This window comes from Streptomyces sp. NPDC002463 (genome assembly GCF_042889835.1).
Taxonomy (GTDB): domain Bacteria; phylum Actinomycetota; class Actinomycetes; order Streptomycetales; family Streptomycetaceae; genus Streptomyces; species Streptomyces nymphaeiformis.
This window is the reverse complement of record NZ_JBIARL010000020.1, coordinates 57,372-146,281: the sequence shown is the minus strand read 5'-3', so window position 1 is coordinate 146,281 and position 88,910 is coordinate 57,372. Positions and strand designations below refer to the sequence as shown.

General features: G+C 70.9%; 70 protein-coding genes and 5 pseudogenes (1 of these 75 only partly in view). 34 read left to right on the top strand and 41 right to left on the bottom strand.

Features of this window, described 5'->3' with window-relative positions; genetic code table 11:
• Window positions 1-227 precede the first annotated feature (227 nt).
• From ACFYX3_RS32965 to ACFYX3_RS32955, 3 genes are read left to right on the top strand one after another with little or no spacing between them, the layout of a single operon-like run.
• Window positions 228-1,268 carry a zinc-dependent alcohol dehydrogenase family protein gene (locus ACFYX3_RS32965; protein ID WP_389021384.1) on the top strand — a complete coding sequence of 347 codons (1,041 nt, stop codon included), beginning with the start codon at window positions 228-230 and terminating at the stop codon, window positions 1,266-1,268.
• 48 nt (window positions 1,269-1,316) lie between these two features.
• Complete coding sequence (locus tag ACFYX3_RS32960) at window positions 1,317-1,697, top strand: hypothetical protein (RefSeq protein WP_389021355.1); 381 nt, start codon at window positions 1,317-1,319, stop codon at window positions 1,695-1,697.
• Window positions 1,694-4,084, top strand: coding sequence for a glycoside hydrolase family 65 protein (locus tag ACFYX3_RS32955; RefSeq protein WP_389021352.1), 2,391 nt, complete (start codon window positions 1,694-1,696; stop codon window positions 4,082-4,084). The genes ACFYX3_RS32960 and ACFYX3_RS32955 overlap by 4 nt, the downstream gene beginning before the upstream one ends.
• 27 nt (window positions 4,085-4,111) lie before the next feature.
• Here the strand turns inward: ACFYX3_RS32955 and ACFYX3_RS32950 are convergent, their stop codons facing one another.
• Window positions 4,112-5,101, bottom strand: coding sequence for an Acg family FMN-binding oxidoreductase (locus ACFYX3_RS32950; protein ID WP_389021349.1), 990 nt, complete (start codon window positions 5,099-5,101; stop codon window positions 4,112-4,114).
• A 22-nt stretch (window positions 5,102-5,123) separates the two neighbouring features.
• Window positions 5,124-5,747: a CBS domain-containing protein gene (locus tag ACFYX3_RS32945; RefSeq protein ID WP_389021346.1), complete on the bottom strand. Its 624-nt coding sequence runs from the start codon at window positions 5,745-5,747 to the stop codon at window positions 5,124-5,126.
• Between the two features lie 249 nt (window positions 5,748-5,996).
• On the opposite strand from ACFYX3_RS32945, the gene ACFYX3_RS32940 reads away from it, so the two are divergent.
• Genes ACFYX3_RS32940 through ACFYX3_RS32925 form a run of 4 tightly spaced genes read left to right on the top strand, consistent with a single transcriptional unit; the run spans window position 5,997 to window position 12,161 of the window.
• Window positions 5,997-6,890, top strand: a complete 894-nt coding sequence (locus ACFYX3_RS32940; protein WP_389021343.1) for a universal stress protein — start codon at window positions 5,997-5,999, stop codon at window positions 6,888-6,890.
• Window positions 6,887-7,747: a universal stress protein gene (locus ACFYX3_RS32935; RefSeq protein WP_389021340.1), complete on the top strand. Its 861-nt coding sequence runs from the start codon at window positions 6,887-6,889 to the stop codon at window positions 7,745-7,747. The genes ACFYX3_RS32940 and ACFYX3_RS32935 overlap by 4 nt, the downstream gene beginning before the upstream one ends.
• 55 nt (window positions 7,748-7,802) lie before the next feature.
• Window positions 7,803-10,376 (top strand): cation-translocating P-type ATPase, encoded by a 2,574-nt coding sequence (locus tag ACFYX3_RS32930; RefSeq protein ID WP_389021335.1) that lies wholly within the window; start codon window positions 7,803-7,805, stop codon window positions 10,374-10,376.
• A 51-nt stretch (window positions 10,377-10,427) separates the two neighbouring features.
• A complete protein-coding gene (locus ACFYX3_RS32925) occupies window positions 10,428-12,161 on the top strand; it encodes a GAF domain-containing protein (protein ID WP_389021330.1) in 1,734 nt (577 codons plus the stop codon).
• 1 nt (window position 12,162) lies between these two features.
• On the opposite strand, the gene ACFYX3_RS32920 is transcribed toward ACFYX3_RS32925, so the two are convergent.
• The 5 genes from ACFYX3_RS32920 to ACFYX3_RS32900 form a co-directional block, all read right to left on the bottom strand.
• Window positions 12,163-12,849 (bottom strand): response regulator, encoded by a 687-nt coding sequence (locus ACFYX3_RS32920; RefSeq protein ID WP_389021326.1) that lies wholly within the window; start codon window positions 12,847-12,849, stop codon window positions 12,163-12,165.
• 64 nt (window positions 12,850-12,913) lie between these two features.
• A complete protein-coding gene (locus tag ACFYX3_RS32915) occupies window positions 12,914-13,540 on the bottom strand; it encodes a CBS domain-containing protein (protein ID WP_389021322.1) in 627 nt (208 codons plus the stop codon).
• Window positions 13,541-13,565: 25 nt separating this feature from the next.
• Window positions 13,566-14,024 carry a Crp/Fnr family transcriptional regulator gene (locus ACFYX3_RS32910; protein ID WP_389021318.1) on the bottom strand — a complete coding sequence of 153 codons (459 nt, stop codon included), beginning with the start codon at window positions 14,022-14,024 and terminating at the stop codon, window positions 13,566-13,568.
• 404 nt (window positions 14,025-14,428) lie between these two features.
• The gene (locus ACFYX3_RS32905) at window positions 14,429-14,965 is read right to left on the bottom strand and encodes a flavodoxin family protein (RefSeq protein ID WP_389021315.1); all 537 of its coding nucleotides are present in this window, start codon (window positions 14,963-14,965) and stop codon (window positions 14,429-14,431) included.
• A gap of 23 nt (window positions 14,966-14,988) precedes the next feature.
• Entirely contained in the window at window positions 14,989-15,543 is a 555-nt protein-coding gene (locus tag ACFYX3_RS32900; protein WP_389021312.1) for a hypothetical protein, read from the bottom strand.
• 377 nt (window positions 15,544-15,920) lie between these two features.
• Between ACFYX3_RS32900 and ACFYX3_RS32895 the strand changes: the two genes are divergently transcribed.
• The gene (locus tag ACFYX3_RS32895) at window positions 15,921-16,373 is read left to right on the top strand and encodes a GNAT family N-acetyltransferase (protein ID WP_389021309.1); all 453 of its coding nucleotides are present in this window, start codon (window positions 15,921-15,923) and stop codon (window positions 16,371-16,373) included.
• A gap of 28 nt (window positions 16,374-16,401) precedes the next feature.
• Here the strand turns inward: ACFYX3_RS32895 and ACFYX3_RS32890 are convergent, their stop codons facing one another.
• Window positions 16,402-17,994: an ISL3 family transposase gene (locus ACFYX3_RS32890; RefSeq protein ID WP_389021306.1), complete on the bottom strand. Its 1,593-nt coding sequence runs from the start codon at window positions 17,992-17,994 to the stop codon at window positions 16,402-16,404.
• Between the two features lie 1,593 nt (window positions 17,995-19,587).
• On the opposite strand from ACFYX3_RS32890, the pseudogene ACFYX3_RS32885 reads away from it, so the two are divergent.
• From ACFYX3_RS32885 to ACFYX3_RS32870, 4 genes and pseudogenes are all read left to right on the top strand, one after another.
• Window positions 19,588-19,914 (top strand): annotated as a pseudogene (locus ACFYX3_RS32885) (phosphoribosyltransferase); the annotation flags it as partial.
• Between the two features lie 207 nt (window positions 19,915-20,121).
• Window positions 20,122-20,655, top strand: coding sequence for a DUF2267 domain-containing protein (locus ACFYX3_RS32880; protein ID WP_389021303.1), 534 nt, complete (start codon window positions 20,122-20,124; stop codon window positions 20,653-20,655).
• 153 nt (window positions 20,656-20,808) lie between these two features.
• Entirely contained in the window at window positions 20,809-21,315 is a 507-nt protein-coding gene (locus tag ACFYX3_RS32875; RefSeq protein ID WP_389021300.1) for a CBS domain-containing protein, read from the top strand.
• Between the two features lie 33 nt (window positions 21,316-21,348).
• Window positions 21,349-21,786, top strand: coding sequence for an archease (locus tag ACFYX3_RS32870; protein WP_389021296.1), 438 nt, complete (start codon window positions 21,349-21,351; stop codon window positions 21,784-21,786).
• A gap of 8 nt (window positions 21,787-21,794) precedes the next feature.
• Here ACFYX3_RS32870 and ACFYX3_RS32865 read toward each other — a convergent pair.
• Window positions 21,795-23,365: pseudogene (locus ACFYX3_RS32865) on the bottom strand (DNA polymerase/3'-5' exonuclease PolX).
• Window positions 23,366-23,530: 165 nt separating this feature from the next.
• On the opposite strand from ACFYX3_RS32865, the gene ACFYX3_RS32860 reads away from it, so the two are divergent.
• Window positions 23,531-24,955: an RtcB family protein gene (locus ACFYX3_RS32860; RefSeq protein ID WP_389021293.1), complete on the top strand. Its 1,425-nt coding sequence runs from the start codon at window positions 23,531-23,533 to the stop codon at window positions 24,953-24,955.
• 18 nt (window positions 24,956-24,973) lie between these two features.
• Here the strand turns inward: ACFYX3_RS32860 and ACFYX3_RS32855 are convergent, their stop codons facing one another.
• The 5 genes from ACFYX3_RS32855 to ACFYX3_RS32835 all read right to left on the bottom strand — a co-directional run bounded on the left by ACFYX3_RS32855 (window position 24,974) and on the right by ACFYX3_RS32835 (window position 29,424).
• The gene (locus ACFYX3_RS32855; RefSeq protein ID WP_389021290.1) at window positions 24,974-25,432 is read right to left on the bottom strand and encodes a cyclic nucleotide-binding/CBS domain-containing protein; all 459 of its coding nucleotides are present in this window, start codon (window positions 25,430-25,432) and stop codon (window positions 24,974-24,976) included.
• Window positions 25,433-25,443: 11 nt separating this feature from the next.
• Window positions 25,444-25,638 carry a hypothetical protein gene (locus ACFYX3_RS32850; RefSeq protein ID WP_389021287.1) on the bottom strand — a complete coding sequence of 65 codons (195 nt, stop codon included), beginning with the start codon at window positions 25,636-25,638 and terminating at the stop codon, window positions 25,444-25,446.
• A gap of 107 nt (window positions 25,639-25,745) precedes the next feature.
• Window positions 25,746-27,218 (bottom strand): AAA family ATPase, encoded by a 1,473-nt coding sequence (locus ACFYX3_RS32845; RefSeq protein WP_389021381.1) that lies wholly within the window; start codon window positions 27,216-27,218, stop codon window positions 25,746-25,748.
• Window positions 27,219-27,321: 103 nt separating this feature from the next.
• Window positions 27,322-28,188, bottom strand: coding sequence for a universal stress protein (locus ACFYX3_RS32840; RefSeq protein ID WP_389021284.1), 867 nt, complete (start codon window positions 28,186-28,188; stop codon window positions 27,322-27,324).
• A 486-nt stretch (window positions 28,189-28,674) separates the two neighbouring features.
• A complete protein-coding gene (locus ACFYX3_RS32835) occupies window positions 28,675-29,424 on the bottom strand; it encodes a transposase family protein (protein WP_389021281.1) in 750 nt (249 codons plus the stop codon).
• Window positions 29,425-29,642: 218 nt separating this feature from the next.
• On the opposite strand from ACFYX3_RS32835, the gene ACFYX3_RS32830 reads away from it, so the two are divergent.
• The 7 genes from ACFYX3_RS32830 (at window position 29,643) to ACFYX3_RS32800 (ending at window position 35,677) form a co-directional block, all read left to right on the top strand.
• Window positions 29,643-29,849: a helix-turn-helix domain-containing protein gene (locus ACFYX3_RS32830; RefSeq protein WP_389021278.1), complete on the top strand. Its 207-nt coding sequence runs from the start codon at window positions 29,643-29,645 to the stop codon at window positions 29,847-29,849.
• A 113-nt stretch (window positions 29,850-29,962) separates the two neighbouring features.
• A complete protein-coding gene (locus ACFYX3_RS32825; protein ID WP_389021275.1) occupies window positions 29,963-30,358 on the top strand; it encodes a winged helix-turn-helix domain-containing protein in 396 nt (131 codons plus the stop codon).
• A 324-nt stretch (window positions 30,359-30,682) separates the two neighbouring features.
• Window positions 30,683-32,119, top strand: a complete 1,437-nt coding sequence (locus tag ACFYX3_RS32820) for an APC family permease (RefSeq protein WP_389021272.1) — start codon at window positions 30,683-30,685, stop codon at window positions 32,117-32,119.
• 281 nt (window positions 32,120-32,400) lie between these two features.
• A complete protein-coding gene (locus tag ACFYX3_RS32815; protein WP_389021269.1) occupies window positions 32,401-32,586 on the top strand; it encodes a hypothetical protein in 186 nt (61 codons plus the stop codon).
• 121 nt (window positions 32,587-32,707) lie between these two features.
• Complete coding sequence (locus tag ACFYX3_RS32810) at window positions 32,708-34,135, top strand: amidase (protein ID WP_389021266.1); 1,428 nt, start codon at window positions 32,708-32,710, stop codon at window positions 34,133-34,135.
• Window positions 34,136-34,393: 258 nt separating this feature from the next.
• Window positions 34,394-34,882: an acyl-CoA dehydrogenase family protein gene (locus tag ACFYX3_RS32805; protein WP_389021263.1), complete on the top strand. Its 489-nt coding sequence runs from the start codon at window positions 34,394-34,396 to the stop codon at window positions 34,880-34,882.
• Window positions 34,883-35,194: 312 nt separating this feature from the next.
• A complete protein-coding gene (locus ACFYX3_RS32800) occupies window positions 35,195-35,677 on the top strand; it encodes a MaoC/PaaZ C-terminal domain-containing protein (RefSeq protein ID WP_389021260.1) in 483 nt (160 codons plus the stop codon).
• Between the two features lie 487 nt (window positions 35,678-36,164).
• On the opposite strand, the gene ACFYX3_RS32795 is transcribed toward ACFYX3_RS32800, so the two are convergent.
• Together ACFYX3_RS32795 and ACFYX3_RS32790 are read right to left on the bottom strand one after the other, a co-directional pair.
• Window positions 36,165-36,617, bottom strand: a complete 453-nt coding sequence (locus tag ACFYX3_RS32795; RefSeq protein WP_389021257.1) for an SRPBCC family protein — start codon at window positions 36,615-36,617, stop codon at window positions 36,165-36,167.
• A gap of 581 nt (window positions 36,618-37,198) precedes the next feature.
• A complete protein-coding gene (locus tag ACFYX3_RS32790) occupies window positions 37,199-39,160 on the bottom strand; it encodes a galactose oxidase-like domain-containing protein (RefSeq protein WP_389021254.1) in 1,962 nt (653 codons plus the stop codon).
• A gap of 343 nt (window positions 39,161-39,503) precedes the next feature.
• On the opposite strand from ACFYX3_RS32790, the gene ACFYX3_RS32785 reads away from it, so the two are divergent.
• Window positions 39,504-41,771 (top strand): Dyp-type peroxidase, encoded by a 2,268-nt coding sequence (locus ACFYX3_RS32785; protein WP_389021251.1) that lies wholly within the window; start codon window positions 39,504-39,506, stop codon window positions 41,769-41,771.
• Window positions 41,772-42,697: 926 nt separating this feature from the next.
• On the opposite strand, the gene ACFYX3_RS32780 is transcribed toward ACFYX3_RS32785, so the two are convergent.
• Window positions 42,698-43,651, bottom strand: a complete 954-nt coding sequence (locus ACFYX3_RS32780; protein ID WP_389021248.1) for a helix-turn-helix domain-containing protein — start codon at window positions 43,649-43,651, stop codon at window positions 42,698-42,700.
• A gap of 91 nt (window positions 43,652-43,742) precedes the next feature.
• On the opposite strand from ACFYX3_RS32780, the gene ACFYX3_RS32775 reads away from it, so the two are divergent.
• A complete protein-coding gene (locus ACFYX3_RS32775; protein WP_389021245.1) occupies window positions 43,743-47,966 on the top strand; it encodes a S8 family serine peptidase in 4,224 nt (1,407 codons plus the stop codon).
• A gap of 746 nt (window positions 47,967-48,712) precedes the next feature.
• Here the strand turns inward: ACFYX3_RS32775 and ACFYX3_RS32770 are convergent.
• Window positions 48,713-49,318: a class F sortase gene (locus ACFYX3_RS32770; protein ID WP_389021377.1), complete on the bottom strand. Its 606-nt coding sequence runs from the start codon at window positions 49,316-49,318 to the stop codon at window positions 48,713-48,715.
• Between the two features lie 208 nt (window positions 49,319-49,526).
• Window positions 49,527-50,126, bottom strand: a complete 600-nt coding sequence (locus ACFYX3_RS32765; RefSeq protein WP_389021242.1) for a hypothetical protein — start codon at window positions 50,124-50,126, stop codon at window positions 49,527-49,529.
• Window positions 50,127-51,446: 1,320 nt separating this feature from the next.
• On the opposite strand from ACFYX3_RS32765, the gene ACFYX3_RS32760 reads away from it, so the two are divergent.
• Window positions 51,447-51,905 carry a discoidin domain-containing protein gene (locus ACFYX3_RS32760; protein WP_389021239.1) on the top strand — a complete coding sequence of 153 codons (459 nt, stop codon included), beginning with the start codon at window positions 51,447-51,449 and terminating at the stop codon, window positions 51,903-51,905.
• 443 nt (window positions 51,906-52,348) lie between these two features.
• Here the strand turns inward: ACFYX3_RS32760 and ACFYX3_RS32755 are convergent, their stop codons facing one another.
• The 5 genes from ACFYX3_RS32755 to ACFYX3_RS32735 form a co-directional block, all read right to left on the bottom strand.
• Entirely contained in the window at window positions 52,349-54,808 is a 2,460-nt protein-coding gene (locus ACFYX3_RS32755; RefSeq protein WP_389021236.1) for an RICIN domain-containing protein, read from the bottom strand.
• Window positions 54,809-54,894: 86 nt separating this feature from the next.
• Window positions 54,895-55,224, bottom strand: a complete 330-nt coding sequence (locus ACFYX3_RS32750; RefSeq protein ID WP_389021233.1) for a hypothetical protein — start codon at window positions 55,222-55,224, stop codon at window positions 54,895-54,897.
• A 201-nt stretch (window positions 55,225-55,425) separates the two neighbouring features.
• Window positions 55,426-56,271, bottom strand: a complete 846-nt coding sequence (locus tag ACFYX3_RS32745) for a carbohydrate ABC transporter permease (RefSeq protein ID WP_389021230.1) — start codon at window positions 56,269-56,271, stop codon at window positions 55,426-55,428.
• Window positions 56,272-56,286: 15 nt separating this feature from the next.
• On the bottom strand, window positions 56,287-57,252 hold the full coding sequence (locus tag ACFYX3_RS32740; protein ID WP_389021227.1) for a carbohydrate ABC transporter permease: 966 nt from the start codon (window positions 57,250-57,252) through the stop codon (window positions 56,287-56,289).
• A 4-nt stretch (window positions 57,253-57,256) separates the two neighbouring features.
• The gene (locus tag ACFYX3_RS32735; protein WP_389021223.1) at window positions 57,257-58,555 is read right to left on the bottom strand and encodes an ABC transporter substrate-binding protein; all 1,299 of its coding nucleotides are present in this window, start codon (window positions 58,553-58,555) and stop codon (window positions 57,257-57,259) included.
• 201 nt (window positions 58,556-58,756) lie between these two features.
• Between ACFYX3_RS32735 and ACFYX3_RS32730 the strand changes: the two genes are divergently transcribed.
• Together ACFYX3_RS32730 and ACFYX3_RS32725 are read left to right on the top strand one after the other, a co-directional pair.
• A complete protein-coding gene (locus ACFYX3_RS32730; protein ID WP_389021220.1) occupies window positions 58,757-59,800 on the top strand; it encodes a LacI family DNA-binding transcriptional regulator in 1,044 nt (347 codons plus the stop codon).
• A gap of 50 nt (window positions 59,801-59,850) precedes the next feature.
• A complete protein-coding gene (locus tag ACFYX3_RS32725; protein ID WP_389021216.1) occupies window positions 59,851-62,247 on the top strand; it encodes a glycoside hydrolase N-terminal domain-containing protein in 2,397 nt (798 codons plus the stop codon).
• 219 nt (window positions 62,248-62,466) lie between these two features.
• Here ACFYX3_RS32725 and ACFYX3_RS32720 read toward each other — a convergent pair.
• Window positions 62,467-63,177, bottom strand: a pseudogene (locus ACFYX3_RS32720) (sugar-binding domain-containing protein); the annotation flags it as partial.
• A gap of 321 nt (window positions 63,178-63,498) precedes the next feature.
• Entirely contained in the window at window positions 63,499-65,937 is a 2,439-nt protein-coding gene (locus ACFYX3_RS32715) for an RICIN domain-containing protein (RefSeq protein WP_389021213.1), read from the bottom strand.
• 635 nt (window positions 65,938-66,572) lie between these two features.
• On the opposite strand from ACFYX3_RS32715, the pseudogene ACFYX3_RS32710 reads away from it, so the two are divergent.
• Window positions 66,573-67,687 (top strand): annotated as a pseudogene (locus ACFYX3_RS32710) (NPCBM/NEW2 domain-containing protein); the annotation flags it as partial.
• Between the two features lie 96 nt (window positions 67,688-67,783).
• On the opposite strand, the gene ACFYX3_RS32705 reads toward ACFYX3_RS32710, so the two are convergent.
• From ACFYX3_RS32705 to ACFYX3_RS32685, 5 genes are all read right to left on the bottom strand, one after another.
• Window positions 67,784-68,584: a TIGR01458 family HAD-type hydrolase gene (locus tag ACFYX3_RS32705; protein ID WP_389021210.1), complete on the bottom strand. Its 801-nt coding sequence runs from the start codon at window positions 68,582-68,584 to the stop codon at window positions 67,784-67,786.
• A 63-nt stretch (window positions 68,585-68,647) separates the two neighbouring features.
• Window positions 68,648-69,013 (bottom strand): hypothetical protein, encoded by a 366-nt coding sequence (locus tag ACFYX3_RS32700; protein WP_389021207.1) that lies wholly within the window; start codon window positions 69,011-69,013, stop codon window positions 68,648-68,650.
• Window positions 69,010-70,974: an alkyl/aryl-sulfatase gene (locus ACFYX3_RS32695; protein ID WP_389021204.1), complete on the bottom strand. Its 1,965-nt coding sequence runs from the start codon at window positions 70,972-70,974 to the stop codon at window positions 69,010-69,012. The genes ACFYX3_RS32700 and ACFYX3_RS32695 overlap by 4 nt, the downstream gene beginning before the upstream one ends.
• A 68-nt stretch (window positions 70,975-71,042) precedes the next feature.
• On the bottom strand, window positions 71,043-71,687 hold the full coding sequence (locus ACFYX3_RS32690) for a TetR/AcrR family transcriptional regulator (protein ID WP_389021201.1): 645 nt from the start codon (window positions 71,685-71,687) through the stop codon (window positions 71,043-71,045).
• A 223-nt stretch (window positions 71,688-71,910) separates the two neighbouring features.
• On the bottom strand, window positions 71,911-72,471 hold the full coding sequence (locus ACFYX3_RS32685; protein ID WP_389021196.1) for a nucleoside-triphosphatase: 561 nt from the start codon (window positions 72,469-72,471) through the stop codon (window positions 71,911-71,913).
• Between the two features lie 110 nt (window positions 72,472-72,581).
• On the opposite strand from ACFYX3_RS32685, the gene ACFYX3_RS32680 reads away from it, so the two are divergent.
• Window positions 72,582-73,034: a YbhB/YbcL family Raf kinase inhibitor-like protein gene (locus tag ACFYX3_RS32680; RefSeq protein ID WP_389021191.1), complete on the top strand. Its 453-nt coding sequence runs from the start codon at window positions 72,582-72,584 to the stop codon at window positions 73,032-73,034.
• A 160-nt stretch (window positions 73,035-73,194) separates the two neighbouring features.
• On the opposite strand, the gene ACFYX3_RS32675 is transcribed toward ACFYX3_RS32680, so the two are convergent.
• The 7 genes from ACFYX3_RS32675 to ACFYX3_RS32645 all read right to left on the bottom strand — a co-directional run bounded on the left by ACFYX3_RS32675 (window position 73,195) and on the right by ACFYX3_RS32645 (window position 79,438).
• Window positions 73,195-74,292 carry a hypothetical protein gene (locus ACFYX3_RS32675; RefSeq protein WP_382661082.1) on the bottom strand — a complete coding sequence of 366 codons (1,098 nt, stop codon included), beginning with the start codon at window positions 74,290-74,292 and terminating at the stop codon, window positions 73,195-73,197.
• Between the two features lie 619 nt (window positions 74,293-74,911).
• Entirely contained in the window at window positions 74,912-75,421 is a 510-nt protein-coding gene (locus tag ACFYX3_RS32670; RefSeq protein ID WP_389021374.1) for a SixA phosphatase family protein, read from the bottom strand.
• A gap of 428 nt (window positions 75,422-75,849) precedes the next feature.
• Window positions 75,850-76,341 (bottom strand): DinB family protein, encoded by a 492-nt coding sequence (locus ACFYX3_RS32665; protein ID WP_389021186.1) that lies wholly within the window; start codon window positions 76,339-76,341, stop codon window positions 75,850-75,852.
• Between the two features lie 517 nt (window positions 76,342-76,858).
• Window positions 76,859-77,575 (bottom strand): sigma-70 family RNA polymerase sigma factor, encoded by a 717-nt coding sequence (locus tag ACFYX3_RS32660; protein WP_389021183.1) that lies wholly within the window; start codon window positions 77,573-77,575, stop codon window positions 76,859-76,861.
• 157 nt (window positions 77,576-77,732) lie between these two features.
• Entirely contained in the window at window positions 77,733-78,428 is a 696-nt protein-coding gene (locus ACFYX3_RS32655; protein WP_389021180.1) for a hypothetical protein, read from the bottom strand.
• A 240-nt stretch (window positions 78,429-78,668) separates the two neighbouring features.
• The gene (locus tag ACFYX3_RS32650) at window positions 78,669-79,088 is read right to left on the bottom strand and encodes a hypothetical protein (RefSeq protein WP_389021177.1); all 420 of its coding nucleotides are present in this window, start codon (window positions 79,086-79,088) and stop codon (window positions 78,669-78,671) included.
• Between the two features lie 53 nt (window positions 79,089-79,141).
• The gene (locus ACFYX3_RS32645; RefSeq protein ID WP_389021174.1) at window positions 79,142-79,438 is read right to left on the bottom strand and encodes a hypothetical protein; all 297 of its coding nucleotides are present in this window, start codon (window positions 79,436-79,438) and stop codon (window positions 79,142-79,144) included.
• A 188-nt stretch (window positions 79,439-79,626) separates the two neighbouring features.
• Between ACFYX3_RS32645 and ACFYX3_RS32640 the strand changes: the two genes are divergently transcribed.
• The 5 genes from ACFYX3_RS32640 (at window position 79,627) to ACFYX3_RS32620 (ending at window position 83,421) form a co-directional block, all read left to right on the top strand.
• Window positions 79,627-79,950, top strand: coding sequence for a rhodanese-like domain-containing protein (locus ACFYX3_RS32640; protein WP_389021170.1), 324 nt, complete (start codon window positions 79,627-79,629; stop codon window positions 79,948-79,950).
• An 84-nt stretch (window positions 79,951-80,034) separates the two neighbouring features.
• Entirely contained in the window at window positions 80,035-81,423 is a 1,389-nt protein-coding gene (locus ACFYX3_RS32635; protein WP_389021167.1) for a rhodanese-like domain-containing protein, read from the top strand.
• Window positions 81,424-81,633: 210 nt separating this feature from the next.
• Entirely contained in the window at window positions 81,634-82,215 is a 582-nt protein-coding gene (locus tag ACFYX3_RS32630) for a rhodanese-like domain-containing protein (protein ID WP_389021164.1), read from the top strand.
• On the top strand, window positions 82,212-83,105 hold the full coding sequence (locus ACFYX3_RS32625; RefSeq protein ID WP_389021161.1) for a sulfite exporter TauE/SafE family protein: 894 nt from the start codon (window positions 82,212-82,214) through the stop codon (window positions 83,103-83,105). The genes ACFYX3_RS32630 and ACFYX3_RS32625 overlap by 4 nt, the downstream gene beginning before the upstream one ends.
• A gap of 73 nt (window positions 83,106-83,178) precedes the next feature.
• A complete protein-coding gene (locus ACFYX3_RS32620; RefSeq protein WP_389021371.1) occupies window positions 83,179-83,421 on the top strand; it encodes a metal-sensitive transcriptional regulator in 243 nt (80 codons plus the stop codon).
• A gap of 471 nt (window positions 83,422-83,892) precedes the next feature.
• On the opposite strand, the pseudogene ACFYX3_RS32615 reads toward ACFYX3_RS32620, so the two are convergent.
• Window positions 83,893-84,141, bottom strand: a pseudogene (locus tag ACFYX3_RS32615) (GNAT family N-acetyltransferase); the annotation flags it as partial.
• A gap of 133 nt (window positions 84,142-84,274) precedes the next feature.
• Between ACFYX3_RS32615 and ACFYX3_RS32610 the strand changes: the two are divergent.
• The gene (locus tag ACFYX3_RS32610; protein WP_389021157.1) at window positions 84,275-85,573 is read left to right on the top strand and encodes an amidohydrolase family protein; all 1,299 of its coding nucleotides are present in this window, start codon (window positions 84,275-84,277) and stop codon (window positions 85,571-85,573) included.
• A gap of 119 nt (window positions 85,574-85,692) precedes the next feature.
• Here the strand turns inward: ACFYX3_RS32610 and ACFYX3_RS32605 are convergent, their stop codons facing one another.
• Together ACFYX3_RS32605 and ACFYX3_RS32600 are read right to left on the bottom strand one after the other, a co-directional pair.
• Window positions 85,693-87,072, bottom strand: a complete 1,380-nt coding sequence (locus ACFYX3_RS32605) for a vWA domain-containing protein (RefSeq protein WP_389021153.1) — start codon at window positions 87,070-87,072, stop codon at window positions 85,693-85,695.
• An 890-nt stretch (window positions 87,073-87,962) separates the two neighbouring features.
• Window positions 87,963-88,592 (bottom strand): type III effector protein, encoded by a 630-nt coding sequence (locus ACFYX3_RS32600; RefSeq protein WP_389021150.1) that lies wholly within the window; start codon window positions 88,590-88,592, stop codon window positions 87,963-87,965.
• Window positions 88,593-88,714: 122 nt separating this feature from the next.
• On the opposite strand from ACFYX3_RS32600, the gene ACFYX3_RS32595 reads away from it, so the two are divergent.
• Window positions 88,715-88,910, top strand: partial view of an Hsp20/alpha crystallin family protein gene (locus ACFYX3_RS32595; RefSeq protein WP_389021147.1) — the 5' portion only. Its footprint extends 233 nt past the window's final position; 196 of the gene's 429 nt are visible here — the first part of the coding sequence; the start codon lies at window positions 88,715-88,717; its stop codon lies beyond the right edge, outside the window.

Sequence of the window (88,910 nt, the reverse complement as noted above, 5' to 3'; positions counted from 1 at the left end):
GGCCGCGGGGCGGCGGGACCGGCAGACAAGGGGTTCGGGGCTGCCTCGGACATGACCGCCCTCCTTCGGAGTGTGGGCCGGACTCCACCGTCGCATCCGGACCGGTCCTGTCCGGAGGGTCCGAGCGGGCCCCTTCGGGGGCCGACCGGCTCATGTGTCGCCGGAGGGCTCAGCGGAGCCTGGTGGACGAGGACCGAGCGACGCGCGACAGGAAGTGGGTGGGCGCCATGAAGGCACTCGTCTTCCAGGGACCTGGCCGGATCGCCTGGCAGGAGGTACCCGACCCGGTCATCGAGGACCCTGCCGACGTGATCGTCCGGGTCGACGCCGCCACCATCTGCGGCACGGACCTGCACATCCTGAAGGGGGACGTGCCGGAGGTGACCGCCGGCCGGGTCCTCGGACACGAGGCGGTCGGCACGGTGGTCGAGACCGGAGGCGACGTCCGCACGGTACGTCCCGGCGACCGCGTCCTGATCTCCTGCATCACGGCCTGCGGCAGGTGCCGCTTCTGCCGCGAGAGCCGCTACGGACAGTGCCGCGGCGGAGGCGGCTGGATCCTCGGCCACACGATCGACGGCACCCAGGCCGAATACGTCCGCGTGCCCTTCGCCGACCTGTCGGTCCATCCGCTGCCCGACTCGATAGACAGCTCCGATGCCGTCCTGCTCGCCGACATCTTCCCCACCTCCTATGAGGTGGGGGTGCTGAACGGTGCCGTGCGGCCCGCCGACACGGTCGTCGTCGTGGGCGCGGGCCCTATAGGTCTCGCCGCGATCGCCACCGCCGGGTTCTACAGTCCAGGCCGTGTCATCGCCGTCGACCTGGCCGAGTCGCGGCTGGCCGCCGCCCGCGCCCTCGGTGCCGACGCCACGGTGAACGCGAGGGAGGAACCGGAACAGCTGGTCGCGGATCTGACCGACGGCCTCGGTGCCGACGTCGTCATGGAGGCCGTCGGCGTTCCGGAGGCGTTCGAGATGTGCACGCGGATGGTCCGGCCCGGGGGCCGGGTCGCCAACATCGGCGTCCACGGCAAGCCGGCGGTGCTCCACCTCGAAGACCTGTGGATCAAGGACGTCACGATCACCACCGGTCTGGTGGACACCTCGTCCACACCCATGCTGCTGCGCATGATGGCCAGCGGACGGCTGCCGTCCTCGTCCCTCGTCACCCACCGTTTCGAGCTGGGGCAGATGGAGGAGGCGTACGACGTCTTCGGGCGAGCGGCGGATACGGGCGCCCTCAAAGTCGTGCTCGGCGGGGCGTAGGACGTGCCGATGACCGGCCCCCACCACCGTCCGGCGCGGAGCGCTCCCGTGGATGGCCGAGGCCCCGGATCCCGCCCGCTCCGCGCACTCGTTCTGGACACGGACGGCGTGCTCCTCGACGCGGCCGGTCTCCTCGCGGTGATCGTGGATGGCGAGGACGCCGCCCGGCTCGGCCTCGCCGGCAAGCCGGATCCCGTGCTCTGCCTGTGGGCGGCCGCGCTCCTGGGCATCCGCCCACAGGAGACCGTGGTTGCCGAGGACGCTCTCGCCGGAGTCGAGGCTGCGTGCTGCGGCGGCTTCGGTCTCGCCGTCGGTGTCGACCGCACTCCGCTGCGGAGCGCGGCCGGTCCCCTGCGAGAACAGGGCGCCGACCTGGTGGTTCCCGATTTCACCACGCTGGCGCGGAGGGTGTGGGGGGAGCGCGGATGACCACCGGCTGGGTATGGAGGTACGACCGGTACGACCCGGAACGCGAGCCGCTGGTCGAAGCCCTCTGCACTCTCGGCAACGGCCGGTTCGCCACTCGGGGCTCCGCCCCCGAGTGCACTGCCGGGACCACTCATTACCCGGGGACCTATCTGGCCGGCGGCTACGACCGGCTCACTTCGGTCGTCGCGGGCGAGCGGGTCGAGAACGAGGACCTCGTCAACCTTCCGAACTGGACGCTTCTGCGCTATCGCTGCCTGCCGGACGACGGGCCGGCCGGAGACTGGCTGACGCCCGACGCCGCAGAGCTGCGCCACTACGACGTCCGTCTCGACCTGCGCGAGGGTGTGCTCACCCGGAGCCTGTTCTTCGAGGACGCACGCGGGCAGGGTCTGCGCGTCAGCCACATCCGTGTCGTTCACATGGGGGACGCCGGGCTCGCGGCTCAGTGCACCCTGTTCCGCGCCTATGGCTGGAGCGGCGCCGTCGAGGTGCAGTCCGTCCTGGACGGCACCGTCACCAACGCCGGAGTCGAGCGCTACCGACACCTTGACGGGCGCCATCTCAGGGACCAACGGACCGGATTCGAGCCTGACGGTGTCGCCTGGATCTCGTGCCGTACCGTCGACCCGGGCATCAGGATCGCCATGGTCGTGCGCACGGTCACCCACCCTGCGCGGCCCGTGCGGGAGGCGGCCACCAGGACCGGCACCGTGCAGACTTACCACCTGCCGATCGTTCCCCGCCGCTCGGTGATCGTCGTGAAGACTCTGGCGCTGCACACCTCGATGGACTGGCCTGCCGCCGACCCGCTCTCGGCGGCCACCGACGCGATCGCTCGTGCTCCTTCCTTTCCCCGGCTGCTCTCGGCCCACAAAGCGGCCTGGCAGCGCGTCTGGGAGCAGGGTGAGTTGCACGTGCCGGGGGAGGCGGGCCGCATCCTGCGGCTGCACATGTTCCACCTGCTGCAGACGCTGTCCCCGCACACGGCGGACCTCGACGTGGGTGTGCCCGCGCGCGGCCTTCACGGCGAGGCGTACCGGGGGCACGTCTTCTGGGACGAGCTCTTCGTCCTGCCCTACCTCGACCTCCACTTCCCCGAGGTGGCCCGGGCGCTGCTCATGTACCGGCACCGTCGGCTGCCCGCCGCCCGTGCGGCCGCCCGCCTCACCGGTCGCCAGGGGGCCATGTATCCGTGGCAGAGCGCGAGTTCGGGCCGGGAGGAGACCCAGGCCCTGCACCTCAACCCGCGCTCAGGACGCTGGCTGGCCGATCATTCACGGCTCCAGCGCCACGTGGGCTCGGCCGTCGCGTTCAATGTCTGGCAGTACGCGCAGGCCACCGGCGACCGCGGATTCCTCCACGCCGCCGGGGCGGAGATCCTCCTTGAGGTCGCCCGCTACTGGGCCGGGGCCGCTGACTTCGACCCGGCCCTGCGGCGCTACCGGATCCGCAGGGTCGTGGGACCGGACGAGTACCACGACGCCTATCCCGGTGCGACGGTCCCGGGCATCGACGACAACGCCTACACCAACGCGACCGCCGCCTGGGTGCTCGCCCGTGGCCTCGACCTGCTCGGCGAACTGCACGAGGCCCGTCGCTCGGAACTGGCGGAGCAACTGTCGCTGGACGACGGCGAACTCACTCGCTGGGAGGACGTCTCCCGCCGCCTGTACGTTCCGTTCCACCAGGGCGTGGTGAGCCAGTTCGAGGGATACGGAGACCTGGAGGAGCTCGACTGGGAGGCGTACCGGGCCCGGTACGGCGACATCCGCAGACTCGACCGGATCCTGGAGGCCGAGGGCGACACGGTCAACCGCTACCAGGCGTCGAAGCAGGCCGACACCCTCATGCTCGGCTACCTCTTCAGGCCCGAGGAGCTGTACGGCCTGTTCGGCCGGCTCGGCTACGCGCTGGACGACGAGATGTGGCGTACGACCGTCTCGTACTACCTGCAGCGCACCAGCCACGGCTCGACGCTCAGCAGCCTCGTCCATGGCTGGGTCCTGGCCCGGCAGAAGGGAGCCGGAGCCTGGCGGTACTGCGAGGAGGCCCTGCTCGCCGACGTGGCCGACGTCCAGGGAGGCACGACCGGCGAGGGCGTTCATCTCGGCGCGATGGCCGGCACGATCGACCTCGTCGAACGCGGGATCACCGGCCTGGAAACGGGACCGGAGGGGCTGCGGGTGGCTCCGGTGCCGCTTGCGGAGATCCCACGGTTCACTTTCACCCTGTGCGTCGGCCGTCATCGAGGCGTGCGTCTGCGGATACTGCCCGGGCGGCTGGCCGTCCGGGTTCCTGCCTCGCCCGAGGGCCCGCTCGCCGTCGTGCTGCCCGGCGACCGGAGGGTCACTGTCGCACCCGGACAGGAGCGTTGGTTCCGTATGTGAGAAGTGGCTGCGTCCGTGAGAAGCGGTTCAGTCGAAGCTGAGCACCTCGGAGACGGGCCGACGCGGCGTGGTCCGGCCTTCGGGGCCGTAGCCCAGGCGGAACACCATGTGGACGAAACTGATCGTCGAGCTGGGATCGCGTGCGTCGAAGCGGAGTTCGGGCCACTCCAGGGGCTGGGACATGAGGGAGGTGGCGAGACCGTCGAGGGTGGCCTGCAGAAGGACGCGTTGCATGGCCTGGCCGGCCTTCAGCCACTCCTCCGGAGTGTCCTCGGCCGTGCCGAGCAGCGCGATCTGCGGGCTCTTCTCGAAGCGTGCCGAGACCCGGCCGGGAACCTGTCGGGGGGCGCCGAAGTCCCGTACGGGGGAGGTCACGTCGTACTGCCGTGGGCCGAAGGCATACGCGGGGATGCCCTCGGTGTCGGAGCCTTCCCCGGTCGCGCCTGTGCGTGTCCACGCGGCGATCTCCGCGCGTACGGCCTCGTCCGCTGCTTCGAACAGTTCGGAGGCGTGGACGAGATCCATGACGGTGTCGGTGTGCCACGCTCCGGGTACGACGAGTCGGCAGCCTTCGAGGAGGGCTGCGGCGCGGAGCCCGTCGATCACCTCGGAGGGGATCCGCTCCTCGGTGAAGGGGAAGCGGCTGGTGTGCCGCCGTGCGAGGGCGCCGTGGAGCATGCCCAGTTCGCTGTCGGCGTCGTCGGGGCCGTCGATCCGTACGTCGGCGAGATGCCAGGGACCGTCGGGGGAGGGCAGCAGCCGAACTGCCGGATGCAGGGCTCGGTGCGCGGCGGCGACCCGCAGATTGAACAGGGCGGCGCCACAGCCGAGGTGGAGGGCGCGGTGGTCGGGGTCCTCGTGGGGCATGGCGCGAGCGTCGTCGCCGTGCAGCTCGATGATGCCGGAGCCCGTCTTGGCGACGAACTTCCAGGGCTGTGCGTTGTGCATCGAAGGGGCCGTGACGGCGTCTTCGATCAGCGACGTCACGAGCGGTCGGGTCAGAGCGGTGGTAGACACGGTTCGTCCTGTCTGCGGTGAGTCACCAAGAGATGTCGTGCGGAGTCCGGGTGGGCGAGGTGAGGCGCGTGTCGTCCTCGTGGGAGGACAACCGGTCCACGACGGCAACGACGCCGTCCACGCGCTCGGCCAGTCCGACGATCATCAGGGCCTGACTCCGCCGCCGGACGCGGCCGGCGAGCGTCACCACGCCGTCGAGGACGTGCACGTCCACCGCGTCCCCGGGCAGGTCCATGGCATCCGAGAGGACGTCCTCACGGATGCGGCGCCGTATCTCCGCGTCCGGGCGGAGGTAGACACAGAGAAGATCGCGGCGGGTCACGATGCCCACCAGTCGCTCCTCCTCGTCGACCACGGGAAGGCGCTCTACCCCTCGGCGCACCATCAGTCGTGCAGCGTCCGCCACCGTCTCCTCGGCGTGCACCGTGACGGCCGGCGTGGTCATCAGGTCCCGCGCGGTGAACTCGTGGCGGGCCAGGAGGTCGCTCTCGGACACGACTCCGACGACATGGTCGTCTTCGTCCATGACGGGAACTCCGCTGATGTCGTGCTCGGCAAGCATCTTCGTTACCTCCCGGAACGACGTCACGGGGGTTGCGGAGACCACGTCGTCGGTCATCAGATCGCCGACCTTCATGTGCTTCATCGCCACGCCTCCTGTTCGGGGGTTCGGACGGTGCGCTGTCCCGCGTCACCCACCCTCCAACGCACGCTCCGGGGCGGCGAGGGCCGAATGGTCCACCGTCAGGACCGAACGGTCTCGTCACCGCAGGCCGCGGGCTCCTCCTCGCCCGGGTGGGACGTTTGGCCCCGTCATTGACCCCAGCGGCCCTCCGGCTGCCCGCGACCGGATGCGAAGGTGGAAGCAGTCCCTCGGACCGTGTGAGGAGGAGCCATGGACGCATCCACCGCCCGTCCCGGCCTCGGCAGGGTCGTCGTCGGCGCCGACGGATCACCATCCGCGCGCACGGCGGTGATGTGGGCGGCGGCGGAGGCGGTCCTGAGGGGCGGCACTCTCTACCTCGTCCATGCGGTGGACACGGACCCACCAAGCCCGTTTCTGTCCCAGGCGGAGATCCTCAGGAGTCGGCAAGCGGGGCAGGAACTGCTCGACCGGACGGCCGAGGCGGTCACGGCGCGCCACCCCGAGCTGACGGTCGTCAAGGAACTCACCGACGGCTCAGCCCCCGACGGTCTGCGCCGAGCCGCCGCCCTGACCGGCACGATCGTCGTCGGACACCGAGGCCTCGGAGGGTTCTCCGCGCTGTTGCTCGGATCGGTGGGGCTTGAGGTCGCGGCCGGCGCCACCACGCCCGTGGTGGTGGTGCGCGGTGCAGCGGAGCCCGGCGTGGTTCTCGCCGCGGTCCGGGACGAGCACGACATGGGCTGCGCCCGTGCGGCGGCCCACGAGGCCCTGCTGCGAAAGGTGCCTCTGCGGCTCATGCACGTGTGGGGCGTGGGGCTGTCCGCCGGCTCAAGGGCCGCCCCGAGTAACGGCGGCGAGGAGATCACCCGCGATCACGTACGTGCGATGGCTTTTGTCTCGGACCTGATCCGCGAGGAGCTTCCCGAACTCACCGTGCACGCCGACGGCCAGAAGAGCCGCAGCGTGCCCGGAGCCCTCGTCGACGCATCGCACCACGCCGACCTTCTGGTCATCGGCGGTCGACGCTCGCCCGGATACCTCGGACCCACCCTCGGCCGGACCACGCTGAGCCTGTTGCAGCACGCCCACTGCCCCGTGGAGCTCATCCCTCGGCAAGGGCCTGGACACGGGAGCACGTCATGACACGCACCACGGACCGACGGGCCGTCGTGATCGGTATCGACCCGGTCAAGAACTGGCACCTTGCCCTTGCCTGGGCCGCGGACGAGGCGCACCTGCGGGGAACGGCACTGCGCCTGGTGGTCGCCGTCCCACCGCAGCACGACACCCAACATGTGGACGACACCCCTCGCCAGCTGGCACAGCGGCAGGCCGGCACGGAAGTACTGCGCACCGCACTGGCCTGGGCGCAGGCCCGGCAGCCGGGCGTCACGGTCACCTCCGCCCTCCTCGACGGGGTCCCGGCAGGAGTCCTGTCCGACCTATCACACGAGGCCGGCCTGATCGTGCTGGGCTCCCGGCATCTCAGCCGTACCGAGGAGTTCCTGAGCGCCGGTTCCCTGGTCCTACCGGTCACCGCGAAGGCGCACTGCCCGGTGGTGGTCGTAGGCGACGCGGAGCACATCACGCAGGAGACGCCCTACCTCGCGGTCGGCGTCGACGGCAGTGAGTCCTCACGGGCCGCCCTGGCCTGGGCCTTCGAGGAAGCGGACCTCCGGCGCTGCGCACTGCGCGCCATCGCCGTCTGGCAGCCCCCCGTCTTCTCCCTGCACAGCGGCGACACGCTGTTCCACACCGAGCGCCGACTGCTCTCCGAGACCACGGCCGGATGGTCGCAGAAATACCCCGACGTCCGGCTCACCCACGAGGTACTCATCGGTTCCCCCGTGGAGATGCTCGCGGACGCCGCCGAGCACGCCCTTGGTGTCGTCGTCGGCCGTCGGGGCCGGGGTGGATACACCGGGATGCGCGTCGGCTCCGTCGTCCACGGGCTGCTGCACCGTGCCCACTGTCCGGTGATCACAGTCCCCGTCGTGTGAGCCCGCCGTGACGACGTCAGCAGCGGCTCGGACACCCCTGCCCGCCGGAGTGGCAATGGGCCTCACCGAGGCGGAGGCCGCCCGGCGACTGGCCGACACGGGCCCCAACGAGGTGGCCGAGAGGAAGCCCGTACGGCTCCACAGGCGGGTCCTGGCCCAGCTGACCGATCCGCTGATCATGGTGCTCCTCGGGGCCGTCGTGCTCACCCTCGCGATCGGCGACCATCCCGATGCGATCGTCATCGGCATGGTCGTCCTCGTGAACACGACCGTCGGCGTGGCGCAGGAGATCAGGGCCGACAACGCCGTCTCCGCCCTCTCGGCCCTCACCGCGCCGCACGCGCGCGTGCGGCGCGACGGCGCCGTCCGCGACCTTGCGGCTGCGGTGATCGTCCCCGGTGACGTCCTCCTGGTCGGTGAGGGCGACATCGTCGCCGCAGATGCCGAGCTTGCCGAGGCCTCCGCCGTCCTGGTGGACGAGTCCATGCTCACCGGGGAGTCCGTGCCCGTCGACAAGGATGCCGGTGCGACCCTGAGCGCGGGCACGGTCGTCGTCCGGGGCCGGGGCGTGGCCACGGTCACGGCGACCGGGGCGTCCAGCGCGCTCGGCCGCATCGCGGCCCTTCTCGACGAACGTCGCGAGCCGACCCCGCTGCAGCGCCGACTCGCCGCCCTCGGGCGCATTCTCGCGGCCGTGACGCTCGCCCTGTGCGTGCTGGTCTTCGCCCTTGGCCTCGTACGGGGGCTCCCGCTCGGCACGATGGCCGTCACCGCCATCAGCCTGGCTGTGGCGGCGGTCCCCGAATCCCTCCCCGCCGTCGTCACCCTCGCCCTCGCTCTCGGTGCCCGGCGCATGGCCGCCCGGCACGCCCTCGTACGGCGGCTGCCCGCGGTCGAGACGCTCGGCTCCGTATCCGTCCTCGCCACCGACAAGACCGGCACCCTGACCGAAGGCCGCATGGTCGTCCAGCACGTCTGGACACCACGCGTGAGCGCCGAGCTCACGGGCGTGGGGTACGAACCCGAGGGCGAGGCCCTCATCGCCGGGCGGCCGGCGGAAGCGGACGAGCTCGAACCCCTGACGGAACTCCTCACCGTGACTGCCCTGTGCAACGACGCCACGCTGCACCCGGCGGACGACGGGGCCTCCGGCAGCCGCTGGACGGCCTTGGGCGACCCCATGGAAGCCGCCCTGCTCGCGGCCGCGGCCAAGACCGGCTGCCCGAATCCAGAGGAATTGGCGGTGACCCGGCCCCGGGTCGGAGAGGCGCCGTTCGACAGCCTCCGCAGACGCATGACCACGCTCCACACGACCGGCGAAGACCGGGTGCTCGTCTGCCTCAAGGGCGCCCCCGAAGCCGTACTCGACCCGGCCGTCCTCCGCGATCACGCGGACGCACTCGGGGCGGCCCACCGGGAGGCCGCGCGCCTGGCTGCCCGGGGATTCCGTGTACTCGCCGTGGCATCGGGCCTGCGGGACGACATCCCGAGCCCGGTCACCGAGGCGGAGACGGGACTCGCGCTCCTCGGCCTCGTCGCGCTCAGCGACCCGCCCAAGCCGCACGCCGCCGCCACTCTCGCCTCCTGCCGCGCGGCCGGCATCACCCCCGTCCTCATCACCGGCGATCACCCGGCGACGGCACGGGCGGTGGCGGCCCACGTCGCCCTCTTGGGCGACGGCGAAGAGACGGACGGCCGTGTGGTCACGGGGGCGGACCTGGCCGCGGGGCGCGTAGCCGATCTGACATCGGTCCGGGTGTTCGCCCGTACGGACCCCCAGCAGAAGCTGGACATCGTGGAGGCGTGGCGTGCCAGCGGAGCGGTGACGGCGATGACCGGCGACGGGGTCAACGACGGGCCCGCCCTTCATCGGGCCGACATCGGCGTCGCCATGGGGGCGCGCGGAACGGAGGTGGCGCGGCAGGCCGCCGACCTCGTCCTCACCGACGACGAGCTGTCGACGGTCGTGGCGGCCGTCGAGGAAGGACGGCGGGTCTACGACAACATCCGGCGCTTCCTCGTCTACGGCATGGCCGGCGGCGCCGCCGAGATCCTCGTCATGCTGCTCGGTCCGCTGCTCGGTCTGCCTCTGCCCCTGCGAGCGGGCCAGATCCTGTGGATCAACCTCCTCACGCACGGCCTCACCGGCGTCGCCATGGGCGCAGAACCGGCCTCGCCGGGAGCGATGCGACGGCCGCCACGCCCACCGGACCAGCACATCCTCGGCGGAGGTGCCTGGCAGCGCCTGCTCGTCCTCGCCGCCGTCGTCACGGCAGCCACCCTCGGTGCGGGAATCGCCGCCCAGGCACTCGGTCTCGCCTGGCAGAGCGTCCTCTTCCTCGCCCTCCTCGCCGCTCAGCTCGGCGTGGTCCTGGGACTCCGCGTCCGACTGTTCACCCGCAAAAACCCGTTCCTCCCCCTGTCCGTGCTCGCTTCCGCGCTGCTGGGCCTGGCGGCGCTGTACGTGCCCTTCCTGAGCTCGGTTCTGGAGACCGAGCCGCTCGGCTGGGCGGGCGTCGGCCTGGCCGCCGCCGGTGTCCCCGCCGGGTTCTTCGTGGCGCGGCACCTCCGTACCGCCTTCCACGGGACGCGTCCGGCTGGAGCATCCGGGGCACCGGATCTACCGTGAGGGAGTGTCCGTCGGGCGAGGACCGTTCGCTTGACGTGACCGGAGGTGGTTATGGCGCGGGAGGGTCCGGGGCCGGAGGACAGCAGGCTTCCGCGGCTGCGACTCGACCAGCTGCTCGATGAGCTCCAGGCGCGCATCGACGAGGTGCGGGGTACCAGGGACCGCCTCAACGGACTCCTTGAAGCCGTCATGGCCGTGGGCCGGGAACTGGACCTGCCCCAGGTGCTCAGGGACATCGTGGAGGCGGCGGTCACCCTTGTGGACGCCGAGTACGGCGCTCTGGGTGTCATCGGCGACGACAGCAAGCTCTCCGAATTCGTCCCCATCGGCATCGGAGACGACCTCCGGAAGCAGATCGGAGCCCTGCCCTCGGGCCACGGCCTGCTCGGTGAGCTGATCCGCAACCCGAGACCGCTACGGCTGTCCGAGCTGTCCGAGCATCCCGCCTCGTACGGGTTTCCGCCGCACCATCCGCCGATGCACACCTTCCTGGGCGTCCCGATCCGCATCCGCGGCGAAGTCTTCGGCAACCTCTACCTCACCGAGAAACGCGGAACGGCCGACTTCGACGCCGAGGACGAGGCGGTGGTGACGACCCTGGCCGTCGCCGCCGGCATCGCGATCGACAACGCCCGCCTCTACGAGGAGGGCAGGCTCAAGCAACGGTGGCTTGCCGCGAACTCCGACCTCACCAGTGCCCTTCTGTCCGGCGCGGAGGAGACCGAGGTCCTCGACGGGATGCTGGAGCGGGCAGTGGACATCGCGGGCGCAGACATGGGCGTCTTCTACCTGGTGGGCGCCGGCGGTGAACTGCGGGGCTCGCTCGCCCGCGGTGAGGGGGCCGAAGCGCACAGGGGCGTCGTCCTGCCGACCAGCGAAGGAACCCTGGCCGAGGTCGCCCTCGCGCAGGAGGGCTTGGTCACGGTCGGCGACGTCGAGAACGAGCCGCGCATCAGGGTGCAGCCCGAACGATGGAAGGGATTCGGGCCGGTGGTGGCCGTCACGGTCGGCACCAAGGAGCGACTCAGCGGGGTGCTGATCCTCGCGCGGCGCCACGGGCGGCCCGCGTTCACAGGCTCGGAGATCACCGCTCTGCCCGGATTCGCGGGGCAGGCGGCCCTGGCGCTCGAACTGGCCGACCGGCGCCGCGACGCCGAGCAGGTGAGTCTGCTGGAGGATCGCGACCGGATCGCCCGTGACCTGCACGACCTCGCGATTCAGCGCCTGTTCGCCACGGGGATGACGCTGCAGAGCGCCCGGCGGTTCGTCGAGCACCCGGAGGCCGTGGACCGGTTGACCCGGGCGATCGACGACCTCGACGCCACGATCAAGATCATCCGGTCGACCATCTTCGGGCTCCGGGACCACGGCACGCCGGGCACGGCCCCGAAGCTGAGGAACCGGGTGGCCAGGGCGGTGGACGAGGCCGCGACCACGCTTGGATTCGCCCCAGCCCTGCGGATGGAGGGCCTTCTCGACACGGACGTGCCCTCTGAGGCGGCCGAGGAGGTAATCGTGGTCATCGGTGAAACCCTCACCAACGTGGCCCGGCACGCGCGGGCCCGCCGGGCCGAGGTGTCGGTGGTCGCCGCCGACGGCGTGCTGGCGGTGACGGTGAGCGACGACGGCGTGGGCATACCGCAGGGCGGCAGGCGCAGTGGACTGCGGAACCTGTCCGAACGGGCCGAGCGGCTGGGCGGCACCCTGTCGGTCCGCGCGCGGGTGGAGCCCGGCAGCGGCACGGTACTCGAGTGGCGGATCCCGCTGCAGACCGAGCGGGACTGAGCTACTTCTCCTCGGCGTCGTGCTCGTGGGACTGCGCGGCGATGACGGCGGCCTGTACGCGGCGTTCCGCACCGAGCTTGCCGAGGAGCCGTGAGATGTGGTTCTTGACGGTCTTCTCCGACGGATAGAGTCGCTTGGCGATCTGCCGATTGGTCAGCCCCTCGCCGATCAGTTCGAGTACGGACCGCTCCCGCTCGGACAGCACCGTGAGCCGCTCGTCCTCCGGCGGCTTTGCCGCTTCCGGGTCTCGAAGCGAGTGCATCAGCCGCGCTGTGGTGGCCGGGTCCAGCATCGACTGCCCCGTGGCCACGGTCCGCACGGCCGACACGAGGTCCGATCCCTTGATCTGCTTGAGTACGTACCCCGCCGCGCCCGCCATGATCGCGTCCAGCAGGGCGTCCTCGTCATCGAACGACGTCAGCATCAGACACGCCGGCTCGGGCATCCGGGACCGCAGCTCCCGGCACACGGAGATGCCGTCGCCGCCCGGCAGGCGTACATCGAGAACCGCAACGTCCGGCCGCGGGGCAGGCCCCCTGGCCAGCGCCTGCCCCGCCGTTGCGGCCTCGCCGACCACCTCCATGTCGGGCTCGTCGTCGATCAGGTCATGAAGGCCCCGGCAGACGACCTCGTGATCATCGACGAGGAACACCCGGGTGAGTGCGGCGGCTGTCGGCAGATCGGTCATGGCGACCCCTGTGGTCGGTCGGGTGGGTGCCCGCCCCCACAAGGACTGTCCGTCATGGAGCGTCTCAAAGAGCACCGAGATCCATGCGGACGTCGACGACGCCCTCCACAGCTCGTACTGCGCGTGCGACCAGCGGCACCATCGACCGGTCGGAGAGCGACCCACGGATCGTGGCCACACCGTCCGCGACCGTTACATCGAGCCCCACGGGGGCGGCCGACTCGCCGAGGACGGAGAGGCGGATGTCCTCCTCGATCTCGGCGTCCGTACGAAGGAACACCTTCAGCAGATCGCTGCGGCTGACCACACCCTCCAACATGCCGACTCCGTTGACCACGGGCAGGCGTTTTACCCTCCGCGTCGCCATGATCCGTGCCGCTTCCGCGAGCGTTGCGTCGGGATGGACGGTCACGGCCGGGCTGGACATGAGTTCCCCGGCCCGTACGGCTCCGGCCTTGGACGCCGCGGCGAACTCGTCCGGGCGGGGCTCGTCCGTGCGGAACTCCTCCTTCGGCAGCAGATCGGCCTCCGACACGACCCCGACCACCCGTCCCTCCCCCTCCAGAACGGGCAAGGCGCTCACCTTCCACTGGTCCATGAGCGCGACGATCTCCTTGTACGGCGCGTCACGCCCGATGGCGACGGCGGTGTGGGTCATGACGTCGCTGACGTTGTAGCGCGAGGCGGTCATCACGTTCTCCCAGAGGAGTAAAGATCTACAGGCCGCTCCCGTGCGGCGCGTAGAGATCCAGCAGCCGTACACGGGCGGAGAAGAGACGGTGGGCGAGCATCTGTCCGACGAAGTGGTCCAGGGCGAGGCCGAAGCCCGGATCGGCGTCCATCATCATGCGCACGGTGGACGCGTCGAACTCGTCTGCTCGTACCCGCGTCATGGCTTCGGCTCCGAAGTGCCAGCGGTACGGCTCGAACAGCCATGACCAGCCGAGCAGTTCGCCGGCGTTGACGCTGTCGACCACGGCGGGCCGCTTGCCGGGGACGCGGACGTCCAGGGTGACCGTGCCGGTACGGACGATCCAGAACCGATCGGCGTATCCGCCTTCCTCGAACAGCCGGGTCCCTTCAGGGAAGTCCACCGGGCTGGCGCACTGCAACAGCCGTTGACGCTGGTCGGCGGAGAGAGCTGCTGTGAGCCGTGGGTTAGGGGTAGTGCTCATCGGCGACCTCCGCATCAGTGTCCACTCCAGTCTGGCCGCGGTCCGTGTCGGAGAGGAGGGCCGGATGGCCCCCTCGGGGTCCTGTTCGGCCCGTGCGAGGCGTGTCAGACCCGACTCCGGCGTCCCGCCGTGTGCGGCACGCAACGGATTCATGAGCACAAGATCGATGCCGACTGTGCGACCTTCCGGCACGTGTCGGACAAGGCCGCCTGCGCCGGGTTGCATGGAGGGGGTGTCGCGCCCTGGCTGACGGAGCACGGCTTCGCCGACCGCACCTGAGTCCAGGGCGGGGCCGGCGAGTGCTTCGGCCAGGATGTGCACGGACTTGACCTCCGCCTCACCGCCCGGTGCTGGCCGTGGGTCTTGGTCGTCACGTTGGCCGGTGGCATTCCCTTGTGGGTCAGTCAAGCGACCTGGAGGGCCGCGCCCCACGCCCTCGCGCGATCCCGTTCGCCGGCGCGCAGCGGCCCATCGATCTCCTCGATGATGAATCCCTCCGGTTCCGCGACGAGTTCATAACCATGGCCGCGCAGCCGACGTGCGATGCCGCTGGCGGCGGCGCCCGCCAGGGGCATGTCCGCCCTGGTGTCGAAGGCCGCGGCGGCATGAGTGCCGGTGTGGGCCTTCGGGAGCGTGTCGTGGAACCAGCCGCGGACGCCAGGGCCCTCGGCGCCCTCCTCGGGGCTGAAGGGGCGCTCCTTCTTCTCGGCTTCTTGCTTCTCGGCCTTCAGCCCCATCTTCCGGCTCATCCCGGTGGTCATGCCCCGCATATGGGTCGGCCCGCCGACGACCAGCAGGTCGGTGGCACCGATGCGCTCCGGCAACGCGTCGACCACTGCCACGCACTCGACCTCGGCGTCCGGGTGCGTCTCCTTCACACCCTCTCCGATCGCGTCAGCGATCTCGCGCGTGTTGCCGAACAGGCTCTCGTACACGATCACAGCACGCATGATGACTCATCTCCTCAGGTGCTTCCTTCTTCGGTCTCCGCTGCCGCTTCGATCGCCCGCAGTGCTCCACGCAGCACGATGTCGACGCCTGGGAAACCAGCGTCCAGTAGCGGCCGAACCGCGTGGTGGAAACCGGGTCGGTTGCAAGCGGTACGCGTTTCGTAGGTCTGGAGGGATCGCCGTGCCCCGTAGGGGTGGACGACGAAGGCGGCGGCCATCTTCGCCCCGCCGGGCTCCTCGAAGCCCGGGTAGTCACCAGGTTCGACACGGCGCCATTCGATAGTGGGCTTCCGCACCTTGCCGCCCCCTCCGAAGACGATCTTGCGCCCCGTACGCTCTCCCAGGGCGACCCGGGGTTGGGCCTCCAGGTCCCCCTGATCACCAGCTGTGGCGGCTTCGAGCAGCGGCGAGTGTTTGGACAGCATGTCCAGATCACGGGCTGCGCCGTACACCACGTCCGGCGCGGCGGCGATCACGGCGCACTCCAGGCGGGAGAACCGGAACTCGGGCAGAGCCGTGTCGAGCAAGTGAGGCTCGCCTGCCGCGAGAACGCTCGGCTGGGTATTCATGTAGACCTCCCAGATCCGACACCACCAGTCTGGTCCACACGACAGGCATCTCGCTGGGGTCGAACGGTCCCCAGTCGCATCGCCGACGTCGGCGCCCGCTCCAGGGCGGCAACGGCATCCCCCTGCGCCGACCTGTGCGGAAGAATGCCAGGCCCATATCAAGGCGGTGACCGCGAACGTTCCGCTCGGCCGGTTCGGCACCGTGGCTTTGTCGGTCAGTGGCGGGTTCTGGCACAGATCTTGGGGAGTCGTCGCGGAGCGTCATCCAGTGTTCGAACGAAAGGCGGCCGGGTCCGACTGCGATCGATCTTGACGTGCCCGACGTGTGTGATGTCGAGTTGACGGTGAGAAGTGGCACCAGTGCATAGGGGATCGACATGTTCATAGCGGAAGAGGGCGTTTTCGATCCTGCTGAGGTGCTGAAGCTCTACGACTCGGTCGGCTGGGAGGGCTACACCAACGACGTCGACAAGCTCTGTCGCGGTCTCGTGAACTCTCACCTCGTCATCACGGCACGAGACGGATCGGGATCCCTCCTGGGACTGGCCCGGACCGTCTCCGACGACGAGCACATCTGTTACGTCCAGGACGTCGTGGTCAATCCGGCGAACCACAGGCAGGGGGTCGGCCGCGCGCTGGTTGAGCACTTGATGCGGCGCTACTCTCACTGCCGATTCTTCCTCCTGTCCACGGACCACGAGGCGTCACCAGAGGGCAGCCGCAACCACGCGTTCTACCGGAGCCTGGGCTTCCTGTCCTACGAGGAAAAGAAGATGGCAGGCTTCGGACTGCCAAGGAACCGCCCTGACCTGCGCGATACAGCTCCATAGGCAAAAGATCTTGAGGAGTTACGGAATGCTACTGGAGCAGGATCAACTTGCGGAGTAGATCGAACCCAGCTCGTCCATAGAGCTGTCGCTTGATCTTCTTGATGCGGTTGACGGCGCCCTCGATGCTGCCGGAGCTCCAGTCGAGAGTAAGGCCGGCGGTCACGGCGTCGAAGTCTCGGCACAGGTGCAGTGCAAAGCCGGTGAGGCCGGGCAGCCGGCTGGCGTCGACGGCGTCGATCCAGGTGGGAAGTGTGGAGCCGAGACGGTCGGTGAGCATCTCGCCGAAATCGCGGACGTGTCCGGCCGCCGTGTCCAGTTCGGGGCAGCGGGCCAGGACGTCCTTCAGCCCGGCCAGGTCCTCCTCGCTCAGGGTCACGGGATGCCGGGTGAGCCAGCCGGTCACCTGCCGCACCGTCGGCGGCCGCGGCGGTGCGGCGGACGGGACCCCGCGCAAGGTGGCGATGTGGGCACGGACCATGCCGTAAGTGACCGGGGCCTGCTCGGCGACCAGCTCGCCGTGCAGTTGGGTGACGCTGGTGCATCCCTCGGCGAATCGCCCTTCCAGGCAGGACTTGTAAGGGTCCAGCCTGCTGGGCCGGGGCCGGTTCTCGCGGATGGTCTCCTGCCAGCATGCGGCGTTCGCGTACCGGAGCACGGTGTTCAGGACCCAGCCCAGGTGCCGGGCGATCGCCCGGCGCGAGTGCCCCTGGGCAAGCATCTCGTGGACCAGGGCGTGTGCGGACTTCTTCCGCTCGGCCCGCCGACCAACGGGCTCCGCGTCGTCCTGCGGCCGACAGGAAGCTCCTCCGCTGATCTCCGGCAACACGCTGCTGGGCGACGGATTGCGCAGACAGTCGCGATGGGCGGCGACGCAGGTCTCCACGGCCCGGCCGAGGCCCTGCCACAGATGGAACCGGTCAGCGACCTGCAGAGCATCGGGTGCACCGCGCCGGGCGCCCTCGGCGTAGGCGCCCGCCCGGTCCCGGCAGATGATCTCCACACCGGGATGACGGACCAGCCAGGCGGCCAGCGGCCCGGCCTCACGCGTCGGCAGCACATCGACCACGCGATGGCCTTCGACACTGGTCAAGACGGTGGAGTAGGTCTGGCCGCGGCGGATCGCGAAGTCGTCCACCCCCAGCACCCGCGGAGTACTGAACCGCGGATCGGGCAACGCCATGACCCTCCGGAGCAAGGTCATCCGACCCGCGCCGAAGCCCAACTGGGCAGCCAGCCGAGCGCCGGCCCGCCCCGCCAGGGCAAGCCCCACCCGTTCCAGGGCGCGGTTGAGCCGCGTGGTGAACCGCGCGTGCGGGACAGTCAGCCGGGAGAAAGGCTCGGCGAACGTCCGGCGCGGGCAGTCCGCCGACCCGCAGGTGAAACGCCGGACCGTCAGCCGGATCACAAAGCCCTGTTCAGCGAGCGGAAGGTCCTTCAGTCTGCGCTGGTATCGGTCGTGGACTCGGTCCGAGAAGCGGCCGCAGTCAGGACATACAGCCCCGGCGGCGCGGCCTCTCGCCACCACCTCAACCGTGCCGAACGCGACCGCAACCGCCTCGACCTCCACCTCGTCGATCCCCTCGAACACCAGCGAGTCCCAGAACGGTGCATCGATCTGCATGACCAGCACCATCACCGTCCACGGCCGACCAGAGCAGCGAACGGAATGCACCTGAGGGAGCGTCACTTCCGGCCGTCAGGCGCGGCGGCGTACGCCGTCTCGCACGAGCCAGTCCCTCGCAATCGAACACCGAGGTAACACTCCGCGACGGCTCCCCAAGATCTGTGCCAGAACCCCGTTCTCACCTACGCAGCCAGCACCGTGAGGAAGTCACTTCGGATATCCGGTTCCTCATATCTGAGCAGGCCAGCTATGTCACCGATGCCGGCTACGCCGTCGAGGGAGGCGTCAGGCTCTGGCGCGCGCGGGCTGGCACTCACGCCCCTGCGCCCCGACGTCGGCGAGCTGGAATGGGCCTGGCCAGTCGCGGCTTCCCCGTCAGCCTGGGCTCGGGCCCGTCCGCCGCCTGGACCGCAGGGGGCCGAGTGGGGTGGTCGTCACGCGCCCTCCGCTCCAGCGCCGCCCTGGGTTCGGTGGCCCGCGATCTCGGCCATCTCGCGCGGCACCTCCTTGGGGTCTGTCCGATGGACAGGGCCTTCGGCTTTAAGCGGCGCCTTCTGTCACCAGTCCCATCGCCGCCGGGCGCGTGCCGGGCGGGGCGGCTCCTCGAGGCAGCTCAGCTGCGGGTAGGGCGGGAGGGCAGGTGATGGTGCGCAGCCACGGGTACCGGCCCCAGGCGGTCTGGAGGATGGGCCGGCGGCGGACGGATTCGGCGGCCGTGGCCGAGAGCAGGCCCGCGCTGAGGGCGCACAGGGCGTCCGGGACGTGGCTCCACTCGTCGGCGTGAAGGGTCAGCAGCCAGCAGAAGGCGGAGGTCAGCGGCAGGAAGACGTCCTTGAGGCGGTCCAGGGAGCGGGAGGAGCGGCGCGGCGCGGGCGTGTCAGTCCGAGCAGGGGGCGAGCGTGGGGGTGGCGGCGAGCAGGACGGGGTGCGCGGTCTGCGGCTTGTCGAATTCGGGGGAAGTGAGAGAGGAGGTGGCCGGATGCGCGACTTCGGACCTTCCTCGCTCGGTTCCGGCTCGTGGGCGCGCCTGGTGCGGCCGTTGCCGCCGTGCCCGCCGACCGGCCGTCGACCCCGCCGCAGAACTCGGCCCGGTGCTTTCCCGGCTCGCGGGCGTCCAGGAGGAGGCGTCGGAGATCCGCGCCAGGGCCGGGGACGCGGTCGCGGCCATCGTACGGGGGCGGCCCGACAGGCCGCCGACATCGTGGCCGACGCCCAGGAACAGGCAGGTCGGATGCGTGCGGATGCCGTGACTTCCGCGCCGGCCGCGCCCGCCGGTGAGGAGATCACCCTTCTCGCGGCCGGCCGGAGCGCGGCGGAGCAGGTGCGTACGCGGGCCGGCGAGCGAATCCCCGGTCTTGCCGACCGTGTGGCCGGGTACGCGCTCGGCCGCCCTGACGGCGTGGGGAACGACGCATGGGCGCCGGGTGGGTCGCCGGTGTGAACAGGGCCAGATCTCTGACGTCCCAGCGGCTGGGGGCGCCGCCACCAGGGAGCTGGCCGTGAGCCCGTCCCTCCCGTATGCCCTGCACAGCCTGTCCGGCTCGGCATCGCGTTGCTCACCGTGTTCGTCGGGGACGAGGAGGTCGGATCGTGTTCTTCGTTGATCGTCGTGATGCCGGCCGGCAGCTGGCCGACCGGCTGGGACATCTCAAGGGAGCCGAGGTGGTGGTGTCGGGTCTGCCCCGTGCTGGGGTCTCGGTTGCCGCAGAGGTGGCCGATGCGCTGGGCGCGCCACTGGATGTCTGCCTGGTGCGGAAACGGGGCGTGCCCCTCCAGCCGGAGTCGGGCACGGGAGCGATCGGCAAGGGCGGCGTACGCGTGATTGGCACAGGGGCGACGGCGCGCGCGGCCTGCCAGATCGCCCGTGCCCGCGGGGCCGCACGGATCGTTCTGGCGGTCCCTGTGGCATCGCACGACTGAACGGCACGGCTCGGCATCGCCCACTGGCTCCCGCCGATCCACCCAGGCGCCTGTACCGCCGTGCGGTGCTGCGGCTGCCGACCGGTTCCGACCGCCCTAGCATGGAGGCCATAGGGCAGGGAGTGGAAAGCCACCGAGTTCGCCCCGCGCCGCGCGCGCAGGCATGCCACTCGACAGGCGCCGCCCGTATCCCGTCACTTCTGAATGAGCGGACTGCTCTCGGTACCGGCCACGGTGTCGCTGAGGCGTGCCCATCATCCCATGCGGCGCAGGGGAGTCACGTACGGACCGGAAGGGGAGACCCATGCCCGCCACCACCCACCACCCCGACTTCGAGCACGCCACCCACACCGCGGACATCTGGCTGAAAGCAGTGTCGGAAGCCCTGGCACTGAGGGCCGCCACGCAGCCCACAGGATGCTGCGGGCCTGGCTGCACACGCTCCGCGACCGGCTCACCGTCGATGTGGCCGCCCACTTCGCCGCCCAGCTCCCCGACCTGTTGCGGGGCGCCTACTACGACGGCTGGGATCCCAGCACTGCACCGGTCAAGTACGACCGCGAAGGTTACGTCAACCGCTTCGTCCAGGAGGCCAAGGTCACCGCCGAGGAAGTGCCCCGCATCGCTCCTGCCGTCACCGGCGTCGTACGCGAGCATGTCTCGCCCGGACACCTGGAGGCGGCACTGGAGCAACTGCCGCACGACATCCAGGCACTCATCCTCCAGCCGACTGGCTGATCGGTGGTGCGGGTTCGTGTCTGCCGGCATGGCGTCAACTGTGTGGAAGTCCAAACCACTTGAGTCCCGCTTGTGAGGTCACTTGCCCGCTTCCAGGTGAGCCCTGCGGAGGCGGGCAGCCGCAGCCCGGCCCTCATGACAGAGGAGGCGATCGTGGAAGAGCAGCAGGAGGTCCTGGCGCGGACGGTCGGCGCGGTGATGCGTCCCGCCGTGGTCACGGTCGACGTCGGCGAAACCGTGCTCGTGGCGTGGGAGCTGTTGCAGCGGTCGGGTTCTCGTCACCTTCCGGTGGTGCGTCCGGACGGTCGCTGTGCCGGCTTGCTGGAGAGGGCTGATGTGGCGGTTGCGTGTGGGGCTCCCGCCGTTGCGCTGTCGGAGCTGCGGGTGGATGAGCTCCTTCGGGGCCACGGGCCGGTGCTCGTGCACGTGGAGCAGACCGTACGCCACGCCGTCGACCTCATGACGTACACCGGTGCCGACGCCCTTCCGGTGCTGGCCGAGGACGGGTGTCTTGCCGGGGTGCTGACGGCGGCAGGCATCGTCGCGGCCCTGGTCGGACAACAACTCCGGGAGGAGTCGGCGGACCGTCGGCCACAGGCCCCCACGGTATTGCCCGGGCTGCCGCCCCGGCGGAGCTACCGCGGAACGGCATTTCCCTGACCGCCGGACGCAACGCGCGAACGAGGCAGGGGTGTGAAGAGACCGGACGGTGCCGTCGGGCGCAGCGGGTATCGCGGTGTTCCGCATACGGCGGACCTGCGGGTGGAGGCGTGGGCCCCCACACGCGAGGAGTGCATGGCGCAGGCGGTGCGGGGGGTGTGCGCGTTGTTCCTGGACCTGACGGGGGCGGTCGGAGACCACCGGCGGGACGTGGTGGTGAGGGCGGAGCGGGACGAGGACGTGCTTGTCGCGCTTCTGGACGAGGTCGTGTACCGGCTCGACACGGAGGGCGAGGTCCCGGTCGACGTGGAACTCGCCCCCGTCGACGGCGGAGTGAAGGGCGTCTTCCAGACGGCCGACGCCGGATCGCTTCCGGTGACGGGTGCCGCACCGAAGGCCGTCACGCTGCACGGACTGGCGCTGAGCCGTGGGCCGGACGGCTGGACCTGTTCGGTGACGCTCGACGTGTGAGTGCGCGCTCAGCTCGCTCGTCCCGTTCGGTCCTTGCGCGGGAATCGCCGCAGCCGCCGCAGTGGCCAGGTGTTGATGACGCCGTCGGGGGTGAGCCATCCGCGTTGCGCCGTGCCGACGCCGTAACGGAGGTAGGCGAGCTGGGGGATGGAGTGGGCGTCGGTGTTGATGGCGAGCTTCGCCCCGTGTCCCTTGGCCCGGAGGATGTTCTCGTCGCCCAGGTCGAGGCGGTCCGGCTGGGCGTTGATCTCCAGGGCGATGCCGGTGCGGGCGCAGGCGCAGGCGGCGAACACCTCGTCGAGGTCGGCGTCGATGCCCGGCCGCTTGCCGATGAGGCGGGTGGTGGGGTGGCCGATGATGTTGACGTGGGGGTTCTCGCAGGTGCGGACGAGCCGCCGCGTTATCACCGTGCGGTCGAGGCCGAAGTGGGAGTACACCGAGACCGCGCAGAGGTCGAAGCCGGCGAGGAACGCGTCGGGCCAGTCCACCTCGCCGTCCGGACCGATGTCGAGCTCGGTGCCGTGCAGGAGCCGCATCCTGTGGTGCCGGCCGTCCAGCGACCGCACGGACTCGCGCTGGGCCAGGATCTTCTCGTCGGTCATGCGCTGCATGGACAGGTTTGGCGCGTGGTCGGTGACCGCGTAGTACACGTAGCCCCGCGCGGCGGAGGCCTTCACCATCTCCTCCAGCGAGGTGAGGCCGTCGGTGAGGTCGATGTGGGTGTACAGGTCGCCCCTGATGTCGTCCTCCGTCACCACCTAGGGCAGCTCTCCGCGCAGGCCGGCTTCGATCTCGCCGCGGTCCTCGCGCAGCGTGGGCGGGATCCACGGCAGGCCGAGCCGGGCGTACACCTCGTCCTCGGTGCGGGAGGCGATCTGCTTGCCGCTCTCCGTCTCGAACAGGCCGTACTCGGAGAGCTTCAGCCCTGCGTTGACGGCGATCGTACGGGTGTGGATGTTGTGCGCCTTCGAGCCGGTGAAGCACTGCAGGGCGGCGCCCCACGCGTCCGGCCGCACCACGCGCAGGTCGACCTGGACGCCCTCGACGGTGCGGACGGAGGTCTTCTTGGGGCCGTGGACAAGGATCTCTGCGGTGGACGGCAGTTCGGTGAGCGCGTTCATGAACGGTGCGGACCGGTCGGCGGCGACGAGGATGTCGAGGTCGCCGATGGTCTCCATCATGCGGCGCAGCGATCCCGCGTACGCGCAGTTCTCGCAGCCCGCGACACGGGAGAGGGCCATGACGATGTCCTCGGCCGCTTCCATCGCCTTCCTGGGGCCGAGGGCGGGGACGGCCATGAGCTGCCGCACCCCGGCCGGGATCCGGGCCCGTCTCTCCTCGGCCGCCGCGACCTTGCCGGTACGGAAGTACTCGATGACTTTGTCGGCGATGGACCTGCCGACGCCCAGGACGTCCCGCAGACCGGCGGCGTCGAGGTGGGACACGTCGGAGGGGTGGCCGCCGATCGCGCGGGCTGCCTTCTCGTAGGCGCGCGCCTTGAACGCCTCGCCTCCGGCGATGGCGATGAGGTCCGCGTACTCCTGAGGAGCGCCTCGACCTCCTCGTCAGGCCGGACCACGTCTTCCAGTCCAGGAACCGGCACCCACCGCGCGAAAGCGGCGGCCGGACGCTGTACTGGGAGTCATGGGGACCGGCGTCACGTGAACCGCTGTGTCGAAGAACGGGCTCGCCGCCGGGACGGCGTCCGGGGCCGCCCGCGTGGCGCGGAGAGAAGGTGGTGGGCATGGACATCACCCTGATCGAGGAGACCCCGTTCCGGTTTCGCATCGAGCGGCAGGACTCCATGCGCGTTCCCGGGGTCGTCTTCGCGACGCGGGAGCTTCTGCCGCAGGCGGCGGGGGACAAGGCGCTGGACCAGGTCGTGAACGTGGCGACGCTGCCGGGCATCGTCCGCGCGTCGTACGCCATGCCCGATGTGCACTGGGGGTACGGCTTCCCGATCGGTGGTGTGGCCGCCACGGACATCGACGCCGGCGGGGTGATCTCGCCCGGCGGCGTCGGTTTCGACATCTCCTGCGGCGTCCGCCTGCTCGCCGCCGACATCGGCCGCGGCCCGCTGGCCCCCCGGATACGGCGCCTGATGGACATCCTCGGCGACACCGTCCCCCGCGGCCTGGGCCCGGGCGGGCTGTGGAAGCTGTCCGGACGGCCGCAGTTGGAGGAACTCATGGTCGCCGGGGCCGCCTATGCGGTCGAGCACGGTCGGGGCGTGCCCCGCGACCTGGAGCGCTGCGAGGACCGCGGGACGCTGGCGGGGGCCGATCCGTCGCAGGTCGGCCAGCGGGCGGTGGACCGGGGGATCCGGCAGGTGGGCAGCCTGGGGTCGGCCAACCACTTCCTGGAGGTGCAGGCCGTGGACCGGGTGTACGACGAGCCCACCGCGACCGCCTTCGGACTGCGCGCCGACCAGGTGTGCGTCATGATCCACTGCGGTTCACGCGGCCTGGGGCACCAGGTGTGCAGCGACCACGTCCGTGTGATGGACCAGTCCCTGCGCTCCTTCGGCATCCGGCTGCCGGACCGGCAGCTGGCCTGCGCGCCCGCCGTCTCCACGCCGGGCCGCGCCTATCTCGGGGCGATGGCGGCTGCCGCCAACTACGGCCGCGCCAACCGGCAGCTGCTCACCGAGGCCGCCCGGCACGCGTTCTCCGTCGCTGCCGGGGCGGGGCTTGACCTGGTCTACGACGTCTCCCACAACATGGCGAAGATCGAGACCCATGACGTGGACGGGGTACGGCGCCGGCTGTGCGTCCACCGCAAGGGCGCCACCCGCGCCCTGCCGCCCGGCCACCCGGACCTGCCCGACGACCTCGCGAAGGCCGGGCAGCCCGTGCTGGTACCCGGCACGATGGGGACGGCGTCGTACGTGATGGCCGGCACCGCCGGCAACGACGCCTTCTGGTCCTCCGCCCACGGCGCCGGACGCGTCTGGAGCCGCCACCAGGCGTTGCGCCGGGTCCGCGGCGAGGAACTGCACGACGAGCTGGAGTCTCACGGCATCGCGGTCCGGCCGAAGTCCTGGCGTGCGCTCGCCGAGGAGGCGCCCGACGCCTACAAGGACGTCGACGCCGTGGCCGCCGCCACGGAGGGCGCGGGACTCGCCCGCCTGGTCGCCCGCCTGGTACCGCTCGGGGTCGTCAAGGGATGACGAATCAGGTGTGCATGGTCAGGCCCCGCGTGAACGGGCGTCCGCGGAGGGCGGCCCGGGTGGTTCCTCGAGGACGCTCCAGGCGACCGGTCCCAGGAGGTCGGCCAACCGCTGGAAGACATCGATGAGCATGTCGTCCACGGTGAGGACGCCCACGACCCGGCGATCCTCCAGGACGGGCAGGCGACGGAACCCGGACGTGCGGAAGGTCCGGTAGGCCACGTGGATGTCGTCGGTGGCGTCCACCGTGATCACGGGCGAGGTCATCACCGAATCGACCACCTCGCTCGCGTCGAGGCTCCTGGCGAGAGCGGCCAGCGCGAGGTCGCGGTCGGTGACGATGCCGCGGAGGGCCCCGCCCTCGGTGACGATCACGGAACCGACCCCGTACTCGGCCATCTCTCGGGCGACTTGTCGCAGCGGTGTCCCTGTGGGCACGGACACCGCCGGATGGCTCATCGCTTCGGAGACCTTCATCAGCCTGGTTCCTACAGTCCCTGGGAGAGCAGCAGTTCGTGCGCCATCCGGGCGCCGCGTGCCGCCTGCTTCTCCCGCTCGACGTCCTCCGAGGGGATCTCCTCCAGCCCTTCGGCCAGCGCTTTGACGGCCTGTGCCAGGACCTGCACCTGGGTCTCCAGGGTGCGCAGCCTCTCGTGCTCGTTCGGGGCGATGTTCTCGGTCATCACGGTTCGCCTTCCTGTCGGGGGAGAAGGGAGCGGACGCTCCCGGATGCTGGGGGTGAGTCGTGCTGTGGGCCTGCTCGGGGTCGGTCGCATCGGTGTGTCCGCTGCTAGCCCGGCTCCATGTAGGGGCGGCGGAAGACCAGGGGGCCGGTGTCGTGCGGGCGTATGGCTGTCAGCGCCTGGGAGACCGCGGCCTCCAGGGAGCCGCTGGTGTCGATCGCGACGGCTTCCACCCACGGCGGCTCCCGCGCTGCCATGGCGAGGGCCACGTCGAGGTCGGCGTCGGACGGTCCGGCGGTGCGGCCTTCCAGGCGGGCCGCCGTCGTCTCGTCCGGGACCCGGCAGTGCAGGGCCACGAGGTCTGCGCTGGTGCGTTCGGCCACGCGGTGGGCGGCTTCGCGCTGTGCGGCGTTCGACCAGGTGGCGTCGAGGACGACGGACTCGCCTCGGGACAGCAGGGTGGCTGCGCGTTCCAGCAGGGCCGCGTAGGTCGTGGCGGTCCACTCGGGTGTGTACAGGCCCTCGCCGTAGGGGGTCGAAGCGGGCTGGTCCGCCGGGATGCCCGCGAGTTCCTTGCGCAGGCGGTCGCTGCTGAGCAGGGTGACGCCGAGGCGGTCGGCCAGTGCACCGGAGAGGGTGGACTTCCCGCTGCCGGGGAGTCCACCCACGAGGGTCAGGCCGACGGCGGAGGTGCGCAGGTGACGCAGGGTCGTGGTGATCAGTCGCCGTGCGGCGGGGCCGGCGTCCGGCGCGCCCTGGCGGGCCTGGATCAGGGAGACCTTGGCGCGGACGAAGGCGCGGTAGGCGACGTAGTGGTGCCGCAGCGAGGGTGGTGCGGGGTCGCCGGAGTACTCGCTGTAGCGGGCGAGGAAGAACGCCGCCAGATCCGGGGCGTCGAGCTGTTCGAGGTCCATGGCGAGGAAGGCGGCGTCGTCGAGGCCGTCTACGTAGCGCAGGTGGTCGTCGAACTCCAGGCAGTCCAGGACGCGGGGGCCGTCGTCGAGGCAGAAGATGTCCTCGGCGAGCAGGTCGCCGTGGCCGTCGACGATGTGGCCCTGCTCGATGCGCACCTCGAACAACCGCTCACGTCCGGCGAGATAGCGGCGGACCAGCCGCTCGACCTCCGCCACGCCCTCGGGCACGGGGCCCTCTCCGCTCATCTCACGCACCTGCGCGAAGCTCGCCTCCCAGCGCGACGACAGGGCGTCCCGCGTGCCCTGCGCGTCCACCTCCGGCGTGCGGGGAGCACTCGCGTGACGGGTGGCGAGCAGCCGTGCGACGGCGCGCAGGGCATCGTCGACGACCGCGCCTTCTCGTACGAGCCGGGACAGGCGGCGCTCCGCCGGCAGGCGGCGCATCGCCACGAGAGGCTCGGGCGCCTCCGCGTCGGGGACCCGGATCTCGCCCACACCCAGGTAGACATCCGGGGCGAAGCGGCGGTTGAGGGCGACTTCCCGCTCGCATGCGATCCGCCGGGCCTCCACGGTGGTGTAGTCCAGGAACCCCAGGTCGACGGGCTTCTTGAGCTTGTACGCGCGGTCGCCGACGAAGAACACGACCGCGGTATGGGTCTCGCGCACTTCAGCCCGAGGGAGCGGGCGCAGGTCGGGGGCGACGCCCGTCCGGAGGACGGACGCGTCGTCGTGACGCGCCGTGGTGGCCGACTCCCCGATGTGGCCTGGCTCAGTCATGGGGGACGACGGCGACGGGGCAGCGCGCGTGGTGCAGGGCGGCATGGGCTACGGGACCGAGGCGTGGCGCGAGGGCGGGACGGTGCTTGCGCCGGCCGACGACCAGCAGATCGGCACCATCGGCAGCGCGCACGACAGCCTCGGCGGGGCTTTCGAGTCGGACGGCATCGACCGACTCCACGCCGGGGAACTTCTCGCGCCAGGGGCGAAGGAGCTGAGCCAGCTGCTTCCGCGCGTCCTCCGTGATCTCCTTGGTGACCTCGTGGTCCATGCCCCACGGAGTGTGTGCATGGAGCGGCAGACTTCGGCCGTGGACGACCTGGAGAGGCACGCCGCGGGCCGCGGCGGCCTCGAAGGCGAAGGCGAGCAGGCCGTCGCAGGGGCCGTGCAGTTTCAGCGCGACCACGACGCTACGAGGGGCGGGGGACGAGCCCCGCTCGCGGGCCTCGGGACGGACCAGGACCACGGGCCGCGTGGCCCGTGCCACGACGGCCATGCTGACGGAGCCGAGGAAGTAGCTCTCGGCGGACGTCAGACCGCGCGAACCCAGCACAGTCAGCTCGGACTCCGACGCCGCCTTCACCAGGGCGTCCTGCGCGTCGTCGGCGACCAGGTTGCCGACGATCAGGAGGCCCGGGTGGCGGGCCTGGAGCTCCGCCTGCGCCTGGTGCACGAGCCGCTTCGCCCAGTAGTTCTGATCGATCTCCGGCGCGGCGCGGACCGGCTCGGGCGCGAGCATGGGCCAGGCGTGCATCAGGCGCAGCGTGACCTTGCGCCGCTCCGCCTCGTCGGCGGCCCAATGAGCGGCCGCCATGCTCTCGGGCGAGCCGTCCAGGCCGACCGTGACGACTGGCTCCATGGCAACTGCCTCCCTCTCGTACGGCGCCGCAGGGAGGGACGCGCGGGTGCCGGCATCTGAGGGCCGAAGCACGCCCCTTTCTCTGGTTCGAGGAGTACCCCAGATCGTCCTGCCCCGCATGCGGGCCGCGACGTGACCCGGCTCCGGATCGGTGCGTGCCCGATCTCGCGTCCGGCGCATGCCGCGCGGGCGGGAACGGTCACGGCCGCGCGCCGGAGGGGCCGATCGGTCCTTGCGAGCCCTGCCCCGTTCGGCCCCTTCCCGGGCCCGTCCGGTACGTGGAGACCACGCTGACGTGCGGCAGGCTGGGGCCGACAGGTCGATCCACGACGCAAGGAGCGAACGGTCATGGCAAACGGCATGGAGCCTTTTCCGAGCTGGCGGTGTTGACCGCGAGTTGGACATGCCTGCGCAACGACGAAGCTCCTGGTAGACGGGTTCTCGACGAAGATCACCCGTGTCTGCCAGGAGTCTCTATAAGGACCTTCAGCGTTGTCTCTCCAGGGTGAGGGCGGCCTTGGTGATTGACGTGAGCTGGTTGGGACTGATCCGGGCTTTGCGGAAGATCCGCCAGGCTTTGAGGCGGGCGAAGGCCCGTTCGACGGGGAAGCGGAGTCGGGCGTGTGCGCGGTTGACGGCGGCTTGTCCGGGGGTGAGGGGGCGTCCGAGGTGGCGTTTGAACGGCACCTGGAACGTTCCGCCGGCCCCGGCGTAGGCCTTGTCAGCGAGTGCGGGGATCTGTAGACGTTCACAGATCGTGACGATGCGGTGGGTGCGGGCCGCGGTGATGTCGACCGTGCGGCCGGGCAGCGTCGGCGAGTACCAGATCAGCTCGCCCACCGGGTCGGTGACGGCCTGGATGTTCACGCCGTGCCGCCTGGCCTTGCCCGAGTAGTTCCGCTCGTGGTCACCCACCCGGTCGCACTCGGCGATGGTGCCGTCCACCAGAACGTACTCGGGACGCGCACGGCGCAGGGCCTGTGTCAGGGACGGCGCCCTCGCGGCGAGGAGCTTGATCACGCTCTGTGTGTAGGCGTGGTCGGTGCCCTCGCTGATGCGGAAGCCCGCGGCGGGTTTCGCGTAGGTGGTGTGCTCACGCAGGTACACCAGGGCGATGATGGCGCGCTGCGTGGGCCGCAGCTTGCAGCGGCGGTCGCCCTCTCGGGTGACGATCAGCATCGTGACCCACTCCACGAGCGCGTGCGGCAGGTCGAGTGCAGCAGGATAGGTAACCAACGAGGCTGCCGGTCGCAGCGGTTGAGACGTCAGACATCTCGAACCACTGCCCGAAGGCCTTGCCTGCTATCCGCAGCCGGTCGTCACCCGATCGGTGAACACCCTGAAGATCCTTATTGAAGCCATTGATCCGAAACGCTTTGGGTTCTGGCTCGTTGACGGTGTGTGAGCGAGTTGGTGGGGGTGCGCGGACCTGGTCGCCGGACGCGCAGGAGGCCGTGCGGTTGTTGGCGGTGTCGGCGCTGGTGGAGGGCCGGGACCGGGTAGAGGCCGCCGCCCTGTTCAAGGTTTCGGTCAAGGCAGTGGACAACTGGTGGGCGAGGTGGCAGGCCGGCGGCCGGGACGCCCTGCTGTCCCGCCCGCGAGGCCGCCGCATGGGAGAGCATCAGGTCCTGTCCGAGGCCGAGCAGGTCGTGTTGAGGTAGGCCGTTCTCGATCGCACTCCCTGTGGCCTGGGGCTTTCGGGTCAGCTGTGGACGCGGGGGCTGATAGGCGAGCTGATCTTCAAGCTGCATGGGGTCCGCTTTACCGAGCCGGAGTGGGCAAGTACCTCAAACGCTGGGGGCTGTCCTTCCAGCGTCCGGACAAGCGGGCCGTCGAGCAGGATGCGGAAGCGGTCCGGATCTGGCGCGAGGAGACCTGGCCGGCGATCCGGGCCAGGGCGAAGGTGGAGGACGGCGAAGTCCTCTTCGCCGATCAGGTCGGGATCCGCTCGGACCAGGTCACCGGCCGCACCTGGGGCGCCAAGGGCAGGACGCCGGTCGTCCGCCGTGCCGGGAACCGGTTCTCCGTGAACGCGATGTCCGCGATCAGCACCGCGGTCGGATGCACTTCATGGTCTTCTTCGAACACCGCCCTCAGCGGCACGGGGGCCTTGTGCGTTGCGGCCCTCATCCTGACCCGGTCTGGGTCACTCGATCAGTGGCCACTCTGAAAGAGCTCATGGTCTTCAGGAGGACCTGCTCGGCCTGCCTTCTGTGCTGCCGTCGCTGTTCCGGAACCATTCGCTCAGTCACGGCGGGGTCTTATGACAACACCATTGACCTGCCAATTGCGTGCGTGTTTCATGGCGTGCCAACAGGCCGCTCCCCACTCGGCCGCGTTCTCCACGGCCAGTGCGCGTCCACGTCCACGCGCGTTTGGCACAAGTGAGTCACACCCGCGTAGGTCCACGAGCAAGGCGGTGATCCCGTTGGCATCGACGAAGGGGAACTCGAGCAGAGCGCCCGAAGCCCGCGTCCAGCCACAGCAGCCCGCCATGCGGAGATCGCTCGGCCTCTGGGGCGGTGTGGCGATAGCCGCCTCCAGCACGGCGGCCACCACCAGCATCGGCATCGGGCTCGGGCTGATGGCCGGCATGGTCGGTCTGCATCTGCCCGCCATCATGCTGCTGGCCTTCCTGCCCATCCTGGGTATCGCGGGCGGCTACGGGCGGCTCGGCCGTGTGGAGCCGAACGCCGGCAGCAGCTACCGCTGGATCGGCCGCACCCTCAGTCCCTGGCTGGGCTTCCTCGCGGCCTGGGTCAACATCGTCGGCACCATCGTCTTCATGGCCTACACCACCACGGTGACCGGCTCGGCGATCCTCCAGCTCCTCGGCCAGGCGTCCCTCCACAGGGTCGCCGGTCTCCGTCTCGACCCGGATTCCACCCTGCAGGCCACTCTGCTGGGCCTGGTCGTCCTGATCGCCGCCGCGCTCGTCTCCGTCCGCGGGGTGGAGCTCGCCGCCGGGTTCCAGAAGTGGCTGCTGATCTTCGAGTACGCCGTACTGCTCGGGTTCTGCGGGTACGGCCTGTTCGTCGGCGACCAGCCGTTCTCGCTCGAGTGGTTCAACCCGTTTGCCATACCCTCCTTCGAAGGCCTCGCCCAGGGCATGGTCCTGGCGGTCTTCTGTTACTGGGGCTTCGAGTCGGTGTTCAGTGTGGGCGAAGAGGTCCGCGATCCGGGCGACGCCTCCCGCAGCGGATTCATCGCCCTGACCGTGATGCTGGTGCTCTTCCTGCTCGGGGGCACGGCCTTCCAGCGCGTGATGCCCCTGGGCGAGCTGGCGGACAACGGCGCCCACGGCCTCACGTACTTCGGTGAGAAGCTCGCCGATCAGCCGCTGGCCGCCCTGCCGCTGATCGCCCTGATGTTCTCGGCGGTGGCATCACTGCAGGCCGCGGTCATCCCCACCGCGCGGGGGGTGTACGCGATGGGCCGCGACGGCACTCTCGGCCGCGTCTGGACGCGCTTCCACCCCGGTTATCAGACGCCCTACGCCGCCACGCTGCTGATCGCCGCGTTCGCCGTCGTCCTGGCCCTGCTCTCACTGGTCATCCCGACCGTCAACGACCTGATCTTCGCAGCCGTGAACGCGATAGGCATCTTGGTGGCGTTCTACTACGCGCTGACGGCCATCGCCGCCGCCGTGCGCTTCCGACACCTCCTGCGCACCTCGCCGCTGGAGGGCCTGAGGGCCGTCGTCGGCCCTGCGCTGGGAGCGCTCGCCCTGCTCGTAGTGGGCGGCTACCTGGCCTGGTGGCTCTACGACTCCGCCGACCACTTCGAGATCTCCGCGGACAACGGCTGGTTCGCCCTGCTCGTCCCGGCCCTGATCCTCGCCTCCGGTCTGGCGGTCGCGGCATGGGCCCGCTGGGTCCGTAAAGCCCCGTACTTCTCCCCCGGCTTCGACACGAGCCCCTGCTCCGAGTGACAACCCTCATGTCCCGTCGGCCGCCTCCGGTCGGCCGATCCACTGGAGTACCTCCCCATGCGCAAGGCCGGCCCGGTCTTCACCCATGGCTCCGTCCACACAGGAGGCCCCGCCCGCACCCGGGCCGGCGGCCTCGCTGCCACCGGGGACCTCATCACCCCCGCCGGCCCTGACGAGGTGCGAGAGCTGCCCGGCCCCGGTGTCGAGGCCGTCGACCTCCGCGGCCGGCTGCTCACCCCCTGGCTTCCAGGACGCGCCCCATCGACGCCGTCCACGGCAGCGTGGCACTCGCCGACCGGCGTGCCCTCGCCGCCTGCACGGCAGGTCCGGCCCACGTCGACGGCGTGGACGACGCCGCCAGTCCCCGCGCCGGGAACCCGACCGACCCGGTGGTACCGGACCGCGACACCTCCAGCCCCCCACCGCAGGAGATCGCCGAGGCCGACGTCGTACTGACATACGTCTGAAGCCGGTCTGCCCACTCCGCCGCTTGAGAACGCGGGGCCGGGCGCCGACGGCCCTCGAAGGCCGCCGGGGCCCGCGCCCCGGACCCGCACCTCCCGCAGCACCACGAACCAAGGACCAGACATGACCGATTCCAGCGACCTCGCCTACCTGCCCGCCACCGAAGCACTGCGCCTATTCCGCGAGCGCTCGCTGTCTCCCGTGGAGCTGATGACCGCGGTCATCGCGCGCGCCGAGGCTGTCGAGCCGAAGGTCAACGCCCTCGCCGAGCGCACCTTCGACGAGGCCCTGGCCGCCGCACGCGAGGCCGAGGCCCGTTACGCGGGCAAGGGGGAGGCGCCCCGGCCGCTGGAGGGGCTGTCCGTCGCGACGAAGGAGGAGCAGCCCATCGCCGGCCGTCTCGCCACGGACGGCTCCCTGGCCTTCGAACACGAGGTCGCCGACGAGACCCACCCGGTCGTCGAGCGCGTTCTGGCGGCCGGAGGCATCGTGCACGCGCGGACCACGACGCCCGAGTTCAGCTGTGCGGCGGTCACCCAGTCGCGGCTGTGGGGCGTCACCCGCAACCCATGGAACCTGGAGTTCTCGCCGGGCGGCTCCTCCGGCGGCGCCGGCGCCGCCCTCGCGGCGGGCGAGACCACCCTCGCGACCGGCTCCGACATCGGCGGCTCCATCCGCATACCCGCCTCGTCCACGGGCACGGTCGGCTTCAAGCCGCCGTACGGCCGCGTTCCCGCGATGGTGCCCTTCAACCTCGACACGTACTGCCACGACGGCCCGATGGCCCGCACCGTAGCCGACTGTGCCCTGCTGCAGAACGTCATCGCCGGGCCGCACCCGGGCGACGGCGTCTCCCTCCACCCCAAGCTGGTCCTGCCGGACAGCTTCGAGGGCACCGCGGGCCTGCGCGTCGCCCTGTCGGTGACCTTCGGCGACTGGCAGGTCGCCCCCGAGGTCGAGGCCAACACGCGCGCCGTCGCCGAGGCACTGCGGGCCGCCGGGGCGATCGTCGAGGAGGTCGAGGTCGCGATCACGCGTGCCGACGTCATGAAGGCGGCGATGATCCACTTCGGTACGATCTTCGGCCCGTACATCGCGTCGGTGGCCGCCGAACACGGCGACAAACTGACGCCGTACGCGCTGGACTTCGCCGAGCGGGCCGGCCGCGCCGCCCGCGAGCCGGGCAGCTTCCTGGAAGGCCTGGCCATCGAGGGCGCGGTGCAGGCGGAGCTGGGCACACTCCTCGAACGGCACGACGTGCTGCTCTGTCCCACCCTCGCCATCCCGGCCTACGTGGCGGACGACGACTACACGTCGACGAAGGTCGTCATCAACGGCGTCGAGCTGGACGACTCTCTGGAGGCTTCGCTCACCACGGTGTTCAACATCGCCAGCCGCTGCCCGGTGCTGAGCGTGCCGTCCGGATTCGCCTCGACCGGAGTCCCCACCGGTGTGCAGATCGTGGGGCGTCCGTACGACGACACCACGGTCTTCCGTGCGGCTTCCGCGATCGAGGCCGTCCGTCCCTGGAGCCGCGTCCCGGTCCTGTGATCACGCCAGGCCACGGCTTTGTCAGCGGACTTGAGGATCGCGCGCACTCCCATGCTTTCCGATGTCCCACCACGTCGAGTGCGTCGTGATCCTTGAGCCTGCCGAAAGGGACGCTGACATGCGGGTTTTCCGAGTGCGCATTATGGGGGCCATGTGCGATACGGGCGGTATTCTGACGTATGTCTGACGCATGCCCGGCTCGTATGCCGACGCCCCGTCAGCAGCAGAAAGCCGCCCTTCCAATTCGACGACACCTTCGTGCCCGACTTCCACGTGATGCTCGAACCGGGCACCGGCTTCCACGGGATCATGCGGGAGTTCGACCTCACCCGGACCCTGATCGGGCTCATGGTGATCGGCACCGCGCAGCGTGCCATCGACATGACGGTGGAACACGCCAAGCAGCGCACCACCTTCGGGCAGCCGTCGGCGGTGAACCAGGGCGTGCAGTTCCCGCCGGCCGAGCACACCATCTACATCAGTGCGGTCCGGGCGCTGGCCCACCACACCCTCGGCCTGCGCAGGGCGGGTCAACCGCACACCGCCCAGGCGGCGATGCTCAAGTGGTGGGCTCCGCAGGTCGCGATGGCCGCCGTCAACGACTGCGTCGTCCTGCACGGCCACATCGGCTGGTCCGAGGAAATGCCGCTGCAGGCCATGCTGCGTGACGTGTCGGGCTACCAGATCGGTGACGGCACGCCGCAGATCCAGAAGATGATCATCGCCCGCGATCTGTACGCACGGTGACGAAAACTCCTGCCGCATAGGCAGGTAACGACCTGGTTGGCGCATTGAGGGTTGCGCCAACCAGGTTCGCCCGTTCTCCCCGACTTTCGAAGGACCTCGACTCGCGCATCGGCATCAACGTGCATCTCGGCACCGACTATCAGGCCGGGACAGACCCCGTCGCACGGCAGCCGGCCGACTGCGAGAGCGCAGGGCTCGACATGGCCTTTCGCCCGGGTGACCTCGGCGTAGCGCCGGCAGTTCGGGTCGGCACCGCCCGCGTTGGAGGGGATCCCGAGCCACATCCAGCCGACCGTCGCGTGACGGGAGCCGATGGGCGTGCGTGAGGCTTCGACGGAAGCAGGTCGGCTCTACGCGGAGGACATCGAGCAGTTCGTCGACCTCAGACAGCCGCTCGGCACGCACATGATGACCGAGGACGACATCCGGGAGTTCGCCGGGCATGGGGACCCGCTGCCGATCCATGTCGGGGATGGCGAGCACTTCGGTGGGGTCATCGCCAGTGGCCTCCACACGCTGTGCGTCCACCAACGGCTCGCCGTCGCCGGGCCCTACTCGCGATGGGCCGTGGCGGCGGGCCGCCGGATGACGAGCATGAGCCTGCCGAGATCCGTCCGCCCTGGGGACACGCTGACAGGCTGGGTCACCGTCGCACAGGTGTCACCTCGTGTGAGGACTGCGGTGGCGCGGATCCACGGTGAGTTGATCAACCAGAACGGCGATCAGGTCCTCAGCCTGGAGCTCGAAGCGGTGGTGAAGAACCACCCAACGGCGACATCCGATCGATCCCGGTGAACGTGTCGACCGGCCCAGCCGCCCAACGTGTGGGTGCCCGCCCGTCGCACTCGACACGGGAGGAACGGCGATCTCACGCGACCGCCTGTCGATCAGCCGGGGCCGGTGGACGCGGAGGGCTGCCTCGAGTGCAGTGGGCACGCTCGCACATGGGCCGATCCGGCCGCCGCGGGTGAGTCGGGGACCAACGTGCGGGTGGTGCTTGTGGCGCCCGGCGAAGCGCCCCACGCCGCAAGCTGACCAAGCGGATCGGCAACGGCACAGTCAGCAGTCGGATTTCGGGCACTGGGCACGAGGCGGCCGGACTGGGGCCATTCCTGCTTGCCCCTGCAGCACAGCGGGCCCTTTCTCGTGAACGCAGACGGCACGCTCGCGTACCGTCGGACTGCGACGCTGCCGCCGTGCGGCTTCTCTCGTCAGGAACTGCTGAGCGCCCTGGACGACTGAGGGCGGCCCCTGGTCCGACGGGCCACGACGTCTCGCCGATCTAGGACACGTCCGCCTCTACGGCTGCCTTGATGCGCTTCCCGAAGGCCGGCGCGTCCTTGCGCGCCGCGGCCAGGGCCAGGCCGACGATGAGCTTGCCGAGGCCGTGGCCCTCCAGCACGTTGTGGATGCGGACCCGCGTCCCGCCGTCCGGCAGCGGTTCCAGGTCGTAGCCGCCTTCGCTCACCGTCACGAGGTTCTTCGACACCTCGGCCCAGCGCATCGACCGCGGCGGGTCGAAGGCGGTGACGCGGAACTCCCGCGAGGTCTTCATCCCCGCGTCCTTCACCGTGCTGCGGAACACCGTACCGACGGCCGTCGGCGACTCGGGAACCCGGTCGATCCGGAGTACCCGCGGGCTGAACCGCGGATCGTTCCGCCCGTCGGCGAGATATCCGAACACCTCGTCGATGTCCCGGCCCACCTCGACCCTCGCCTCGAACTGTCTGGACATGCCACTCCTCGTCGGGGTCGCACCCGCCCGGCGCAAGGGGCAGGCTCCCTCCAGAGTGGAGGACCCTCCCGCCCCGCGCACCTCGGACGGCGGGTGCCAGGTCCCACGAGCTCGTGCATGGTTGGCGCTGGTGTGTCGGACCTCTGATCGTTTGAGCCTGGCTCTGCGTGGTGGGGAACTGGGCATGTGCGCTGACTCGTACGGAGTCGAGAGATCACGGGGCTTTCGCCCGAGGTGATCGCTGAATTCGTTGCCGAGATCGGCCCGTTGCGGCGTGAACGGCTGCACCCGGGACCAGTCGGTGGTTTACGGGCGTATCGGTCTTCCGAGGGCGCTCTGATGCTGACTTTAACGGATTCGAAAGCCTCTGAACTGCGGAAACGTCGGCGGATCAAGTGGTGGTGGAACTTCACGGGCCGCACGGACGAGGAGGTCCGTACGGCCCGGGAGCAGGGACACCGGACCAGACCCCCTGGCCATCCCCGATGGAGCCCGTCAACGGTCGGGCCGACGGCTGGGGGCAAGCCCCCAGCCGTGCCCCATGACAGGGCTGGGGGCTCGTTCCGGAGAGACAGCAGGTGTCAGTCGGCCGCCTTCACCTTGGCGGCGGTCGCCGGGGGCTTGAGCTGGACCCAGCCGGCCTTGCTCGGTGCGCCCTCCTCGTTGAGGAGGAAGAGCATGTAGTAGCCGGGCGGGGCAGCGGCGGCGGTCGGCGGGGCCTGAAGCTCCAGGAAGTTGCCGCCGCGGCTCTTGATGCGCAGTTCGAGGTGACGCTGGCTGGTGTTGATCGAGTGGGTCGCGGTGGTCGGGGCCAGCAGTACGGCGCGGGTGACCTCGTTGGGTGTGCTGGTGCTCACCGTGATCTTCTCGTTGTAGCCGACGCTCGGGTTGAAGATCAGACCGAGCGAGGGGCGGCTGCCCTGGTGGAGGTAGGCCGGCTCGTAGATCTCGATGCTGCCGTTGTTGTTGTCGTTGATGTCGGGGTCGTTGGCGAGCTGCTGGAGTTCGTCGCCCGTGATCATGACACGGCCGTCCGGGAGGACCACGCCGTTGGAGTGGTAGCCGCGCGGCAGCCGCTGGACGGGGCCGAGCTTCCAGTCGCCGTTCTCGTCGCGCAGTTCGACCTGGCGGTACTTCAGGTCGGCGTTGGGGTTGTACGGTCCGTTGCCGTAGTCGCGGATGTCGAAGGCGCCGTTGACGGTGAGCAGATTGCCGTTCGGCAGGAGCAGGGTGTCGTCCTGGGTGCGGCCGAAGGCGCGGGGCTTCTCGGTGTTCCACTTGCCGCCGGCCAGGCGGTAGGTGTTCGGGTCGTTGCGGTCGCCGCCGAGGACCAGGACCGAGTCGGGGCCTCTGAAGCCGGCCGGCAGGGGGACCGCGGAGCCGTAGTTGCGCCTCCACTCCCCACCATCAGGTCCAGGCTTGGCTTTGTTGACGTCCGGGCGGTTCGGCAGGTCGGTCTTGGTGTCGGCGGCGGTGTCGAAGAGCCATTGCTGGTCCACGGAGCGGCCGAGTCCGTAGATCTTCCCGTCGCGCAGCGAGAACAGGTGCGGATAGTCCCACTTGAACGGGGCCTCGGTCTTGAGCTTGTCCACCCCCCAGCCGATCGGCTTGGTCGACTTGTCGAAGGGCACCTGGCGGCTCGCGTCGGGGAAGCGCTCGACGATCGGGGTGGGGGTGCCCCAGCCCAGCTCCGACTGGCCGGACATGATCACCTGACGTCCGTCGGCGCCGGTGACCACGCTGGGGTACCAGCGGCCGACGGACATGTCCTTGTTGAGGTACCAGTCCTCCGCCCAGGGGTCGAAGACCAGGCTCAACTTGGCGCCGCTGCCTCCGTTGCCGCCGAGGTTGCCGCCGAAGACGCCGAGCATGCCGTTGGGCAGGAAGGAGTGGCCGGCGCAGAAGAACGGGGCCGGGCGGGGTTCGTTCTTGCCGTCGGGCATGTTGACGACCGGTGGCTTCTTCTCGGTGAACGCGTCGGGACCGGTCCCCTTGGCGGGGTCCCAGATCCAGGCGCGGCCGGCGTTCTGCTTGCCGATCGTGTCGGTGGGGGCGGGCTCCTTCTGCGGGTTGACCTCGATCCGCTCGAAGGAGAACAGCAGGACCTTGCCGGTCGGCAACAGCGCGACATGGGCCGCGAAGTCCGGCGACTGGAAGTACTCCTGGAACCGGCCGAACTCGGCGGCGTCGAAAGACGCGTTGGCCTTCTCCTGGGAGGCGGTCAGCGACTTGAGCCGCTCCGTACGGGTGGTCTGCGGGTACTCGCCGACATCGGCCAGGGCCTTCCGGGTACGGGCGTGCTCCTCGGCGTGCTCCTTGCCGAGCGTCGCCGCCTCGTCCGGGTCGACGGTGACCGGCGCGGTCGCCGCTCGGGAGGCGGGGCCGTAGGGAAAGACGTCGCCTCCCTCGTCGTGACCGGTGTGGGCCAGTACGGGGCCTGCCGACGCCAGGGCCATGGACGCGGCCATCGCGGTGGCGGCGCAGACCGAGATCGCCGTGGCGAGCCTCCGGCGGGCGGGCAGGGGCGGATTGCTGCGGGACATGGGACTCCTTGCTGCAGAGAGGAGGGCGCAGCGGTTCGACTGGGGACGCATCGGAGGGAGGGCTGCGCCGGGACTGCCACACGTTCACGCACAGTGACGAGCTTCAGTGTTTCGGCGCATCAACCGGCTGTCGCCCTGAGGCACGCAGCCGGGTGATCCCGTGCGCCGAAAGCGCCTCTCTGCGCCTCGTGCGCCCCCCGACCAGCGCATTTGTGGTCAACGAACGGGTGACGAGGGGCCTCATCGGTCCGCTCTGTCCGTGGAAGGGCATACGAGTACTGCGTACTTCGATGATGACTCCGCGCAACATCGGGCGTGGAGGTGTCGATCTCCTGGAGGGAACATGGTGGACGATCTCAAGCTGCGTGAGAGCGACGACATCCAGGGCGATGTGATCGCCGGCTTCAAGAAGGACCAGATGACCCTGCTGTTCCTCAAGTTCGAGGACGCGGCGAGGGCTCGTGCCTGGGTCAAGGCCCTGGAACCGCAGATCTCCACGACGAGGCAGGTGGCGGCCTTCAACGCCGCCTTCAGCAAGGCCAGGAAGGCCTCGGAAGGCGACGACCCCAAGACGCTGAAGGCCACCTGGATCAACGTGAGCTTCACCTGCGCGGGGCTGCGGGAGCTGACCGGAAAGGACCCTCTTCCCTCGGTCAAGCCCGGCAGCGGCCTGGAGGCGTTCAAAGAGGGCTCGGACAAGCGGGCTCTCGGGGACACCGGCGACAGCTCTCCGGGGATGTGGCTCTTCGGCAACGGCAAGGGGCAGGTCGTCCACGCCGTGCTCACCGTCGCGTCCGACACCGTCCAGGACCTCCAGGCGACGGTCAGACAGCAGCGTGAGGCCTGCGCCGCGGCCAAGATCGTGATCGTGTTCCAGCAGGACGCCGCCACACTGCCCGGAAGCCGGAGGGGCAAGGAGCACTTCGGTTTCAAGGACGGCGTCAGCGAGCCCGGCGTGATCGGCTTCGACGAGCCGGACCCCGTCAAGCCCGAGTACGTCAAGGGCCATCACGGCACCCGGCTGATCCCGCCCGGTGAGTTCGTCGTCGGCCACGACCGGGTCGGCGGCGTACCGCACGAGACACCCGAATGGGCCGACAACGGCACCTTCCAGGTGGTGCGGCGGCTGGGCCAGGACGTCCCGGGCTTCTGGGCCCAGGTCGCCGGGCAGCTGAAGGTGCTCAAGCAGGCCAAGGTGGTGCCGCTCGAGGCCACCTCGGAGTGGCTGGCCGCCCGCCTCGTCGGCCGGTGGCGGTCCGGCACCCCCGTCGCCACGTGCCCCAACGCCGACAGGCCCTCCAACGCGCTGGCCGGCGACGACAACGACTTCGGCTACCGCAACGACCCTGAGGGCTTCATCACCCCGCTCTTCTCGCACCTGCGCTGCACCAACCCCCGGGACGGCCTGCAGGAGAAGCCCGGTGACCCGCCGCTCGACGAGAATCCGGTGATGGACCGCCGCCGGATCATCCGCCGTGGCGCCCCGTACGGCGCACCTTTCGACCCCGCTTCGGAGGGGCCCGGCGGGCCCGACGAGAAGCGCGGCCTGCTCTTCGTCTGCTACCAGTCGGACCTCGTCCAACAGTTCGAGTTCATCCAGAAGGCGTGGATCGACAGCCCGGACTTTCCACCCAACCGGACCAACAAGCCAGGCCCCGACGGAATGGTCGGGGCCGCCGGCAAGGTCAGCTACGAGACCCCCGGCAAGACCACTCAGCTGAGCCTGAGCCAGTTCGTCGTCACCGAGGGGTCCGTCTACGCCTTCGTACCCTCGCTGACCCTGCTCCGGCTACTCGGTGACGGCCGGCTCACCGACAAGCCGCCCGCCGACGTCCGGCCGACCGACGCCTTCCTGCCCATCCCCGACATGCAGCGGGTCGACGGCAAGAGCTGGTACTGGGCGTACGGGACGGGCGGCGACGGTGACGCCGTCTGCCGGACCGTCTCCATCGCCGACGGGGACGAGCACACGGACGTCCGCGAGCGCCCCGACCGGCCGTTGACGACCTGGCCGTGCTACGCCGGGGTGAAGAAGGTCGACGCGATCCTGCCCGTTCCGGACGAGCAGCGGATCAACGGCCGCAGCCGGTTCTGGCTGTTCCACACCGTCGAAGGCCGGCAGGTCTACCGGAAGATCTCGATCGCCGACGGCGCCGAGTCCGGCATCCCGCCAGAGCAGGCCACCGCGATCGACCTCCCGGACCGCTCGCTCTCCGCCTGGGTCTCGTTCAACGGGATCGAGAGGGTGGACGCCTTCCTGCCGGTCCCCGACATGCAGAGGGTCGACGGCAAGAGCTGGTACTGGGTGTTCCACACCCTCATGGACCGTCAGGTCTACCGCCTCGTCTCGGTCGCCGACGGCAGGATGCACGCGGACAACCTCGAACGCGGCGACCGCGGCCTCGACCTGTGGCGATCGCTGGCCGGGATCACGCGGGTGGACGAATTCCTTGCGGTACCGGACATGCAGCGGATCAACGGCATGAGTCTGTTCTGGGTGTTCCACCAGGACAAGTACCGGATCATCGTGATCCGTGACGGTCATGGCCACGAGGACCAGGTCACGGTCGAGGACCGACCGCTGACGACGTGGAGGTCCCTGACGGGCTGACAGGTCCGCCCCCCCCGAGCGGGTGCCGGACCCGGTGCGCCTCGCCGCGCCGCGGAACAAAGCCGGGCGCCGAAGCGGAAACGGCCCCGGATGTGCAGGGTCCGCTCGGCGAGGCCGGTCGGGAGTGTGGCCCGCACCTTCAGTCGAGAGACCGTCCACCGCCGTCCTGGCCCCGATCCTGACGGATCTCCGGATGCCGGGCGGCGACGGTGTCGGGCCGATCGCCCTGCGCGCCACGGTGGAGGGGCCGGGAACGTCACGGCACTCATGCTGACCTCCTGCTGACCCTGGCCTGCACACGGGCCGCTGACCTGTGGGAATCTGGCGTCTGCGCGCATTGCGGTGGAACTTCGTCGGCCGCACTCGGCGTCGCGGCCCTGCCTCGTACGGCGGTGCACACGACGAAGATCATCGGCGTCGAGACGGGCACCGCGGCGGCGCTGATCGCCGCTTATGCTCTCGGCAACCTCGCCGGCTCCGTGGCGGTCATGGCAGGCCTTCATCTGGGTAGCCGCCCTGAAGATCACCTCAGGATCCGCAGGAACCGCCCTCGCCGGCTCCCTCACGGGCCCGGACGTGCGGCTGCCTCTCCTCCTCGGCATCGCTGGAACAGCGGCGGCCGACAACGGCAGATCCCGGAGACGGGTGTCGGCATCCCGCGGATGCTTGCCGAAGCGTGCGGTCCGGACCGCGCATGGTCCGGGAAGCGCGCCTGGAACCGGCTACGCGCTGCACGTGGCAGCCGGGTGATGTCGCCGTGTCCAAGCGCAGGAGTGCCCGGTGAGACGATCTTCCCTCCAGGCACCGACTTCACTTGCCAGAAGAGCTCAAGCGCCTTGGGGGAGCAACAAAGGTTCTTCGTCCGCTGGTGGTACAGCCGACGAACCCGCGCTGACCAGCGAGATCGGCCCCGGCTCGGCGGCGGGTCAGATCCAGCCACGGCGTGCCGCGACGACACCGGCCTGGAAGCGGTTCACCGAGCCCAGAAGGTCGTGGAGGCGGCTCATGCGCCGGCGCATGGTGCGGACCGACCAGCCGAGCTGGCGGGCTATGGCCTCGTCCTTGAGGCCGCTGACCAGCAGGGTGAGCACCAGACGGTCCTCCTCGCCGAGCGGGTCCTGGGCGGGGGCGTCGAGCGGCAGGGCCTGTTTCCAGCACAGTTCCCAGTAGTCGGTGAGGGCGTCCAGCAGCGTGGAGGGGCGGATGACCGCAGCGCGCACGCCGTCGAGGTCCAGGGAGAGCGGCATCAGCGCCAGCCGGCGGTCCGCGATGGCCAGTTTGATCCGCAGGCCCGGCATCACCCGGGCCTGCTCGCCACGGCTCACGAGTCCTCGGATGTCCTCGAGCACCCCCGGCCACTCCAGCGCCTCGGGGGCGTAGACCGCGCGGTAGCGCACCCCGCGCCCCAGCGCGTTGCTCTCCACCGGGTTGGACGTGGTCAGCGCGTACGGCGGCCGATCCAGTGTCATGACGTCCTCGCGCGCCTCCTGTTGGAGGCGGACGAACCAGCGGCCGAGCGCCTCGCGGCCGGTGGCGATCTCCACCTCGTCCTCCCCGGCGGTGCCGGCCTGGGCCGCCGCGAAGAGGCGGGACAGTTCGCCCGCCGCCGAACGGACCCGGTCCAACTCCGCGGTCCTGGTTCGCACCAGTGACTCGACCGCGGCTCCCGGCTCGATCGCCGCGTACCGGCGTCGGACGCCCGCGAGCCGCCCGACCAGGCCGTGGTCGTGCAGTCGGTCCAGCGCCCTGGCGACGCGGAGAGGGGAGCAGCCGAGGTCGGCGGCGAGCTCGGCCGGGGCCGCCGTACGCCGGGTCAACACAGCCCGGTAGACGCTCTCGTCGAACGGATCGATGCCTGCCGCGGTGAGCTCGTTCGTCATGTGCGGATCCTGGCCCACTGGTGCCAAGTGCAGCAATGGGCCGCCAAGATCCGTTGTACGGAGCGTGACTTCGGCGCTAGGACTTCTGCCCATGGCCAAGAACCCACGAAGAAGCCGACGCCTGGCGGCGGCCGCGGTCACCACCGTCGCGCTGGCCGGGACGCTCACCGCGACACCCGGCACCGCGACCGCGAAGTCACCCGACCCGAACCAGCGGGTCATCGTCGAGCTGTCCGGAGACGCAGCCGTGGCAGCCGCTCCAGGCGGCTCGCTCACCTCCCTGACCGCCGGCACCGCCTCCGCCGTCGGCGACGCCCGACGGGCCCTGGCGGCACGGCAGGACGCCTTCGTCAGGGCGGTGGGGAAAGCCGGACTGCACCCCGCCTCGCCCCGCAGACTCGGCCTGCTCGTCAACGCCGTGGCGATGACGGTGCCCGCCTCCGAGAGGGCGCGGCTGGCCGCACTGCCGGGCGTCGTCGCCGTCCGGCCCGACACCCGGATACAGGTGCGCACGGACGTCAGCGTTCCGCTGACCGGCGCGCCCGAGGTCTGGAAGCGCGAGGACCCGGCCGGCGTGAAGGCCACCGGCAAGGGCACCGTGGTGGCGGTCCTGGACAGCGGCGTGGACTACGACCACCCCGACCTGGGCGGCGGCTTCGGCAAGGGGCACAAGGTCGTCGGCGGCTTCGACTTCGCCAACGGCGACGACGACCCGATGGACGACAACGGTCACGGCACCCACGTCGCGGGCATCATCGCGGGCAAGGCGGTCAGGAAGGGAGGCGTCACCGGCATGGCGCCCGACGCGCGCCTGCTGGCCTACAAGGTCATCGGCGCCGACGGCAGCGGCTACACCTCCGACATCATCGCCGGCATCGAGGCGGCGGCCGACCCGGCCAACCCCCAGCGGGCCGACGTCATCAACATGAGCCTCGGCGGCTCCGGTGACGGCACCGACCCGCTGGGCCGCGCGGCGACCGCCGCCGTGCGGGCCGGAGTGGTCGTCGTCGCCGCGGCCGGCAACGACGGTCCCGGCAGCGGCACCGTCAACACTCCGGCGTCGGCCGACGGCGTCATCGCGGTCGGCGCCTCCACCAGCGGGCTGCGGATACCCAGCGCGTACCTGGCGGGCAAGGAGCCCGAGCTGATCCAGACGTACCGGGGCGTCCTGTCCGCGAACCCGCCTCGGGAACCGGTCACCGCGCCGCTCGTGGACGTCGGCGCGGGCACGGCCGAGGACTGGAAGCGGGTCGGTGACGTACGGGGCAAGATCCTGCGGGCCGACATCCTCGTCGCGCCCAGTACGGATGTCCTGAGCCAGAGCGACATCGACTGGGCACGCGAAGCCGAAGAGCGCGGCGCGCTCGCGGTGCTCGGCGGCCTTCCGGCCGGGGGCGGACCCGTGCTCGCCGCCACCCCGGGAACGATCGGCGCCACGACCACCCCCGCCCGCCCCGACCTCACCCGGACCGCCGCCTCCGGCGACTCGCTGCGCATGGACCGCCTGGTCGTCATGGGCATCGACACGACCCAGTACGCCCAGCTGAGCCGCGAACTGGCCGCTGGGAAGGTGTCCGTCACCCTGCGCGGCACCGACTCCACCGACCAGATCGCCTCGTTCTCGGCGCGCGGACCCGGCACCGGCTTCGGCCTCAAGCCCGACCTGGTCGCACCCGGCGTGGAGATCCGCTCCACCATCCCCACCTCGATGTACGCACCCGGTGTCTACCGCATGTCGGGCACCTCGATGGCGAGCCCGCACGTCGCCGGAGCCGCCGCCCTGCTGCGCCAACTGCGCCCGGACCAGGACCCCGACGAGATCAGGTCCGCACTGGTCGGCACCGCGAAGCAGCTCGCCGGCACCGGCCCCACCGCCCAGGGCAACGGACGGCTCGACGTGGCCGCCGCAGCGTCGGCCACCCTCAGCGCCTCCCCGACGACCGTGTCGTTCGGCCTCGCCGACCTGGCGGACAAGACCGTCGGCGGCGCCGCGCAGGTACGCCTGGCCAACCCCGGCAGGACACCGCTGGCCGTCGCCCTCAGCAGTACCGGGCCCACCGCCGTGTCTCCGCCGCGGGTGACCGTCCCTGCCGGGGGGTCGGCAACCGTCGACGTCACCCTGCGTGCAGACCGCCCGGCCACCGACACGGAGATCAGCGGCCGGATCACTGCCACCCCCGTGCGAGGCCCGGCCCTCCGGGTGCCGTACCTGCTCGTCGTCCGGCACCTGGTCGTCCAGGCGTCCCCCGATCCGAGCGACGGCCGCTCCACCGTGCACATCGCCGCCCCGGCCGCCCTGAACGCGCCGCCGGAGATCAGGGTCACGCCGCCGCACGGCAAGGCCTTCACCCTGCCCACCACCATGAACGGCGCCGGCTACTACCAGGCCGACGTGACCGGGAAGGCGTCCGGCGCCTACCGGTTGGCCGTGCGGGCCACGACCACCGACGGCCGGCGGATCACCGGAACCGGCGCCTTCGAGGTCACCCCCGCCGACAGCCGCGGCAACCGCTGGGAGCCCATCGGCCCGAACAGCGAGGCCGGTCACGTCGCGCTCTCGCCCGCCCGGCCGAAGCAGGCCGTCGTGACCCAGTTCCGGAAGGCCGCCCCCTGGCTGACCACCGACGGCGGCGCCAACTGGCGCCAGGTGGGCAGGCTGCCGATCGCCGACGGCAACGGCACCGGAGCGGTCGTGGTCGACGCCCACCGCCCCGATCGCTGGTGGTACGCCGTGAACACGGCCGCCGACCCCACCCGCCGGGGCACGATCCTGCGTACCGACGACAACGGCCGCACCTGGCGCAAGCTCGACGTGCCCGACGCGCACATCGACGAGTTCGTCGCGGACGAGCAGACCCGTACCCTCGCCGCGATCGTCGACGACACACTGCTGGTCAGCACGGACGCGGGCGACAGCTGGGCGACGTACCCCACCGGCGTGACCGGTGACGTCCGCGACGCGACCCTCGTCGGCGACACCCTGTACCTGGCGACCTTCGACGGCGTCTGGCGGATCGACGGCGTCGGCAAGGGCGACCCCGGTGCGGCGCACCTCGTTCTCGACGAGCCCGTGAGCACCATCCGCGGCATGGCGGCCGACTCCACCGTGGTGGCGGCCTACGTCCCCGGTACGGGCGTCCGCGGCTCCTACGACAAGGGCCGCACCTGGTCCACCCTGCTGCCCCTGGCGGAGGGCGGCAACGGACTGTCCGCCTCCGGCGGCGACCTGTACCTGCGCGCGCTGTTCGGCGCCGGGCAGGTGAGCCACGACCACGGCAAGACCTGGAAGCCCGTGCCCGCCCCCTCGAAGGCCGCCATCGCGATGGACTACGACCGCTGGGCCGACGGCTCGGTGACCGTCTCCAGCGAACAGGACGGCCTGTACCGCGGCTCCGCCGACGGCACCGGATACCGGAGGATCGGCGTCCAGGGCCTGACCACCTTCGCCCTCGCGGCCAGCGGCGACCAACTGCTCGCCGGAACGGTGAGCGGCACCTACCGCACCGCGATCCCTGTCGCCGGCCCCGAGTGGGGCCAGTCCGGGGCGGAGGGCAGGACCGGTCGCCTCACCTCGCACATCGCCGTCTCGCCCGAGGACACCGAGGTGGTGTGGCAGGTCCGGCGCACCGCGACCGGCCTCTTCGAGGTCTCCCGCAGCGGTGACGCCGGCCGGACCTGGCAGGTGAAGGGCACGTCGTCGGAGATACCGACCTCGATCCTGGTCCACCCGGCCGACCCGGACCGGGTGGCGATCAGCTTCAGGAGCATTTTCGGCGACGGGCTGTTCGCGACGTCCGACGGCGGCAGGACGTGGAAGAACCTCTTCCACGAGAGGTCCTTCGATGCCATGGCCGGTGACCCGCGCGACCCGCGGCGCCTCTGGCTCGGCAACGCTTCGGGCCTCTACCGCTCGGACGACGGTGGCGTCACCAAGACCAAGGTCGCCGAGGGCCCCGTCTCCGCGATCGTGATGGATGGCCGACGCCTGGTCGTCGGCGGATCGTCCGTCCGGGTCAGCACCGATGACGGCAGGACCTTCCGCACCGCCGACACCGGCCCGCTCGCGGTCCACGTCTCGGACCTGCTGCGGGTGAACGGAGCGCTCTACGCGGCCACCGCCGGCTCCAGGGAGTCCGGACTCGTCCAGGGCGGCCGGGGTGTACTGCGCAGCACCGACAACGGCCTCACCTGGGAGAACATCTCAAGCGGCCTGCAGAACACCGACACCACGAGGCTGGCCGCCGCCCCCGACGGCCGCACGCTCTACGTCGGCACGGTCGACGGCGGGGTGCACCGCCTGAAGCTACGCCGCTGACCCACCGCGCGCATGACGCGTGTGACCGCATGACCGGCGCGAGCGTCGACCCGGCCCGGAACTCCCGGGTCCGGTCGACGCTCGCGCGCGTGGCCGAGCGGGAGAATCTCCCGCAGGCCCCTCTTTCTGTGCTCCTAGAGGACTGGTCCGGAAACGGTCCGGATCTGGTGCACGCGGTCCAGGCGGCGGAGGCGGGAGGTTCTGAGTGCGTTCGGGAGCGTGGAGCGCCAACGGGCTGGGCCCATGCCGACCTTACGCTGCTCGTGGCCTGGGCGGAGAGCTGTCCGGTGGGACTGTTGTCCGCCCAGGGGTGAGGGCGTTGTCGACGGCCGCGCCGGCGGCACGCGCCACCGCGCCGCAGCCGGCCATGGCAGCGAGTTCGGCTCCGTCCTTGACGATTCCCGCACTCGCTGCGGCACCCAAGCACGCTGCGCCGGCGATCGATTCCGTGTCGGCTGCCGCCGTCGCCGTCGGAGCAGAAGGTCTTCGATCCGCGTCGAGCGAGGCGCGGCAGCGTCGGCACCACCGTACGAGGCATCCCCCGGCATGAACCGGAAGCTCCCCGTGCCCTTGACGGCCGTAGCACTGATCGGCTCGGTGGGCTTGTGGCCGACGGGCCGTGAAGCCGACGCGGAGTTCGAAGGCGGCGATTCTCCGGTGCCGTGCCCGGAAGGCGACGGCTTCGCAGTACCGGCGTGGGAGAGGCGCCATCGGACGCCGCGGCCCGACAGAGTGGCGGTGCCGTGTCAGGCAACGGTGTCCAGATGGGCGAAGACGACGAGGTTCTCCGTGTAGTCGCGCGCTGTGCGGTCGTAGGCACCGGCGCACGTGATGAGCCGGGCCAGGGCATCGGGGGTGTCCTCGTAGACACGCTTGTCGGGGAAGTCGTCCTTGTGGAAGCTCTCCACCGAGTCGATCAGGAACACGGCGGTGGTGCCGTCGGCACGGTCGACCTCGAAACTGTCACCGGGCGAGAGTTCGGCGAGGCGCGCGAAGACCGCCGGGGAGGTTTTCGTGTCCAGGTGGCCCGCGATGATCGCCGTGCCCCGCTGACCGGGCGAGATCCCGGACCTCTGCCAGCCGACCAGGTTCGTGTCGTCCGCCGGAGGCGGGTCCAGGGCCCCGGTCGGGCCGATCTTCAACCCGGTGAAGGGGGCGTCCACGCGGATCTTGGGAATCCGCAGCCGAACGGGGGCGGAGCGCGGCATGACCGGGCTGCTCATCGAGGTCTCGCCGGGTTCGGACGAGGCAGAGGCGTGCGGTCGAGCGGGCTGTGGTGCGGCCGCCGGGGCCTGTTTCGTCACAGAAGGCACGGGGGGCGTGGTCGGGGAGGTCGCGTCCGATGTGAACATCTTCCCGCCGAAGGCGTACAGAAGCACGGCCAGTGCTACGGCCCAGAACAGGCCTCGGACGACCCATCGCGCGGTGCGTCGGGGTGTTCCCGTGCTGACGGGATCGGGTGGGGTCGTCACCGGAGGACACCTTTCGGATGCGGGCGGAATGTCGTACGGGGCCGGACGTGGGGGCACCGCTGTGACGGGCCCCCACGTCCGGGTACTGCTAGGCGTGGCCGGCGGCCTTCCTGCGGCGGACGACGGCGAAGGCGGCCAGCCCTGCGGCGATCACCAGCGCGCCGGTCGCGTTCGCGCCTGTGCTCGCGAGGCCGCCACCGCCGGTGTGCATGCCGCCCTTCGGCTTCTCCGGCTTGTAACCGTCCTCCTTCTCGGTCTCGGTCTCCTTGTCCTTGGACCAGTCGTCGGCGTTGACGAGTGAGAGGGCGCCGGACCCGGTGTGCATGCCGCCCTTCGGCTTCTCGTGGTCGCCCTTCTCGTGGTCGCCCTTCTCGTGGTCACCCTTGGACCAGTCGTCGCCGTCGACGAGCGACAGGGCGCCGGAGCCGGTGTGCATGCCGCCCTTCGGCTTCTCGTGGTCGCCCTTCTCGTGGTCGCCCTTGGACCAGTCGTCGCCGTCGACGAGCGACAGGGCGCCGGAGCCGGTGTGCATGCCGCCGTGCGGCTTGTCGTGCTCCTCCTGCTGCTGGCTGTGGGACTGGTCGTCCTTGTCCCAGTCGCCCGCGGTGCTGGCGTAGGCGACGGGTGCGACGAGCGCCAGGGTGCCGGCGGCGGCGGTCGCAGCGAAGAGAATGCGGGCAGAGCGCATCGATGACTTCCTTTCGTCGCATGCGTCGGCTGACTGTCTGTCGGCTTCTCGAACGCATCGACTTGCCCACCGTCAGCCGCCTCGCCTCGAATGGCGACTTGGAGTAGTTCATTCGATACCTAACGTGGCATCAAGCATCGCCATCCGGGCGAACTCCGGTGCCGGAGCGTCCGCCCCCGGACGAGCGGTGCCCAGACCTCCAGCCCTTGGCCCGATGCCCGACGACCTGACGCGCCGTGCGGACCGCACCGAGGAGGTCCTCCGCCGGCTGGAACCGCAGAAATGGAGACGTGAGGTGCTGGCTCACCAGCGCCACGCGCGGTCACTTCGCGCCGGGAGGTCACCCGGCGGTACCGGTACCGTGGGCACTGGGCCGGGGCATCCCCGGATGGTTCCCCATCCGGTGAGGGCTCCGCTCCGAATCCCGGACATGAGCACCGACGCGATGACCCTGCGCCACCGGCGACTGCCGAGTGCCGTGAGCGGTCGCGGCCGGATGTTCTCCGCAGCCTCAGTACGAACGCGACACCTTCAGGAGAGCACCTCCACGAACACCCTCCGCTTCCGTCGTTCCGCGGTGGTCGTCGCCGCGGCCACCCTGCCGTTCGCCCTCGCGGCCTGCCGCGCAGAAGTCCTCGGGCGCGATGCCGGCCGACGGCCCGTCCGGTTCGGCCTGTTCCGGTGTGCCCAAGGAGGGGGCCGGTCCGTTCGACGGCATGGCCGGGCACCGATGGCGCACCGCCCTTCTCGCGCGTGCCGTCCCGGCTCGAAGGATTCGCAGATCAAGGGGCCGTTTCAGAGAGATCTGAAACGGCCCCTTGATCATTTCCCCGTCCCCCCGTCGTGCTGGCCGACACCCACGCGGTGACCGCCTTCAGATCCGGATCCACCTGCGTGCCGCTCGGCGCCGTGGTCGCCGCGGCGCTCTTGTCCGGGTGCGCGCTCGGCGGCGTGTCTCGTTGGTTTCCGCTGTCCAGGCTCAGCACGGTCACGACGCCCAGCGCGAGCGCGGCTGCGGCGGACGCGCCCCGGTACGAGAGCCTTGCGGCTTCGCTGTGCGGTCACCGGCGCAGGGGCGGTCTGCGGGTACGGAGCGGCGGCGAACATGGGCGCGTACGGAGTGCCCGTCGGCTGAAGCGGAGGCCCGAAGCCGTGGGTGCCCGACCACCCTTCGCGCGTGAGCGACGTGTCGATGACCGCGCGCACGGCGCCGGCGGACTGGTGCCGCTGCGCCGGGTCCTTGATGTCCGAGTACGGACGCTACTACAGCGCCTACGACGACAAGGTGCACCAGGGCGTCAGCTACACCGGCTACTCGCTGTGGGACACCTTCCGGGCCCGGACGCGTTCCTGGCGCTGTTCGCCCCGGAGCGTGTCGACGGGATGGTCACCTCCATGCTCCAGGACTACCGGCAGGGCGGCCGGCTGCCGAACCTGTACGACTACGCCGGCCGTCCGTGGCGGACCCAGCGGCACGGGGAGAACTGCTCGGTGAGCTACGACATCCAGGTCTCGACCAACGGCACCGACTGGACCACGGTCGTCTGCGAGACATCCTCCGGTGGAACCGCCGGCTGCGCCGAACACGGCGTGACGATCTGCGGCCGGCGCCATTCCTGCACCTGCACCCCAACGCAGGCCCGGTACGTCCGGCTGAGCGTCCACAGCTGGGTGTCCGCCAGAACCGGCGAGCCGGCAAGCGGATACGGATGGGCGCTCCGCGAATTCGAGGTCTACGCCCCCGCCGCCGCCCGGCCGACCGCGACGTCCGGTTCCTGATCGCCGCGGATCCGCTACGGCGCCGGCCTCTCCGCGCTGCTGGACTCGGCGGAAAGGCGGATGCCCCTCGGCGTACGGAGTCGGTGCGAGGTTCCGCAACTCGTGCCGCTGGACGATGACGGCTTCGGCCGGACGCCGGTCTGGTAGGACACCCTCGTTGCCGGCTCGTGCATCGGCACTGCGACCGGATGCCTTCCTCGAAGGCATGTCCGGCCCCACGGACCGCGCCCGCCCGTGGCGCGGGCCTGGCAGCAGAACCGCGCCCTCTACGAGGCCGTCGCCGCCCGGCAGCCCGAACTCGCCCAGGCCTGGGCGACGGTGCACGTCGGAGAGGTCGAGCAGTGGCTGCGGGGGCCCTCGACGCCGTGGAGTCCGAGCGCACCCGACGGGCTGGATCCCCAGGGGCCCGGCCCGTCAGGTGCGCACTGTCGTGCGGAGTCTGATCAGTTGATCGACCACCGCTGGAGGCCTGCTCCGCTGTCCGGCTGCTGGGTCACGAGCGCCCCACTGGTGGTGGAGGCCGTGGTGAGCAGTAGGCCGCTGCGGGCCGAGGCGACCGTGACGGAGCCGTCCGGGAGCTGCCGGACGTTCCACCGCTGGTTGCTGTCGCCGCTGCACTGCCACTGGATGATCGCGGCGCCGGCGGTGGTGGAGCCGCCGTTGACGTCGGCGCACATGCCGGACCTGACGTTGACGAGCTCGTAGGAGCCGTCGGATTGCCGGACGAACTGCCACTTCTGGTTGGTCTTGTTGCCCGCGGTCACCGTGGTGAGCTGGCGTCCCGCGGTCATGCTGTTGCCGTTGTCGAGCGCCTTGCCCCCGGTGATCAGACGGTGGGTTCCGCTGAAGTCGGGGGCGACCGTCCACGTGAAGGTGACCGAGCTGGTGGCCGTACCGGACGAGGCGGTGACGGTGACCTGCGAGGTCCCGGCGGCCGTCGGGGTGCCGCTGATCAGGCCCGAGGAGCTGATCGACAGGCCCGTCGGAAGGCCGGTCGCCGAGAAGGCCAGCGGCTTGCCGGCGTTGTCCGTGGCGTTCAGCTGCAGGGAGACCGCCGCCCCCGCCGTGCCGGACTGGTCACCCGGGCTGTTGAAGACGATCGTCTCGGGGGCCGAGCCGGTCTGGGCGAAGGAGAGGGTCTGCTCGGCGGCCGTGCGCCCGCCGCCGACCGTGCTGCCGGTGCTGTCCGTCCAGGAGCGGCCGGGCGTGGTCTCGGCGAGTCGGCCGGTGGTCGCGGACATGCCGATCACGAGGCCGCTGTAGCGGTTGACCAGCCGGAAGGTCCCCGGGTTCGAGGTGCTGGGGACGATCCACCACTGCTGTCCGGCGCTCGCGCCATTGCTGCCGGCCGCGGTGACGGTGGGGCGGGTGCCCCAGGCGCGGTTGGCGGTGGCGGTCGAGTCGACGCCGAGGAGGCCGCCGGTCGCCGAGTTGACGATGCGGTACGAGCCGTCGCCGTGGGCCAGGAACGTCCACGACTCCAGGGCGGAGCCGGTGGCGGAGGCCGTCGAGGTGGTCGCCGAGCCGCCGGAGACCTGGGCGAGGACCCGACCGTTCCCGCCGGCGATCCGGTAGGCCTTGGTCGTGTCGACCGGAGCGGCCGGTGCGCTCGTGTCCACGGTGACGTTCGCGTACTCGCCGTCGGAGGTCGCACAGCTGATGGAACAGTACGAACGGAAGGTCTTGCCGACGATCGTCGAGTCGGTGCGGTTCACGCTGTCCAGGAACCAGCGGTACCAGGAGCCCGAGGTGTAGCTGCCGCTGTCGCCGATCAGGGTCCACTTCTGCGTCGCCAGGTTGTCGGTGGCGTAGAAGCGCTGCGGGGCCGTGCCGGAGACGACCTCGGGCTCGCCGATGTACAGGCCGAGGTGGGCGTCATAGGCGATGTTCATGATGAACAGATCGGATTTCGCCGGGAGTTGGCCCGAAGCGACCTGCTGGTCGACGGTGCCCGTATTGGCCGGGTCGTAGTCGTCGGCGACCGGTGTGTAGCCGTTGGGGTTGCTCGCGGTGGCCGGCACCATGTTGCTTTCCCTGCCGCCGACGCCGGGCTGCGTCCAGGCGCCGTCGTACCACTTCTGCCACGAACCGCTCGCCATCTTGCCGGAGATCGGGGCGCGCGCGACGTGCGCGAGGCCGCCGTTGCTGCCGCCGACCCCGCCCTTGGGGATGACGCGGGAGCCGTAGTAGACGTAGAAGTAGCCCGAGGCGGTGTCCACGAACAGGCGGGGATCGCCGTTGCCGTAGTGGTACGTCTGGTTCGGGAAGGCCGCGCTGTCGCCGCGGGTGGTGCTGTACGCGGAGGTGATGGCGTGGCCCTCGATGGTCCAGGTCCGGCCCTGGTCGGTGGACTTGGCGTAGTCGATGGCGTCGTAGTGCAGCCCGTCCCCGAAGGGCTGCGGCGTGAACTCGTTGTGCACGAGCCCGTACCAGTCGCCGGTGTCGGGATCGACCCAGGTGCCGACGAGGTCGCAGTAGTTCTTCTGCGAGTAGCCGGAGCCGGCGGGGGCGGGGGTGGACTCCACTCCGGTGGGGCTGTTGTTGCAGCGCCAGGTGGTGTCGTTGTTCCGGTCGGAGCTGTTCGCCGGGTTCACGGCGTCGCTGATCGGCGACCTGGTGGCGGACTCCAGGTCCTTGCCCGTGTAGAACTCCCAGTACCGGGGGTCGTTCGAGCCGTAGAGGGCGGCGGACTGCTGGAAGTAGAACGTGCCGTCCTTGTCGATGTACGTCGCGGCCGGGGTGTCCGTGGGGTGCGCGTAGCTTCCGACCGATCCGACGGACACCGTGTAGGTGCCGGCGGTGGTCGTGGCCGAGGCCGGCGCGGCTACTGAGGCCGTGCCGACGGCGGCGGTGAGGGCGGTGGCGAGCAGGGCGCCACGGAACCTTCTTCGAGCGGCTGACACTGGTCCTCCCTAGGGGGTGGTGAGGTGTGCATGACACACACCTGCCCGATGGGCGGCCCCCTGCGGCGGATGCAGGGGACCGGGTCTCAGTCTTCCGTCATGCGGAAGTCGTACTCCGGGGTTACGGGTTTCCCTGGGTGCACGGCGAGCCACAGCCGGTCAGGGGACACCTCGCCCTCACGCATGCCGTCCACCCGGATCCCCTCGGCGAGCAGCCGCCGCACCCGCTCCTCGTCCCCTAGCGCGTATGCGGCTGTGGCCTCGGCGAGACGGACCCGGCCGTGGGCGCGGGCCGGTCCGCGCAGCGCCTCGACGACGGCAAGCGCCTCCTTCGGGCGTTCGGCCCGCAGGAGCGTGTCCAGGAGTTCGACGGTCAGCTCGAACAGCTCCGGACGCAGCCGGTGCGCCTCGGTCATCAGGTCCGCGGCCCCGGCGGGTGTACGGCAGCAGTGTGTGCGGGGCTCCGTACGCCGGGTTCCGGCGCATCTCGCCGTCGACCCCGGAGCCTTCCGCGGTGTACGAGGAGATGCCGTGCAGGATCGGCAGCGTGCCGACCGGGTCGGCGGCTCCCTCGATCCGCAGGACGTCGGTGCGCAGGGTCGAGGTCATGTCCCGGCTCATTTGCCGATCCCCACGGTCATGCCCTGGATGATCCGCGTCCCCATCCAGGAGAACAGCGCGATCATCGGGGCGAGGATGACGCAGACTCCGGCGAACATCGTTCCGTAGTCGAGCCCGTTGAGCTGCGCGGAGGCGACGAACGACGCGAGGGCCACCGGCAGGGTGGTCTGTTCCTGGCTGTGCGTCAGGACCAGGGCGAACAGCGTCTCGTTCCAGGCGCTGATGAACTGCAGGAGGAACGCGGTGATCAGCCCGCCGCGCGCCACCGGCAGCACGACCTGGACGAAGGACCGCAGCGGTCCCGCGCCGTCCAGGGCCGCGGCCTCCTCCAGTGCCGCCGGGATGCCGGAGAAGAAGCCCGTCAGCATGAAGACGGTGAAGGGCATCGCGAGACCGACGTAGACGAGGGTCAGTCCGAACTGGCTGTCCGTCAGGTCCACCTGGGCCATGCCCACGAAGAGCGGCACCACGAGGACCTGGCCGGGCACGCCGAGACCCATCGCGAAGGTCATCGTGAGCGCGGAGGAGGTCCGGGTGCGGCGGCGCGCGAGGGCGTAGGCGCAGGGGGCGGCGAGCACGACGGCCACCAGTGAGGACACCGTCGAGACGATGACGCTGTTGAGCGCGGCGGGCCCGAACCCGCCCTCGTCGAACGCCTTGGCGTAGTTGCCGAAGTGCGGCGGGAGGGGAAGCCCGAAGGCGTCGTGCAGGATGTCGGCGCTGCCCCGTATCGACGTCAGCGCGATCCAGAGGATCAGCAGGAGGTCCGCGGCCACCACGCACCAGACGAACGCCGTCGCGACCCGTCTCACCGGGCCGGCCGACCCGTGCTTGCTTCGCATGTGCTGTGACCTTTCTCAGTACTCGAGGGGCTCGCGGCGCATCAGCCGCCGCATGACCACCGTCACCACGGTCACCATCACCAGGCTGACCAGCGCGGCCGCCGTGGCCATGCCGAGCCGGGGCACCGTCGCCTGCGGGAACGCCTGGGTGTACACGTACAGCGCGGTGTTCCAGCTCTCGGCCGGCGGATAGGAGCTGCTCGTGCCGCCGAACAGCAGGATCAGTTCGAAGATCTTCACCGAGCTGACCGTCCACAGCACCGCGCAGACCGAGATGACGTCCCAGGCGCACGGCAGGGTCACGTGGCGGAAGCGCTGGAAGGCGTTCGCGCCGTCGAGTTCGGCGGCTTCGTAGAGGTGGGGCGGGATCTGGTCGACGGCGGCCATGATGATGGCGGTGTAGTAGCCCGTCGCGGTCCAGATCAGCGTGCCGAGGATCATAGGCAGCAGGTTGTCCGTCGACAGCCACTTCGGCGGTGTCGTGACCCCGAGGAAGTGCAGCGTCTTGTTGACCGGGCCGTCCGGGGAGAACAGGAACCCCGCGGCGATGCCGAAGACCATGCCGTTGACCAGGCAGGGGAAGAACAGCACGGACCTGGCGAAGAGCCGTGCCCTCATCTCCCGCAGGACCAGGGTCAGGAGGAAGCTGATCGCGAAGGTGAGGGTCCCGCCGATCACCATCAGCTTGAGGGTGTTGACCAGCGAGGTGCGGAAGAACGGGTCCTCGAAGAGCAGCTGGTAGTTCTTGAGCCCGCGCCACTCCATCTCGCCCATGCCGTCCCACTTGTACAGGCTGGTCCAGATCGCGTAGCCGACCGGGGCGAGGAAGAGGACGGCGTACGCGAGGATCGCGGGCGCGGTGAACGGCAGGAACATCCGGCGCTGCTGACGGGCCTGGGGGCCGACGCCATGGCGTCGGGAGGCCCGGCCTGCGCCCCGGACGGTGTCCGTCCGGGGGCGGTCGTGGAGCGTGGTGGTCACGGTCTCAGCCCTGGGTCTTCCAGTACGAGACCTGGTCGGCCTTGGACTCGGCGACGTACTGCGCGGCGGTGCTCTTGCCGTGCCAGAGGTCGAGGTAGTTCTGGCTGAAGACCTTCGCGGGCCACTCGCCGGCGACGCCGTCGAAGGGCAGGCGGACGGTCGAGCCGCTCAGCGCCTTCTGCGCGGCCTCAAGACCGGCCGGGGCCGGGACGTCCTCGCGGGGCGTGATGTTGAGCGCGGTCGTCGCCATGCCCGCCATCTGCTTCTTCTGCATGAAGAAGGCGATGAACTTCTCCGCCGGTTCCGCGTGCTCGGCCTTCTTCGGGATCGAGAAGCCGAACAGCGTGGCGTCCGCGCTCTTCGTCCCGGGCGGCAGGATCGAGCCGAACTTCCACGTCGAAGGGACCTGCTTCGCGACCTCGGCGGTGACCCAGCTGCCGTTCATGAGGAAGCCGGCCTTGCCGCCGGCCCAGTTGGTCTGCTGCGCCGGGTACTTCGTCGCGTCGTAGCCGGGGATGAGGTACCCGCCCTTGACGACCTGTTCGACCTGCTGCGCGGCCTTGAGGACCGCCGGGTCGTCCCAGGCGGCACCGGACTTGTCCGCGGCGAGCTTGTTCACGTCGACGCCGCCCGCGTTCAGCAGGTAGTCGAGATAGAGGCCGTTGGTCCAGTAGTCCTCGCCCTCGGAGGCGAAACAGGGCTTCTTCCTGGCCTTGAGCGTGTCGCAGACCTTGAGCAGACCGGCCCAGTCCGTCGGCGCGCTCGGCATCGCGGCGCTGACGTCCGGGTCCGCCGCGTTGTAGTAGAGGCCGGTCGTGGCGACCTCGTACGGGATGACGTAGTGGTTCGAGCCGCCCGGGTCCTTCGGCAGCATGTCGAAGTACTTGGCCGGGATGACCTGGGAGACCGGGACGTTCTCGCCGGGCACCTGCGCCGAGAGGACGGACGACAGGTCACGGGCCTGGCCGGCCGAGGCGACGGCCCCGTAGATCGCGTCGTTGGCCTGGTCCCACAGGTCGGGGGCCTCGTTCGCGGCGATCGCCGGTCCGATCTTCTTCGAGACGTCACGGCCGACCCAGTCCACCTCGACCTTGATGCCCGTCGACTTGGTGAACTCGGCGATCGACGCCTTCAGGACCTGGCCCTGCGGCTCGTCGGCCCGCCACATCGACCAGTAGGTGAAGCTCTTCGCGTCGCCGCCGCCGTCCGAGTCGCCGCCGCACGCGCTGAGCCCGAAGGCGAGGGCGGTGACGGTGAGGGCTCCCACGGTACGGGTGACCGCGGGGAGGGTGGAGCTGCGCATGGGTGTGTCCTCTCGGTGGTGCTGAATGGTTGGGAACCGTAGAGGTCAATTGACCGGTAAAACAAGACCCTTGGCGGGAATTGGTGATCGATCGTGTGTGATTGTGGGGTGTTGGTGTCCGATCACTGCGCATTCGCCCGAGGAATCGATCAAGGAGTCTTGACTCGCTTCGCGTGAGGCCTTTAGGTTCGAGCCACGTTGATGGACCGGTCAAATGTGGGAGCGCTGATGGTGACGATGCAGGACGTGGCCGAACGCGCAGGCGTCACGAAACAGACCGTCTCGAACGTCCTCAGCGGCCGTGTGGCCGTACGTCCCGCGACCGCCGCCCGCGTGCGCGCCGCGATCGACGAACTCGGCTACACGCCCAACCTGGTGGCCCGGTCCCTGGCCACCGGGAGCACCAAGACGGTCGGGCTCTTCGTGCCCACCGTGGCCGGCGCCTTCTACTCCGATGTGGTCGAGACCGCCGAGGACGTCCTGGAGGAACACGGCTACCACCTGCTCCTCTGCACCACCCGCCTCGACGGCGAGCGGGCCCGCCGACACCTCGCCGGCCTCACCAGCCGCTCCGTCGACGCCTTGCTCATCGCGGGAGACCGCGACCTCATCGACCATCTGCCGCTCCTCGCCGATGCCCGCTTCCCCGTCGCCCTGTGCGCCTGGGAGACCGACGCACCGGTCGACTTCCCCGTGGTCACCATCGACTACGAGCACGCCGGCTTCCTCGCGGGACGCCATCTGCGCGAGCTCGGCCACGAGTGCGTGGCCGTCCTGACCAGCCCGGACCACACCCCCCGCGTGGCCGGGTTCCGGCGTGCGTTCGCCGCCGACGGCCTGACCGTCCCCGACAGCGCCGTCCACATCGCGGCCGAACCCAGCGCGGCGGGCGGCTTCGCCGCGGCGAACGCGGCGTTCGCCGCCGACCCGGCGCTCACCGCGATCTTCGCCACCCACGACATCCTCTCCCTGGGCGTCCTGGAGGCCGCGCGGACCGCCGGACGCTCCGTACCGGACGACCTCTCCCTCGTCGGTCACGACGACGACCCCGAAGTCCGCTTCGGGCTCGGGCGACCGGCGCTCACCAGCGTCGCCGTCCCCACCCGTGCCATGGCCCGCCAGGCCGTCGAACTGCTGCTGCGCGCCCTCACCAAGTCGGGCACCGTGGTCAACTCGCTCCAGCTGCTGCGGCCCGAGCTCGTCGTCCGCGACAGCACGTGCCCGCCCCGGCCTGACCAGGGGTGAGCGCACGGGGGTGCGCGCCGGCTTCCGAAACCCCCGAAAGGACACCTCCGTTGCCGAAGGACCGCCGCCCTCCCGCGGACCGCCTGTGGTACCGCACCCCCGCCACCCGCTTCCTCGAAGCGCTGCCCCTCGGCAACGGACGCCTCGGCGCGCTGCTGTACGGGGCGGGGGAGCAGGGGCGCCCGGGAGAGACCGTGCACCTCAACGCCGACACCCTCTGGTCCGGCGGCCCCGGCCCCCGCGACCGAGTCGGCGCGGCCGACCACCTGTCGTCGCTCCGGGCCGCCGTCCTGGCCGACCGCGACCACGGCGCCGCCGAGGCACTCGCCGAACGGATGCAAGGACCGTATTCCCAGGCGTACCAGCCGCTCGCGACCCTCCATCTGACCTGTGGGGATGACGGCCCTGCCGAGGACTACATCCGCGCGCTCGACCTGGACACCGCCGTCCACCGGGTCTCGTACCGTACGGGCGGTGCCGAGATGCTCCGCGAATCCTTCGTGTCGGCGCCCGCCGGTGTGTTCGTCACCCGCGTCACCGCGAGCGGCGGCGGACGCGTCGACCTCACCGCACGCCTCCACACCCCCCACCCGGACGCCCGCCACGCCGGCGACGGAACCGGGGCCGTGGTATCGGGGCGGGTACCCGCGCACCTCTCCTTCGGAGAGGACGACCCGGTGCGCTACGCAGCCGGCGAGGGCATGGGCTTCGCGGCCGGACTCCGCGTGATCGCCACGGGCGGCTGCACCGCCTGGGCCGACGGCACGGTGCGGGTCGACGGGGCGGACGAGGTGCTCCTCCTGGTGGCGGCCGGGACCGGCTACCGGGGGCCCACCACACCGTCGACCGGCCCCGACGACGGGCCCGTCGCCGAGGTACGCCGCCTCCTGGACGCCGCCGCCGGCCTCCCGTACGAGAAGCTGCTCGCCGCACACGTCGCCGACCACCAGCGGCTCTACCGCCGAGCCGCACTGCACCTGGGGACGAAGGTATCGGAACTCCCCACCGACGAACGGCTCGTGGCCGGCCAGGACGATCCTGGGCTCGCGGCCCTCCTCTTCGCGTACGGTCGTTATCTCCTGATCGCCTCCTCGCGCCCCGGCACCCAGCCCGCCAACCTGCAGGGCATCTGGAACACCGAGGTCGCCCCGCCCTGGAACGCCAACTGGACGACGAACATCAACCTGCAGATGAACTACTGGCACGCCGAGACCACCGGCCTCGCCGAATGCCACGAACCGCTCCTCGACCTGATCGCGGACCTCGCCGAACCCGGCGCGCACACGGCAGCCACCTACTACGGCGCCCGCGGCTGGACCGTCCACCACAACCTCGACCTCTGGCGGGGCACCCACCCGGTGTCGGGCTCGCCGTCGTGGGCGAACTGGCCCATGGCGGGCGCATGGCTGTGCGCGCACCTGTGGGAGCGGCACCTCTTCGACGGGGACCGCGCGTTCCTGGCGGAGCGGGCGTACCCGCTGATGCGGGGCGCGGCGGAGTTCCTGCTCGACCTCCTGACCGAGGACGGCGAGGGAGCCCTCGTGACCTGCCCGTCCACTTCGCCCGAACACCACTTCCGCCTTCCGGGCGGCGGCCTGGCCGCCGTGTCGGCCGGCGCCACCATGGACCACTGGCTCGCCGCGGAACTCCTCGGCCGCACCGCCGAGGCGGCCCGCCTCCTGGCCGTGGACCACGACTTCGCAGACACGCTCGACGCGGTGCGGGCCCGCCTGCGCCCACCCCGCACCGACGACGAGGGACGTCTGCTCGAATGGTGGGAGGACCTGCCGGAGGAGGACCCGGGTCACCGGCACCTGTCCCACCTCTACGGCCTCTACCCGGGCGACGCCGTCGACCCGCTCACCGCCCCCGCCCTCGTCGAACCGGCACGGCGGGCCCTCGCACGCCGCCTGGAGCACGGCAGCGGCAGCACCGGCTGGAGCCGCGCCTGGGTGGCCGCGCTCGCCGCCCGCCTGGGCGACGCGGAACTCGCCCACGAGAGCGTGCGGACCCTCCTCGCGGAGTACACCGCACCCAACCTCTTCGGCCTGCACCCGCCGGACCTCTTCCAGATCGACGGGAACTTCGGGATCGCCGCCGCGATCGGCGAGATGCTGCTGCAGAGCCACAACGGCGTGCTGCGCCTGCTGCCCGCGCTCCCGGAGGCCTGGCCCACGGGCTCGGTGACGGGTCTGCGCGCGCGGGGCGGCACCGGCGTCGACCTCCACTGGGCCGGGGGAGTCCTGACGGAGGCCGTCCTGGACGCGACCCGAAGCGGCACCCTCACGATCCGGCTCCCGGCCGGCACCCCGCCGCACCTCACGGTCACCGAAGCGGGCGGCGCCCCTGCCGAGGCCGACATCGACCTCGGCAGGACCGGCTCCGGACCACGTCTCCGCGTCGAAGCCCGCGCGGGGACGGCGTACCGGCTGTCCGTCACCCGCTGAGGCCGCGTGCGTCACGTCCTGCACGGGCGTGCCGTAGAGGATCACCTCGTTGAATCCGCCGAGCTTGAGCCGCAGCACCTCGCGGTACTTCATCGACGGCGGGGCGGCGTCGCCCACGTAGGCGTAGTTCTGATGGACGTTGGCGCCGCGGAGGTGGATCCGGGTCCCGTTGAGGTGGAAGCCGTCCGCCCGGTAGTCGATCCGATGTATGCCGGTGCGGGTGGTCACCGTGTCGACGAGCCGGCCGTCGGCGAAGACCTGACTGACCAGGCTGTACAGGGAAGGGGAGTCGGGATGCCAGAGCTTCGGCCGGGTCACGCTCAGCGTCTGCGCATAGGTGGTGGCGCCGCCTCCCGGCACGGAGACGGTGTCCGTGGCCTGTGCGACCGCCGTGCCCCGGGCGTCGTAGAGGACCGTGGTCAGCGTGGTCCGGGCGGCGGTCTCCGTCCGGTTCGCCACGTGGGTCCTGACCTTGGCCGTCGCCCGCGTCGGGGTCGCCTTCGGGTAGGTCACGGACACCCCGCCCCCGGCGACCAGGTCCTCCTGGAGGGCGTCGGAGATGTGGACCGGTTCCGTGACGCGGAGCGTGACGCCTCGGTAGATGCCGCCGTACGTGAGGAACCCGAGCTCGTTCCGCGGCTTGCCGGGAGGGGTGAGCGGGTCGTCGAGGTTGGACACGCGGACCGCGAGGACGTTGTCGCGGTCGAAGAGGACCTCGTCGGTGATGTCGACGACGAAGCCCATGGTCCCGCCGAAGTGCTCGGTGAGCTTCTCCCCGTTCAGGTAGACGGCGCAGTCGGTCTGGACCCCGTCGAAGACCACGGTGTGCCGCCGCCCCCGGTCCTGCGGGTCGACCCGGAAGTACCGCCGGTACCAGCCGATGCCCGCGTAGACGTCGTAAGCGGAGGGCCGCTTCTTCTCCAGCCGCATGGTGTGCGGCAGCGAGACCGCGGCCCACGCCGAGTCGTCGAATCCGGGCTGCTGGGCTCCGGTGGCGTCGTCGCGCCAGAACGTCCAGCCCGTGTTGAGGTTCAGCACACGGCGTCCGCCCGTGGCCGTCGCCTCCGCGGGCACCAGGGCGGCCCCCACACCGGCCAGGCCCGCGGCGAGGACACCCCGCCGCCTCATCCCACCGGTGTTTCCGATCACGTTCGTGTGCTCCTCTGCTGATGTGATGTCGTCCGGCGACGGAGGGCGGGGCAGGTCCGTCGCCGGTCCTGCCCCGCCCCCCCGGGGGTACTGCGGGCGGGGTCAGGAGACCTTGATCAGCCGCCACTGCTGGTTGGTGCCGCCGGTGGTGATGTACTGGTCGACGGAGGCGCCGCCGGAGGTCGAAGCCCCGCGTACGTCGAGTGCGTAGCCGTTGACGCGGGACTCGATGCTGTACGTGCCGTTGTTCGCCGGGGCGATCACCCACTGCTGTTCGGGGCCGCCGTTCGTGCTCCAGATGCCGAGCTGGGTGCCGGGCCAGGTGGTCGCCTGGGGGACCGTCAGGGGCTTCAGGCCGGCGGCGCCGGTGACGGTGTAGTAGCCGTCGCCGTTCCGGGCCAGGGTCCACTGCTGGTTGGTGCCGCCGTTGTCGGGCCACTGGATGGCGGGCGTGCCGTCGGCGGTCTGGCCGCCCGAGGCGTCGAGGAGCTGGCCGCTGTTGGCGTTGACGATCTTGTACGTGCCGGAGAGCGCGGGCGTGGTGCCCGGGGTGACGCGGAAGTTCGCGTACTGGACGGGGTAGTAGCCGGCGGTGCCCAGGCCGACCTGTCCGCCGCCGAAGCTGCTGTCGGTGACCGTGGCCCGGGTCTGGCCGTCGATGGCGACCGTGATCGAATCGCCCTGGAAGGTCAGGGCGAGGTTGTGCCAGGTCCCGGTGCCGGGTGCGGGCACGGTCCCCTCGGCGAGCGGCGGGACCGTGGTGTCCCAATCACCCCAGGGACGGCCGGACTTCAGGAGCTTCCACGTGCCGGTGTCGCTCAGGCGCAGGTGGTAGGCGTTGAGGCCGTTGTTGTTCTTGTCCTGGGTGCCGATCCGGCCGAGGAGCTCGGCGGAGCTGCCGCCCTGCTCCAGGAGCACGTCCGCGCTGACCGTGTAGTCGCTCCAGCTCTGCTCGCCCATGATGGTGTACGGCTGGTTGGACTTCTCGTCGGTCCATTGGATGGGCGAGACCGGAGACATCTGGCGCAGGCAGGAGCCGGTGCGGCCGCCGGCGCAGGGCGCCGCCTCGAAGGCGCCGTTCATCGTGGAGAAGTACGTGGCCTCCTGGCCCTTGGTGTAGCCGCCGAGGGAGTCCGTGTACGGGAGGGCCAGCTGCTTGCGCTGCGGCGGTGTCGTGACGGCCGCGCCTCCACCGGTGGTGGTGGTCACGGTGTAGACGCGCCCCGGGGCCAGCGTGAGGCTGTACGTTCCTCCGCTGGCGGTCAGATCGGCGCCGCGCACCATGTGCGGTGTGGTGGCGCCGTTCTGGGAGAGGTCGGTGGACCACACGTGCAGGGTGCCGCCGGGGAGACCGCCGGTGACCTTCAGGTTCACCGTCTGCGCGGCGGTGGCGTCCATCGTCTCGAAGACGGTGCTCCACGCGGACTTGTCCGGCGCCGCGTAGCTGACGTAGCTGCCCGTGGCGGCGTTGCCCGCTCCCAGGTAGCCGGTGGCGGTGTTCAGGTACTTCCATCCGGGGGAGGTGAACTGCGTGGTCTGGGCGATGGACCAGGTGGTGCGGCCGACGCTGTAGTGGCCGGACCACGGCTGGTTGGCGGTGATCAGCCCGGCGTCGTGGAAACCGAGGTTCTGGTAGAGCGAGGCGACGAGCGGCCAGTTGATGTACGCCGTCATCTTCGCGTCGATGTAACCGCGGTTGATGGCACGGGCGACGGGGACCGCGCCGGCCTCCGCGCCCTCCGAGCCGTTCTCGCTCGCCCAGATCGGCTTCCCGAGGTTCTGCGCGTCGGCGGACGAGGAGCACTGGGTCATCGCCGACATGTAGCCGCAGTTGTAGTGCGAGCCGGCGACGTCCACCGCGTCGTACAGGGCGGGGTCGTTCTTCATGGCGGTGGCGATCTGCCAGCCCCACGACTCGCCACCGAGGATCTTGGTGGAGGCGTAACCGCGAGTGAGAAGGGCCGACTTGAGGGACTTGTACCAAGCGGCGTCGAAGTCGCGCTCGTTCCAGCCGCCCATGTAGTCGACGGTCAGGCCGTGCTGCTCGGCGCAGCCGAGCCAGGTGATCAGATAGTCGATCATGTCCTGCGAGTAGAAGTCGTGGTTGCCGATCCAGCCCGGGGCGCCCCAGGACAGGGCGGCGAACTTGATGTTCGGGTTGCGTGCCTTCGCCTGCTCCATCAGCCACCATTCGTAGCCGGCGTTGCAGTCGACGACGCCTCTGCTGTGCTCGATGCCGGCCTCGGCGCCGTCGGTGGAGTTGGTGTCGCCGCCGACCTCGACCTTGAGGATCTGCAGGCTCGCCCCGTAACCGGGCTTGAAGAGGTAGTCGAGGATCTCGCCCTGCTGGGCGGTCGGGTAGTCGCGCAGCAGGCGGGTGTTGCCCCCGCCGCCGCTGATCGCCCCGATGCCGTCGAACGTCCTTCCGGCGCTGGTGCCGTCGATGGTGATCGTCGATTTCGGGGCGGCGGCGCGCGCCTGGGTGGTCGCCTGGCCGTTCACGGTCGCGATGGTCAGGAGCGCGGCGGCGACGGTCGTCATGCGTGTGACCAGTCGGCCGTTCGCTCTGAGGGGTGTGCGCACGGTGCGGTCCCTTCTGGACTCGGTCGGGTGCCTGCGTGCGGGCATGCGGATCCGGCCCCGGTGGCAGTGACGCAGGCGCTGCGTGGGGGCGGCAGTGCGGGTCGGGCCCTGAGTGAGACGAGGGGTGGGGATCCGTCCGGACGGTCGACGCTGTGAGCCCACGACGGATCGGATGGATTCTCACCACTCGGCTGCCGCCTGTCCAGGGAATGAACAACAAAATCGCGCACTGGATGCTTGATCTTGCTCAATGGAGCGGTAAAGCAAACGATTTCTTGCGGAATCTTCGAGCGCACCCTTGACGTCCGTGCGAACGCGGCGTTTTCTGCGAAGTGAGGTGCGTTGGTTTGCGCTTGGTTTTGTTGGGTTGTGTTGACCGTTTCATCCTTGATGCTCTGGAGTTCTCGTGAACGCCATCCACAGCCGTCCCACTTCTCTGGTCGTGGCCGTCCTCGGTCTCACCGCATGCTCGACCGGTCAGGAGTCCTCCGGCTCCGGCGGCGGCACCAAGCCGGTGCAGGGCAAGATCTCCCTGACGTACCTTGCCCTCGTACCGCGCATCGGTTTCTCCGGTGTGCAGATGGGCGGCGAGGTCGGACCAAGCGACGCTCGACATCCTCGGCGACCGCGAGGTCATCGCGGTCGACCAGGACCCGCTGGGCAAGCAGGGCAAGGTCATCAGCTCCGAGGGCGGCCGGTGGGTGATCGTCAAGCCGATGGCGGACGGCAGCCGCGCGATCGCCCTGTTCAACGAGTCGGACCGGCCCCAGCGCATCGCGACCACCGCGAAGGCGGCGGGCCTGCCCGGGGCGCGTGCGTACACGGTGCGCGATCTGTGGCAGCACGCGACCTACAACGTCGCCGACACGTTCTCGGCCACCGTCCCCGCTCACGGCACCGTGCTCGTCCGCCTCTCCGCCGACGCGGGCTGGGCGTCGTATCCGCCCGCGGTGGAGCTGGGCCAGTCCGCCCCGTTCCTCACCGCCGGTAAGGAGTCCACCGTGACCACCACGGTGACCGACCTCGGTCGTACGGCGGCGCGCAACGTGTCGGTGCGGCTCTCCGCCCCTGGCGGCTGGAGCGTCGAGCCGGTGTCCGGTACCACCGCGAAGTCCCTGCAGACCGGGGACCGGCTGAGCACCGACTGGCGCGTACGGCCCCCGGCCGGGACGCCGATCGGCTCGTACGACACGACCCTGACCGCGACGTACACCTCCCCCAACGGCGTCCAGGCGACCAGCACGCTGTCACCGTCGCAGCGCCGCCCCCGGCCGGGACGTCGTACCTGAGCGACGCCAGGTGGCTGAGCGTCGAGAACGGCTGGGGACCCGTCGAGAAGGACACCAGTGTCGGTGAGGCCGCGGCCGGGGACGGCAGGCCCCTCACCATGGGCGGCGTCGTCCACGCCAAGGGGCTCGGGGCGCACGCGTACAGCGCGGTGGAGTACTACCTCGGCGGCCGCTGCACCTCGTTCTCGGCGCAGGTGGGCCTCGACGACGAGACGGGAACCAACGGGACGGTGGGGTTCGAGGTCTGGGCGGACGGCCGCAAGGCGGCGTCCACCGGTGTCCTGACCCACGCGACGTCGCCGCAGTCGCTGACCGCCGATCTGTCGGGCGCCGAGACCGTGTGCCTCGTCGTCACCGACGGCGGGGACGGCGTGAGCCACGACCACGCGGACTGGGTCGACGCGGCGGTCACCTGCTGATGCGACGGCGCCCCTGCCAGGCGCTCCTCTCCGGGTGCCCGGGCCGGAGCGCCGTTCGCGCGGCCTGCCTGCCAGCGTGATCCCCTTCGGGACCGGTCAGTGCTGAGGCGTTGCGCCGCCCCCGGGGATGAGGAGGGCGGGCAGGTCGGCGAAGGAGTCGAGGACGTGGTCGGGCGTCCCGGAGGCGGCGCGGTGCGTCTCGGGGAGGTACTTCCCCGTCTTCACCAGTACGCCGGTGATGCCCGACCGCTGGGCGGCCAGCACGTCGGACTCGATGTCGTCGCCGACCATCAGCGCTTCCGACGCGTCGACGCCGAGGTGGGCGAGAGCGCTCGTGAAGAACGCAGGCGCCGGCTTGCCCGTCACCTCCGCCTCGGTACGGGCGGCCTTCTCGAGTCCTTCGAGGAACGCCCCGGTGTCCAGGTCGAGGCCGCCCTCGGTGCGCCAGTACAGATTGCGGTGCATCGACACCAGCCGGGCCCCGCCCTGCAGTTGCCGGAAGACCCGGTTGAGGGCCTCGTAGCCGAACTCGGCCCCCGCGCCCCCGAGTACGACGACGTCCGCGTCACCCTCGTCCACGAGCGTGACGCCCGTCAGGTCGTCCCGTACGTCTCCGCTGTTGAGCAGGAGGCAGCGCGCGCCGGGGAAGCGCTCACGCAGATACGCCGCGGTGGCCGCCGGCGCGGTCAGGATGTCGCCGGCACCCACGGGGAAGCCGAGGCCGGCCAGTCGCGAGGCGATGACGGCCCGCGTACGGGACGTGTTGTTGGTGACCAGGGCCACGGGGAGCTCCGCAGCGCGCAGCTGCTCCATGGCTCGGACCGCTCCGGGCAGCGCCTTCCAGGAAACGGTGAGGACGCCGTCGATGTCGATCAGGGCGGCTCGGATTCCCTCCATGGACCCGACCGTAGCCCAGGCACCCGCTGACCGCTCCCGCGGCCGTGCGACCGGGCCCCGCTCTCAGCGTGGTCCGTGGGTCCGCAGGAAGGGCAGGGGGTCGCCGTCCAGTCGGCCGGTCGCGTCGAGGTCGAGCAGGGCGGCGAGTGCCTCGGCGGTGTAGGTGCGTTCCGGGGTCAGGCCGGCCTGCGCCGAGGCGCGGTCGAGGGCCCGGTCACCGGCGGCGGTGGGGTGGGCGTAGCCGTCGCCCAGCCAGGCCGTCTCGGTGCCGATCGCGTCGGGGGCGGGCCCGGCGTCGTGAGGAAGGGCAGCGAGTCGGCCAGTTCGGGACAGTGCCGGTGCAGCAGCGGAGGTCGCATGGGGGAGAGGGCAGATCCCCAGCCGCCGACCGGACCGGCTTCGGCGTCGATGGTGAGCCGGCCCGTTCACGGGGTCACGATCGGGAACTCCGGTTCGGGGGTGTCGAGGACCGCGAGCAGCCGGGACAGGAGCGTGCGGTCACCCGTCATGGTGATGCCGTCGGTGCCCTTTCCGGCGAGGAGGGAGATGAGCTGGGCCTTGGTCATCGTCATGGTCAGGCCCGCGTCGGGGGCGGGGCGGGTGTCCGCGGTCCAGGTGAGCAGGCCGTTGGCGAGGCGCAGGTGCCAGTGGTCGGCGCCGATGTGCCAGTCCAGCGCGATCCGCAGGGACCAGGCCTTCGGGCCGTCGACGCGGACGGCGAGGCTGTCGATGATCTGGCCGACGGTGAGGGCCAGGTACATGTCGGGACCGAGGGTGGCGGTGGCGTGCGGCGTGATGCCGTGGAGGAGTTCCTGGGCTCCGGTGAGGTAGAAGTTCCGCCAGACGGCGTTCTCGACGGCCTGCCCCAGACGGGTGTAGAGCGCGGCGAGTTGGCGCCGGGCCCGGTCGTCCCCGGGGTCGTTGAAGACGGCGTGGTTGAGCAGGGTGACGGCGAAGCGCAGCTCGCCCCGGTCGGCGTAGTGTCGGGCGCGGGCGCGGACCGCGGCCTGGCCGCCCAGGGACTCCACCCAGAGGCGTGCCTCCTCGGCGGGCGGGTGTTCCCAGAGGTGGGCCGGGTTGCCGTCGAACCAGCCCATGTACCGCTGGTAGACCGCCTTGACGTTGTGGCTCAGCGCGCCGTAGTAGCCGCGATTGGCCCAGACGCCTTCGAGTTGGGGCGGGAGCCGGAAGGTCTCCGCGATCTCGGTGCCGGTCATGCCCCGGTTGATCAGCCGGACGGTCTGGTCGTGCAGATAGCCGTACAGGTCCCGCTGGTGGGCTAGGAGGTCGACGATGGCGTCGTTGCCCCAGGTGGGCCAGTGGTGCGAGGCGAAGGCGACGTCGGCGGTTCCCTCGTAGAGACCGATCGATTCGGTGAGGTAGCCGGCCCACGCGTGGGCGTCGCGTACCTGGGCGCCGCGCAGGGTGAGGATGTTGTGCATGGTGTGGGTGGCGTTCTCGGCCATGCACACCGCGCGCAGGTCGGGGAAGAAGAAGTTCATCTCCTCCTGGCACTCGGTGCCCGGGGTCATCTGGAACCGGATCCGCACCCCGTCGAGGACGACCTCCTCTCCCGTGGTGCCGATGAGCTGGGTGGGGGCGATGAGTCCGACGGTGCCGAGCGAGACCGTGAGGCCGAGCCCGCAGCCGACCTGCGCGCCCGCGTTCTTGGGGAGCGTGGAGCCGTACATGTAGGCGGCGCGGCGCGCCATGGCGGTGCCGACGTACACGTTCTCGCTGACCGCGTGCTCCATGAAGCCCTTCGGAGCGAGGACGGGCACGTCCCCGGAGCCGTCCGGCAGCACGCCCCGGCAGCCGCCGAAGTGGTCGACGTGCGGATGGGTGTAGATCATCGCCCGGACCGCGCGGTCGCCGCGGTGGGTGCGGTAGAGCCGCAGGGCGGCGGCGGCGGTCTCGGCGGAGATGAGCGGGTCGATGACGATGATGCCGGAGTCGCCCTCGACGATCGTCATGTTGGACAGGTCCAGGCCCCTGACCTGGTAGATCCGCTCGGTGACCCGGTACAGGCCCTGGCGCGACAGGAGTCGCGCCTGCCGCCACAGGCTGGGGTCGACGGTGTCGGGGCCGCCCTTGCCGCCCTCCGCGCCGGCGAGGAAGCGGTACGCGTCGGGGTCCCAGACGGGCTTCCCGGCGGAGGTGGTGATCGGTCCGCCGGTGAACGCGGCGATGAATCCGCGGTCCGCGTCGGTGAAGTCGGCCTCGTCCTCGTACGGGAGCCCGTCGGTTCGCGTGGGGGTCGGCATCTCCTGGGGCAGGCGTCCGTGTCCGGCGAGCGCCTGGGCGGTCTGCGGATTCAGGGAGACGGAGGCGGCCGCGGCGCCCATCGCGGCGGCGGCCGCGACGAAGCCGCGCCGGTTCATCGGAGTCATGGCAGGGTCACGTCCTTACTCGGCTCTCGGTGAGGACGCCCACTATTGCAGTCAGACTGCAATACGAGTCAAGGGGTGCGCGGCACGACGTTCAGGAGGGCCCGCAGCGTGCGGTCGATCGCCGCCCCGGCCGCCGTCTCGTCCAGCCCTCGACGGGACCGCAGATGGTCCCAGACCGCCCAGGAGGAGGAGGCCTCCAGCGCGTCGAGCAGCCCTCCGGGCTCTTCGGCCTCCGGCATCCGCCCCAATTCCGGCGCGAACACCGCGGCGAGGTCCGCCCGGAACCAGGCGTCGCCCTCCGCCATCACCCCGCGCAGGCCCGGCGAGTCCGGTTCCAGGCCGAGCCCGATCTTCCGGATCGGCGTCATCACCTCGTACATCCGGCCGCGCTGCGAGACGAGGGCCCCCACCTTGCGTGTCGTCTCCCACGCGGGCGGAACCGGGTCCGCGTGAGCACGCCACAGCTCGGCCTGCCGCCGCGCGGCCGCCACGTACAGCGCCTCGCGGTCGGCGAAGTGCACGAACACCGTTCGCTCGGACACTCCCGCCCGCTCCGCGATCGCCTTCCTCGTGGGTTCCCGGCCGCTCTCCGAGATCAGCTGGAGCAGCGCGTCGAGCAGCGCCGCGTACGTCCACTCCGGGTCCCGCCGACGCCGCCCCCGCGCACCGGCGTCCGCACGTCCGGGGCCCCTTCCCGCCTCTGTGTCGCTCACCGACCCATGGTGGCAGAGGGGCGCCGTGGTCTCGGAACGGCCGCGCGCTCGGCGTCGACGTGACCACCGCCGCCCGCCGCCCGCCGCCCGCCGCCCGCCGCTGGGAACACCGTCGTCGCCGGCCACCTGCAGACCGGCAGGGTCCGCGCCCACGACCTGCTGCGGATGATGGCCAGTGGCCACCGGACGGCCGGCCCGGGCGCGGCCATCGCTCGCACGGTTCTCATCGGTGAGCGGGAGGCCCATGACGGGTCCCGGGCTGCTGCAGCCGGGCAGCGAGCTCCCCGGGCAGGGCGTCCCGGTTCGCCGCAGTGAGGCGGACGACCTCGATGTCGGCACGCCGTCTGAGGGCGTCGGTGAACGCATCGCGGTGCGTGTGGACCGTGGCAACGACGTCGACCTCGGCGACGAAGAGAGCATCGACCGCGTCCCGGAACGCGGCACACGCCAGTTCCATGCGCCCCAGCTCGTCGATGAGCACCAGCCGCCCCATCGACTCCGCCGTCGCCGCCGGCCGCAGCGTCGGCAACGCCAGTCGTTCCATGACGCCCAGGTCGACGCCGTATTTCCCTACCCGCGGCGGACCGGGCAGGTCGACGTGGGCGAGCACCTCACGTCGTCCTGCCAGGGTCTCCAGGGCGAAACCGACCCGGGCGCCGGATTGCCGGATCTCCTCGGTGGTGAAGCCGGTGAGCGGGCGGGTGGGCAGCAGCGCGGCCAGTCGGCGGAGGGCGGTTGTCTTCCCCGCTCCGGGGCGGCCCTCGAGCAGGATCCTTGTCGGCACACCGCCATCCTCGCCCCGCCTGCCGAGGTGGGGCGGGTGGGCTCGGCCGAGCGAGGGGTTTCGGGTGCGGACCGGTGCCGAAGCGGCCGCCCGCGGGTATGGCGGCGCGCATGAGCGGAATTGAACTCAGCAGCACCGCGTTCGACGACAGCGCGGAGATCCCCCGTCGCCACAGCGGGGAGGGAGAGAACCTCTCACCGCCCCTGACCTGGTCGGGGGTGCCCCAGGAGGCCACGGAGCTGGTGCTCCTGTGCGAGGACCCGGACGCGCCGGGGACGACCTTCCTGCACTGGCTGGTGACCGGCATCGATCCGGGAACCGCCGGCGTGGCGGAGGGCCGGAAACCCCAGGGCGGACTGCCGTGGCCCAACGGATTCGGGCACGTCGGCTGGGGAGGGCCGATGCCCCCGCCGGGGCACGGGCAGCACCGCTACTTCTTCCGGCTGTACGCCCTGTCCCAGCCGCTGCCGCTGCGCGGCCACCCGGGCGCCGAGGACGTGCACCGCGCCTTGAAGGGCAGGGAGCTGGCCTCGGGCACCCTGGTCGGGACCTATCGGCGCTGAGCGTGTCATCGCCGGTGGTGTCACCCCTGGTCGTAGCCGTGGGCGCCGCATCGCCGGACGGACGTCTCCGGTGAGGCCGATCGCGGAGACCGTCGTCGCGATCGGCGAGGGCTGGGTGGCCACCTGCCCGCAGGGGAGTGGAACGGCAGCGCCGCCGGTGTCAGGACGGTGTCCCGGGGTCGGTGTACCGCAGCAGGGCGCCCACGCCCTCGTACAGTCTCAGCTCGCTCTCCGGTACGACGACCAGTTCGGCGCCCGTACCGACGAGGGCCCTGACCAGGGCCTCGTCGGCGCGCTCCTCACGAGGGGCCCGCACGCCGAAGGACGTCAGCTCCGCCTCGCTCAGGGCGAGCTGCGTGGGCTGCGAGCCTGCCCAGAGCCGTAGCGAGGACGAGGGCGGACGGTTCAGGAGCAGCGCCGCCACCTGGCCGCGCTGGAGGGCGGCCACAATGGCGGCCAACCCTTCCGCCACGGGTCCGTCCAGGGCGCGCCGACCGATGAAGATGTCCACGAGTTCCCGGTCGTGCGCGGCCATGCGGCCGCGGAAGACGCCGTCGAGCTGCGGCTCCAGCAGGGCGCGTCCCGTGTCGGTGGGGGTCCGGCCGCCCACGCGTACGACCTTGTCCCGAAGGGCGAGCGGCAGGCGGCGGATCAGTACGTTGCACGCCCACTCGTCGCCGCCGACGACGACGGCGTCGGCATGGGCGCGCCGCGCCCATTCGTCCAGTCGATGGCCGAGCCGGAGGGCGGTGCGGTGCCAGGTCGCCACCGCGACCCTGCGATGCAGCCTGTCACCCGGGGTGACGGTGGACGCGGGCCAGGTGCCGGTCTCCGCCTCCAGCGTCACCCAGCCGTGGGTTTCGGCGGTCGGCAGGCCGCCGTAGTGGACGACCACGGCCATGTAGGGGATCTCCGGAACGTGCTGGGTCACGAGGGGCATCGCCTCCGGCAGGGTGCTGTAGCGCGCGGAGTCGTGCTCGGGCGGCCGGGGCAGCTCCCCGTTCAGGACGAGCGTGCCGTGGGCGGAGAAGAGGGTCTGCCCGTGCACCCCGGGCACCTCGGTGTCGGTGCCGACCGCCTCGTCCAGCACGTTCAGCAGCCCCCGGTCCGCGCCCTGACGGGACAGGCTCTCGCGCAGTCGCCGCCAGCGTAGCGCGATCGCACGATCGGGATGCTCGATGTTCCGGGAGGTGTCCAGGTACACGGAGACGTACGGTCCCGGCTCTGCGTAGAGGGGCTCCAGGAACGACAACCTCATCGTCACTCCTCCTCCATGGTGCCGATGGTCTCCTCACCTTCGATGATGCATCCCACAGAGGGCGACGGACCCCGACGAGCGCAGCCCGCCGGGTCGGCGGCCCGAGGTGACGCCCACGCCCGAGCCGGACGGCGTCAGGGGCAGGGGTCGATGAAGTGCCGTTCTCGGCCACGGGCCCTTCAGCGGGTGATCAGGGCCCGACCGGTATGGTCCGCGGCCCGGACGAGTGAAGCGGTACCCCGTCCGTGCCGTCGTGGATAGAACGGAGGGTCGTGGGCTGCGGACGCGGACACGTCCAGCACCGGCGCAGCCGCCGCGCTCCCTACAGGTCACGAGGGTCGGAGATGAACCGCCGGCGGCCGGTCATCGACCCACCTCCTCGGCAGAACACGCGGCTTCCTTCCGCAGGATCTCCCGCTCCAGCGCCGGCTCGCGGACCTGCCCGCGCAGACGGCGCAGTCCCTCGAGCTCCGCAGGGTTCAACGGATCCTCACCGCCCGCACCAGACACGCCCGCTTCCGCCCGCGACCCACTGGCGCAGCGACTCCGGGTTGACACCCGGCTCCCGCGCCCCGGCCCGATGCGCCGCCCGACGGACCCCGGCCCCGCCCCGCCCGGCTCAGGACGAGTCGCGGGCTCCGCGTGGAATCGTCAGCTCCGTCAGGAGCGCCTCGCCGGGGCGGAGGTCTGTCCAGGTACCGGACCAGGTCAGGACGGCGATCGCAGAGGTCGGGAACTTGGTCCGTACTCGGTCCAGCGCGTTCCCGACCGCCCGGGCCGCGAGCAGCATGATCAGGTCCTCGAGGCCCGGGTTGTGCCCGACCAGGAGCAAGGTCGCGACCTCGTCGGGTACGCCGTGGAGGACATCGAGCAGTTCCGGGGCGTCCGCCCCGTACAGCCGCGGGTCGTGGCGGGTCGGCACGGGGCCGTCCAGCTCCGCGGCGGCCAGCTCCCAGGTCTGGCGGGCGCGGCGGGCCGGGGAGCACAGGGCGAGGTCGGGCAGTACGCGGCTCTCCGCCAGGAAGCTCCCGGCGGCCGGGGCGTCGCGCAGCCCGCGCGGGCCGAGGGGACGGTCCTGGTCGGCAACGCCCTCCGGCCAGGCGCTCTTGGCGTGCCGCAGGACGAACATCCGGCGCGGTCGGCCGTCGGCGGATCCGGCGCGCTCTGCGGTCTCGGTGGAGGGCGGCACATCCTCGAGCGTAAGGGGCGGGCCGCCGAACGGCCATGGGCGCCACGGGTACGTCCGCACGTCGTCGTAGGCGCGGGCCCGGTCCCGTACGAGCTCGGGCGGTGTGCCCGTCGCCGGATCCGTGAGGGCCGTACTCTCCAGGACCTGGCGTAGGCGGGTCCGCACGGCACGCCACACGTCCGGCATGGGAGCCGCCGTACCCCGGTACCCCGGCCCTGTCGGCTTCAGGTCCCGCACACTGACGAGTGGCCCGTCCATCGTGCACCAGCGCCGACCGGGTCCGCGGCGTGATCCACGACTTCGACGCCACCGGCACGGAACCCGGCGGTGCGTCACTCACAGCAGGACGGAAGCGACCTGAGCCGGCGTCATATGCCAGTGGTGCCGTCGATGCGCTCCCGGAGCAGGTCGGCGTGGCCGTTGTGGCGGGCGTACTCCTCGATCATGTGGACGTAGATCCAGCGGAGGTTGACGTCCTGCTCCATGAAGCGACCTGTGTCGGTCAGAGCGCGGTCGGCGCAGAGCTCGCGGGCGCGGGCGATCTCCGCCTGCCAGGTGGCGAGGGCGTCGTGCAGTGTGGCGCCCTCGGCCAGTTCGAAGCCGCCGTCGGGGGCGGACGGGGCGGCCTGCGGGTCGTGGACGGGCGGGGCCTGTTCTCCGGCGAACACCCGGCGGAACCAGTTCCGCTCCACCTCTGCCATGTGCTGGACGAGGCCGGTCAACGTGAAGTCGGACGGTGGCACGGACGCGACGGCGGCCTGCCCGTCGTCCAGGCCCTCGCACTTCATGGCGAGGGTGGCGCGGTGAAAGTCGAGCCGGCTTTCGAGCGTGGTGCGCTCGTCGGCGTTCAGGGGCGGCAAGGGCGTTCGATGGCGCTCATCGGCCGATTGTCGCGAGCGGCCTAAACCGTCGACAGGCAGGGCCTCCGGCAGGGCGAACGTCGCCTGATGCGGCACTGGCACCGGGAGAGCGAGTACCGCCGTGCAGGAGGTCCGTCGTCACGGAGTCCGTCGGGACCGGTCCGGGCGTCACGAGTGGCCCCCGTGGTGAGGGTGCCCCGTGCCGGGCGTCGGACTCGTCGTGGACGGCGAGTCCGAGAGCGGGCCGACCGGTCCCACGGCCACTCCGAGCGCGTACGACCCCATGAAGACCAGGGCCATCAGCAGGAGGAATCCTCCGAGGACGACGGGCGGTGACGCGAACCGCCCTGTCGCTTTCGCAGGGGAGGGCGATTCTCGCGGCTTGTCCATCGGCGGCCTCTCCAGGGCGTGTCGTACGGCACCGGAGGGATCGGGCCGTGTTTCCGGAGGAGTCGGACGGTCGCGCCGTTCGGTTCCCGGGGCGGGATCACGGTCCGACACCCTGATCCCGCCCCTGTCACGTACGCGACGCTGGGGTTCGGGCGAGCGCCGGCGCCCGCGTGAACCGCCTGCGAGCCGGCACGTCACCGGCTGAGGCGGTCACCGCCAGGGGCACTTCCTCCTCATCGCCCCGCAGCAGGGCGACCAGGGAGGTCCTGGCCCGTGCGACCCGCGAGCGGACCGTGCCGACAGGACAGCCGATGGCTTCGGCTGCCTCGGCGTAGGGCAGGCCCAGGAGCTGGGTGAGGACGAAGGCGTCCTTCCGCTCGGCCGGGATGGCGGCCAGGAGTTCGGCGAGTGCGATGCCGTCCTCGAAGCCGGGAAGGCCCTGGGGCTGGGTGTGTTCGGCCTCCGCCTGCCAGTCGTCGCGGTCGGACAGACGCGGCCGGGCGGCCGCGTGCCGGAGACTGTCGACCACCGTCCGGCGGGCGATCGACAGAAGCCAGGTGCGGGCCGAGGACCGCCCCTGGAAGCGGGGCAGCGCGGAGAGTGCGCGGAGGAACACCTCCTGGGTGAGGTCGTCGGCTGCCTGACGATCGGCGCTGAGGTAGGCCACATAGCGCCGGACGTCGCGGTGCAGAGCACGTACGAAGAGGTCGGCCTTGGCGGGGTCGCCGTCCCGGGCGGCCAGCGCGAGCCGTGTCGTCGTCGCGTCGGTGTCCGCGTCCGGCACATGTGCCGAGCGGGAGGGTTTAGCCGGGCTCTGAGGGAGGGTGTCGTGGGCAGGAGTCATCGCCACAAGTCCTTACGAGGCAAAGGGAATCCGGCCGGGCGCGCGGATGAGGGCGGCGCCGGGCCGGTGACTGGTACGGCCGGCCGCGACCGAGCGGAAGCGGCATGACCGATGCCCGAGGGACGGAACTGGGCCGTCGAGCTCGGGGAGCCGGCTGTCAGAGGACAGCGAGTGCCTGGGGAGGACCTCGGGAGATGACGGAATGGGCGAGCAGAAGCTGCCGCGGAGCGTGCTCGTCACCGGGCCGCACCGGCCGGAAGCGCGGCCGGTTCCGTACGACGGGGACGAAGGACGCGAGCAGCGGACCCAGGGGGCGGAAGAGCCGCAGGGAAGCGGCGCGCAGAAGGCGGAACGCCGCCTGCTCGCCGTACGCCATCCACAGTCCGCTCAGGAGAGCGGCCAGGAGGTGGGCCGACAGCATGCCGAAGGACGACGACATGTCTGTCATGTCGTGCCCGGTCGGGGACCCGGAGATCATGCCGACGGACGAGGTCATGTCCCCGTGGCCCATGGCCGCGTGCGACATGTGCGCGTGTGCCGCACGTACGTCGCCCATCGACATCGACATCGGCATGGCCGTCGGCATCGACATCGGATTCGTCGGCTGGGACCAGGAGAAGGCCGTGTGGAGCGTGCTCTGCACGACCACGCTCGCCGCGGTGACGGCGAGGAGGCCGCGCTCGCGGCTCGCGAGGACCCAGGTGACCGCCACGGTGGCGGCGAAGGCGAGGGAGAGCGTCCAGGCGGGCACACCCTGCCCCGACATCAGGATGTGGCCGGTGGCAGCGAGCAGCACACAGACGGCCGCGAACATCGCGGCCCGCGCTCCCCGCGAACATCGGCCTGGTGTCATGGCGCGCCCATCCTTGCAACCCTCCCCGGAGGCATGAGGGCGGGTACGGCCGTCCCGCGGCCGCCCCTCGACCTGTCGGGACATGAGTACGCGACTGTGACGCGCCCCACAAGAGCGCCTCGGGAACTTCCGGCACGGTCGCGACGACTCCTCGAAAGCAGCGGCCAGATCCCTTGATCAGGCCGATCGCTGCGATGCCGAGGCCGTGGTCGGCGAAGAGGAACGGGAAGACGCCCCAGGTCAGGCCGTCGTTGAGGTTGTCGACCAGGCCCGCCTGGCGCCGCGCAGGGACTGGTCCCGCCACGAGGTGCGGGCGAGAGCCTCCCGGAAGGAGGGGCTGACCGCCGGGTCGCCTGCGGGCGCCGGGTGGCGGGCGAGTTCGAGGGCCAGGTGGGCGGCGGTGTCCTTGGCCAGGAGAGACAGGCCGAGGCCGGCGGCGGGGAAGACCACTCCGATGAGCTCGGGGGCGGGACGCGGCCCGTAGTGGGTGGCGAGGTGGCCGGTGAGCAGGGCCGTGGCGCCGACCGAGACGTAGCCGGCGGCTTCGTCGAGGCCGGTGGCGAGTCCCCGGCGGTCCGGTCCCACGAGGTCGATCTTCATGCCGACGGTCATCGACCAGGTCAGTCCCTGGTCGACGCCGAGCAGGATGTTCGCGGCCACGATCCACCACCACGACGGGGCCCGGGCGAGGACGAACGGCACGGGTGCGCCGATCAGCCGGCCAGCAGGAGCTGCCGGCGGCGGAAGCGGGCGGTGAGCGCGCCGGCGGCGAGGTTCGTGAAGGCCTTGGCGAGACCGAAGGCGACGATGAACGAGAAGGCGGCCGGGTTCCCGGCGAGCCCGAAGACCTCGGTGCCGATCAGGGGGACCGTCGTCCGCTCCGGGCCGACGAGCGCCCCGACCGCCGCCGTCACGACGAGGAGCAGCATGAACTGGGCCCGGTTCTCCCGGAGCCCGAGCCGCACGGCGTCCCGGGCGGGCCGCCGCACCGCCATGGTCCTCCGGGTCATCTCGGCGTCGTCCTTTCCATTCTCGTATCCGCAGATCGTTATACCTCTAGGGGTATTGAATTCGCCTCCCCAGCGCGAGCTCCCCATGTGATGCTGGATACCCATGGGGGTATTTGACTTCCCCTCGCGGCCCTGCCTACAGTCGATGGCATAAGTACCCCGGGGGGTATCTGAAAGGATGATCTTCCATGCGTGAAGTGGATCTGGACGTCCTCGCATCCGAGCTGGCGCAGGGCGCCTTCGCCATCGACGTGCGAGAGCCGGACGAATACGCGGCGGGCCACGTGCCGGGTGTCCGCCCCGTGCCCCTCTCCGAGCTGGGCGCTCACCTCGCCGCACTGCCCGCCGACCGGCCCGTCTACGTCATCTGCGCGAGCGGCAACCGCAGCGCCTGGGCCGCCGAGCACCTGGAGACCGCCGGGTTCCACGCGGTCTCGGTCGCGGGCGGCACCTCCGGATGGGCCCGCACCGGCCGCCCGATCGTGCGCGGCACGGACACCCGGCCCGCCTGAACGACCGGCCCGCCGCCCTCACCGCACCTCTTCCCGCCTCGTAGGGCTCCGCTCTGCGCGTGCTTTCCGTCGAAAGGTTCCACCGTGTTCTTCGCTCAGTACTACCTGGACTGCCTGTCGCAGGCGTCGTACATGATCGCCGATGAGAAGACCGGCCGGGCGGTCGTCGTCGACCCGCGCCGGGACGTCTCCGAGTACCTCGCCGACGCGCGGGCCCACGGCTTCACCGTCGTCGGCGTCATCAACACCCATTTCCACGCGGACTTCGTCGCCGGGCACCTGGAGATGGCCGACGAGACGGGAGCCTGGATCGGCTACGGCTCGCGGGCGGAGACCGAGTACCCGATCCGCCACCTCGCCGAGGGCGAGCGGGTCGTCCTGGGCGAGGTGGTCCTGGAGGTCATGGAGACCCCCGGGCACACCCCGGAGTCGATCAGCGTCCTGGTGTACGAGCACGCCGGCGACACCGTGCCGTACGGCGTCCTGACCGGTGACGCCCTCTTCATCGGCGACGTCGGCCGCCCCGACCTGCTCGCCTCCGTCGGCGTCACCGCCGAGGAGCTGGGCGGAATGCTCCACGACAGCGTCCAGAACAAGCTGATGGGCCTGCCCGACGAGGTCCGGGTCTTCCCCGCCCACGGCGCCGGCTCCGCCTGCGGGAAGAACCTCTCGACGGAGAAGTCCTCCACGATCGGCGAGCAGCGAGCCACCAACTACGCCTGCGCGCCGATGGGCCGGGAGGAGTTCGTCGCGCTGGTGACCGCGGGCCAGTCCGCCGCCCCGGGTTACTTCGCCTACGACGCCGACCTCAACCGCAAGGACCGCCCGCGGTACGACGGGACCTCAGCCTCCCGGCCGCTGTCCCGTGAGGAGTTCGCCGCGGTGCGCGCCGCCGGGGCGGTGGTGGTCGACGCGCGTGATCCGCAGGAGTTCGCGGCCGGGCACCTGGCCGGCGCGGTGAACATCCCCGCCGACGGGCGCTTCGCCGAGCAGGCCGGCACGGTCCTGGACCCGGCGGAGGAGCTGGTCGTCATGGCTCCGCAGAACCGGGAGGAGGAGATCGTCACCCGCCTCGCCCGCATCGGCTTCGACCACGTCGTGGGCTACGTCCGCAACCCCGAGGACGCCCTGCGGGTGATGGAGGCCGAGGTCACCCCCGCCAGCCGCCTCACCGCCACCCACCTCAAGGCCGCCCTGGCCGGGGAGAACCCGCCGCTGGTGGTGGACGTCCGCACCTGCGGCGAACGCGAGGCCAACGGCTTCATCCCCGAGGCCCTGCACATCCCGCTGAGCGAACTGACCTCCCGCACCGGCGAACTCCCCACCGACCGGCCCCTCGTCCTGCACTGCGCCGGCGGCCACCGCTCCTCCATCGCCGCCAGCCTCCTGCGCCACCGCGGCTTCGGCGACGTCTCCGACATCCTCGGCGGCTGGGCCGCCTGGGCCCTCGCGGCCGAGCCCGCCGCCGCCTGACCACCCCGACCGCCGGTCGGGCACGGGTTCGAATCTCTTCCCGTCGCGCACCGCCGGCCTATGGCGGGGCCGGAGGCAGCACTGCCTCCGCTTCTCCGCCCCGTCGCGGGCGCGGGTGTACCGCCCCGCCTGCGACGGCCCCCTTCTTCTCTGACGCCTGGGTCGCCGCCATGACCCACCACCCCCTGCACATACCTTCCGGAGTTTTGCATGAGCGCCGAGCGCACCGTCCAGTCGATCACCCCCGCAGTCCTGCACCGCCTCGTCCAGGAGGGCCGCGCCCCGCGCCTGCTCGACGTGCGCACCCCCGGCGAGTTCCGCACCGCCCACATCGCCGGCTCGTACAACGTGCCGCTGCACACCCTGCGCGAGCACCGCGCGGAGCTGCGTTCGCACCTGGACGAGGAGGTCGTGCTCGTCTGCCGTTCCGGCCAGCGCGCCCGCGAGGCCGAGCAGGCCCTCGCCCAGGCCGGCCTGCCGAACCTCCGTGTCCTGGAGGGCGGCATGAACGCCTGGGAGGCGGCGAGCGCGCCCGTGAAGCGGGGCCCCGAGCGCTGGGACATGGAGCGCCAGGTCCGCCTCGTCGCCGGCTCCATCGTCCTGGCCACCGGCCTGGCAGGCGTCCTGATCCCCGGCGTCCACCTCGTCGGCACCGCCATCGGTGCCGGCCTGACCTACGCGGCCGTCAGCAACTCCTGCGCCATGGGTGTCCTGCTGTCCAAGCTGCCGTACAACCGCGGCCCGCGCACCGACATCCGCACGGTGATCGCGGAGCTGCGGAGCGCGTCATGACCGCCCTCATCGTCGCGGTCTCCCTGCTCATCGGCGTCAGCCTCGGCATCCTCGGCGGCGGCGGCTCCATCCTCACCGTCCCGATCCTGGTCTACCTCGCCGGACAGGACACCAAGGAGGCCATCGCCACCTCGCTGTTCGTCGTCGGCGTCACCAGCCTCGCCGCGCTGGTCCCGCACGCCCGCGCCCACCGGGTCCGCTGGCGGACCGGCCTGCTCTTCGGCGCCTTCAGCATGGCCGGCGCCTACGGCGGCGGGCGGCTCGCCGAGTACATCCCCGGCACGGTCCTGCTGATCGCGTTCGCGCTGATGATGCTCGCCACGGCCTTCGCGATGCTCCGCAAGCCGCGCGACGGGGCGAAGAAGGCCCGGCCCGCCCAGGGTGACCTGCCGCTGAAGCACATCGCGGTCGAGGGCCTGGTCGTCGGCGCCGTGACCGGCCTGGTCGGCTCCGGCGGCGGGTTCCTCGTCGTCCCGGCCCTCGCGATCCTCGGCGGACTGCCCATGGGCATCGCCGTCGGCACCTCGCTGCTCGTCATCGCGATGAAGTCCTTCGCCGGACTAGCCGGACACCTCTCCGGCGTGACGATCGACTGGGGCATCGCCCTGACCGTGACCGTGGCAGCGGTGGCCGGCAGCCTGATCGGAGCCCGTCTCGCCGGACGTATCCCGCAGGACGCGCTGCGCAAGGCCTTCGGCTGGTTCGTCGTCGTCATGGGCGTCTTCGTCCTCGCTCAGCAGCTCGACACCGCCGTCTGGACCCACCCCGCCACCTGGGCGGTGCTCGGCGCCGCAACAAGCGCTGCGGTCGCCACCCGATTCTGGAGGCGGTCAAGGACGACACACCCACAGCCGGCGCCCCGCGCCCGCCAGGACGCGGCACCGAAATAACGCGACGAGCACATGTCCCAAGGCGTGCCAAGGGGGGAGGAGGAGAATTCCCGTGCAGGTGAACGAAGAATCGATGAAGCCCGTCCTGAACCGTCTCAAGCGGGCGCAGGGGCAGCTGGCCGCGGTGATCGCCATGGTCGAGTCCGGCAGGGAGTGCGAGGACGTCGTCACCCAGCTCGCAGCCGTCTCCAAGGCCTTGGACCGGGCCGGGTTCAAGATCGTGGCGAGCGGCATGCGCCAGTGCCTCGTCGACGGTTCAGAGAACCCGCCCATGACGCAGGAGAAGCTGGAGAAGCTCTTCCTCACCCTCGCCTGACCCTTCCCTCCTGTCCGGCCGGACAAAGAAAGCCGGACATCGCAACGAACCGGAGCCCCACCCACCCCGAACGACCCGCACCGGCCCCGCCAGAAGAGGGGGCAGGCCGCCCGACCGCGGAAACGTTCTGTGGCCGGGTGGGACTGGCCGAGGTCGGCCATGCGGGACCCCGGACGCGGTGCGGACCCGGACGTGCTGCGCAGCTGTCCACTCTCATGGCCGACGCGGCCCTGGTCGGTCGGCCCCGGATCGCCGACGGCGAATCCGCCCGTGAGGGCACCCCGGAGACGACATCCGCCAACGCCCACAGTGGACCCCGAGGGCGGCTGCAGTCCGTGGGCGAAGGCACCCCGGATCCGCGTGGTGGGCCGGGAGCGACATGCCAGGACGCACACCCTGGTGGCCAGCGGCGCCTGCGTCCCCGGCCACCGTTGCGGACCGCCCCTTCCCCTCACCCCCGGTGTCGGCGGGGGTCAGGATCATGAAGCTCTCGGGGTTCGGCACGAGAGCGAATCCGGCCTTCGCGTAGACCTCGTGGGCATCGGGGGTCGACAGAAGGACGCGCTTGAGCCGATAGGGGGCAAGGTGGTCTCGAACAGCTGTCGCCAGCCACGTCCCGTGTCCCCTGCCACGGTGGGCAGGGGACACATGGACGTCGCAGAGCCGAGCGAAAGTCGTGTCGTAAGAGACGCCCCCTGAAAGGACGGAGCCGGCCCCGTCGGCCGGTCCTGGAGATCAGGGCTTCCGGGCATCCTCGGCAGAAAGCCGGTTCTCGCTGCCGAGCGGCTCCCTGATCTGGCCTGTGTGCCATGGCACGATCGCCTCACCGCTGTCCGGAACCCGAAGGGTCGCCGTGTCCCCGACTCCTGTCGTCCTGCACAATGCCCGGATCGTCGACGGTACGGGTGCCCCGCCGGTGTCCGATGGGATCCTGGTGGTCGAAGACGCCCACATCCGCTGGTGCGGCCCTGCCCACGCGGCGCCGGAGGATCTCGGCCTGCGTGGCGCGACCCGTGTGGACCTCGGCGGGCGGACCCTCTGCCCGGGGTTTATCGACGCGCACGTGCACTTCGCCCTGCCGGGCCCGGGGCAGAGCCCGTTGGCAGGTGCGGGCGAACCCGTCAGCTACCGGACGCTGAAGGTGATCGAACGGCTCCGTGTCACCTTGCACAACGGGGTGACCACGGCACGCGACCTCATGGGGCTCGACGCGGGCTTCCGACGGGCGGTTGCCGAACGCCGCATCGCAGGACCGCGGCTCCTTGTCGCGGTGAGTATGCTGAGCCAGACGGCCGGGCACGCCGACTTCCGCCTCCCGAGCGGTATCGACGCCCTCGCCGCCGCCGTCGCTTTTCCCGGCAGCCCTTCCGGCATCGTGGACACCGTCGACGACATCCGCACCCGCGTACGCGAGCTGGTCGCCGCCGGCGCCGACTGCGTCAAGCTCGCCGCCAGCGGAGGGGTCACCTCACCGCACGACCAGCCCGAATGGCTCGGGCTGCGCGCGGAGATGATCCGCGCGGCCGTGGAGGAGGCCGAGTCCTACGGCGGCCTTCCTGTCGCGGTGCACGCGATCGGGGAGGCCGGGATCGCCGCGGCCGTCCGCTCCGGGGTCCGCAGCATCGAGCACGGTTACGCTCTCACCGACGAACTGCGGGCGGAGATGGCCGAGCGCGGACAGTTCCTCGTGCCCACCCTCCTGGAGACCACAGCCGATCCCGACCCTTCCGCCGTGCCCGCGGCCGTACACGCCAAGGCCGTGCGCTGGCACCGGGTGGCCCAGGAGGCCGTGGCCCGTTCCGTGGCAGCCGGGATCCGTGTCGCGATGGGAACCGACGCGGGCCTGATCGCCCCCCACGGGCAGAACCTCAAAGAACTGGGACTCCTCGTCCGCATCGGCGGCATGACGCCGCTCCAGGCAATCCGAGCAGCCACCTCCGACGCCGCCGATCTGTGCGGCGTGGGCGACACCACCGGCAGCCTGGCCGCCGGCAAGGCCGCCGACCTCGTCGTCTGCGGCACGGACCCCCTGGACGACATCGACTCCCTCGCCGACCCCGCCCATGTGCACGCCGTGCTCAAGGAGGGACGCATCGCCATCGACCGAGCCGGAGTCCTCGCCTCCGCAGGCCTGCCCGACCTGGTCCCGTAGAGGCCAGGACCGGATGAAGGGCCAAGGCGGTCAAACGTCTTCTTCCTGGACAGGCGGTTCTCGGAGGTCTGGGCGCGGACCGGACCCCCAGGAAACCGTCAAGGCGCACCTCTGGTGGCTCAAAGTGCCGACTTGCCGCGTTGGCGCAGCTTCCATGCCGTGAGCCCAGACCCGACAGCCATGAGGAACAAAGTGCCGAGGCCGAGGGACCGCGTGCGAGCACTACCGGCTTCCGCCAGTTCATCTCCGTAACCGCCGGGCGGGTTGGGCGGATACGTCGGTCCAGGCGTGGGAACGACCGTCGGCGAAGTCGTCGGGGAGGGTTCCGTGGGCGTGGGCGTGGGCGTGGGCTCGGTCGGCGTCGGGGTGGGCTCGGTCGGGGTCGGGCGGTTGTGGACGACGCGGCTCACCGCCACCAGACGCGGCACGTCCACCGTGAAGGCGGGCGCGGAGGCTGTCCCTGTGTTGGTGACTTCCACCGACTCGCCGTCGTCGAGGTTGGTGCAGACCGCGTTCTTCGCGCCTTGCGTGACCAGTTCGTAGCCCGGCTGCTGGGCTTCGGTGACGGTGACGTCCGCATCCGTGACCCCGGCGGGGAAGGTCGGCTTGAAGACGACGCCGCCCGTACCGTCGTTCACCGTCGTCTCGGTGTCCGGCAGCCCGCCGACACCGGGCGTGGTGGTCGAGGCGTCGAACTGCCAGCCCGCACTGGCCGGCTCGGCGCCGGTGACGTCCTCGCCTTCCGTGTCCCCGGGAACGATCTGCTTGATGACGGACAGTGCCCCCTCGCACTGCGCAAAGGCCATGTTCCGCAGCGCCTCGCCCGCTGCCGCGAAGTCGGTCGTCTGGTAGGAGTCGGCGGTCTGCGGAGCCGGGTCCGCAGGATCGAAGGCCTCCTCGCCCGAGATCGCCTTCAGGTTGATCCCCGAGATCCCTTCGACGTCCTTGCCCACGCCCACGGCGACGACTCGGGATCCCTTCGCCTTCACCGCATTGGCGGAGAAGATCCCAGCCTCGACGTCCGCGAAGTGGGTATTGGCGCCGTCACCCGTGTACGGCTTGCCGAAGCGCGTCGGGTTGCCGTCCGTGAGGACGACCACCAGGTCGTACTTTGGAGCCGACTGCGCGACCGCATTCAGTCCCTGGTCCCAGTTCGTACCGGAGCCGAGGGTCCACCCCTGGTACAGGTCCTTGAACGCCTGCGCGCCGCCCTTCGTCGAGACCGGCATGAGGGCGGGGTGGTTGGTGGTGCCCGTGCTGGGCGAGTTCCGGTCGAAGGAGAACAACGCGAGCCGGGAAGGCGTCCCGGTCAGCGTGTCCGTCAGTTTGTCGGTCGCCGCCTTGAGGTCCTGCAGGGCACTGCCGACCGACGCCGACAGGTCGAGGACGACCGCCACGTCCAGACCGCAGGCCGACGGCAGGGACGGATTCACGCGCGACTGCTGCCAGATCCCGCTGGAAGCCACGTACGGCACCGCCGCCCAGTCTGTACTGCGCATGAAGTCCGCGAGGGAGGAATACGTCTGCCCACCCTTAGGGCTCGCAGAGAATCAACATGCTGACAAGTAACGCGCTGACCTGCTGTGTCAAGGTGCAGAACCTACAGGTTGATTCTCTGCGAGCCCTATGGGTCGTTAGCCCCTTTATTGAGCAAGAGCTGGAGACCTGCTACACGGGCAGGTAGGGCGTTAGCGCGGGGCGCAATACGGGCGACGATCCCCGGTTTCCGAAACCGGGGATCGTCTGGACCATGGTGCTCGTTCGTGAAGCGCTGCTTGGCGGTGGAGCGAAGCGAGCGAAGTGTCCGTCCGCCACACAGGTCGACGGGGAAGTTGCCGCGGGGAGCTGCCCGGCTGCTTGGGTGTTCCACCAGCAGTGGGCGTCGGGCGAGAACGCGGCCTTGGAGGCGTTGTCAATGGCTTCTTGGTACACGGTGGGTGAGTCGTGCCATTCGGTGTCGCCGATCACTCGCAGGGAGCGGCGCGAGAGACCGTCGAGGAGGGTGAAGAGCCGAGGGACTGCCGTCAGGCGGTGTCTCGGCTAGGGCCGGCTTGGCGGGCACCGCCTGGATATTGGGCCCAGAGGAGGTACTGGGCCGGCCACGGCAGATCGATCCCCTCGTGTCCGTCATAGGCCACGACCGCCGGGTCGGCCATGGAAGCGGCGATGCCGGTCATCATTCCGCGGCCCGCATGGCGAGGGTGATACCCCAGGTGATGTCGACGCTCCTGTGCGGGCCCCGTCGCACCGTGATCGCGAACCTGGCGAGCAGTACCTCCGCCACCACGGCCCGTGGTGATCGCGCCACCACCTCTCGGACGGGGGCTGCCCACGGTCGGCAGCCGTCGTTCCCTCCCGGGCTGGGGACACGCAGCTTCCGGGACCGTGCTCAGGGAGGCGTGAGGGTGTCCAGGCGGGCAGCGAGGTCCGGATGGGCGGTCGCGATGTGGCGGCGGGTGGCGACCAGGGGGGCGAGGAGTTCGGCCGGGTCGTTGTGGGCGAGGGCGGTGTTGAGTTCCCCGAGCGGGCCCCGGGCGGCGGGAGGCAGGTCGATGAGCGCGGTGATCTGGCCGGCGATGCGGCGCAGGTCGGCCGCGTTCTCGCGGGCCCAGCCGGCTGTGGCGCGATCGTCGGCGCGTCGTCGGCGGGTGGCCTGGACGCGCTCCTCACCCGTGGAGCCGGCCGGGCCGGGCCGGCCGCGCAGGTAGCGACGCTCGGCGGCCTGGCGGCTGGCGACGCCGAGAGGCTCGGCGAGGTCGGCCCAGCTGGCGCCTGCGTCACGCGCCGTTTCGATCAGCCCGGTCTCCCATCCGGCGAGCTGCTCGCGGACCTGCCGCAGCAGCATCAGCGAGGCCAGGGCCTGGGCTGGATCCGGCCCGGTGCCGGGCGCGTCCGCGGGCTCGTCACCGGCGGTGCGCAGCGCGTGATCGATGGTGTGCAGGGCGGCCGCAGCAGCGAGGAACGACGCCGGACCGTGGACGTCGGTGCTGGACAAGGGTGACTGATCGGCCTGGCTCATGAGCACCTCCCTCCTGTCATCCACTCGATGACATCATGTTTGTCATCCATTGGATGACATGCTACAACGGATTCCGTGAGGCGCATTGGCAGCAACTGCCCGACCCTCTGGAGGTGTTTTCCATGTTGATGCGCACTGACCCCTTCCGTGAGCTCGACCGGCTGACCCAGCAGCTGATGGGCCCGGCGACCTGGTCCCGGCCGTCCCCGATGCCCATGGATGCCTATCGCGAGGGTGACGAGTACGTCGTGGCCTTCGACCTGCCCGGCGTCAGCGCGGAGGCGATCGACATCGACGTCGAGCGCAACATGCTGACCG

What these genes read in the sequence shown, in the direction of transcription:
- ACFYX3_RS32705 (WP_389021210.1), bottom strand. Translation starts at nt 68,584, where the DNA reads ATGGAGGGAATCCGAGCCGCCCTGATCGACATCGACGGCGTCCTCACC.
- ACFYX3_RS32935 (WP_389021340.1), top strand. Translation starts at nt 6,887, where the DNA reads ATGACACGCACCACGGACCGACGGGCCGTCGTGATCGGTATCGACCCG.
- ACFYX3_RS32895 (WP_389021309.1), top strand. Translation starts at nt 15,921, where the DNA reads ATGTTCATAGCGGAAGAGGGCGTTTTCGATCCTGCTGAGGTGCTGAAG.
- ACFYX3_RS32600 (WP_389021150.1), bottom strand. Translation starts at nt 88,592, where the DNA reads ATGAGCCAGGCCGATCAGTCACCCTTGTCCAGCACCGACGTCCACGGT.
- ACFYX3_RS32695 (WP_389021204.1), bottom strand. Translation starts at nt 70,974, where the DNA reads ATGACTCCGATGAACCGGCGCGGCTTCGTCGCGGCCGCCGCCGCGATG.
- ACFYX3_RS32940 (WP_389021343.1), top strand. Translation starts at nt 5,997, where the DNA reads ATGGACGCATCCACCGCCCGTCCCGGCCTCGGCAGGGTCGTCGTCGGC.
- ACFYX3_RS32630 (WP_389021164.1), top strand. Translation starts at nt 81,634, where the DNA reads ATGAGCGCCGAGCGCACCGTCCAGTCGATCACCCCCGCAGTCCTGCAC.
- ACFYX3_RS32840 (WP_389021284.1), bottom strand. Translation starts at nt 28,188, where the DNA reads ATGGAGCCAGTCGTCACGGTCGGCCTGGACGGCTCGCCCGAGAGCATG.
- ACFYX3_RS32785 (WP_389021251.1), top strand. Translation starts at nt 39,504, where the DNA reads ATGGTGGACGATCTCAAGCTGCGTGAGAGCGACGACATCCAGGGCGAT.
- ACFYX3_RS32965 (WP_389021384.1), top strand. Translation starts at nt 228, where the DNA reads ATGAAGGCACTCGTCTTCCAGGGACCTGGCCGGATCGCCTGGCAGGAG.
- ACFYX3_RS32915 (WP_389021322.1), bottom strand. Translation starts at nt 13,540, where the DNA reads ATGACCGCCTCGCGCTACAACGTCAGCGACGTCATGACCCACACCGCC.
- ACFYX3_RS32810 (WP_389021266.1), top strand. Translation starts at nt 32,708, where the DNA reads ATGACCGATTCCAGCGACCTCGCCTACCTGCCCGCCACCGAAGCACTG.
- ACFYX3_RS32795 (WP_389021257.1), bottom strand. Translation starts at nt 36,617, where the DNA reads ATGTCCAGACAGTTCGAGGCGAGGGTCGAGGTGGGCCGGGACATCGAC.
- ACFYX3_RS32945 (WP_389021346.1), bottom strand. Translation starts at nt 5,747, where the DNA reads ATGAAGCACATGAAGGTCGGCGATCTGATGACCGACGACGTGGTCTCC.
- ACFYX3_RS32890 (WP_389021306.1), bottom strand. Translation starts at nt 17,994, where the DNA reads ATGCAGATCGATGCACCGTTCTGGGACTCGCTGGTGTTCGAGGGGATC.
- ACFYX3_RS32750 (WP_389021233.1), bottom strand. Translation starts at nt 55,224, where the DNA reads ATGACCGAGGCGCACCGGCTGCGTCCGGAGCTGTTCGAGCTGACCGTC.
- ACFYX3_RS32645 (WP_389021174.1), bottom strand. Translation starts at nt 79,438, where the DNA reads ATGACCCGGAGGACCATGGCGGTGCGGCGGCCCGCCCGGGACGCCGTG.
- ACFYX3_RS32605 (WP_389021153.1), bottom strand. Translation starts at nt 87,072, where the DNA reads ATGCGCAGTACAGACTGGGCGGCGGTGCCGTACGTGGCTTCCAGCGGG.
- ACFYX3_RS32730 (WP_389021220.1), top strand. Translation starts at nt 58,757, where the DNA reads ATGGACCGGTCAAATGTGGGAGCGCTGATGGTGACGATGCAGGACGTG.
- ACFYX3_RS32655 (WP_389021180.1), bottom strand. Translation starts at nt 78,428, where the DNA reads ATGACACCAGGCCGATGTTCGCGGGGAGCGCGGGCCGCGATGTTCGCG.
- ACFYX3_RS32860 (WP_389021293.1), top strand. Translation starts at nt 23,531, where the DNA reads ATGGACATCACCCTGATCGAGGAGACCCCGTTCCGGTTTCGCATCGAG.
- ACFYX3_RS32855 (WP_389021290.1), bottom strand. Translation starts at nt 25,432, where the DNA reads ATGAAGGTCTCCGAAGCGATGAGCCATCCGGCGGTGTCCGTGCCCACA.
- ACFYX3_RS32640 (WP_389021170.1), top strand. Translation starts at nt 79,627, where the DNA reads ATGCGTGAAGTGGATCTGGACGTCCTCGCATCCGAGCTGGCGCAGGGC.
- ACFYX3_RS32880 (WP_389021303.1), top strand. Translation starts at nt 20,122, where the DNA reads ATGAGCGGACTGCTCTCGGTACCGGCCACGGTGTCGCTGAGGCGTGCC.
- ACFYX3_RS32790 (WP_389021254.1), bottom strand. Translation starts at nt 39,160, where the DNA reads ATGTCCCGCAGCAATCCGCCCCTGCCCGCCCGCCGGAGGCTCGCCACG.
- ACFYX3_RS32930 (WP_389021335.1), top strand. Translation starts at nt 7,803, where the DNA reads ATGGGCCTCACCGAGGCGGAGGCCGCCCGGCGACTGGCCGACACGGGC.
- ACFYX3_RS32820 (WP_389021272.1), top strand. Translation starts at nt 30,683, where the DNA reads ATGCGGAGATCGCTCGGCCTCTGGGGCGGTGTGGCGATAGCCGCCTCC.
- ACFYX3_RS32670 (WP_389021374.1), bottom strand. Translation starts at nt 75,421, where the DNA reads ATGTTCGTCCTGCGGCACGCCAAGAGCGCCTGGCCGGAGGGCGTTGCC.
- ACFYX3_RS32900 (WP_389021312.1), bottom strand. Translation starts at nt 15,543, where the DNA reads ATGAATACCCAGCCGAGCGTTCTCGCGGCAGGCGAGCCTCACTTGCTC.
- ACFYX3_RS32715 (WP_389021213.1), bottom strand. Translation starts at nt 65,937, where the DNA reads ATGACGACCGTCGCCGCCGCGCTCCTGACCATCGCGACCGTGAACGGC.
- ACFYX3_RS32770 (WP_389021377.1), bottom strand. Translation starts at nt 49,318, where the DNA reads ATGTTCACATCGGACGCGACCTCCCCGACCACGCCCCCCGTGCCTTCT.
- ACFYX3_RS32660 (WP_389021183.1), bottom strand. Translation starts at nt 77,575, where the DNA reads ATGACTCCTGCCCACGACACCCTCCCTCAGAGCCCGGCTAAACCCTCC.
- ACFYX3_RS32620 (WP_389021371.1), top strand. Translation starts at nt 83,179, where the DNA reads ATGAAGCCCGTCCTGAACCGTCTCAAGCGGGCGCAGGGGCAGCTGGCC.
- ACFYX3_RS32625 (WP_389021161.1), top strand. Translation starts at nt 82,212, where the DNA reads ATGACCGCCCTCATCGTCGCGGTCTCCCTGCTCATCGGCGTCAGCCTC.
- ACFYX3_RS32910 (WP_389021318.1), bottom strand. Translation starts at nt 14,024, where the DNA reads ATGAGCACTACCCCTAACCCACGGCTCACAGCAGCTCTCTCCGCCGAC.
- ACFYX3_RS32745 (WP_389021230.1), bottom strand. Translation starts at nt 56,271, where the DNA reads ATGCGAAGCAAGCACGGGTCGGCCGGCCCGGTGAGACGGGTCGCGACG.
- ACFYX3_RS32675 (WP_382661082.1), bottom strand. Translation starts at nt 74,292, where the DNA reads ATGAGGTTGTCGTTCCTGGAGCCCCTCTACGCAGAGCCGGGACCGTAC.
- ACFYX3_RS32955 (WP_389021352.1), top strand. Translation starts at nt 1,694, where the DNA reads ATGACCACCGGCTGGGTATGGAGGTACGACCGGTACGACCCGGAACGC.
- ACFYX3_RS32765 (WP_389021242.1), bottom strand. Translation starts at nt 50,126, where the DNA reads ATGCGCTCTGCCCGCATTCTCTTCGCTGCGACCGCCGCCGCCGGCACC.
- ACFYX3_RS32800 (WP_389021260.1), top strand. Translation starts at nt 35,195, where the DNA reads ATGGGCGTGCGTGAGGCTTCGACGGAAGCAGGTCGGCTCTACGCGGAG.
- ACFYX3_RS32850 (WP_389021287.1), bottom strand. Translation starts at nt 25,638, where the DNA reads ATGACCGAGAACATCGCCCCGAACGAGCACGAGAGGCTGCGCACCCTG.
- ACFYX3_RS32775 (WP_389021245.1), top strand. Translation starts at nt 43,743, where the DNA reads ATGGCCAAGAACCCACGAAGAAGCCGACGCCTGGCGGCGGCCGCGGTC.
- ACFYX3_RS32735 (WP_389021223.1), bottom strand. Translation starts at nt 58,555, where the DNA reads ATGCGCAGCTCCACCCTCCCCGCGGTCACCCGTACCGTGGGAGCCCTC.
- ACFYX3_RS32680 (WP_389021191.1), top strand. Translation starts at nt 72,582, where the DNA reads ATGAGCGGAATTGAACTCAGCAGCACCGCGTTCGACGACAGCGCGGAG.
- ACFYX3_RS32925 (WP_389021330.1), top strand. Translation starts at nt 10,428, where the DNA reads ATGGCGCGGGAGGGTCCGGGGCCGGAGGACAGCAGGCTTCCGCGGCTG.
- ACFYX3_RS32920 (WP_389021326.1), bottom strand. Translation starts at nt 12,849, where the DNA reads ATGACCGATCTGCCGACAGCCGCCGCACTCACCCGGGTGTTCCTCGTC.
- ACFYX3_RS32780 (WP_389021248.1), bottom strand. Translation starts at nt 43,651, where the DNA reads ATGACGAACGAGCTCACCGCGGCAGGCATCGATCCGTTCGACGAGAGC.